Source organism: Acinetobacter sp. YH12129, assembly GCF_013418685.1.
GTDB lineage: Bacteria > Pseudomonadota > Gammaproteobacteria > Pseudomonadales > Moraxellaceae > Acinetobacter > Acinetobacter amyesii.
This window is the reverse complement of the sequence record NZ_VPBP01000005.1, coordinates 56,737-172,079: the sequence shown is the minus strand read 5'-3', so window position 1 is coordinate 172,079 and position 115,343 is coordinate 56,737. Positions and strand designations below refer to the sequence as shown.

At 42.4% G+C, this 115,343-nt stretch carries 103 protein-coding genes, 2 pseudogenes and 1 riboswitch (1 of these 106 running past the window's edge); of the genes and pseudogenes, 67 read left to right on the top strand and 38 right to left on the bottom strand.

Features of this window, described 5'->3' with window-relative positions; translation table 11 throughout:
- Nucleotides 1-1,514 carry the 3' portion of a murein biosynthesis integral membrane protein MurJ gene (gene murJ / locus FTU65_RS05300; RefSeq protein WP_078193266.1) on the top strand. The gene continues 28 nt to the left of window position 1, outside the view, so the window shows 1,514 of its 1,542 coding nt (coding positions 29-1,542); the start codon falls outside the window, past its left edge; the stop codon is at nt 1,512-1,514.
- A gap of 163 nt (nt 1,515-1,677) precedes the next feature.
- Here murJ and FTU65_RS05295 read toward each other — a convergent pair whose 3' ends face one another.
- On the bottom strand, nt 1,678-1,836 hold the full coding sequence (locus FTU65_RS05295) for a DUF1328 domain-containing protein (RefSeq protein WP_005006601.1): 159 nt from the start codon (nt 1,834-1,836) through the stop codon (nt 1,678-1,680).
- Nucleotides 1,837-2,003: 167 nt separating this feature from the next.
- On the opposite strand from FTU65_RS05295, the gene FTU65_RS05290 reads away from it, so the two are divergent.
- Nucleotides 2,004-2,456 carry a YcgN family cysteine cluster protein gene (locus tag FTU65_RS05290; protein WP_168379729.1) on the top strand — a complete coding sequence of 151 codons (453 nt, stop codon included), beginning with the start codon at nt 2,004-2,006 and terminating at the stop codon, nt 2,454-2,456.
- Nucleotides 2,457-2,483: 27 nt separating this feature from the next.
- Here FTU65_RS05290 and FTU65_RS05285 read toward each other — a convergent pair whose 3' ends face one another.
- Together FTU65_RS05285 and FTU65_RS05280 are read right to left on the bottom strand one after the other, a co-directional pair.
- Nucleotides 2,484-2,960: a DUF523 domain-containing protein gene (locus FTU65_RS05285; protein WP_180008607.1), complete on the bottom strand. Its 477-nt coding sequence runs from the start codon at nt 2,958-2,960 to the stop codon at nt 2,484-2,486.
- Between the two features lie 20 nt (nt 2,961-2,980).
- Complete coding sequence (locus tag FTU65_RS05280; protein ID WP_180008609.1) at nt 2,981-4,777, bottom strand: EAL domain-containing protein; 1,797 nt, start codon at nt 4,775-4,777, stop codon at nt 2,981-2,983.
- Nucleotides 4,778-5,029: 252 nt separating this feature from the next.
- Here FTU65_RS05280 and FTU65_RS05275 point away from each other — a divergent pair, with 252 nt between their 5' ends.
- A complete protein-coding gene (locus tag FTU65_RS05275; protein ID WP_180008611.1) occupies nt 5,030-6,304 on the top strand; it encodes a replication-associated recombination protein A in 1,275 nt (424 codons plus the stop codon).
- A 335-nt stretch (nt 6,305-6,639) separates the two neighbouring features.
- Here the strand turns inward: FTU65_RS05275 and purC are convergent, their stop codons facing one another.
- Genes purC through dapA form a run of 3 tightly spaced genes read right to left on the bottom strand, consistent with a single transcriptional unit; the run spans nt 6,640 to nt 8,916 of the window.
- On the bottom strand, nt 6,640-7,359 hold the full coding sequence (gene purC / locus FTU65_RS05270) for a phosphoribosylaminoimidazolesuccinocarboxamide synthase (RefSeq protein ID WP_078190626.1): 720 nt from the start codon (nt 7,357-7,359) through the stop codon (nt 6,640-6,642).
- Nucleotides 7,360-7,395: 36 nt separating this feature from the next.
- Complete coding sequence (locus tag FTU65_RS05265; protein WP_078193263.1) at nt 7,396-8,001, bottom strand: lipoprotein-34 precursor (NlpB); 606 nt, start codon at nt 7,999-8,001, stop codon at nt 7,396-7,398.
- Between the two features lie 15 nt (nt 8,002-8,016).
- A complete protein-coding gene (gene dapA / locus FTU65_RS05260) occupies nt 8,017-8,916 on the bottom strand; it encodes a 4-hydroxy-tetrahydrodipicolinate synthase (protein ID WP_078193262.1) in 900 nt (299 codons plus the stop codon).
- Nucleotides 8,917-9,639: 723 nt separating this feature from the next.
- Between dapA and mhpT the strand changes: the two genes are divergently transcribed.
- From mhpT to ppk1, 5 genes are all read left to right on the top strand, one after another.
- Nucleotides 9,640-10,851 (top strand): 3-(3-hydroxy-phenyl)propionate transporter MhpT, encoded by a 1,212-nt coding sequence (mhpT, locus tag FTU65_RS05255; protein WP_180008613.1) that lies wholly within the window; start codon nt 9,640-9,642, stop codon nt 10,849-10,851.
- A 150-nt stretch (nt 10,852-11,001) separates the two neighbouring features.
- Entirely contained in the window at nt 11,002-11,391 is a 390-nt protein-coding gene (locus tag FTU65_RS05250) for a hypothetical protein (protein WP_180008615.1), read from the top strand.
- A 70-nt stretch (nt 11,392-11,461) separates the two neighbouring features.
- Entirely contained in the window at nt 11,462-12,112 is a 651-nt protein-coding gene (gene pncA / locus FTU65_RS05245; RefSeq protein ID WP_078193259.1) for a bifunctional nicotinamidase/pyrazinamidase, read from the top strand.
- 73 nt (nt 12,113-12,185) lie between these two features.
- Nucleotides 12,186-13,154 carry a bile acid:sodium symporter family protein gene (locus FTU65_RS05240; protein WP_180008617.1) on the top strand — a complete coding sequence of 323 codons (969 nt, stop codon included), beginning with the start codon at nt 12,186-12,188 and terminating at the stop codon, nt 13,152-13,154.
- A 198-nt stretch (nt 13,155-13,352) separates the two neighbouring features.
- The gene (gene ppk1, locus FTU65_RS05235; protein ID WP_180066500.1) at nt 13,353-15,416 is read left to right on the top strand and encodes a polyphosphate kinase 1; all 2,064 of its coding nucleotides are present in this window, start codon (nt 13,353-13,355) and stop codon (nt 15,414-15,416) included.
- A gap of 50 nt (nt 15,417-15,466) precedes the next feature.
- On the opposite strand, the gene FTU65_RS05230 is transcribed toward ppk1, so the two are convergent.
- The gene (locus FTU65_RS05230) at nt 15,467-16,723 is read right to left on the bottom strand and encodes a hypothetical protein (protein WP_078190618.1); all 1,257 of its coding nucleotides are present in this window, start codon (nt 16,721-16,723) and stop codon (nt 15,467-15,469) included.
- Between the two features lie 77 nt (nt 16,724-16,800).
- On the opposite strand from FTU65_RS05230, the gene serB reads away from it, so the two are divergent.
- The 3 genes from serB to FTU65_RS05215 all read left to right on the top strand — a co-directional run bounded on the left by serB (nt 16,801) and on the right by FTU65_RS05215 (nt 19,404).
- Nucleotides 16,801-18,021 carry a phosphoserine phosphatase SerB gene (gene serB / locus FTU65_RS05225; RefSeq protein ID WP_078193257.1) on the top strand — a complete coding sequence of 407 codons (1,221 nt, stop codon included), beginning with the start codon at nt 16,801-16,803 and terminating at the stop codon, nt 18,019-18,021.
- Nucleotides 18,022-18,435: 414 nt separating this feature from the next.
- A complete protein-coding gene (aciT, locus tag FTU65_RS05220; RefSeq protein ID WP_078190616.1) occupies nt 18,436-18,768 on the top strand; it encodes an AciT family ciprofloxacin tolerance protein in 333 nt (110 codons plus the stop codon).
- A gap of 156 nt (nt 18,769-18,924) precedes the next feature.
- Entirely contained in the window at nt 18,925-19,404 is a 480-nt protein-coding gene (locus tag FTU65_RS05215) for an SCP2 sterol-binding domain-containing protein (RefSeq protein ID WP_078190615.1), read from the top strand.
- Nucleotides 19,405-19,484: 80 nt separating this feature from the next.
- Here FTU65_RS05215 and dtd read toward each other — a convergent pair whose 3' ends face one another.
- Nucleotides 19,485-19,925 carry a D-aminoacyl-tRNA deacylase gene (dtd, locus tag FTU65_RS05210; protein WP_168379709.1) on the bottom strand — a complete coding sequence of 147 codons (441 nt, stop codon included), beginning with the start codon at nt 19,923-19,925 and terminating at the stop codon, nt 19,485-19,487.
- 230 nt (nt 19,926-20,155) lie between these two features.
- Between dtd and FTU65_RS05205 the strand changes: the two genes are divergently transcribed.
- The 5 genes from FTU65_RS05205 to asd all read left to right on the top strand — a co-directional run bounded on the left by FTU65_RS05205 (nt 20,156) and on the right by asd (nt 25,565).
- A complete protein-coding gene (locus tag FTU65_RS05205) occupies nt 20,156-21,673 on the top strand; it encodes a catalase (protein WP_180066498.1) in 1,518 nt (505 codons plus the stop codon).
- Nucleotides 21,674-21,859: 186 nt separating this feature from the next.
- A complete protein-coding gene (locus FTU65_RS05200; RefSeq protein WP_078193253.1) occupies nt 21,860-22,360 on the top strand; it encodes an ankyrin repeat domain-containing protein in 501 nt (166 codons plus the stop codon).
- Between the two features lie 146 nt (nt 22,361-22,506).
- A complete protein-coding gene (gene pncB / locus FTU65_RS05195) occupies nt 22,507-23,715 on the top strand; it encodes a nicotinate phosphoribosyltransferase (protein WP_078193252.1) in 1,209 nt (402 codons plus the stop codon).
- Nucleotides 23,716-23,868: 153 nt separating this feature from the next.
- Entirely contained in the window at nt 23,869-24,717 is an 849-nt protein-coding gene (locus FTU65_RS05190) for a sulfurtransferase (protein WP_180008663.1), read from the top strand.
- Complete coding sequence (asd, locus tag FTU65_RS05185; protein ID WP_078193251.1) at nt 24,714-25,565, top strand: archaetidylserine decarboxylase; 852 nt, start codon at nt 24,714-24,716, stop codon at nt 25,563-25,565. The genes FTU65_RS05190 and asd overlap by 4 nt, the downstream gene beginning before the upstream one ends.
- A gap of 146 nt (nt 25,566-25,711) precedes the next feature.
- On the opposite strand, the gene FTU65_RS05180 is transcribed toward asd, so the two are convergent.
- Nucleotides 25,712-26,311 (bottom strand): SPOR domain-containing protein, encoded by a 600-nt coding sequence (locus tag FTU65_RS05180; RefSeq protein ID WP_180004357.1) that lies wholly within the window; start codon nt 26,309-26,311, stop codon nt 25,712-25,714.
- Between the two features lie 302 nt (nt 26,312-26,613).
- Nucleotides 26,614-28,404: an arginine--tRNA ligase gene (gene argS, locus FTU65_RS05175; protein ID WP_078193315.1), complete on the bottom strand. Its 1,791-nt coding sequence runs from the start codon at nt 28,402-28,404 to the stop codon at nt 26,614-26,616.
- Between the two features lie 177 nt (nt 28,405-28,581).
- On the opposite strand from argS, the gene FTU65_RS05170 reads away from it, so the two are divergent.
- Entirely contained in the window at nt 28,582-28,869 is a 288-nt protein-coding gene (locus FTU65_RS05170; protein WP_372491143.1) for a DUF2798 domain-containing protein, read from the top strand.
- Between the two features lie 59 nt (nt 28,870-28,928).
- Here the strand turns inward: FTU65_RS05170 and FTU65_RS05165 are convergent, their stop codons facing one another.
- The 4 genes from FTU65_RS05165 to FTU65_RS05150 all read right to left on the bottom strand — a co-directional run bounded on the left by FTU65_RS05165 (nt 28,929) and on the right by FTU65_RS05150 (nt 32,123).
- Nucleotides 28,929-29,522, bottom strand: a complete 594-nt coding sequence (locus FTU65_RS05165; RefSeq protein WP_180008625.1) for a hypothetical protein — start codon at nt 29,520-29,522, stop codon at nt 28,929-28,931.
- A 106-nt stretch (nt 29,523-29,628) separates the two neighbouring features.
- Nucleotides 29,629-30,939 (bottom strand): DUF445 domain-containing protein, encoded by a 1,311-nt coding sequence (locus FTU65_RS05160; RefSeq protein WP_180008665.1) that lies wholly within the window; start codon nt 30,937-30,939, stop codon nt 29,629-29,631.
- 26 nt (nt 30,940-30,965) lie between these two features.
- A complete protein-coding gene (locus FTU65_RS05155) occupies nt 30,966-31,523 on the bottom strand; it encodes a hypothetical protein (protein ID WP_180066496.1) in 558 nt (185 codons plus the stop codon).
- Between the two features lie 60 nt (nt 31,524-31,583).
- A complete protein-coding gene (locus FTU65_RS05150; protein ID WP_180066494.1) occupies nt 31,584-32,123 on the bottom strand; it encodes a DUF924 family protein in 540 nt (179 codons plus the stop codon).
- A 210-nt stretch (nt 32,124-32,333) separates the two neighbouring features.
- Between FTU65_RS05150 and gshA the strand changes: the two genes are divergently transcribed.
- Both gshA and FTU65_RS05140 read left to right on the top strand, forming a co-directional pair.
- Entirely contained in the window at nt 32,334-33,911 is a 1,578-nt protein-coding gene (gene gshA / locus FTU65_RS05145) for a glutamate--cysteine ligase (RefSeq protein WP_180066492.1), read from the top strand.
- A gap of 21 nt (nt 33,912-33,932) precedes the next feature.
- Nucleotides 33,933-34,460 carry a disulfide bond formation protein B gene (locus tag FTU65_RS05140; RefSeq protein ID WP_180066490.1) on the top strand — a complete coding sequence of 176 codons (528 nt, stop codon included), beginning with the start codon at nt 33,933-33,935 and terminating at the stop codon, nt 34,458-34,460.
- 68 nt (nt 34,461-34,528) lie between these two features.
- On the opposite strand, the gene FTU65_RS05135 is transcribed toward FTU65_RS05140, so the two are convergent.
- Nucleotides 34,529-35,860 (bottom strand): alpha/beta hydrolase, encoded by a 1,332-nt coding sequence (locus FTU65_RS05135; protein WP_180066488.1) that lies wholly within the window; start codon nt 35,858-35,860, stop codon nt 34,529-34,531.
- Between the two features lie 243 nt (nt 35,861-36,103).
- Here FTU65_RS05135 and FTU65_RS05130 point away from each other — a divergent pair, with 243 nt between their 5' ends.
- From FTU65_RS05130 to urtE, 7 genes are all read left to right on the top strand, one after another.
- Complete coding sequence (locus tag FTU65_RS05130) at nt 36,104-36,703, top strand: YqiA/YcfP family alpha/beta fold hydrolase (RefSeq protein WP_180041431.1); 600 nt, start codon at nt 36,104-36,106, stop codon at nt 36,701-36,703.
- Nucleotides 36,704-36,890: 187 nt separating this feature from the next.
- Entirely contained in the window at nt 36,891-38,771 is a 1,881-nt protein-coding gene (parE, locus tag FTU65_RS05125) for a DNA topoisomerase IV subunit B (protein WP_180066486.1), read from the top strand.
- 373 nt (nt 38,772-39,144) lie between these two features.
- Nucleotides 39,145-40,431 (top strand): urea ABC transporter substrate-binding protein, encoded by a 1,287-nt coding sequence (urtA, locus tag FTU65_RS05120; protein WP_180004371.1) that lies wholly within the window; start codon nt 39,145-39,147, stop codon nt 40,429-40,431.
- 95 nt (nt 40,432-40,526) lie between these two features.
- Entirely contained in the window at nt 40,527-42,161 is a 1,635-nt protein-coding gene (urtB, locus tag FTU65_RS05115; RefSeq protein WP_180066484.1) for an urea ABC transporter permease subunit UrtB, read from the top strand.
- 4 nt (nt 42,162-42,165) lie between these two features.
- On the top strand, nt 42,166-43,239 hold the full coding sequence (gene urtC / locus FTU65_RS05110; RefSeq protein ID WP_180004373.1) for an urea ABC transporter permease subunit UrtC: 1,074 nt from the start codon (nt 42,166-42,168) through the stop codon (nt 43,237-43,239).
- Nucleotides 43,236-44,057: an urea ABC transporter ATP-binding protein UrtD gene (gene urtD / locus FTU65_RS05105; RefSeq protein ID WP_068532837.1), complete on the top strand. Its 822-nt coding sequence runs from the start codon at nt 43,236-43,238 to the stop codon at nt 44,055-44,057. Before urtC ends, urtD begins: the two co-directional genes overlap by 4 nt.
- Before the next feature lie 10 nt (nt 44,058-44,067).
- Entirely contained in the window at nt 44,068-44,766 is a 699-nt protein-coding gene (gene urtE / locus FTU65_RS05100) for an urea ABC transporter ATP-binding subunit UrtE (protein WP_068532840.1), read from the top strand.
- Between the two features lie 101 nt (nt 44,767-44,867).
- Here the strand turns inward: urtE and FTU65_RS05095 are convergent, their stop codons facing one another.
- Complete coding sequence (locus FTU65_RS05095; protein ID WP_180066482.1) at nt 44,868-45,569, bottom strand: phospholipase D family protein; 702 nt, start codon at nt 45,567-45,569, stop codon at nt 44,868-44,870.
- A 279-nt stretch (nt 45,570-45,848) separates the two neighbouring features.
- On the opposite strand from FTU65_RS05095, the gene FTU65_RS05090 reads away from it, so the two are divergent.
- Nucleotides 45,849-46,331, top strand: a complete 483-nt coding sequence (locus FTU65_RS05090) for a DUF1877 family protein (protein ID WP_168379686.1) — start codon at nt 45,849-45,851, stop codon at nt 46,329-46,331.
- 17 nt (nt 46,332-46,348) lie between these two features.
- Here FTU65_RS05090 and FTU65_RS05085 read toward each other — a convergent pair whose 3' ends face one another.
- Nucleotides 46,349-46,849, bottom strand: coding sequence for a GNAT family N-acetyltransferase (locus FTU65_RS05085; protein WP_180008649.1), 501 nt, complete (start codon nt 46,847-46,849; stop codon nt 46,349-46,351).
- Between the two features lie 100 nt (nt 46,850-46,949).
- Nucleotides 46,950-47,711 (bottom strand): outer membrane protein OmpK, encoded by a 762-nt coding sequence (locus tag FTU65_RS05080; RefSeq protein WP_168379688.1) that lies wholly within the window; start codon nt 47,709-47,711, stop codon nt 46,950-46,952.
- Nucleotides 47,712-48,206: 495 nt separating this feature from the next.
- On the opposite strand from FTU65_RS05080, the gene FTU65_RS05075 reads away from it, so the two are divergent.
- From FTU65_RS05075 to FTU65_RS05055, 5 genes are all read left to right on the top strand, one after another.
- Nucleotides 48,207-48,572: an HPF/RaiA family ribosome-associated protein gene (locus FTU65_RS05075; protein ID WP_078190593.1), complete on the top strand. Its 366-nt coding sequence runs from the start codon at nt 48,207-48,209 to the stop codon at nt 48,570-48,572.
- 129 nt (nt 48,573-48,701) lie between these two features.
- Nucleotides 48,702-49,244, top strand: a complete 543-nt coding sequence (locus tag FTU65_RS05070) for an ankyrin repeat domain-containing protein (RefSeq protein WP_078190592.1) — start codon at nt 48,702-48,704, stop codon at nt 49,242-49,244.
- Nucleotides 49,245-49,258: 14 nt separating this feature from the next.
- Nucleotides 49,259-50,029: a transporter gene (locus FTU65_RS05065; RefSeq protein ID WP_180066480.1), complete on the top strand. Its 771-nt coding sequence runs from the start codon at nt 49,259-49,261 to the stop codon at nt 50,027-50,029.
- Between the two features lie 54 nt (nt 50,030-50,083).
- A complete protein-coding gene (dsbD, locus tag FTU65_RS05060; protein WP_180008653.1) occupies nt 50,084-51,880 on the top strand; it encodes a protein-disulfide reductase DsbD in 1,797 nt (598 codons plus the stop codon).
- 2 nt (nt 51,881-51,882) lie between these two features.
- On the top strand, nt 51,883-52,551 hold the full coding sequence (locus FTU65_RS05055) for a glutathione S-transferase family protein (protein WP_180008655.1): 669 nt from the start codon (nt 51,883-51,885) through the stop codon (nt 52,549-52,551).
- A gap of 34 nt (nt 52,552-52,585) precedes the next feature.
- On the opposite strand, the gene FTU65_RS05050 is transcribed toward FTU65_RS05055, so the two are convergent.
- Nucleotides 52,586-53,752 carry a GGDEF domain-containing protein gene (locus tag FTU65_RS05050; protein ID WP_257222616.1) on the bottom strand — a complete coding sequence of 389 codons (1,167 nt, stop codon included), beginning with the start codon at nt 53,750-53,752 and terminating at the stop codon, nt 52,586-52,588.
- 281 nt (nt 53,753-54,033) lie between these two features.
- Between FTU65_RS05050 and FTU65_RS05045 the strand changes: the two genes are divergently transcribed.
- On the top strand, nt 54,034-54,603 hold the full coding sequence (locus FTU65_RS05045; protein ID WP_078190588.1) for an FMN-dependent NADH-azoreductase: 570 nt from the start codon (nt 54,034-54,036) through the stop codon (nt 54,601-54,603).
- 87 nt (nt 54,604-54,690) lie between these two features.
- Here FTU65_RS05045 and FTU65_RS05040 read toward each other — a convergent pair whose 3' ends face one another.
- A complete protein-coding gene (locus FTU65_RS05040) occupies nt 54,691-55,602 on the bottom strand; it encodes an alpha/beta hydrolase (protein ID WP_180008659.1) in 912 nt (303 codons plus the stop codon).
- Nucleotides 55,603-55,757: 155 nt separating this feature from the next.
- Here FTU65_RS05040 and FTU65_RS05035 point away from each other — a divergent pair, with 155 nt between their 5' ends.
- Complete coding sequence (locus tag FTU65_RS05035; RefSeq protein ID WP_078193227.1) at nt 55,758-56,195, top strand: DUF2147 domain-containing protein; 438 nt, start codon at nt 55,758-55,760, stop codon at nt 56,193-56,195.
- A 104-nt stretch (nt 56,196-56,299) separates the two neighbouring features.
- Here FTU65_RS05035 and FTU65_RS05030 read toward each other — a convergent pair whose 3' ends face one another.
- Nucleotides 56,300-56,647 (bottom strand): Spx/MgsR family RNA polymerase-binding regulatory protein, encoded by a 348-nt coding sequence (locus FTU65_RS05030; RefSeq protein WP_180008661.1) that lies wholly within the window; start codon nt 56,645-56,647, stop codon nt 56,300-56,302.
- A 629-nt stretch (nt 56,648-57,276) separates the two neighbouring features.
- Complete coding sequence (locus FTU65_RS05025; RefSeq protein WP_078193225.1) at nt 57,277-58,095, bottom strand: exodeoxyribonuclease III; 819 nt, start codon at nt 58,093-58,095, stop codon at nt 57,277-57,279.
- 40 nt (nt 58,096-58,135) lie between these two features.
- Here FTU65_RS05025 and pyrE point away from each other — a divergent pair, with 40 nt between their 5' ends.
- The 4 genes from pyrE (at nt 58,136) to FTU65_RS05005 (ending at nt 60,268) form a co-directional block, all read left to right on the top strand.
- Nucleotides 58,136-58,786 carry an orotate phosphoribosyltransferase gene (gene pyrE, locus FTU65_RS05020; protein ID WP_078190583.1) on the top strand — a complete coding sequence of 217 codons (651 nt, stop codon included), beginning with the start codon at nt 58,136-58,138 and terminating at the stop codon, nt 58,784-58,786.
- A gap of 268 nt (nt 58,787-59,054) precedes the next feature.
- Complete coding sequence (locus tag FTU65_RS05015) at nt 59,055-59,582, top strand: plasmid pRiA4b ORF-3 family protein (RefSeq protein WP_000537572.1); 528 nt, start codon at nt 59,055-59,057, stop codon at nt 59,580-59,582.
- 105 nt (nt 59,583-59,687) lie between these two features.
- Complete coding sequence (locus tag FTU65_RS05010) at nt 59,688-59,936, top strand: type II toxin-antitoxin system HicA family toxin (RefSeq protein WP_044425274.1); 249 nt, start codon at nt 59,688-59,690, stop codon at nt 59,934-59,936.
- Complete coding sequence (locus FTU65_RS05005; protein ID WP_035270373.1) at nt 59,933-60,268, top strand: type II toxin-antitoxin system HicB family antitoxin; 336 nt, start codon at nt 59,933-59,935, stop codon at nt 60,266-60,268. The genes FTU65_RS05010 and FTU65_RS05005 overlap by 4 nt, the downstream gene beginning before the upstream one ends.
- A 1,095-nt stretch (nt 60,269-61,363) precedes the next feature.
- Here the strand turns inward: FTU65_RS05005 and nadS are convergent.
- A complete protein-coding gene (gene nadS / locus FTU65_RS05000) occupies nt 61,364-61,636 on the bottom strand; it encodes a NadS family protein (protein ID WP_004641921.1) in 273 nt (90 codons plus the stop codon).
- Entirely contained in the window at nt 61,629-61,949 is a 321-nt protein-coding gene (locus tag FTU65_RS04995; RefSeq protein ID WP_067765721.1) for a type II toxin-antitoxin system RelE/ParE family toxin, read from the bottom strand. Before FTU65_RS04995 ends, nadS begins: the two co-directional genes overlap by 8 nt.
- Before the next feature lie 675 nt (nt 61,950-62,624).
- On the opposite strand from FTU65_RS04995, the pseudogene FTU65_RS04985 reads away from it, so the two are divergent.
- Nucleotides 62,625-63,949 (top strand): annotated as a pseudogene (locus FTU65_RS04985) (ISNCY family transposase).
- A 17-nt stretch (nt 63,950-63,966) separates the two neighbouring features.
- Here FTU65_RS04985 and FTU65_RS04980 read toward each other — a convergent pair.
- Both FTU65_RS04980 and FTU65_RS04975 read right to left on the bottom strand, forming a co-directional pair.
- Nucleotides 63,967-64,185: a DUF3565 domain-containing protein gene (locus FTU65_RS04980; protein WP_180066476.1), complete on the bottom strand. Its 219-nt coding sequence runs from the start codon at nt 64,183-64,185 to the stop codon at nt 63,967-63,969.
- Nucleotides 64,186-64,310: 125 nt separating this feature from the next.
- Nucleotides 64,311-65,026: pseudogene (locus tag FTU65_RS04975) on the bottom strand (GGDEF domain-containing protein).
- A 509-nt stretch (nt 65,027-65,535) separates the two neighbouring features.
- Between FTU65_RS04975 and gshB the strand changes: the two are divergent.
- The 8 genes from gshB (at nt 65,536) to lpxC (ending at nt 74,899) form a co-directional block, all read left to right on the top strand.
- Nucleotides 65,536-66,480, top strand: coding sequence for a glutathione synthase (gshB, locus tag FTU65_RS04970; RefSeq protein WP_180008764.1), 945 nt, complete (start codon nt 65,536-65,538; stop codon nt 66,478-66,480).
- A 302-nt stretch (nt 66,481-66,782) separates the two neighbouring features.
- Nucleotides 66,783-67,880: an undecaprenyldiphospho-muramoylpentapeptide beta-N-acetylglucosaminyltransferase gene (gene murG / locus FTU65_RS04965; RefSeq protein ID WP_168379398.1), complete on the top strand. Its 1,098-nt coding sequence runs from the start codon at nt 66,783-66,785 to the stop codon at nt 67,878-67,880.
- A gap of 14 nt (nt 67,881-67,894) precedes the next feature.
- The gene (gene murC / locus FTU65_RS04960; protein WP_078190576.1) at nt 67,895-69,343 is read left to right on the top strand and encodes a UDP-N-acetylmuramate--L-alanine ligase; all 1,449 of its coding nucleotides are present in this window, start codon (nt 67,895-67,897) and stop codon (nt 69,341-69,343) included.
- A 59-nt stretch (nt 69,344-69,402) separates the two neighbouring features.
- Nucleotides 69,403-70,332 carry a D-alanine--D-alanine ligase gene (locus FTU65_RS04955; RefSeq protein ID WP_180008768.1) on the top strand — a complete coding sequence of 310 codons (930 nt, stop codon included), beginning with the start codon at nt 69,403-69,405 and terminating at the stop codon, nt 70,330-70,332.
- A 3-nt stretch (nt 70,333-70,335) separates the two neighbouring features.
- Nucleotides 70,336-71,190 (top strand): cell division protein FtsQ/DivIB, encoded by an 855-nt coding sequence (locus FTU65_RS04950; RefSeq protein WP_180008770.1) that lies wholly within the window; start codon nt 70,336-70,338, stop codon nt 71,188-71,190.
- Between the two features lie 68 nt (nt 71,191-71,258).
- A complete protein-coding gene (gene ftsA, locus FTU65_RS04945) occupies nt 71,259-72,521 on the top strand; it encodes a cell division protein FtsA (protein WP_078190573.1) in 1,263 nt (420 codons plus the stop codon).
- 159 nt (nt 72,522-72,680) lie between these two features.
- The gene (gene ftsZ, locus FTU65_RS04940; RefSeq protein ID WP_078193216.1) at nt 72,681-73,871 is read left to right on the top strand and encodes a cell division protein FtsZ; all 1,191 of its coding nucleotides are present in this window, start codon (nt 72,681-72,683) and stop codon (nt 73,869-73,871) included.
- Nucleotides 73,872-73,996: 125 nt separating this feature from the next.
- Complete coding sequence (gene lpxC, locus FTU65_RS04935) at nt 73,997-74,899, top strand: UDP-3-O-acyl-N-acetylglucosamine deacetylase (RefSeq protein WP_168379401.1); 903 nt, start codon at nt 73,997-73,999, stop codon at nt 74,897-74,899.
- Nucleotides 74,900-74,996: 97 nt separating this feature from the next.
- On the opposite strand, the gene FTU65_RS04930 is transcribed toward lpxC, so the two are convergent.
- Nucleotides 74,997-75,437: a DciA family protein gene (locus FTU65_RS04930; RefSeq protein ID WP_111884464.1), complete on the bottom strand. Its 441-nt coding sequence runs from the start codon at nt 75,435-75,437 to the stop codon at nt 74,997-74,999.
- Nucleotides 75,438-75,543: 106 nt separating this feature from the next.
- On the opposite strand from FTU65_RS04930, the gene FTU65_RS04925 reads away from it, so the two are divergent.
- The 3 genes from FTU65_RS04925 (at nt 75,544) to FTU65_RS04915 (ending at nt 81,211) form a co-directional block, all read left to right on the top strand.
- Nucleotides 75,544-76,239, top strand: a complete 696-nt coding sequence (locus tag FTU65_RS04925) for a M23 family metallopeptidase (protein ID WP_180008772.1) — start codon at nt 75,544-75,546, stop codon at nt 76,237-76,239.
- A 281-nt stretch (nt 76,240-76,520) separates the two neighbouring features.
- On the top strand, nt 76,521-79,223 hold the full coding sequence (gene aceE, locus FTU65_RS04920; RefSeq protein ID WP_180041745.1) for a pyruvate dehydrogenase (acetyl-transferring), homodimeric type: 2,703 nt from the start codon (nt 76,521-76,523) through the stop codon (nt 79,221-79,223).
- Nucleotides 79,224-79,225: 2 nt separating this feature from the next.
- Entirely contained in the window at nt 79,226-81,211 is a 1,986-nt protein-coding gene (locus FTU65_RS04915) for a 2-oxo acid dehydrogenase subunit E2 (RefSeq protein ID WP_180066474.1), read from the top strand.
- A 48-nt stretch (nt 81,212-81,259) separates the two neighbouring features.
- On the opposite strand, the gene FTU65_RS04910 is transcribed toward FTU65_RS04915, so the two are convergent.
- Nucleotides 81,260-81,970 carry a methyltransferase type 11 gene (locus tag FTU65_RS04910; RefSeq protein WP_180066472.1) on the bottom strand — a complete coding sequence of 237 codons (711 nt, stop codon included), beginning with the start codon at nt 81,968-81,970 and terminating at the stop codon, nt 81,260-81,262.
- Nucleotides 81,971-82,028: 58 nt separating this feature from the next.
- Nucleotides 82,029-82,171: riboswitch (yybP-ykoY riboswitch) on the top strand.
- Nucleotides 82,172-82,245: 74 nt separating this feature from the next.
- Here FTU65_RS04910 and FTU65_RS04905 point away from each other — a divergent pair.
- The 7 genes from FTU65_RS04905 (at nt 82,246) to recJ (ending at nt 89,796) form a co-directional block, all read left to right on the top strand.
- Nucleotides 82,246-82,824, top strand: a complete 579-nt coding sequence (locus tag FTU65_RS04905) for a TMEM165/GDT1 family protein (protein WP_078190565.1) — start codon at nt 82,246-82,248, stop codon at nt 82,822-82,824.
- 194 nt (nt 82,825-83,018) lie between these two features.
- Complete coding sequence (locus FTU65_RS04900; RefSeq protein WP_078190564.1) at nt 83,019-83,816, top strand: MBL fold metallo-hydrolase; 798 nt, start codon at nt 83,019-83,021, stop codon at nt 83,814-83,816.
- A 99-nt stretch (nt 83,817-83,915) separates the two neighbouring features.
- Nucleotides 83,916-84,281, top strand: coding sequence for a YkgJ family cysteine cluster protein (locus FTU65_RS04895; RefSeq protein ID WP_168379406.1), 366 nt, complete (start codon nt 83,916-83,918; stop codon nt 84,279-84,281).
- 219 nt (nt 84,282-84,500) lie between these two features.
- Nucleotides 84,501-85,967 carry an IMP dehydrogenase gene (guaB, locus tag FTU65_RS04890; protein ID WP_078190562.1) on the top strand — a complete coding sequence of 489 codons (1,467 nt, stop codon included), beginning with the start codon at nt 84,501-84,503 and terminating at the stop codon, nt 85,965-85,967.
- A gap of 118 nt (nt 85,968-86,085) precedes the next feature.
- Nucleotides 86,086-87,417, top strand: coding sequence for a phosphoglucosamine mutase (gene glmM / locus FTU65_RS04885; RefSeq protein ID WP_111884469.1), 1,332 nt, complete (start codon nt 86,086-86,088; stop codon nt 87,415-87,417).
- 18 nt (nt 87,418-87,435) lie between these two features.
- On the top strand, nt 87,436-88,092 hold the full coding sequence (gene pdxH, locus FTU65_RS04880) for a pyridoxamine 5'-phosphate oxidase (protein WP_180066470.1): 657 nt from the start codon (nt 87,436-87,438) through the stop codon (nt 88,090-88,092).
- Nucleotides 88,093-89,796, top strand: coding sequence for a single-stranded-DNA-specific exonuclease RecJ (gene recJ / locus FTU65_RS04875; RefSeq protein WP_180066468.1), 1,704 nt, complete (start codon nt 88,093-88,095; stop codon nt 89,794-89,796). It abuts the gene before it with no gap.
- A gap of 72 nt (nt 89,797-89,868) precedes the next feature.
- Here recJ and FTU65_RS04870 read toward each other — a convergent pair whose 3' ends face one another.
- Entirely contained in the window at nt 89,869-90,654 is a 786-nt protein-coding gene (locus FTU65_RS04870) for a putative porin (RefSeq protein ID WP_180011594.1), read from the bottom strand.
- A gap of 325 nt (nt 90,655-90,979) precedes the next feature.
- Entirely contained in the window at nt 90,980-91,837 is an 858-nt protein-coding gene (locus FTU65_RS04865) for a putative porin (protein WP_180011592.1), read from the bottom strand.
- Nucleotides 91,838-92,018: 181 nt separating this feature from the next.
- On the opposite strand from FTU65_RS04865, the gene prfB reads away from it, so the two are divergent.
- From prfB to FTU65_RS04840, 5 genes are all read left to right on the top strand, one after another.
- Nucleotides 92,019-93,114, top strand: a protein-coding gene (prfB, locus tag FTU65_RS04860) for a peptide chain release factor 2 (RefSeq protein WP_111884474.1) whose coding sequence is annotated in 2 segments (ribosomal slippage) — nt 92,019-92,090 and nt 92,092-93,114 — 1,095 coding nt in all. Because the reading frame shifts where the segments join, the coding sequence is not laid out codon by codon here.
- A gap of 154 nt (nt 93,115-93,268) precedes the next feature.
- Entirely contained in the window at nt 93,269-93,568 is a 300-nt protein-coding gene (locus FTU65_RS04855; protein WP_078190555.1) for a helix-turn-helix transcriptional regulator, read from the top strand.
- A gap of 37 nt (nt 93,569-93,605) precedes the next feature.
- Nucleotides 93,606-94,694, top strand: coding sequence for an alkene reductase (locus FTU65_RS04850; RefSeq protein WP_111884475.1), 1,089 nt, complete (start codon nt 93,606-93,608; stop codon nt 94,692-94,694).
- 87 nt (nt 94,695-94,781) lie between these two features.
- Nucleotides 94,782-96,062 (top strand): 3-deoxy-D-manno-octulosonic acid transferase, encoded by a 1,281-nt coding sequence (locus tag FTU65_RS04845; RefSeq protein WP_180066466.1) that lies wholly within the window; start codon nt 94,782-94,784, stop codon nt 96,060-96,062.
- Nucleotides 96,063-96,289: 227 nt separating this feature from the next.
- Complete coding sequence (locus FTU65_RS04840; protein WP_180066464.1) at nt 96,290-97,000, top strand: 16S rRNA (uracil(1498)-N(3))-methyltransferase; 711 nt, start codon at nt 96,290-96,292, stop codon at nt 96,998-97,000.
- On the opposite strand, the gene FTU65_RS04835 is transcribed toward FTU65_RS04840, so the two are convergent.
- The gene (locus FTU65_RS04835) at nt 96,986-97,957 is read right to left on the bottom strand and encodes a mechanosensitive ion channel family protein (protein WP_078193200.1); all 972 of its coding nucleotides are present in this window, start codon (nt 97,955-97,957) and stop codon (nt 96,986-96,988) included. The two genes, FTU65_RS04840 and FTU65_RS04835, sit on opposite strands and share 15 nt — an antisense overlap.
- A 123-nt stretch (nt 97,958-98,080) precedes the next feature.
- Nucleotides 98,081-98,659 (bottom strand): DUF805 domain-containing protein, encoded by a 579-nt coding sequence (locus FTU65_RS04830; RefSeq protein ID WP_180066462.1) that lies wholly within the window; start codon nt 98,657-98,659, stop codon nt 98,081-98,083.
- A gap of 284 nt (nt 98,660-98,943) precedes the next feature.
- Here FTU65_RS04830 and acs point away from each other — a divergent pair, with 284 nt between their 5' ends.
- Together acs and FTU65_RS04820 are read left to right on the top strand one after the other, a co-directional pair.
- Nucleotides 98,944-100,887 carry an acetate--CoA ligase gene (gene acs, locus FTU65_RS04825; RefSeq protein ID WP_180002705.1) on the top strand — a complete coding sequence of 648 codons (1,944 nt, stop codon included), beginning with the start codon at nt 98,944-98,946 and terminating at the stop codon, nt 100,885-100,887.
- Nucleotides 100,888-101,192: 305 nt separating this feature from the next.
- Nucleotides 101,193-102,371, top strand: a complete 1,179-nt coding sequence (locus FTU65_RS04820; protein ID WP_180066460.1) for an acyl-CoA dehydrogenase family protein — start codon at nt 101,193-101,195, stop codon at nt 102,369-102,371.
- Nucleotides 102,372-102,442: 71 nt separating this feature from the next.
- On the opposite strand, the gene FTU65_RS04815 is transcribed toward FTU65_RS04820, so the two are convergent.
- The 4 genes from FTU65_RS04815 to msuE form a co-directional block, all read right to left on the bottom strand.
- Nucleotides 102,443-103,057, bottom strand: coding sequence for a riboflavin synthase subunit alpha (locus FTU65_RS04815; RefSeq protein WP_180065203.1), 615 nt, complete (start codon nt 103,055-103,057; stop codon nt 102,443-102,445).
- 125 nt (nt 103,058-103,182) lie between these two features.
- Nucleotides 103,183-104,601 (bottom strand): deoxyribodipyrimidine photo-lyase, encoded by a 1,419-nt coding sequence (locus FTU65_RS04810; protein WP_180066458.1) that lies wholly within the window; start codon nt 104,599-104,601, stop codon nt 103,183-103,185.
- A 495-nt stretch (nt 104,602-105,096) separates the two neighbouring features.
- Nucleotides 105,097-106,203: a dimethylsulfone monooxygenase SfnG gene (sfnG, locus tag FTU65_RS04805; protein ID WP_180066456.1), complete on the bottom strand. Its 1,107-nt coding sequence runs from the start codon at nt 106,201-106,203 to the stop codon at nt 105,097-105,099.
- Between the two features lie 39 nt (nt 106,204-106,242).
- Nucleotides 106,243-106,974 carry an FMN reductase gene (msuE, locus tag FTU65_RS04800; protein WP_180066454.1) on the bottom strand — a complete coding sequence of 244 codons (732 nt, stop codon included), beginning with the start codon at nt 106,972-106,974 and terminating at the stop codon, nt 106,243-106,245.
- A 374-nt stretch (nt 106,975-107,348) separates the two neighbouring features.
- On the opposite strand from msuE, the gene FTU65_RS04795 reads away from it, so the two are divergent.
- Complete coding sequence (locus FTU65_RS04795; RefSeq protein ID WP_078190543.1) at nt 107,349-107,999, top strand: response regulator transcription factor; 651 nt, start codon at nt 107,349-107,351, stop codon at nt 107,997-107,999.
- A gap of 426 nt (nt 108,000-108,425) precedes the next feature.
- On the opposite strand, the gene FTU65_RS04790 is transcribed toward FTU65_RS04795, so the two are convergent.
- Both FTU65_RS04790 and FTU65_RS04785 read right to left on the bottom strand, forming a co-directional pair.
- The gene (locus tag FTU65_RS04790) at nt 108,426-109,175 is read right to left on the bottom strand and encodes a hypothetical protein (protein WP_218952795.1); all 750 of its coding nucleotides are present in this window, start codon (nt 109,173-109,175) and stop codon (nt 108,426-108,428) included.
- 447 nt (nt 109,176-109,622) lie between these two features.
- The gene (locus FTU65_RS04785; RefSeq protein ID WP_180022766.1) at nt 109,623-113,111 is read right to left on the bottom strand and encodes a PAS domain-containing hybrid sensor histidine kinase/response regulator; all 3,489 of its coding nucleotides are present in this window, start codon (nt 113,109-113,111) and stop codon (nt 109,623-109,625) included.
- A 181-nt stretch (nt 113,112-113,292) separates the two neighbouring features.
- Between FTU65_RS04785 and FTU65_RS04780 the strand changes: the two genes are divergently transcribed.
- Together FTU65_RS04780 and FTU65_RS04775 are read left to right on the top strand one after the other, a co-directional pair.
- Nucleotides 113,293-113,625 (top strand): DUF485 domain-containing protein, encoded by a 333-nt coding sequence (locus tag FTU65_RS04780; RefSeq protein WP_078190540.1) that lies wholly within the window; start codon nt 113,293-113,295, stop codon nt 113,623-113,625.
- A gap of 1 nt (nt 113,626) precedes the next feature.
- On the top strand, nt 113,627-115,342 hold the full coding sequence (locus FTU65_RS04775) for a cation acetate symporter (protein WP_180002715.1): 1,716 nt from the start codon (nt 113,627-113,629) through the stop codon (nt 115,340-115,342).
- The last annotated feature ends 1 nt before the right edge of the window (nt 115,343 follow it).

Here is a 115,343-nt window from a genome sequence, read left to right as displayed (position 1 = left end):
TCAGTGCAATGACTATGTTGTCCCGTGTATTGGGACTGGTACGGGATATTGTCCTGTTAAATGTATTTGGTGCAGGTAAAGACTTCGATACCTTCGTGGTTGCCTTTCGTATTCCTAACTTTTTTAGGCGCTTATTCGCAGAAGGGGCATTTTCACAAGCCTTTATTCCTGTATTGACTGAATATAAAACCAGTCGAACCCATGCCGAAGTCCAGATTCTGATTAGCCGTGTTTTTGGCTGTTTAGGTCTGGTGATGACTAGTTTGACGTTCATCGCAATGGTGGCGGCACCCGCGATTATTTATATCTATGCACCGGGTTTCCATGGTGATGCAGACAAGTTTGCGTTAGCTACCGATATGTTCCGCCTAACGATTCCTTACTTACTGTTTATGTCCTTAACGGCATTTGCCAGCAGTATTTTGAATAGTTATGGCTCATTCAGTACACCTGCGTTCGCTCCAGTGTTACTTAATGTCGCGATGATTGCCGGTGCGCTATGGTTAACCCCTTATATGGCCGAGCCAATTATGGCTTTAGGTTGGTCTGTTGTCGCTGCAGGCTTCTTACAATTGGCGATTCAGATTCCAGAGCTGTGGCGTAAAAAATTACTGATTCCACCGAAAGTTGACTTCAAACACGAAGGTGTTGATCGCATCATGAAGTTGATGCTGCCAGCACTGTTTGGTGTCTCAGTGACGCAGATCAACCTACTGTTGAACACCATTTGGGCGTCTTTCATGCAAGATGGTTCGGTGTCATGGTTATACAGTGCCGAACGGATGACCGAATTGCCATTGGGCTTAATTGGTGTCGCGATAGGTACCGTAATTTTACCTTCGTTGTCTGCGCGTCATGCTGAACAAGATCAAGAAAAATTCCGTCGTATGATTGATTGGGCAGCTAAGGTCATTATCTTGGTGGGTGTGCCTGCAAGTATTGCGCTTTTCATGCTCTCTACACCTATTATTCAGGCCTTATTTGAACGTGGTCAATTTAGCTTTGAAGATACACAGATGACCGCATTGGCATTGCAATGTATGAGTGCCGGTGTGATTTCATTCATGCTCATTAAAGTGTTTGCACCAGGGTTTTATGCGCAACAAGATACCAAAACTCCTGTACGTGTAGGTTTAATGGCGGTCGCAGCCAATGCCATTCTTAACGTGGTGTTTATTGGATTCTTTAAACTGATTGATTGGCATGCTGAGCATATGGCCTTGGCATTGGCATCCTCTGGTTCCGCATTAGTGAATGCAGGGATGCTGTATTTTTATTTACATAAGCGCAATATTTTTCGCTTTGGCGCACATTGGAAAAAGTTGGTGATTCAGTTTGCGATAGCCAATGCTGTGATGATTGCTGCACTGTGGTATGGCTTAACATGGTACAACGGTGATGTATCTGCGTGGATGCGTGTCGCGGAAGTGATCATCTTATGTGTGATTGGTGTTGCTGCTTATGGTATCGCCTTAATTGCAACAGGCTTTAGACCACGTCACTTAAAACCATAAAGCTAAAACCATACAACGTAGTAAGTTTACGTGGATGTAAAAAAATAAGAGCCTATAGGCTCTTATTTTTTTGATTGAGACTCAAGATGATAAAAACATACGTTTCTGATTCATGAGTCTGAGGGGAGTAATTTGTAGTTTAAAACGACATTCAATCAGTCGCCTAAACTTTTCCTCGAGAGAGGAAACCAACAATTGCGAGAATGACTGCAATAACCAAAAGAATAACAGCAAAGTCTTTGGATAAGCCTGCCACACCACCAAAACCTAGCAGACTCGCAATCAAAGCAATTACAGCGAAAATAATAGCCCAGCGGAACATAGTTTTATCTCCATGTGATTTTTTATTCTGTCTCATCAGTATAGGAGTCACAGAAAGCATGCTATGTATTCTTTTGTTTATTTAATGTTCAATATTCGGTAACTTAAACAAGGAATTTATGTGCGGGTTCAGTTAATATGCCTGCCACCTTCGTTGCGAGCGAGAAGATGACCGATACTCTACGCCCACATTTTTGGAAAAAGCATGCTTTGACTGAACTCACCCATTTGGAGTGGGAGTCCCTCTGTGATGGTTGCGGGCTTTGTTGTTTAATCAAGCTTGAAGATGAAGATACGCAAGAGGTGGCTTACACCAAAGTGGCATGCAAACTTTTAGATTGTGAAACCGCCAGTTGTTCCGATTATCCAAATCGCAAATCACACGTTGCAGACTGCATACAGCTGACACCTGAACAAATTCACCAATTTCATTGGCTACCGCCGAGCTGTGCTTATCGTAGAATTTCTGAAGGGAAAGATTTACCGCGTTGGCATCATCTAGTGACGGGAAGTCGTGACAGTATTTTGAAGGCACGAAAGTCTGCCGCAGGGCGTTGCATCAGTGAAGAAGACGTCAACCCTGATGATATTGAAGATTATATTGTGCGTTGGGTACGCTAAAGGACACAGATACGCTCAATTTTGGGTCTAGAGTTGATCTTGTATCATGGCCAGAAAGTCTTGTTCTGACAGAACCTGAAATCCATGCTGTTTAAGGAGTGCTGTGGTTACTCCATAGCCTTCAATTTTTGTACGCGTAAAGGTGCCATCATAAATATAATGACTGCCGCACGACGGGCTACGATCTTTTAAGACCACCACATCAACCTTATGCAATTGGGCCAATTCCAACATGCGATGGGCACCCGCGATAAATTCAGCACTGACATCTGTGCCCAAGACATCTTTGACTTGGGCTGTGCCATTGAGCACATCACTGGCTTGACCATTTTGAATTTCTGCAGGAAAACGTGGACAGCTCAGGCCGCCCATCATTTCTGGGCAGGCCGTAATGACTTGGTGAGTCTGCATCAGTTGGCAAATTGCTTGTTGTGTATTTGATTTGGCATCATAACGAACGGGTTGGCCTGCCAGACAGGCACTGACTAAATACTTCAGTGTCATCGTGTCTTGCTCCACAAGTTTTAGTGACTCAAAAGTTCCATCGCATGGTCATAACTGAGCGGACGATAAAAGTAAAAACCTTGTCCAGTATGACAATTACATTCTTTTAAGGTATCGACCTGTTCCGGTTTCTCTATACCTTCGACTAATATATTCAGGGAAACACTCGCACCAATTTGTGTAATCGCTTTGACAATGGCAAGTGCTGAACAGTCGGTATGCATGCGTTCCACAAAATTACGGTCGATTTTAATACAGTCGACAGGGTAGTTACTTAGACGTGTTAATGATGAATGACCTGTACCAAAATCATCTAAAGAAATGTGGATGCCATGGTCTTTCAATAAATTGAGGGCGCGAATCACATAATTTGAGCCACGTTCTGACAGGCTTTGCTCGGTAATTTCGACCTCAATAATATCTGGTGATATACCAAACTGCTTTAAGCGATTCAGTAGTTTTTCCGCATAATCATCACGTAAAAATTCGACAGGTGCAGCATTTATTGAAATCGGTAGCGGTTGCAGTCCAAGTTCAATCCATTTTTGAATATCTTGAAAGATTTTAATTTGCATTGTTTCACTAATGCGTGAAGCCAATTCATAATCTTGAAATGCAGCAAAAATTTGAGAAGGTAATTGTAATTGTTGGTCTTTATCGTACCAACGCAGCAAAGCTTCAAAGCCGACCACTTGACTGTCAGAAAGGCGAACTTTGGGTTGATAAAACGGAATAATTTGATTGGACTTAATCAGGCTGCGGGCTAGCGTTAATTGGCGAGTGGTGTTTTCAAGAATTTTAAACATGGTGTGGTTGAACATTCGCACCCCACCACGACCACTGCCTTTTAAATCATTTAGCGCAATATCAGCGCATTTAAGTAAATTCGAGGAATTTTGTGCATCGCGTGGGTAGATCGCACAGCCAATACTCATACCTATATTGATGCTTTGTCCATTATAGAAAATCGGCATATCCATTTGCTGACAGGCGATGCTGGCAATATCTGTTAATTGTTGTTGCGATTTTAAGTTCGGAATAGAAATGGCAAATTCATCGCCACCTAAGCGTGAAACCACGATATTTGCATCAAAACAGTGCTGAAAACGCTGTCCAAGGGTATGCAGTAAATGGTCTCCAGCACTATGCCCTAAGGTGTCATTAATATGCTTAAAATAATCCAGATCGATCAATAACAAACCCAGTTGTTGCTGATGTTCTCGTGCCACTCTTAAGTGACTTTTAAAGACTCGACTAAACGCACGGCGGTTTAATAAACCTGTTAAATCATCCTGTTCAATGATCCGTTGGAGTTTATTTTCCGCCAGTCGCTGTACCGTAATATCACGGGAGACACAGAGAATTTCTTTGACTTGACCATATTCATTGAATACTGGGCTGAGCATGTTATCCCAATAAGCCATGGGTTCATCGGCCACTTGGCTCATGCCGACAAAGCGAGATATTTTGCCTTCTTTGGCTTCGGCAAAAGCATTCAGACACGCGTCGCGGACTTCTTCAGGCAATAATTTGTGCCATGACATACCAAACTCAGTTTCAGTCGGCGACACACCGAGAGCTAAGCAACCAGCGCGGTTCATATGCAGAATATGACCGTCTAGGCTTAATAATTTAATACAGTCGACACTGGCATCTAACATTTGATTACGGCTGTCGAGTTTTTCGCGTAATTCTGCACATTGGGTATGTTGTAATTGTATATTCTTGGCTTGAGGCATTTGTTGAAATGAATATATAGATAGATCAATGCCTTGTTGAACTTGAGGTATTTGCTTTTGCTTTAATGATTGCTTCATACAATCTGTCCAATTGGGTCAGGCAAGCTAAAAATGGGATATCTAGCCGATCATACTTTAATTTGATCGATAAGGGATAAGATCTCTTGTTACATTATAGTTAACATTCGCCTAAGGATTTTTACATGCAAGATACTTAAATAATGACATCAAACCAGCCTCTTAAATTGAATATCGAATAAAGCAAAGATTCTGCCAAGGCAGTGTTAGAATAGAAAAAACGTCCCCAATTGCCGGAAACGAAATAATAAGATGTCAGACAGCCAAATTCCTCTTCCTGAACGCATGCGTCCTCATGATTTATCTCAAATTATTGGACAAGATCACCTTTTGGGTGAAGATGCACCGTTACGCCAGATGATTGACCAAGGGCATTTGCCATCGATTATTTTTTGGGGACCTCCGGGTGTAGGTAAAACCACAATTGCGTTGTTGTTAGCGCAGGCCGTTGACCGACCATTTATTAGTTTATCTGCGCTTAATACTGGGGTGAAAGAGTTACGTGAAATCATCGCCGATGGTGGAGATTTATTGACACCTGTGGTGTTTATTGATGAAATTCATCGTTTTAATAAGTCACAACAAGATGCCTTACTGAATGCAGTTGAAAAGGGCAAAATTACCCTGATTGGTGCAACCACAGAAAACCCTTCATTTGAAGTTAATAATGCCTTATTGTCGCGTTGTCAGGTCTATACCTTAAATGCTCTGGATAATGACGCAATTCAGCGCTTATTGGATCAAGCGATTCAGCAAGATTCGTTTTTAAAAGAGCGTTATATTCAAATCGAAGAATATGAAGCTTTATTTCAATTTGCCGCAGGTGATGCTCGTAAAGCATTAAATCTTTTAGATTTAATCGCCAGTACGTTTGAGCCAGACTTAGAAAATATCATTAACAATGCGGTGGTGGTCAAAGTTGCGCAGCAAAATATTGCACGCTATGACAAATCGGGCGAACAGCATTATGATTTAGTTTCGGCTTTTATTAAGTCGATTCGAGGCAGTGATCCAGATGCCGCTTTGTATTGGATGGCTCGAATGCTCAAAGGTGGTGAAGATCCTGTTTTTATTGCCCGTCGTATGTTGATTGCGGCATCTGAAGATATTGGCAACTCAAATCCAAATGCTTTACTGTTGGCTGGAGAATGTTTCCGATCTGTGCAGGCAATTGGTATGCCTGAATGTCGAATCATTTTGGGGCAATGTGCGGTGTATTTGGCAACCAGTGCTAAAAGTAACAGTACTTATTTGGCCATCAACAAAGCCTTAGATTTGGCAGAAAAAACCTCGAATCTACCTGTGCCACTACATTTGAGAAATGCACCAACCAAATTGATGAAAGAGCAAGGCTATGGCGTGGACTATTTATATCCACATAATTATCCTGAACATTTTGTCATGCAAGACTATATGCCGCCTGAACTGAAAGGCACTAAGCTGTATGAGTCTGCACGCAATAAACGTGAAGTCGAAGGTGAGCGTTTGCAGCAACGCCGTTGGATGCAACAACAACAGCAACAATGATTTGAATGATCATAATGAAAAGGCGCTTCGGTGCCTTTTTTTATGTCTAATTCACGCAAAAAAAAGCCCAACTCAAGGCGAGCTGGGCTGAAAAAATAGGATGCCTTTGGGGAGATACATCCTAGAGGGTAGATGGAAAATCTGGTCGGCATACACATTGGAAACTTATAGATCCTAATGCTGCCTGGTATGTGGCTATCTTAGTGTGAACTTGGCTAAATGTGAAACAGAGGATTTTTATGGTTAACATTTGTTTTTTCGATCATGGATTAATCGAGTAATATTTTATTAAAAAACCGAGCTAAAGAGCTCGGTTTTTTAAATCGATGAACGAATTAGATATCAGAAAGGTCGATACCTAAACGTGCAGCAACTTCTTCATACGCTTCAACCACACCGCCTAAACCTTGACGGAAACGGTCTTTGTCGAGTTTTTTCTTAGTGTCTTTGTCCCATAGACGGCAGCCGTCTGGAGAGAATTCGTCACCCAATACGATACGGTCGTGGAACACACCAAATTCAAGTTTAAAGTCAACAAGCAACATGTTGCCTGCATCGAATAGACCTTTAAGTACTTCGTTTACTTTATAAGTCAATTCTTTCATTTGAGCGAGTTGTTCTGCAGTCGCCCAACCTAAAGCAATCGCTTGTGATTCATTCACCATTGGGTCGCCTAACGCATCGTCTTTGAAGAACAATTCGAAAGTTGGCGGAGTAAGTTCTTTACCTTCTTCAACGCCTAAACGACGGCAAAGTGAACCTGCTGCATAGTTACGGATTACGCACTCTACAGGAACCATGGTTAATTTTTTCACTAAAACTTCAGTTGGAGAAAGAAGTTTTTCGAAATGAGTTTCGATACCAGCCGCAGCCAATTTTTCCATGATAAAGGCGTTAAAACGGTTGTTCACCTTACCTTTGCGATCCAGTTGTTCAATTTTTTCACCGTTGAATGCAGAAGCATCGTCACGGAAAACTAGGATGAGGTGGTCAGAACTATCTGTTTCATAAACAGATTTCGCTTTACCAGTATAGAGCAAGGTTTGTTTTAACATGAGGGAACCTTTTTCGAGAAAAAATGCCTAGTACGACTAGGCTGGCCAATTTTGGTAAATCTGAGCTAACAGATCTGCAGCTTTTTCTTTGTCTGCAAAACTGTTATCGGCATTGAACACAGCGATGTTATTGCTTGAACCTACAGAAGAAAGTCTTAAAACATAGGTCTGTTGATCGACCTTGACGGTTACTTCGTAACGGTTTTTGCTCTGACCAACAATGGTATGGTTAAGGCTGCTGAGGGTAGCAAGTGTGTATTGCCAAATTGTAGCAGAATTTCCTTCAACTTTGATCAGCGGATTTTGATTTCCATCCACCAATAGTTGAGGGCGGCTAATATTTGTACTGTCTGTTGAGGAATCTGCAACGACATTATTTTTTTCCGCGGCTGGACGCGGAAGGGCATAGCGATTGCCGCGCTTATTTTCAAGCTTTGGTGCATGCTCAATTGCTAGTGGGTCAACAGATGGAGCAGGATACAAAGGCGTTGCAGGACGAACCATCGACCCTTCAGGGTATTTCAGCGGTTCAACATCTGTGGTTTGTTTATAGTCCAGTGTGCCATTATTAAAGGCAAGTGAACTACAACCGGCTAATGTAAATACTGAAAGTGCCAGGCTAAGTCCTAAACGTAATTGCATGATGTTTGCTCTTCTTTATTTGATAACGCCCGCAGTGATGAGTGCTTCACGAAGCGGAGTACGATATTGTTCTGCAAGGGGTGTTAATGGTAAGCGAATGCCTGTTTCAATCAGGTTCATCTCATGAAGTGCCCATTTCACAGGAATTGGGTTCGATTCGCAAAATAAAATTTGATGTAAATTTGCAACAGTATTGTTTTGTTGCTCGGCTTGGACTGCGTCACCCGCCAAAGCGCTTGCACACACTTCGCTCATTTCTTTTGGCGCCACGTTCGCAGTAACCGAAATGTTGCCTTTAGCACCTAAACCCATTAACTGATAAGCCGTTGCATCATCACCTGAGTACACCACCATATCTTTGCCTTTAAGGCCTTCAATGAGTTCTTGACCACGAGGAACATCGCCAGTGGCGTCTTTAATGCCCACGATTTGTGGAATATCAGCAAGACGGATCACGGTGTCGTTGTGCATGTCTACACCGGTTCGGCCAGGTACATTGTACAAAATTTGAGGTAAATCAACAGCTTCAGCAATCGCTTTGTAGTGTTGATACAGGCCTTCTTGGGTAGGTTTGTTATAGTATGGTGTAACTAATAATGCCGCATCTGCACCTAATTCTTTGGCTTCTTTGGTGAGTTCAATTGCTTCGTGGGTTGAGTTTGCACCTGTGCCGGCAATAATTGGAATGCGTTTGTTCGCCACACGGATGATTTCTTTGATCACCTGAGTGTGTTCGGCCATGCTCAAGGTAGAAGCTTCACCTGTAGTCCCTACAGCAACAATACTATTGGTGCCTTGCTTTATATGCCACTCAACCAGCTTCTCGAGGCTCTTCCAATCTACGCTGCCATCTTCAAACATTGGGGTGACGATTGCGACAATTGAACCTTGAATGGTCTGAGCTTGCTGAGTCATTTTGAAAAGCTATCCTATTTGTCCATCCGACAAGATGAAATATTGATTTCTGGATGGTTTCGAATTTTGATTTGTAGCATGTTCATTGGGCTATACCCAAGTTGAATAATGCTTACGCAAATTATGACTGATCAAACGCATAAGAACAATATGCTTTGGTCAAAGCCATAAAATTCTTTATACAAATCAAACTTAAAACAATCAAGTGTAAAATAGCGGTTTTTTTGCAGCCTGAAAATTGTTCAGCAAGGGCTGAATCTTGAAAATGTTTTATTCAATCGAGAGGGTTGGCATGGTTGATGGGATTGATTAAATCATCAGCAAAAGGTTGATCTATGTGTATTCCGTGCTTTTTAATCAGAATTTAAGATTAAATAACAATGACTAAAGATTTAAAAACTATATCAATTCGCTCGGGTTTTATTACAAATGATTGTTAAAAACTTGGGTAATAATCTTTTTTATATCTAATAGAAATAGACATGTTTTTATGAGTGTTTAAAAAGATCGCTTGATTTGACTGTTCATTGCACGATTCATATTTTTTTATTTTAAATTTTTAATTGTTTTTACGACTTTGTGACTTAAAGCACAAAAACTATTACACCATGCACGTAATCCAATTTTGGACGAAAGGCTTCAACTTATTGGTAGTTATATCCTTTATAAGGCTCAGCGATGATGCGACTTAATTTGAACGCTGATGACAACAAGGATTCTCCAATGGAAAAGTCAGATAATAAGCATGCTATTGTCACGGTAGCAATCTGCTTCCTTATTGCCGTAATCGAAGGTCTGGATATTCAGGCTGCAGGTATTGCAGCAGCAGGGATTCGTGAATATTTCGGGCTGGATAGCTCGCAGCTAGGGGTGTTTTTTAGTGCCGGTATTTTAGGATTATTACCTGGTGCTTTGGTGGGTGGTCGGATTGCAGACCGAATGGGCCGTAAAAAAGTATTAATTTGGTCTACGGGGATGTTCGCCATCTTTACCTTATGTACGGTATGGGTAAATAGCTTCCATAGCTTACTCGCTGTACGTTTTCTTGCAGGTGCAGGTTTAGGTGCAGCAATGCCAATTTTAATTACCTTGGCATCTGAATCGGTAACGCCACAAAATCGTGGTCGTGCAGTCGGTTTGATGTACTGTGGTATGCCTGTGGGTGCGGCAATCTTATCATTGGTCGCAATGACGGACTTCGGTGCAAACTGGAAAAATATTTTCTATTTAGGCGGTTTATTACCGATTGTTGTGATTCCATTGATGATTTGGTTCCTGCCCGAATCGCGTGAATTCTTGAAAGCCAAAGATCAAGCGGTTCAAGCGACCGCCAATGGCGAAATGCAACAAGGTGCTTTCAAAAACCTCTTTAACACAGAAAACCGTTTACGTACTTTCTCAATTTGGGTGAGCTACTTCTTCACCTTGATGGTGGTGTACATCATGTTGAGCTGGTTACCGTCGTTGTTCACCGAACTCGGTTTCACTCGTAAAGATGGTGCAACTGCGCAGTTCTACTTCATGGTGAGTGCAACCATTGGTACGATCATTTTAGGTATGTTGACTGATCGTTGGAAGAAAGCTTATGTGATCATTTTGATGTACGGCGGTATTTTGGCAGGTCTATTTGCGCTGAATGGTGCAGGTTCATTGACTCAAATGTACATGGCGTCAGCTTTAGTCGGTGCATTCGTGATTGGTTGCCAAGGTGTATTGTATGCCTTCGGTGGTATCGTGTATCCGACACAGTTACGTGGTACGGGTGTTGGTGTAGCTTCAGCCGTTGGTCGTGTCGGTGCAATGTTAGGCCCTGCAATTGCGGGTCAGCTATTGGCAGCAGGTTTTGGTGCGGCAGGGGTGATTACCGCTGCAATTCCATGTATCGCAATCTCTGCAATATTTATGTTGTTATTGGTACGTCGTATTCCATCATAAGGAACATGCCATATCAAAAAAAGCCCGCATATTGCGGGCTTTTTTATGGCGACAATAGAAGTCGCGCAAATGCTTTAAATCAAGATAAATAAAGGTATTTTATGTAAAAATACAGCATAAAGAGAAAATAAAAATCAACGTAGAGGGGCTATGTCAGCAAGAAAACTGGTCGCAATTTTTAAAGTTGATCAACGTGAATTCAGTTTGTATCTACATCAATACGAATTTATCTTGGAACTCAAACCTGTATTTCAAAGAAATCGCCAACAGCCGAGACAAAATGCGTGGTTGGCCTTTGCCGATGAACCTACCCTAGAAGATGTTGCTGAAAAGATTAATGCATTTGAGGTCATGCAACAGACACGCAGCCATTTATTAAAATATATCTTTCAACATCAACCGCGATATTTTTATTTTCATGCTTCGACTCGGCGAAAAGCCCGTATTTACCCACGATTTGCACAGCGGCTGGTTGAGCATTTGCCCAAGTATCGGTATTGTCAGGAAGGACAGTCATTTTATTTTTATGCACAGGACTGAATACTAAGGCTTTTAAAATATGAGCGAATCAGTAGAGTCGCCGACAATGCATGACAACGGATGGAGAGATATGCAAAAAAATACAGCGCTGATTGTGGTCGATGTACAAAATGGTTTTACCCCGGGTGGTCAGTTGGCTGTTGCCAATGCCGATCAAATTATTCCAGGGATTAATCAACTGGGGCAATACTTTACGAATATTGTGCTGACTCAAGATTGGCATCCAGCCGACCATATCTCTTTTGCTGAAAATCATCCTGAGCATGTACCTTATGACAGCATAGAGCTGAATTATGGAACGCAAGTACTGTGGCCGACGCATTGTGTACAAGGCACACAGGATGCCGAATTGCATCCTGATTTAAATTTACCAACGGCGCAGCTAATTATCCGTAAAGGTTTTCATCAGCATATCGACAGCTACTCTGCTTTTATGGAAGCAGATCAGAAAACTTCAACAGGTTTGGCGGGCTATTTGCGCGAACGTGGTATTGATACAGTCTTTGTGGTGGGCATTGCCACGGATTTCTGTGTTGCATGGACGGCAATGGATGCACGTAAGCTTGGTTTTGAAACTTTTGTGATTGCTGATTTGACCAAAGGGATCGATTTACAGGGTTCTTTACAGCATGCATGGCAAGACATGTTGGCGAATGGGGTGAAGCGTATTTACCTGAAAGATATTGTGCAGCAGCATGCACAGGCATTATCTTTGGCATGACCCAGTGGGCTCAGTTGAGAAAAGGCACAAGGGTGTGCCTTTTTTTGTCCCTGTATTTAAATGGAAGATGCCTATGTCGGCTTTCTTAAAATTCACTCAATTTGTGCAGAAAACATTTGCGATTTGGGTGGTGCTGTTTGCAGCGCTCGCCATGTTTTTTCCCGATGTATTTGTTTGGTTAAAAGCATATATCCCATGGATGCTAGGCATCATTATGTTGGGTATGGGCATGACCATGACACTGCAAGATTTTAAAAGTGTATTGCAAAGCCCTAAAGCTGTGATGATCGGGGTTTTGGCACAGTTTATTGTGATGCCGGGATTGGCTTTTTTCTTGTGTAAATTATTACAACTGCCGACAGAGATCGCGATCGGGGTCATTCTTGTCGGTTGCTGTCCGGGTGGAACGGCTTCTAATGTCATCACCTATATGGCAAAAGGTAATACCGCATTATCTGTTGCCTGTACCTCTGTTTCGACATTACTCGCACCGGTTTTAACCCCTGCGATTTTCTATTTGCTGGCAAGCCAATGGATCGAAATTAATGCGGCATCGATGTTGGTTTCAATTTTACAAGTGGTTTTATTTCCGATCATTGTGGGGTTAATGATTCGAACTGTCTTTAAGCACCGAGTGGATGCCTATATACAGGTCATGCCATTGGTTTCTGTTGTGGCAATTGTAGCGATTGTGGCAGCAATCATTGCGGGTAGTCGAACACAGATTTTGCAATCAGGTTTACTGATTCTTGGGGTAGTGGCCTTACATAATGGCTTGGGCTATCTATTGGGTTTTTGGGCCAGCCGACTGTTTAAATTGCCCTATGCAGACTGTAAAGCAGTGTCGATTGAAGTTGGGATGCAAAACTCAGGTTTGGGTGTGGCATTGGCGGCGACCCATTTTGCCGCTTCACCTCTGACCGCTGTGCCGAGTGCGATTTTTAGTTTGTGGCACAATATTTCGGGTCCCGCACTGGCAACCTATTGGGCAGCACGGACGAGTGAGCCCAAAGCATTGGAACAAGACAAGCCTGTGCAATAAACAATTCAGTAAAATAGAGGGCAATGTCCCTCTTTTTTGATGTCGAAAATAAATTTTACGATTTGATGAACAGGGCTTTAGGGAATTGCATGCTTTTTTAATTGATTAATGCTATTTGTAACATAAGTGTCATATCCGCTGCCTAACATGCCGGCAAACACTTTAGATATAGACTGTTTCAAACAGCATTGAGAGGGTATGCAACATTTTCAGCATTCATCAGCGACCTATTATAATCGTGAATTGTCACTTTTAGATTTCAATCGGCGGGTCTTGGCTCAGGCACTCGATTCAAGTTTACCTTTACTTGAACGCTTGAATTTTCTCATCATTTTTTCACGCAATTTAGATGAATTCTTTGAAATTCGCATTGCGGGGCTAATGAAACAACGAGATTTGAATGCGATTGCACGGACGCCAGATGCCATTCCGACTGAAGTGGTCTTAGATGAACTTTCCCTAGTGATTCATGGCACAGTTGCACAGCAATACCAGACCCTTAATCATGCTGTATTGCCTGCATTACAAAGTGAAGGCATTCGCTTTATTCAATTTAAAGATATTTTAGAAAAACATCGGGCGTGGATTAGCCATTATTTTAGTAAAGAAGTACAACCAGTTTTAACACCGATTAGCTTAGATCCATCTCATCCGTTTCCACGCTTGGTCAATAAAAGCCTCAACTTTATTGTGAGTCTAGAAGGCAAAGATGCCTTTGGTCGTGCCATTGAAATGGCGATTGTACCTGCGCCACGTTCGTTGCCGCGGTTAATCAAAATGCCAGCCGAGGTTGAAGGCAGTGCAGAGACACAAATTTTCCTGACCGCCATTATTCAGCAACATATCAATGACCTATTTCCTGGGATGAAAGCGACGGGCTGTTATGCCTTTCAAGTGACACGCAATGCAGATTTAGTTCTGGCTGAAGATGTGGATGACTTGGCGGTGGCATTAAAAGATGAATTGTCTTCACGGCGTTTTGGTCGGGCAGTTCGCTTAGAAATTGAAGATGATTGTCCGCAAAGCATTATTGATTATTTGTTAGATGAATTTGATTTGAGTGAGCAGGAGCTCTATCGCATTGACGGCCCGATCAATTTATCGCGTCTCAGTACAAGTTTTAATCGACCTGAACTGAAATATCCGGTCTATACACCAATTATTCCTAAAGTTTTTCGTAAACAAACCGCTATTTTTGATGTATTAAAAACACAAGATGTGTTGTTACATCATCCGTTTGACTCCTTTCAACCGGTCATTAACCTATTACGTGAAGCTGCAAAAGATCCTCAGGTTTTAGCCATTAAGCAGACGCTTTATCGCAGTGGGCCAGATTCGGACATCGTACAAGTTTTGGCGGAGGCGGCTCGCAACGGTAAAGAAGTTACCGCAGTTATCGAACTTCGGGCGCGGTTTGATGAAGAATCCAATATTACTGTGGCCAATATATTGCAAGAAGCTGGGGCTGTCGTGGTGTATGGCATCGTGGGCTATAAAACCCATGCCAAGATGATTTTGATTGTACGCCGTGAAAATAATCAGCTGCTACGCTACGCCCATTTGGGAACAGGTAATTATCACGCAGGCAATGCGCGGATGTATACCGATTATGGCCTGATGACGACGCATCCCGATATTTGCGAGGATGTGCATCGTATGTTTCAGGAACTGACCGGTATGGGCAAGATGGCGAAGCTGAAAGCTTTATTGCATGCACCATTTACCCTGCATACTGAATTATTGAAACTAATTGAACAGGAAATTGTTGCTGCACAAGCGGGAAAATACGCACGAATTATTGTGAAGGTCAATGCACTTACGGAACCGCAACTGATTGCTGCTTTGTATCGTGCATCGCAAGCAGGGGTACGTGTAGATTTAATTATCCGTTCGATTTGTTGTTTGATTCCTCAGGTCAAAGGTATGTCTGAGAATATTCATGTGAGATCTATCGTTGGGCGCTTCTTAGAGCACACTCGAGTGTATTATTTTGAGCATGCAGGCGAAAAACGATTGTACTGTGCCAGTGCCGATTGGATGGGACGTAACTTATTTTCACGGGTCGAAACCTGTTTTCCAATTTTAGAAAGCCGTTTGAAAAAACGCATTATGAAAGATGGTTTACTTAACTATTTGGACGATAATCAAAATGCATGGGAAATGCAGTCGAATGGGCAATGGGAGAAAGTCGCGGTGGAAGCAGGTGCCGAACCACATAACGCGCAAAAATATTTGATTGCACAGAAAATTTCGACTGTTTAAGACAAAAAAAATCCCGACTCAAGTCGGGATTTTTGATTGCGCTAAAACCTTTACGAGGCTTTTGACTGTTTGGATTTTAAAATTTCAGTTCTGAAGTTTTGAGCCAATTCAGCGGCATCACTGTCCATTCCATTGAGCATAAACGCATGACGCGTCAACACATTGGTCGGATTTGGCAAGCTGACCAATTGGAAATGATCTGAAATCTCTTTGAGCAAAGTTGTCGGCACATGAATGGCACTTTCTTTGGCAACCAATTGTTGGACTAAACGCTCAGCCGCTTGTACAGAAGACAATTGCATGGCTTCGACAGAGCTTGAAATCGCGCTACGGGTTTGTAAAACGAAACGTTTTTCTTCACGGTAGCGTTTATATAAAACATCTGAAAGCAATTGGAATACTGAGCTGATCATGGTGAGGCAACGCAGCGCATCTGGAGTGTCAGCGGTCATGCTGATGGTTGCACCATGTTCATCAAACTTATGTACCGTACTGATGTCAGAACTGTTCAATTTATAATGTTGAACACAGAGTTCTGTGGTTTTATTCAAGAAAATTTGGCAGAGATTAAAATACGGCACAGACACGGTTTTGTTGACGCTATCGAGCAGCTGTTTCGGATCATAAAATTGAATATTTAATGCCAAGCTGTTGCTGTCGAGAACCACTGGTTTCATGTCTTTATGCTGTTTTGCTTTGGCTTGCGCATTTTGCTGCGCTTGAGCAATCGCCACAGCGGCATTGTGTTTTTCTTGTTCTAAAGCCTGCGCTAGCGTTTGAATTTCATGTTTTAGACGTGATTCATTGTTGATTCGCGCTAAATATTCAGTACGACTTGGACGTGCAATTGCGCGATACGCTAACCACAACAAGCCATGTAAGAATAATGAAAATAGAATCGCGGCCCATTGCGTACGTAAGATTTCACCAATACTTGGTTTAATTAAGGTGATTTCAACCGTTCCAACTTTCTTTTCGTTTTGCAGCGCATCACGAACAAAGATTTCACCGTCACGGGTTTTGGTCAAACCGCCTGTAGCCAAGACTTGATTATTGGCATTTAAGATGCGGATGGAAGCCACGCTCGGGTTGGTTGCATAGCGGTCAGCAAGTAAGGCTAATGATACGGTATTGGCCGGCTCAAGCTCAGATAGGCTGTCTGTAACCAATTGACTGGTCATCAGTTGTCCCTGACTGGCACGGTTTTCGTTCAGTTGGTGGGTTGTTGCCAATACCAATAAAAAGGTATGCAAAGCAAAACAAACTACTAATAGGCTAGCAAATAGCCCTTGTCTAGGCGCATTCAACGTAAACTTCCAAGGCAATTCTATTCAATTTAGATTATGATTCTTACATTAGTTGTAGCTCAGACCCGAGTCAATTCATGCGAGAAATCATTCTTATATCACTTTTAGGACCTGACCAACCTAATCAATTTACACGATTAATGCAGGTTTTGTCCGCACATTCCTTACAGATTTTAGATGTCGGACAAGCAGTCATCCACAATCAGCTGACTTTAGGTATTGTTGTTTCGTCGGAAGACCAGACTGCGACAGCATTAGCCATGAAGGAGATGTTGATTTTAGCACATGATATTGGCTTAACTGTGCGCTTTAAACCAATCTCTACAACAGAATATCAACAATGGGTAAATGAGGGAGGCCGCACACGTTATATCGTTACGGCACTTGCGCCAGAATTACAGGCGTCTCATTTACAGGCAGTTACAAATATTGTGTCGAGCCAAGGCTTCAATATTGAAACCGTGACTCGTTTATCTGGCCGTCCTGAGTTAGATGGATCAAGCGAAGGTCCGCGCCGTGCCTGCGTTCAATTTGGCTTAAAAGGCCAGATGTTGGATGCCACTGCGATGCGTGCAGCATGTTTACGTCTATCTACCGAACTAGGGGTAGATGTTGCCGTTCAAGAGGACAATGCTTACCGTCGTAATCGTCGTTTGGTCTGCTTTGATATGGACTCGACGCTGATTGAGCAAGAAGTGATTGACGAATTGGCGATTGAAGCGGGTGTCGGCGCTCAAGTGGCTGAAATCACTGAACGTGCTATGCAAGGTGAACTCGATTTCCAACAAAGTTTCCGTGCACGTGTGGCACTGCTCAAAGGTATGGATGCTTCGGTATTGCCTAAGATTGCAGAACGTCTGACTGTCACAGAAGGTGCGGAACGTCTCATTTCAACGCTTAAATCATTGGGTTATCGCACGGCTATTTTGTCAGGTGGTTTTCAGTATTTTGCTGAATATCTACAAGCAAAACTGGGTATCGATGAAGTCCATGCCAATGTATTGGACGTCCAAGATGGCGCGGTAACCGGTGAAGTGAAAGGCCATATTGTCGATGGTGCTCGCAAAGCCTTCTTGTTGACTCAAATCGCTGAAGAAATGGGGATTTCATTAGAACAAGCCATTGCAGTCGGTGATGGTGCGAATGATTTGCCAATGTTGTCTTTAGCCGGCTTAGGCGTTGCTTTCCGTGCGAAACCTTTGGTTCGTCAAAATGCCAATCAAGCCATTTCAAGCGTGGGTCTAGATGGTGTTCTTTATCTGCTTGGTGTGCATGATAAAGATTTAAATCGTGCTTAAAACCATTTAAGGCACAGTCAAAAACGTAGCCAAAAGGCTGCGTTTTTTTATGCCAAGAATTCAGCTCATCCGATGAACGGTAGAAGAAAATTGTCGATAAAAACAACGATTAACAGCATTCGAAAAATTAATTTTTTTAGCCTAAAACCAGCTGTTTTTTTTGTAATGACACTCGAAACGAGATGCCATCATTGTTCTAGAAATTCTTTAAAAAGAAAAAATGTAATGACAAAATAATGTTGCGACAAGGTGTGTCGCATGGACAAAAAACGAGACTTTTTTTATGTAAAAAACTCAGCATAATGCTTGCAAGAGATTGAGATCGACCAAATCTATTTACTGAAGATACAGTAGTGAGACGGCTCAGCATCCTGTAAGACAAGAGATGTCAGTTGTCAAATGACGGAGGTTTTTATGTTAACAGCGAATTTAGCAACAATCGTTGGCCTGAGCTTGGTATCGGCGGCTGTGATTGCTGTTTTCTTCTCGCCTTATCGTCGCTGGTTAAGTTTTATGCTGGCGGGGATGCTGGTGTGGGGACTCATTGAAGTGATTCGATTTGGCACACAAACCATGTTTGAATTATCAGTGACTTATAGTTATTTAACGGCATTAATGGCCGCAATGGTGGTATTCACTTTAGTATTGTTACGTGAAGACCGCCGTGCAGAGCGTGCGATGGCAAAGCGCCAATGTATAGAACACACGCCTGTATATGATGAAGAACAGCAATGTTCGAGCCGATAAGTGCCAGAACAAAATTTCAATGAAAATGCGCCTAGGGGCGCATTTTTTTATGAACGCATTAGTCCGATTTGAGATACAAAGCCTTACTTCTCAAAAGCCAAGTTATGTTAGGATGAAGCCAGTTAATTTTCCAACAATTACAATAGGCTTTAAGTCATGAAACTATCATCAATTCCTGTCGTAAAACTACCTTTAGTTGATGTCAGTACGGATCCACTTGATTTACTCGTGGCAGGTTTAGCGCTTCGTATGAAACAGCTTGCACGTACTAGCCCTAAATTCATTGAATTGGTTCATGAGCGTCAATTCCGCATTCAAATCGGCACGGATTTAGGTGTTGCACGTCAAATTATTGTAAATAACGGACAGATTGATACTGTTTCAGGCGATGCTGAAAAAGCAGACTTTATTTTGCAATTTGCGGACAGTGAACAGGGCGTAAAAACCCTGATGAAAGGTGACCCAACTGCATTCATGACGGGTATGCAAAATGGCAGTATTAAAATGGAAGGTGATTTTGGTCTACTGGTTTGGTTTAACCAAGTGGCGAAGTTAATTCCACCTAAACTTCCAAAACCGGTTAAAGAAAAAATCAAAATCGCACGTGCGTTTATTAAAGAAAAAACAGGTAAGTAAGATTTACGCCTTGTTCTCCTCCTAAAGGAGGAGCATTAAAAAAAGCCCTCTTTTGAGGGCTTTTTTTAATGCTTCAGTGGTTATTCAACTTCTAAATTAAAGGTCACTGGACCGTCATTAACCAAATGCACTTTCATGTCGGCGGCAAAGATGCCTGTTTGTACATGGTCATATTGGCTCTTGGTGTAATCGACCAGCTGTTCATACAGTGCTTTGGCATCGTTTGGCGGCATGGCAGGGCCAAAATCGGGGCGCAGACCTTTTTGCGTTTGCGCCATCAGGGTAAATTGAGACACCAAGAGGATACCGCCGCCGGCTTGACTGACATTCCAGCCCATCTTGCCTTGTTCATCATCAAAAAAGCGGTATTTCAAGATCTTATCAATCAGCTTTTTGCCTTTTTCTAAATCGTCAGCTTTGCCAAGGCCTAAAAACACCAAAATACCGTGATTAATTTCACCCGTGATCTCACCATCGACCACCACTTTGGCTTCCAAAACACGTTGTAACAAGGCCCGCATAACTTCTTCCGAGTAGAAAATTGAACATAGGGCAGGGATTGTAGCAAAGACAGCATTCTTTCGAGGCAATGTGTAGAAATTTTTGGGCTCAAACATTTGAAAATAAACTGTATATTTTTTATAAATCTAATAATACGATTAAATTTATAAAAATAATCTGTTTTTATCTATTTATTGAATGCCAGTATCTTTGCGGGGCAGGAAAGGTATTTAACAGAGAGATTAAGACGATGTTTAAGCGTTCTTTATTGGTTGCGATGTTAGCAACAGCAACAGTGGCGACTCAAGCAGCGCCATTAACAAAAGACAATGGTGCACCAGTAGGCGATAACCAAAACTCGATTACTGCGGGTCCAAATGGTTCAGTTCTACTTCAAGACGTACAATTGGTTCAAAAATTACAACGTTTTGGTCGTGAGCGTATTCCTGAGCGTGTGGTACATGCCCGTGGTACAGGTGCGTATGGTGAATTCGTTGCAACTAAAGATTTATCTGATCTCACCATTGCTTCATTGTTCAAAGCAGGTACTAAGACTCCAGTTTTCTTACGTTTCTCGACTGTAATTCACGGTAAACATTCTCCAGAAACTCTACGTGACCCGCACGGTTTCGCGATCAAGTTCTATACGCAAGAAGGCAACTGGGATTTAGTGGGTAACCAAACTCCAGTCTTCTTCATTCGTGATGCAATTAAATTCCCTGACTTCATTCACGCAATGAAGCCAAGCCCAATTGACAACGTTCAAGACGCGAACCGCGTATTTGACTTCTTGTCTAGCCAACCATGGGCAACCAACATGTTGACTTATGTGTATGGTAACCAAGGTGTTCCAACTAGCTACCGTGAGCAAGATGGTTTCGGTGTACACGCATTCAAACTGTACAACGACAAAGGCGAATATAAATACGTGAAGTTCAACTTCCGCTCTAAACAAGGCGTGAAAGGTCTGAACGTTAAAGAAGCGATGGAGCTGCAAGGTAAAGACTTCAACCACTTAACCAACGATCTTTACAAAAACATCAACGCGGGCAACTTCCCGAAATGGGATCTTTACATCCAAGTGTTAGATCCTAAAGATTTAAACAGCTTTGATTTTGATCCGCTAGATCCAACTAAAATCTGGCCAACGAACTTAGTTCCAGAAACTAAAGTGGGTACATTGACGCTGAACCGTATGCCGAAAAACTTCTTCCAGGAAACGGAACAAGTGGCATTGGCTCCAGGTAACTTAGTCCCAGGTATCGAGCCATCAGAAGACCGTCTGCTACAAGGCCGTATCTTTTCTTACTCAGATACACAAATGTACCGTTTAGGTGCGAACCACCAACAAATTCCAGTCAACCGTCCGCTTGTTGCTGTTAACAACAACAACCAAGATGGCTACATGAATGTTAGCGAGCGTGATTCTGACGTGAACTACGAGCCAAGCCGTAAAGTGCCTAAAGCTGCCACTGAGAAAGCACGCGCTGTTCAAACTCCGCTGACAGGCACAGTTCAACAGATCGGTACCAAAGAGCAAAACTTCAAGCAAGCGGGTGAGCTTTACCGTTCATACTCTGCTAAAGAAAAAGACGATTTAATCATGAACTTGGCTGCGGATCTTGGCAACGTAAAAGATTCTGAAACCAAGCACATCATGTTGTCTTACTTCTACAAAGCAGATGCAGATTACGGTATGCGTATGACCAAAGCAGTAAACGGTAACCTTGCAACTGTAAAAGCCAAAGCAGCACAACTGAAAGACTAATTTCGATCAGTCTGAAGGATTGGTAACTAGGGGCTAGAACGTTACCTCAAAAAAGTCCTATGAAGCTCCATACCTTTCCTGCACCCTAGGGGGAGTTTCATAGGCACTCCTTAAATAATTCATTTTTCTTAATGAAATGAATTGTTTCCAATTCAATTCTACATTCGATTTCTGTTGGAGTTCATCATGAAAGTTATGCAGCATTTGACTTTAGCCAGTCTTCTTGCGTTTGGTTCCGCATTCGCAAACGTGGCAATCGCGGAAGATATCTCCCCCGCTAAAGCAACTGCAAGCGATCAGATGACCTCACAACAGGAATTGATCGCAATTTTCTTTGCTGCAGCCAAAACTGGCAATGAAGAAGTCATCAATGAATTTCTTAAGCACGGTTTTCCGGTCGATGTGCGCAATGCTTCGGGTTTTACACCACTGATGATGGCGACCTATTATGGTCATCAAAATATTGTGACTCGCTTGCTAGAACAAGGTGCAGACCGCTGCGCACGTGACAATAAAGGCAACACCGCATTGATGGGTGCCATGTTTAAATTAGAATGGGCGATTGCAAAGCAATTACGCCAAGTGGATTGCGATGCAAATGCCAAAAAAATGGGGCAAAAGACTGCAGAACAGTTTGCGCGTGAATTTGGTCAAGAAGAAAAATATCGACAGTTACTCAAAAAATAGTGAGCTTGATCGCGCTCAGCTTTAGCAAAAAAATTGAAAAAAGTCGATGAATCGCGGTGATTTATAAGTTATTCCACTAAATCAATCGGCTTTTTATCAATAAAGTATGCTTTAATGCAAAGAGTTGATAAAAACTGAAAGTCTTTATGTCTCCAATCATCCAATCCTTATTAGACACAGATCTGTATAAATTCACCATGCTTCAGGTGGTGTTACACAAATTTCCGCAAACCCATAGTGTGTATCACTTTCGCTGCCGTAACTTGGATGATACAGCCTATCCACTGGTTGAAATTTTGGATGATTTAAACATGCAGCTCGACATGCTTTGTCAGTTGAAGTTTAAAGAAGATGAATTGCAGTATTTACGCAGTTTACGTTTTATTAAAAGCGATTTTGTTGATTATCTTGAATTATTTCAGCTTAAACGCCGTTTTATTAAAGCGGGTATTGATGATGAAGGTCGACTCGACATTTGGGTAGAAGGCCCAATGGTTCAAGCGATGATGTTTGAAATCTTTGTTTTAGCCATCGTCAATGAATTATATTTCCAACGTATTCGTACACCAGAAGTTTTAGCCGAAGGTGAGCGCCGTTTACAACATAAGGTTGCCTTGCTGAAGCAGTATGAAGCACGGCAAAATCCAAATGATCCACCATTCTTGGTCTCTGATTTTGGCACGCGTCGTCGTTATAGTTATGCATGGCAAAAGCATGTAATTGAAGAATTAAATCAGGCTTCACCATATATTTTCCGCGGTACAAGTAATGTTCTGATTGCCAAAGACTTGAACATTACTCCAATTGGTACGATGGCGCATGAGTTCCTACAAGCATTCCAAGCGCTTGATGTTCGTCTACGTAACTTCCAGAAGTCTGCGCTAGAAACATGGGTGCAGGAATACCGCGGTGACTTAGGAATAGCCTTAACGGACGTTGTCGGTATGGATGCGTTCCTACGTGACTTCGATTTGTACTTTGCCAAACTATTCGACGGTTTACGTCATGACAGTGGCGACCCGTATGAATGGGGCGATAAAGCCTATGCACATTACAAAAAGCTTAAAGTCGATAGCAAAAGTAAAATGCTGACCTTTAGTGATGGTCTAAATATCGAAAAAGCGTGGGATTTGCATAATTACTTCAAAGACCGTTTCCAAGTGAGTTTTGGTATTGGCACCAACTTGACCAATGATATGGGACAAACTGCGCTGAATATCGTACTGAAACTGGTTGAATGTAATGGTCAATCTGTGGCAAAAATTTCAGATAGTCCGGGTAAAACCATGACAGATAATGATACTTTCTTAGCGTATCTACGTCAGGTGTTTGACATCTCTGAAGTTAGCGCTTAAACACAGCATTAGATAAAACTAAAAAAGCCGAATCAATGATTCGGCTTTTTTATATCTAAAATATTGCTAAAGGAATGCAAAAATTCAGAATAATAGTGAAAATGACTTATGCTAAGATCGAATTTAATCGCACAAAATACAACACGAACAACGATGACAGCATCTACACTGAATTTTGGTCTGCTGATTGAAGCGGAAGAATTGGTTCCACATCTTGGTAATGAAAAACTACGGATCGTCGATTTGAGTCGTCGTTCGGTTTATGACCAATTGCATATTCCACATGCACTGCATGTGCAGCCGAAACTGTTAGTGCGCCAAGAAGAACAAGCGATGGGGCTTTTACCTGACCAAGCCGGTTTAGAACAGCTCATCAGCTATCTGAATATCAGTCCAGAACATCATGTAGTAGTGTATGACGATGAAGGTGGGGCATGGGCTGGTCGACTGATTTGGAACTTACATTGCCTCGGTTTTGAAAATACCAGTCTCCTCAATGGTGGCATCCATGCTTGGCTTGGGGCAGGCTTACCGACCTCGTCTGAAATTGAGCAATTTGAACCCGTGAGCCCATTGGTTGAAGTAAGTGCAGAGGCGCGTGCTCAGTATCAAACAGATTATGATGAGCTATTGGCTCGTGTGCAGCAGGAGCAAATCCAAGTATGGGACTGTCGTACCGAAGATGAATATACAGGCCTACGTTTGGCTGCGCGACGCGGCGGTCACATTCCGGGGGCACGACATTTCGAATGGAGTACTGCCCTTAACCGGGAAAATCATTTAAAATTGCATCCTTTAGAACGCACACAACAACGCTTAGAACAATTGGGATTCAATTTAAACGAACCTGTGGTGGTATATTGTCAGTCCCATCATCGGTCGGGCCTAGCTTATATACTGGGACGTTTACTCGGTTGGAATATTCGAGCTTATGATGGTGCGTGGAGCGAGTGGGGCAACCGACTCGATAGTCCTGTGATCACCGGAGAGTTGCCGTCTTGAGCCTTACATCTCAGTTAAAAAAACAAATTTTTATTCAAGCTCAGCGTGTTGTTCCGCAGCACAAATTATCACGTATCGTGGGTAAATTGGCTGCGAGTGAAAACCCTGTGGTGAAAAATGCTGTGATTACCGCATTTAAAGCACAGTATGGCATCGACATGTCGATTGCTGAGCAAAGTAATGCCCTGAAATTTAAATCATTCAATGAATTTTTCACTCGTTCTTTAAAAGAAGGCGTACGTGTAGTTGATGCAAATGCCAACAGTGTTGTTTCACCCGCAGATGGTGCGATTTCACAACTGGGTAAAATTGAAAATGGTGATGTATTTCAGGCCAAAGGGCAGAAGTTCACTGTTGAAAACCTGATTGCCGATCCACAATTGGCTGAGCCGTTTAAAAATGGTCAGTTTGCTACGGTCTATTTGTCTCCAAAAGACTACCACCGTGTACATATGCCATTTGCAGGGACATTGACAGAAACTTTGTATGTACCGGGTGAATTATTCTCTGTAAACCAAACCACTGCTGAAAATATTCCGGGTTTATTCGCTCGTAATGAACGCATGGTCTGCTTATTTGATACAGAAGTTGGTCGTATGGCGGTCGTACTGGTAGGTGCAATGATCGTGGCAGGTATTGAAACCGTGGCTACAGGTAAAGTTAAACCGACAGGGCGTTTGGAACTGAATCAACACGATTTATTCTTAGAAAAAGGTGCAGAATTGGGCCGTTTCTATTTAGGTTCAACAGCGGTTGTGTTGTTTGAAGAAAACAAAATGCAATGGGATGCGACCTTTAAAGCCAACTCGACTGTGGTGATGGGCGAAGCTTTAGGGCATACCATTTAATGAATTCCCTGTCCCTTTAGGAGAGGGTTAGGGAGAGGTTTTTGAGCTAAGCTGATGTATTCAAAAAAGAATCCCTTCTAACCTCCCTTTATTAAAGGAATGAATAAAAAAAAGCGCCATCAGGCGCTTTTTTTTAATTGCAAAATTTAGCGTTTTACGACAATCGAGTCGATACTGCTATGACGTAAAGTTTGCTGTGCAATCACAGCAGCTTCTTGTGAATCATAGGGGCCAGACACAACGCGATACCAAACTTTGCCGTTTTCATTACTTTGAATCACATCGGCAGATAAACCGTTCAAAATAATTTCAGCACGTCGTGCATCGGCTTGATCAGGATCATCATAACTGCGCACTTGCAGAATATAACTTGCAGCAACAGGCGCAGTTTCTGTGGTTTCTAGTCCAAGCTCTGTGGTTTCAACTGGCTTTTGTTCTGGTGCATCAACAATCACCACCGTTTCTTTATTTTCGGTTTCAGGCACAGCTTGTTCAGGAATTGGCGTCACTTGTTGCTGAGGCAATAGGTCGTAGAAACGATAGTCTTTATTGGTTTCTTCTTGGTAGTGTTCAGAGGTAATTTGACCTTTTGGCTTCACAGGCTCCCAAGGTTTCCAAAGCATGAGCGCAACTAAGAAACTCAACACGATTAAAATGATGACAAGTGTACCTAGCCATGCTGGAATCAATGGTTTTTTAGGCTTATTTGGCCGATCAGATACACCGCGCTGCGTTTTTCCAAACACGTGGAAACCTCATTTAATTTTAATTGTCACGAACCACTTTGGGGCAGCCCAAAGTAGCAAGTCTTGATTGTTATATATTACATGAGTGTCATCAGGAATTTGTTTAATTTTCACAATTTCAGCACAGCCAAGATGACACGGACATATTGCTGAATATAAACGAAATACAGGCTCATTTCGAGCCTGTATTGAAAAGGATTCTTTTTAGCACAATGCAATTGATGACGCTTAAACCCATGCGCTGTGTTTGTGCATGGGCGATGCCGATGAATTTCTATTGTGCTCGCAACATAAAGGGTTGCTTACATGCTTTCAGGCGCACTCACACCCAATAATTCAAGACCATTGCGTAAAACTTGCTGTACGTTTACAGACAGTAATAAGCGAGCTTGAGTCAGTTCTGCATCATCACCCAAGACTTTATTTTCGTTGTACCAACCATGGAACAACGCCGCCAACTCTTTCAAGTAGTTACCCACTTGGTGTGGTTCATAGCTGTTTGCTGCACGAACCACAATTTCAGGGTAAGCCGCAAGTTTAGCAAGAACTTCAGTTTCAGCTTCTAACTCAAGTTTAGCTGCAAATTGACGTGCAGCTTCAGCAGAGAATTGAACGTCTGTCGCAGCAGCTTTTTCGAGCATACGGCAGATACGTGCGTGTGCGTATTGGATGTAGTACACCGCATTGTCTTTACTTTGAGACACAGCAAGGTCTAAGTCGAAGTCAATGTGTTGTTCTGATTTACGCATGACGTAGTAGAAACGAGCAGCATCGTTGCCCACTTCTTTACGTAAGTCACGTAAAGTCACGAATTGACCTGAACGAGATGACATTTGAACCATCTCGCCGCCACGCCATAGGCTCACAAATTGAACCAAAAGTACGGTCAATTTTTTAGAATCATAGCCAAGCGCATCAATCGCTGCTTTCACACGTGCAATATAACCGTGGTGGTCTGAACCCCAAATATCAATGATATCGGTATAGCCGCGTTGTAGTTTATTTAAGTGATAAGCAATGTCGGATGCGAAGTATGTAGTTTGACCATTACGACGTTTCACAACACGGTCTTTTTCATCACCAAAATCAGTTGATTTGAACCAGATGTTGCCATCTTTTTCGTATAAGAAACCACGTTGATCGAGCATTTGTAATGCTTCATCAATTTTTTCAGTCAAGGTTGCTTCGCTGAACCATTGATTGAAAGTCACGCCAAATTCACCGAGGTCATCTTTAATGTCATCGAGAATGGCTTTCAGCGCAGCTTGATGGAACACACGGTAACCCGCAGCCAAATGGTTTTGTGAATTATGAATTAGGCCATCAATGTGTTTTTCTTTATCGCCTGAAACTACGACTTTATTGCCTTCGCTATCGAGTTCAGCGGCATATTGCACATCTTCTGGAACATCTTTGTAGATGTCCGCCACAGGGCGTACATAAGCATCGCCATCTTTGTCGATAATGCTTTGTGCGATTTCTTTAACGTAGTCGCCTTGGTATGCATTTTTAGGGAAGACCAGTTGTTGACCCGTCAATTCTAAATAACGCAAGTAAGTCGATGTTGCCAAGATATCCATTTGACGGCCAGCATCGTTGACATAGTATTCACGGTCAACTTTGGCACCTGTTGCCTCAAGGAGATTGGCAACGGTCATACCGTAAGCTGCGCCACGACCATGGCCAACGTGTAGGCTAGATGTTGGGTTGGCTGAAACGAATTCCACTTGAACACGTTTTTCAGCATTGGCCTGTGTGCGACCGAACTGATCTTTCTGAGCTTGAATTTGGTCTAAGACAGCAAAACGTTGGTCAGCATTTAAAAAGAAGTTAATAAAGCCAGGACCTGCAATTTCTGCTTTGCTGATATCTGCGACTTCTGGAAGATTTGCCAGAATTTTTTCGGCTAAATCACGCGGCTTCATACCTGCAGCTTTAGAGGCAATCATGGCAATGTTTGACGCAAAGTCACCGTGGCTTCGGTCTTTGGTTCGGGTCAAATTGCTAGTATTGTTCCAGTCAGTTGGGAGTACACCTTCAGCTTGAAGGGATTGCACTGCATGATCGAGCGCTGCTTGTATTGCCGTATTCATAATCAGTCGAAAAATAAATGTCGCAGAAAAACGGTAAATATAGCAAATTTCAGGCTCTTTAGGTGAACCCATTTGTTGCGAATAAAAAATATTCGATAAAAGTGAAGCATTGCTTATATCGAAGTAAAACGATATAAGTGGTTTAGCGATTCAGGATCACTGCTTGAGTATATGGACATGTCACAACCCACCCCTAAAATTTTTGGCAATGTGCCGAAGTTAGCTGCACGCTGGGCGCTGATTATCGTGCCGTTTATTTTGTCTTGTCTCATGAGCGGCATTATTTCGTTTATTAATATGCTCAGAAATTTAGGTTGGTTTGAGGGTTTTCTTACCCTATGGCTGCATAATTGGATGATTTCTTGGGCAATTGCTTTTCCCATTGTGCTGATTTTATTGCCGTTTGTTCGAAAATTTACAGGCCTGTTGGTCGATATGTCAGGGCCACAGCCACCTGCAAAATAAGCCTGCATGTAAGTCACAGCTGAGTCAAAAGGTGACTTACTGCATTTCGTTTTAAATATTTATAGGCTATCGCGACAACTTACTGCTTTAGAGAGTAATTCGGCTTTGTTGTTTTGGAAGGTATAGAGTTTTGAGGAATTAAACACTTTAATGACTTTGGCCTGAGCGACAGCGGTTTTAAAGCTTTGGAACTTTTGCTGATGGGCTGTCTCAAACGGATTTCCAAAGTTTTTATTGTCGAGCAGAATTTGAATTTGCCCCACATTTGTATCATGTGCTTTTAGGATCTCTTGGCCATCCGCGTTGCTTATACTGAAAGTTGGGCGCTGAGTGCTGATTTTGCAATTCAATTTGAGGCTCAAGGTGAAATTGTCTGCCGATTTATTTTTGAGGGTAGATGTGCCTTGTTGATCATTTTCAATATAGACCCACTGATTTTTCGGCATATTGGTCAGTAGGGTTTCTAACTGTTGTTGGGTACTTTTGCTGATATCGACTGTGCCTTTTTTATCGATTTCAGGGGCTTTTTCTTTACCGAGCATGCCCATCACTTTGTCGCTGACTGTGCTACTGGTTTTGGAAATGGTCTGGCAAGCGCTTAAGCTACTGATAATAATAATGAAAGGTAGGGTATAGATGGCAGGTAAATGCATAGATTTTATTGTTCTATTAAATTTTCAGATCGGCAAAGTTTAACGGTTCTACGCATAAAGCTCAAACCTACGACCTATCTCCTGTGAGAAGGACTGTAGCGGGCGGCTAAAGCAGCCATTCTACACAGGCACGAATAACCCCCAGTGCAAGGCCAATAAAACCACCGACCACGACACCATTGACTCGAATCATATGCAGGTCGCCACCGACTTCGTTTTCGATCTTATCGATCATTTCACGTGAGTCCCATTCGTGTATACGTTCACTGATAAACCGAATGACTTTTTCACTGTATTGGTCGGAGAGATTGATGGCAATATCACTCATTTTTTCATTCAGCAATTGGCGTACAGCAACGTTAGAGACAAGATTTTCGCCTACTTGTTGAATGGCGACACGTAGGTTTTGTGCAATGCCAGAGTCGGGTTTTTCTAAATCAGAACGAATCGCATCGCATAAAATCACCACTGCACCACTGATAAAATTCAACATTTGTGGACTATCGAGCATGGCATCTTTGGTGCTATTTAGGCGTTGGCTGGCAACACTCTGATTGTCCGCCAGTTGCTGCATAAGCTGCTGTGCCATGTCTTCGATTTTACGGCGCCACGGATGTTCATGGTCGGCAAGCATGGACTCGACACGACTGACCAGTGAATCAATGGTGCGCTGTTGTACATCAATACCAATCCAACTCGCACCTTTGGCGAGCTTCCAAACCCCGAGTTCTTTAAACAACTGACGTGATAAATCACGAGTTTGTTCAGGGTGCTGTAACATCCAATCATGGGCTAAATCTAGTCCACGTTGCAGGACATCTTGATGGAAATCATTTTCTAAAACTGCTCGCAGCATTTCACTGGCTAGATGGTTGACTTGCGTATTGCGCACCCATTGCACGCTGTTATTTTGGATAAAGCGTCCAATTTGTTCCTGACCGACAAATTCGAAAATTTTCGGGACCGTTTGCTGAATGACTTGGGTCACTTGCGCATTATTGTGCGGATTGGCCAACCATTTCCCGACGGCAAGAGAGAGATCTGTCTCCGCTAAACTTTTTTCAACCACTTGGGGTGAAAGAAAATTTTCCTGAACAAAGCGGCCCATAGACTCGGCAATGCGTGCTTTATTGCGTGGAATGATTTCAGTGTGATCACGTAAAAATTTGGGAATCGGAATCCGACCAAAAGGATTGCGAAATAAGACGGTTATCGCGTACCAGTCTGCCAAACCACCAACCACGCCAGCTTCTGCTGAAAGCATCAAAATATGAATAAGCCAAACATATTCGGGCAGCAATTTAGCTGCGATCATCAATGCAATCCACGCCAGCACCGCCACCACCAAAGCAATGGTGGCGAAGCGTTTACTGCGTTGCAGATTGGGCGAAACAGCGGGCTGTTCAGTTGGGTTCATCAATGATCGGGTCTCTATGGGTTGACTTATTTGGGGGTAGGCTCAGCAGCTACAGGCAAAGGGTTTCCTTGGCTGTCTAAACCATATTTAGCTCCGAGTGACTGCAAAATCAAGCGAGCATCAAAGGCATCCTGAGGGGCTTTGGCACGATCTTTATAGCAAGTAATACTGTAGGAAACTTGAGTTGGATCGAGTGTGACCACCTGTGGAACGTCATAAAACGGGCTTGGCCAAAAGCCGGGATGGCGACGGTAATAGCCATATGGATAAGGCATAGGGTCTGGGTAAATCACTGCTTGGCGCGGCGGTTTTTGACTCCGATTACTTGGGTCATCCATGACTTTAAAATATTGAAAGCCATTGTGTAGGGTGGTTTGAGCGGCTTTAACCAAGGTGATTTCTTCGGCAGTGCCATAGCTCATATTGGGGCTAGCTTGGAAGCTAATCCGATAGCTTTGAGCATTTAATGGCGTTGCAGCATAACGACCCAATTGTTCGAAGGTTAAAGGCTTCGATGGGGTGCTTGCACAGCCGGTGAAGCCCAGTGCTGCGGTCATGGCTGCTGCGATAATGAGTTTGTTCATGCGCATACTCCTGTTCAGTCGGTTCATGGCAAGGGGGAGATACTGGCCAAAAGCCGTCAATTAAAAGCTAGAATTGGGTTGGGTTAAAAATTCCAATTCCTCTGCTGTAGATGTTCTGCCCAATACCGCATTGCGATGCGGGTAACGTCCAAATCGATCGATAATCACTTTATGCTTTTTTTCAAATTCTAAGTTGATCGGATTGCCCAGTTGCTCAAATAATTTTAACGCGCTTTGATGGATTTTTGTCGATTCGCTATGCATAAAGGGCATATATAAAAATGAGCGCTGTTCAGGGCTTAATTGTAGATCTAAACCCTGCGCGATGGCTTCTTGTGCAAGCGCCAAAGCCAGTGCATCTTGGGCAAAAGCCAAGCCAGAATCACGGAATAAATTTCTAGAAAATTGATCTAAAACAATAATTTCAGCCAAACGACCTTTAGCAGTCGTACGCCATTGCCATAGTTCTGCTTGACTGGCTGCAAGATGGATGTCTTTAAACTTTTTTTCGATTAAAACATCAAAATTATTGCTTTTAGCGAACCAATTGGGCTGATTTTCTGGGTTAAACCAAAATTCGAGAATATCTTGATAATTCATAAGTTTTAAGCATTATTAGCATATATTTGTTTATAAAATCACAAATTTCAAATGTCATATAGAGTAAGTTTGTGATAAAAAATTGCCAAAATAAAATCACGGTTTGTCTCAAAACTATACAGTGGGTCATTTGCCCACTTCAAATCGCGTTATACTGATATAAACTGATGATTTTATTTTAGTAGTTTCTTCCATTTAAGCGAGATAGCAATGAGTCAACCCGAATCGACCTCTCAAGACATTTTACCGACTTGGGTAGATTCTTCGCTGATTAAAGGAATATTGCGCGGTATTGAGCGTGAAAGCTTGCGTATGCAAAGCAACGGTTTCTTGTCTCAGGCCGACCATCCCCAAGCTTTGGGTGCGGCTTTGACTCATCCGCATATTACGACAGACTATTCTGAAGCTTTAATGGAATTTATCACGCCGCCAAAAGAAACCATTACAGAGGCGTTGAACTATCTGCAAGATATACATGCTGTTGCACATACGCATTTGGAACATGGTGAAAAACTTTGGCCATTGTCGATGCCATGCATGTTGGATAAAGATGAAGACAGTATTCGTTTAGCGCAATATGGCAGCTCGAATATAGGACGTTTTAAAACCTTGTACCGTCGTGGTTTAGGGGTGCGCTATGGTCGCCGGATGCAGACCATTTCAGGGGTGCATTATAATTTATCCTTCCCAGATCATTTCTTTGAAGCACTACAACAACACGAAACTGACGATGCTCTCAAAGCATTGAGCTTACAAGATTATCGCAGTCATCGTTATTTCGGCCTGATCCGTAATTTTATTCGTTTAACGCCATTGGTGATGTTTTTGGTTGGGGCGAGCCCGTCGGTGTGTAAATGTTTTATGACTGGACGTGAACATCAGCTGTTACCACTCTTAAAAGGCACGTTATTTTTACCTTATGCAACGGCGCTGCGTATGGGAAATTTTGGCTATCAGAATTCAGCACAAAAACAGTTAGGGATTCACTACAACGACATTCAGGCATATTTGGAAGGTTTGCAAAAAGCGGTGCATACCCCGTATGCCGCATTTAGTCATTTAGGTTTAAATGATGAACAGGGTGAACCGATTCAAATTAATGACCACGTGTTGCAAATTGAAAATGAATACTACAGTTTGGTTCGTCCGAAACAAGTGCCACAGGATGGTGAAACACCATCTGAAGCCCTGCAAAATCGTGGTGTGGGTTATGTAGAATTACGCGCAGTAGACGTCAATCCTTATAGCCCAATTGGGATCAATGAAGACACGGCAGGCTTGCTCGAAGTGGTGGCTTTATACTGTTTATTGCAAGACAGCCCAGCATTGTTAGATGCCGAACAAAATGAAATTGAGAAAAATCAGGCTGAAGTAGTAAACCGTGGCCGTGCGCCAAACGCAGTGATTTTACAGCAAGGCCAAGCGATTCCAATTGAAACATGGTGTCGTACACATGTTGCAGCGATGCAACCGTTGGCTGAATTGCTGGATGATTCTTACAATACAGATATTTACACTCAGGCAATGGCTGTGATGCAATCACGCATCGATGAAGTCGATGAAACATTGTCGGCACGTATGATTAGCGATACTTTAGAACAAGGTGGAACTTGGGGCTTTGGTAGCTTTATGGCCTTACAACATGCTGAAGTGTATGAGCAGCATGTTTTGAGCCCTGAAACTGCAGCATATTTTGCACAAGCTGCTGAGCAGTCTTTAGAAAAACAGGCTCAACTTGAGCAAGACTGCACCTTGAGTTTTGAAGAATATTTGAAAAACTTTAGATAAAAAATTTTAAGAGGATTTACCATGAAATGGAGTTTCCGCTTCGTGAGTGGTTTGTTGTTTTTAGCCAGCGTGATCGGTATGTCTTTTGCGCTGTTTTTAGAACATGTACAAGGCTTAGAACCTTGTCCATTATGCGTATTCCAACGTATTGGTTTGATTGGACTCGGCATCATTTCATTGATTGCGTTGATTCACAATCCAGCATCGAATTGGGGTAAACGCATTTACGCATTGTTGGGGACACTGTCGATTTTATGGTCTGCTGGGGTGGCTGCGCGTCATATTTGGCTGCAAAATTTACCGCCAGACAAAGTACCGAGCTGTGGCCCGGGACTAGATTATTGGGTAGAAACGCTGCCCTTAAAATCAGTCTTTGAACAAGTACTGACCGGCTCTGGTGAGTGTGCCAAAGTAGATTGGACGTTCTTGGGACAATCATTACCGGTTTGGTCATTGGTGTTTTTTACGGTCTTAACTTTGCTCAGTCTTTGGCAGTTATTACGTAAATACCCAAGCAAACCAGTGCCACGTTTACGTGATAAATTTTAATTCAATGATATATAAAAAAGCCCTCAGTTGAGGGCTTTTTTACGCATACACATGGTGGAAATTTTACCTTAGGTGAGGGCAATGCCTTCCATACTTTCCAAGTCCATCATAAATTCATAGATATGATCACAAGCTTTATCGTCATTATTTGGATAGAACCAATGCACGATTTGCTCGGCCACTTGAGGGTGATGCTGAATTTCAAAATGGTTCAGGCCATAAAAAATCGCTTTATGTGAATCTGGCACTTTAAGCTGATAACGTGCATTTGGGTGTTCCCCTAAGGCACTTTTCACGCTGACCAAGTAATCTCCAATCACATGTCGCGTTTTATTGCGACGATGTTCATATTCAATGGTCCCTGCCACGAGGTAGGTATTGATGTGTGATGGAATCGGGGCAGGTTTACGGTTGTCGTCCATGAGTCCAATGCGGACATCATTATGTTCCCAATCGTCATCACGCACGCTGCCATAGCGCAAATCTAAAATGCCGTTACTGCGAATATTCACCACGTGACCTACGATTTTGACCAAGGGGAAACGCCCCAATTGATCTTGCAAATGAAATCCGACACGTTCAAGTACCGCACCATGATGTGGTGAGCCCAAGCAGACTAGATTTTCAACTTGATGAATCCATTGATACATATTTTGTTTGCCATAAAAAATGGCACTACGGGACACTAAGCCCCCCATACTATGACCAATTAAGTCGATACTGGTAATACCTGGGTTGCGACGAACCAAATCTTCTAATGTATTGGCAAGGCTGCGGCCATTGGTCGAAATACGACGACCCGTGTTGTAATTTAAATACAGCATGGTGTTGTGGTCACGTTGTGACAGTAATTTTTCACCAATGCCGCCATATTTGGCTGTCGACCATGACAGATGATTCATGCAGAGCCCATGAATCAACAGGGTAATACGACCGGTTAATTCGCCTTTTTGTACCGCACCATAATGGTCGTAAACCACCATTGGTAAGGCCATCGGGTTGTGATATTTCAGTAAATAGTCGCCCAAGACCCCATTCAGCGCGCCCACTAAAAAATGTAAAGACGGCGTAAGCGGTTTGTCGTGTAAGCGTGGGAATTTTTCAATAATGCTACGCAGCGATGGTGCGAGTAAATAATTGCCATAATTGAAAAAGGTGTTGTAAGAAAATTCGTAAATCCGTGCAATGGTCGGCTGCTTATGAAAGGCTTTCGAGCCTTGTTCGCTCATTCCAAAAATACTGATTAAAATTTCACGTTGAATGTTTTTGATCAAGTCATGCACGACATCACTAAAACGCATTGTCACGAGTTGTGCCAAACCTTCCAGCACATCTGCTTGACTGGGTGGCGTGCGGTCCCATTTACAATAGGTTTCATGCAATGGTGTTAAGCTAGGCATAATGTTCCTATCCTTACATTCAATGCTATCCCTCGATTGTATTTATTACTGGAATAGCCTGAAGTTTCATTGTTTATTTTATAAAATTCTCACGAACAGCTTTTACAATACCGATAACAGACCTGTCGGTGAATGCCTTTTGTCTGACAATTTTACTAAAAATTCAAATTTAGAAAATGTGACGCAGTTAGCACTTATATGCCACTTTTAAAGCAATTTAAAGATCAATTTGGAATCAAAATGATGAATATTGTGTATTTGCATGGTTTTCAAAGTAACTCAAATTCAGTGAAAGGGCAGATATTGCGGCACTATTGTGCAGACTTAAATGGTGTGCAAGTGCATTTGCCAGATTTGAATATGCCACCGCTACAGGTAATGCAGCAGATGTCAGAGCTGATTGAAGGTTTGGATGATGTGGTTTTAGTGGGGAGTAGTTTAGGTGGTTTTTATGCGACGCAGTTGATGGCACGCCATCACATTCCTGCGGTGCTCATCAATCCTGCGGTCTATCCATGGCAATTATTTCGTGATTTATTTGGCGAGACGGCATTGCCTTATCAGGTGACTGAAACGTGGTGCTTGGATGATGCACAGCTCAATCAAATGCAGGCTTTGGCTATATCTAAGGTTGAAAATGCAGATCAACTGTTGGTCTTGCTCCAACAAGGTGATGAAACCTTGGATTATCGTGATGCTGCTGGTTTTTATAGTGCGGTTCAAGCCGGCACGGCTATGCTGATCACTGAGGTGGGTGGAACACATGGCATGGATGATTTTGCAGAAAAAATACCGATGCTCTTGCAGTTTTTATCTGATGCTGTCAAAAATATGCCTAAATAAAATGATCCAATACAAATGCTGAAAAGTTAGATCCAACATACAAAAAATGGGCAGTTACGACATCATTTGACGTTTAAATTGTTTAAGAAAATGGCGGCTGATCGCAAGAGATATGCATTTTAATAAAAAAGCATATACTGTAGCGCTCGAAGAAATGTTTTAACCAAAAAGCAGGGAATTTTGCAACGTGACGCAATATACGGCTCAATCACTTGAAGTTTTATCTGGCCTAGATCCGGTACGTCGTCGTCCGGGGATGTATACAGACACTACACGACCAAACCATTTGGCGCAGGAAGTGATAGATAACTCCGTCGATGAAGCGCTTGCAGGTCATGCCAACAAAATTACTGTGACGGTTTATAAAGATGGTTCTTTGTCGGTAGAAGACAATGGACGCGGTATGCCTGTTGATATTCATCCTGAGTATGGTCAAAGCGGGATTGAAATTATTCTGACCAAATTACATGCCGGTGGTAAGTTCAGTACCGATAACTACCAATTCTCAGGTGGTTTACACGGTGTGGGTATTTCGGTGGTGAACGCACTGTCAGATCGTGTTGAAGTGGAAGTTCAGCGTCAAGGCAATCTATATAAAATGGCCTTTGAACATGGCGTTCCTGTGGCACCGCTTGAGGTGTTGGAAGGTAAATGCGCTAAACGTGCAACGGGTACTACCGTGCATTTTTGGCCTGAAGCCAAATATTTTGATTCGCCTAAATTTGCGCTGAAAGCCTTAAAACACAATTTAAAAGCCAAGGCTGTTTTGGCGGCAGGCTTGCAGATTATTTATATCGATCAAATCAACAACGAAAAGATCGAATGGCAATTTGAAAATGGTCTGGTCGACTATTTGATGGATGAGCTACAAGACCGTGACATTGTGCCTGTTCCTGCATTTGTGGCGACTGGTGAAGCTGAACGTGCTAGTGCTGAATTTGCCATTTGCTGGAACGTTGAAGGCGGCGAACAGATTCAAGAAAGTTATGTCAATTTGATTCCAACTGCGCAAGGCGGTACACATGTCAACGGTTTACGTTCGGGTGTGACAGATGCGATTCGTGAGTTCTGTGAATTACGTAACTTGTTGCCGCGTAATATGAAGCTGTCTGCCGAAGATGTGTGGGATGGTGTCAACTTTATTCTGTCTTTAAAATTCCAAGAGCCACAATTCTCAGGTCAAACTAAAGAACGACTTTCAAGCCGTGAAGCCTCTAGTGTGGTGTTAAATATTGCCAAAGATGCCTTTGCACTGTGGCTGAATCAAAACTCCGATATTGCTATGCAACTGGCAGAAATGGTGATTGCCAAGGCCGGTCGCCGTTTAAAAGCTGCGAAGAAAGTTGAACGTAAAAAGATCGTTTCAGGTCCAGCCTTACCAGGTAAACTGGCTGACTGTGTGGGGCATACCTTAGAAGAATCTGAACTGTTTATTGTGGAAGGGGATTCAGCGGGCGGTTCTGCCAAGCAAGCACGTGATAAGAACTTCCAAGCGATCATGCCGATCCGCGGTAAGATTTTAAATACTTGGGAAGTGTCTTCAGACGAAGTTTTGGCATCGCAAGAAGTACATGATATTGCGATTGCGATTGGTGTAGATCCGGGCAGTGACGACTTGTCAGAACTACGTTATGGCAAGATTTGTATCTTGGCCGATGCCGACTCGGATGGTTTGCACATTGCGACTTTACTCTGCGCACTGTTCGTCAAACATTTCCATACTTTGGTTGAGGAAGGACATCTGTTTGTGGCGATGCCACCGCTGTTCCGTATAGATGACAATAAAGATGTGCACTATGCCTTGGATGAAGATGAACTAGAAAGCATCTTAAAGAAATGTAAAACCAAAAATCCTCAAATCACACGATTTAAAGGATTGGGCGAGATGAACGCGAGTCAGCTGCGTGAAACGACTATGGATCCCGATACACGTCGTTTAGTGCAACTGGACTTGGATGACGTACAGTTTACTTCAGGTTTACTCGACAAATTATTGGCGAAGAAACGCTCTTCAGACCGTAAGCATTGGCTAGAGCAGAAGGGTAATTTAGCCGATTTGGCAGTTTAAAATGGCAATAAGAAAAAACCACGTAAGTGGTTTTTTTTTGCTTCAAATGTAGGAAAAGCTGCATGATTTGTGTGCTAAAACACCGTGTTTTTTGAAAAACGTCGCAAAATTGTTCAATTATAGGTCAAATGTTGGATACAAGTTTGTATGCATCTTTGCGGTGATTTTACGATTTTTGAATCGACCCATAAAAAATTAAAAGCAAATTTTATGATTGTAACTATGTGAAAAATAACATTTAAAAATAAATAAAAGCACTCAATCAAAATAAAAAATAAGGCTTGGCACAGTTATTGAATTGCTCTGTTGTGATGAAAGACAACAAATGCATTTTAAAAATGTGAATTACAAGCTTAGGTTGGGAGTGTGAATAATGTTTCAACGCAATGTATTTGCTAAAAGTATTTTAGCGGCAACGATGACTGGGGCGATTGCTTTAACGGGCTGTTCAAAACCTGCAGAAGAAAAAACAGAAAGCGCTACATCAGAACCAAAAGCCGCTGCAGCAAGTGGCGATACTATTAAAGTCGGGATCTTACATTCGCTGTCAGGCACGATGGCGATCTCAGAAACTTCTCTAAAAGATACGGCCTTGATGGCGATTAATGAAATTAATGCCAATGGCGGGGTATTGGGCAAAAAACTAGAACCTGTGGTGGTGGATCCTGCATCGGACTGGCCACTATTTGCGGAAAAAACCCGTCAGTTGATTACCCAAGACAAAGTAGCCGTGATTTTTGGTTGCTGGACGTCGGTATCTCGTAAGTCGGTTTTACCCGTGGTTGAAGAATTAAATGGCTTATTGTTCTACCCTGTTCAGTATGAAGGTCAGGAACAGTCTAAAAATATTTTCTACACAGGTGCAGCACCGAATCAGCAAGCGATTCCTGCTGTTGAATATCTGATGAGTGAAGAGGGTGGTAAGGCAGAACGCTTTGTACTATTGGGCACAGACTATGTTTACCCACGTACCACCAACAAAATCTTACGTGCATTTTTGAAGTCGAAAGGCATTGCCGATGCAGACATCATGGAAGAATATACCCCATTTGGTCATAGCAACTATCAAACCATTGTGGGCAATGTGAAGAAGTTTGCGGCAGGGAAAAAGACTGCTGTGATCTCGACCATTAACGGCGATTCAAATGTGCCGTTCTATCGTGAATTGGGCAACCAAGGCATCAAAGCTGCGGATATTCCAGTGATGGCGTTCTCTGTGGGTGAAGAGGAATTACGCGGTATCGATACCAAGCCGCTGGTAGGACACTTGGCGTCGTGGAACTACTTCATGTCGGTGAAAAATCCAGTGAATACTGAATTCACCAATAAAATGAAGCAGTATGCCGTGGAATACAAACTGCCAAATGCCGATAAATTTGTGACCAATGACCCGATGGAGGCTACCTATGTCGGCATCAATATGTGGAAACAAGCGGTAGAAAAAGCAGGAAGCACAGATGTCGATAAAGTGCGTGAAGCTATGGCCGGCCAAGAATTTAAAGCGCCATCGGGCTATACCTTGCAAATGGATGCGTCGAACCATCATTTGCATAAACCAGTCATGATTGGTCAGATCCGTGCCGATGGTCAGTTTGATGTGGTGCACAAAACCGCAAAAACCATTGCTGCAGAGCCATGGAGCCCGTACATCCCGAAATAATTCAATCCAAATGCCTGCTGCCATTGTGTAGTGGGCATGTTTTGATGTGATCCCTAGATGGGGTTGTTCTATTACTCAATAGGGATGCTTATAAGATGAAAAAATTACGCAATTTCCCGATCCTTTTTCTATTCCTGAGCCAATTATTCTGTCTGCAAATCGTGCATGCAGAAACTGCAGCGAATGTCGTGCCTACGGTGCAATCTGTGCAGCAAGGTGACGCCATTCAGCAATTTGTTCGCGGTAGTTTTACCGAGCGCCGCAGTTTACTGAATCAATGGCCGGGCGATATTGAATCCTTAGATCAGTTGGCCGCATTGGTCGAAAAAGACCAGTTATATAGTGGTCAAAGCGGTCAAACCTATATTTTAGAAACTGACGAAAAATTATTGAGCTATCCTGATTTGCAAACCGTGACGGATTGGCCTGCCGATTTATCTCAAGTCACCTTGGTGAATACCCTTCGTAAAGCCTTAACGTTTGCGCAAGCGAAAGAAAAGCTGCAATCGGATGATTTAAACCAACGTTTGGATGCAATTGATATTTTAGAAAATAACTTGGCTGAGTTGGATGTTAAAAATATTAATCAATTGTATTTAAATGAAAAAAATAACAAAGTTAAAGCCCGTTTAGCGCAGCTCAAAGCACGCTTGGATTATCAAAACCCTGATGTTTTACAAAAAATACAGGCGGCCAAAGTGCTGCAAGATTCTAACCGTCCCGATGTGTTGGCGATGGTGGAACAGGAATTACAACAAGCCAACCTGCATCCTGAGTTAAAAGCCGCACTGACAGAAGCCAAGAGCAATATTAAAACTCGTATTCAGGCCAGTGAATGGACTGGACATGTCTTTTCAGGTCTCAGCACGGCCAGTATTTTACTACTGGCGGCGTTGGGCTTAGCCATTACGTATGGTCTGCTAGGCGTGATTAACATGGCGCATGGTGAACTGATCATGATCGGGGCCTATACCACTTATGTGGTGCAAAGCCTGTTTAAGAGTTATCTCAGTAGCTATGTCGATTGGTACTTGATTGCCGCGATTCCTGCTGCATTTATTGTAAGTGCTTTGATCGGCATGTTGATTGAACGTACTGTTATTCGTCCCTTGTATGGCCGTCAATTGGAAACACTATTAGCCACCTTTGGTGTGAGCTTAATTTTAATGCAAGTGGTGCGCATGGTTTTTGGTGCGCAGAACGTTGAGGTGTCGAATATTTCATGGCTGTCAGGGGGCATTGCTGTGACACCGAGTCTGATGCTGCCTTATAACCGTATTGCCATTATTGGCTTTACCGTTGCGGTACTCCTATTACTGGTTTACTTGCTGAATAAAACCCGCTTTGGTTTATTTGTTCGTGCCGTGACGCAAAACCGTCAAATGGCACAGGCCGTAGGTATCCGTTCTAGCCGCATTGACATGATGGCTTTTGGTTTAGGTTCGGGGCTTGCAGGTCTGGCAGGCTGTGCCTTAGCACAAGTCGGCAATGTCGGTCCTGACCTAGGACAAAACTATATTATCGATGCGTTCTTGGTGGTTGTGGTTGGCGGTGTTGGCCAAGTATGGGGCGCAGTATTGGCGGCTTTAGGTCTAGGTGTCAGTGGCACAGTGCTGGAAATCGGCATGGGTGCAGTCTTAGCGAAAATTATTCTACTGGTTCTTGTGATTTTGTTTATTCAAAAACGTCCACAAGGTTTGTTTGCCATCAAAGGCCGTTTTGTGGAGTAAGCGCATGAAAATCACTTCGTTATTATCGGATAAACCCTATAGCGGTATGGCGATTGCCGTGTGCTTTGCCATTTTACTGATTTTACCTTGGTTACATGTATTACCCGCCGATTCAGCACTGCATTTATCAGCGTATTGGGTCACGCTCATTGGCAAGATTATGTGTCTCGCCTTGGTGGCATTGGCCTTAGATTTGGTTTGGGGCTATGCCGGCATTTTAAGCTTAGGGCATGGTCTGTACTTTGCCTTGGGCGGCTATGCCTTCGGTATGTATCTCATGCGTGAAGCGGCAGGCGATGGCTTACCCGACTTTATGCGCTTTTTGAGTTGGACCGAGCTACCGTGGTACTGGATGGGTACTGAACATATCGTGTGGGCATTGGCTTTGGTGGTTTTGGTCCCAGGACTGATTGCCTTCATTTTTGGCTTCTTTGCCTTCCGCTCAAAAATTAAAGGCGTGTATTTTTCAATTATTACCCAAGCCATGACCTTTGCTGCGGCGCTACTGTTTTTCCGCAATGAAACAGGCTTTGGCGGTAACAACGGCTTTACCGGTTTTAAAACCATCTTAGGTATGGATATTACCTCTGCACCAATGCGTGCAACCTTGTGTTTCCTCACGGCACTGACTTTGCTTATCTGTTTTGTCGGTTTACGTCACCTGATGAATAAACCCTATGGTCGCGTACTTGGTGCAATTCGTGACAGTGAAAACCGTTTGCAATATTTAGGTTACCGCACCTTATGGTACAAGCTCTCTGCATGGGTGTTGTCTGCCGTGATCGCAGGGATTGCAGGCGCTCTGTATGTACCCCAAGTCGGTATTATTAACCCGAGTGAGATGAACCCTGTCAATTCGATTGAAATGGCGGTGTGGGTGGCTGCAGGTGGTCGCGGTACGCTGATTGGCCCGATACTGGGTGCAGGTTTGATCAACGGGATGAAGACCTATTTCACGGTGGCTTATCCAGAGGTATGGCTATTGATTTTAGGTGCGCTGTTTATTGTGGTAACGATATTCCTGCCAAATGGCGTGATTGGGCTATTAGAGCGGTTTAAAAAGGAGCGCAGCGAATGAATGATCAATGGGTTCAACCGCATGGCGGTCATGCCGCAGAAGGTTATGGACGACCGAAAGAGCAGGGTGCGGACTTCAGTCACGGGATTGCCCTGTATTTAGAAAAAGTCAGCGTTTGGTTTGATTCTTTCCGCGCATTAAATGATTTGTCGTTATATATCAAAGAAGGTGAGCTGCGCTGCATCATTGGTCCCAATGGTGCAGGCAAAACCACGCTGATGGATGTGATTACGGGTAAAACTCGCCCAACAGAAGGTTCGGCTTTTTTTGGGCAAACCTATGATTTGGCAAAAATGAGCACGGAGCAAATAGCAGAAGCCGGAATCGGTCGTAAGTTTCAAAAGCCAACCGTATTTGAAAATTTTACCGTGATGGAAAATCTGTTATTGGCTGCACCTAAAGATAAACGGGTGAAAAAGAGTTTTTTCAGCAAACTCGATCCAGATGCGCAAAACGCCTTGGACGAATCTTTAGCACAAATCCGCTTAGAAGAATTGATCCATAAACCGGCAGGGCTGTTGTCACATGGTCAAAAGCAGTGGTTAGAAATAGGCATGCTACTAATGCAGCGTCCAAAATTGATTTTGCTGGATGAACCTGTAGCAGGAATGACCGATGCTGAAACAGAGCGTACCGCAGAGCTATGTTTAGAGTTGAAAAAGAACCATACCCTTATCGTGGTTGAACATGACATGAGCTTTATTGACACCATCAGTGAAAAAGTCACCGTGTTGGCGCAAGGTGCGATTTTGGCAGAGGGTACATTGGCCGAAGTCCAAGCCAATGAAGATGTCATTGAAAAATATCTCGGACGTTAAGGAGCAGACCATGTTAGAAGTCAAAGACGTCAATCAGTTTTATGGTGGCAGTCATATTTTAAGAGATGTGACATTTGCCGCTCCCGTGGGGGCATGTTCAGTGGTGCTCGGGCGAAATGGTGTGGGTAAAACCACCCTCTTAAAATGTTTAATGGGCATTTTACCGATCAAGTCTGGGCAGATCTTACTGGATGGCAAAGACATTTCTAAACTGAGTCCAGAGCAACGTGTACGTGAAGGCTTGGCTTATGTACCGCAAGGACGGGACATTTTTTCAACCTTGACCGTTGAAGAAAATATTTTGATTGGGATGGCAAAATTTAAAGGCGCTAAAACCCGAAAAGTGCCAGAACATCTCTATGAGATTTTCCCCGTATTGGATGAAATGAAACATCGACGAGGTGGAGATTTATCTGGTGGTCAGCAGCAACAATTGGCGATTGCCCGTGCGCTCGCTTCCGAACCACGGGTATTGATTTTAGATGAACCGACCGAAGGCATTCAGCCGTCGATTATTAAAGACATTGGCCGTGTAATTCGTCAGTTAGCCGATGGCGGAGAAATGGCGATTGTTTTGGTTGAACAGTTTTATGATTTTGCAGAAGAACTGGCAGATGAATATACCGTGATGGCGCGGGGGCAAGTGATTGCACAAGGTGTCGGTAGTGAAATGCCTGAAAAAGGCATTCGGGAATTGGTGGCGATTTAGGTTGTTTAATACCCTCTTTTGCTCCATATTTTGGGGCAAGAGAGGGGGTAGGTATTTTACTCACGGCTGTAATGCTTAAAGGGAGGAAATTTTTATGTGGATTAAAGTTCAATGTTTTCAGGCCAAAGAAAATAGCCACCATATTGATTGGGCTTGAATTCTCCTCCAATGAATTTACCTGAATCTGTAAGCGTATGCTTACCTTCTGCTTTTTCTTCAAGTAACCCTTTACTCACCAATAGTTCTAATAATTCAGGGGTTTTTAATTTGTGCTTTGCGGCGAGTTTTGAACTGGTTAATTTAGATTGTAAAAGTGATTCTTCTTCATTTTTTTCAATAGTAGGTTTTTCTGCTTTCACCTCATCTAAAGTAATGCGTACTTCATCACTGATGCGAATAATACGTTGGGCTTCTTCATAGGCATCTTTAAAGACTTCATCATCTTCGTATTTACGAACTAAAATCCCCATTTCATTGTTATTTACTTGGCTAAATTCATAAAGATTTAAACTTGAAATAATGCATTCACCTTCATTTAAATAGCACTTTGCATGCAAATTTTTACAAAAGCTCACGCGGACATAATCCAGTTTTTGCATCCATTTTATTTCATCTGGATGTAAGTCACTCTTACCGTAGACAATACGAATATCAATTTTCATACGGTCTTTATCTTCAAGAAGCTCCTTAATACGGTCATTTAAACGTAAATAGGGGCTGATTAAAATCAAACGCTCTTTGGCATTTTTGATTAACTCTTCAAGAAAGAAGTTAGTGCCACTGGTATTTAAGAATTTTGCCATTTATCCCCCTGATTAATTTTGATAATTTTAAATTTTAGCGCATAAAATTCATACTTTGAAATAATTCGCTTTTAAACTTTAGACATGCATTTGTTTTTTGATAGCAGGTGGTCTAATTGAATTGGCGGTAAGCATAGTAATAGTGAGTTACTTATGATTTCAGTCGGAATAGATTGGGCTATACATGAATTGAATAAGTCAGCTGATATACAAAAAATTGTATAATTATTGCTCATTAAAAGTTAATCTTAACTAAATACATAACAAGAAGATAAGAATATGGACGCGATATTATATTTGATCCCACCGAATGATTTGGAAACTCTGATTTTAGAAGCAGAAACCCCTCAAGATGTCTTGGATTCACCTTTTGTACAACACTCCTTTTTTTTAGGGGAAGCGTGGCAAGAGTTGAATCCATTATTAAGCGTGAACAGTGATTCAGTTGCGGCACTGAGTTATGCCATTCAGGCAGAACATCCTTTGTCAGAGCGACGACCGGGACTGAGCCTTGCAGTGCATTACAATACTGTAGTTCGAGTTGCAGAAATCCATCAGGCATTACAACAGTTAAGCGTGGATGAAATCAAAAAACGTTATTTGGTCACGATTGCAGAAACCGCACCTGAGCAAGAGCTTAAATTGGCCGAATTAAAACTACTTTTTTTACAGTTACAAGACCTTTATCGTGATGCGGTGCGTCATAATTTATCGGTGCTGAGTGTGATACAAGATGGTATTCGTTTGGATAAATTACCATAAACACAGCTCAATACGGGCTATAACTGAAGTTGCATCAGGACCAGATCACGCCATTCACCAAACTTTTGTCCCACTTCAGGCATATAACCTGTTTGCTTAAAGCCTAATTTTTTGTGCAGGGCAATCGAGGCGCTATTGCCGTAATCTATGCCAGCGATCATGACATGCATATTTTGGCTTTTAGCATGCTGAATTAGGTGCTCTAATAATTGCTGACCGAGACCCAGTCGAGCATAGTTTGGGTCAATATAGACAGAATGCTCAACAGTATGTCGATAGCCAGCAAAATGGCGGAAAGAACCATAGTCAGCATAACCGGCGATTTGCTGTTGATCCTGATCTTCAATCACCACAAAAGGAAAATTTTGCTTTTGGAAATCCAGCAATTTCTGTTGAAAAGAGTCAAGAGTGTAAGCTTGATCATTCCATGTCGCAAAGCCGTTGAGAACTTCATGATTATAGATTGCGAGAATGGCCGCTAAGTCTTGTGGAATTGCAGGTCGAATGAGAAAAGACATGCGCAAATTTCTGATAAAAATAAAGTCAATTTAAAAACTTAGGCATAAAAAAAGCAAGGTGATGAACCTTGCTTTTTCTTCATCGCGTTCTGAGTTGAACTTAGAAATGGTATTTCACCAACGCGCTGACATCGTTTTGGTCCTGACCTTTCAGGCCATATTTGTTGTTCCAAACCGAGTGTTCAACACCTACGTAGAGCTTAGTCTTAGGAGAGATATGCTTACCTATATTCCATTTATATTGGCTTGTCCAGTTTAATTCACTAGCTTGCGCCCCTTTTTCAGCTGTTGACCAGTCAAGGAAAGCATCTACTAGAAAATCTTCAGAGCCAATTTTAAATGGCACAGCATAAGTGATCGTCATTTGATAATCATCTTTAGTACCGGCTGATTTAGAATCATTATCGGCTTTATAGAAGTTGATGTTTGCATACTGTGTATATGGAATGTCTAAAGCAAAGCCAATACCATACAAGAAGTTATTAAACTCAGAATTTTTGTCGTAGCCGGCATTATGTTCCCAAGTCGTTGCAATCAGAACGTCTTTGATCGGCCCCATAGAAAGGTCTTTACCAGAAACTTCGCCTAAGCTAAGGCGCGGTGCAAGCTCAAGGTAAGTCGATGCTTCATCATCTTTGTCCCAAGCTTGGTCAACGAAGAAGAATACATCTGAATATTTCAGTTTAGCGGCATATTCAGCTGTGATCGTTTTCTGTTCATTGTTGTCACCATCAAAAGGCACAACATAATTTTCACCATATAGGCCAGTTAAGCTGAAATCTTGCCATACGATAGGTGAAGCTTGAGTGAAAGCAGCAGCAGATGCTAATGCACATGATGCAACGATTTGTGTAAGTTTCATTAAAAAATATCTCCCCCGAGAAGCACTGAAAGCATACAGATTATTAAGCAAAAATAAAGCCAAATTTTACTCAACGGCAAAATTGTTTTGTAATTTGAAGGGGAAATACGCTGTGAATGATCGATGACGGTAAAAGCGAGATTTTGAGTTTGAATGGAATTGTGCAAATAGAAGGTGGGCGTCGAGGAAATGCACAAAAATATGACCCAAATCAATTAAAACAATGCAAATCTACAATAAAGTCTTACTTTTTTTATGGATATTAAAAAAATATCAAAATAGCACTTGCAAAATTCTAACTTAAGACCGATATTCGAAGTATAAGGACACGGATCTGCAGACTCTAAAGTGTTCATCATTCAATGTGGAGGACGACGTTCCATACAAAGTTGAAGATGGTCATTGCTGTAACATTTACAGCAAATGTAACGTGCCAAGATAATAAGTTTTGCACAAATTTTTATAGCTAATACAGATAGATATGAGGATGATATTATGAACATTGAAATCCGTACAGATAAAAACATTATAAACAGTGATCGACTAATTACATACGTTCGTGCAGAACTTAATGAAGAATTTCAGCGCCATAGTGAACGCATTACCCACTTTTCGGTGCATTTAAGTGATGAAAATGGGGACAAGGGCGGTAGCGACGACATTAAATGTATGATTGAAGCGCGTCCTGCTGGTTTGAAGCCTGTCGTGGTCAACCATCGTGGTCATAATGTAGATACAGCTATTCACGGTGCAATTGATCGACTTAAACGTAGTCTTGAACATGTGTTCGAAAAGAAAGAGAACCCACGCAGTACACAACCTGCTTTTGCTGAAGCGGATGACAGCGTAGACGACGAATAAGTCTCAAAATTTAAAAAAAGCCCTGCGGGGCTTTTTTTGTGTGTTTTGTATTTTGTTTTACATGAAATTCAAACAAACGCAGCTTTATTCGGCATAATAGATCAAAATAAATTGAAGTGAGCTTTCCAGATGTTAACAGCGCAACAACAGCTTTTTGTGCAAGCGTTAGAAGAACAAGATCTTGCACAGGTGCAACGCCTGTTGGCAGATGGTCTTAATCCAAATTTTATCGACTTTGAGAAAGGACCTGCGGTTTCTGTATGGTCTGATGGTTTGTTTAAATGGTGGGAAATGGTTTGCGAAGCGTATGAAGCAGGCCAACCTTTAACAGCAGAACAGAAAACACAACATTTAGATGTACATATGCAAATCTTGGAAGCGCTGATTCAAGCCAAAGCCAATGTGCATTTATGGGATGCTGAAGAAATTTATGGTCCATTATGGGATGCTGCGAGTGCAGCATGTGTCCCTGCGGTACAGCGTTTATTGGATGAAAAAGTGAATCCAAATATGATTGATAGCGATGGTTTAACCATTTTATCGTCGATTAGTGAATTATTTTTTGACTGTGATTTTGATGCGGTAAATTGGTCAGAAGCATTGGAAGAAGAAAAACAAACCTTGGAGCTTTTGCGTAGCCATGGCGCAAAAATGACCAAAGAATTAGCATAATTGTGAGTAAAAACATGACTGTATTTAAAGTTTTAAGCATTGCAACATTATCCAGTTTGAGCCTGTCTGCATTTGCGGCGGATTTTTCATTTGACCGTCCAGGCGCGGGTATGGGCACAGGCATTACCCCTGTAGGTCGTTTGGCATGGGAACAAAGTTTGCCAGCAGCGAGCTATAGTGAAAGTCGTGATGACAATGGTGAAAAAGTAAAAAACACCACTTTAAATGCAGACATGTTATTCCGTACTGGTTTGGCAAAAGATTTGGAATTGCAATTGGGTTGGCAAGGTCCTGCATGGTCTAAAACCAAAGTTGCGGGTCGCTCAGTTGAAGAAGATGGTTTGGGTGATGTCAGCATTGGCCTGAAAAAAGCCATTGATTTGAATGATGAGAAATTATCGATGGCCATTCTTGCAGAAGCCATTATTGCAACAGGCAATCAAGGCTTTAGTGCTGAAGATGGCATTTATAGTCTGACTTCAGCCGTGGCTTATGATTATAGCGATACAATTGGGACTTCAATGACCATGCGTTATGAAGTTCAAGATGGTGATTGGGCTGTGAGTGCTATTCCGGGAATGGAATATCACATTGCGGGTAATTTATCGGGTTTTTCTGAGCTGGTTTATCGCAAAGCAGAGAGTACCGATCAGGAAGTGTCTTTGGCTTCAGGTCTGACGTATGCCGTTTCGGATCGTATGCAGTTGGATGCGAGCGTCGGTCTAGAACTCACGGGCGGTCATAAAAATTATCAGTCAGGTTTAGGCGTATCTTACCTGTTCTAAAAGAACCCTAAATTTTAAAATGTATAAATACAGACTGAGGATGAATTCAGCTGAATGAAACAATGGACTTATGTTGCGGCAGCGGCTGTGCTGTCGTTCAGTATGGGCGTCTCTGCTCAGGATGCATTACTTTCAGCTGAAGATGCTTTTCCTTTCTCGGTCGTCTCCGATCGTGCAGATCAGGCGGAGCTGAGTTGGGATATTCCAGCGCATTATTATCTGTATCAGCACAAAATAGAGGTGAAGCAGGGCAATCAAGTTTTAGCTTTGGATTTGCCTGCTGCTGAGGATTTGAAAGATGATAACTATGGTCATACGCAGGTGTATTACCAACAGTTGAGTTTTAAAATTCCGACTCAAAAACTGCAGACCTATCAAGTCAGTTGGCAAGGCTGTGCCAAGGATCGGGTGTGTTATCCACCACAGAGCATCAGCTTTGAAACGGATGCTTCTGGCTTGGTCACACAGCAAAATCTTGCCAGTCCAAATAAACGCTTACTCGATTTTGCAGCAGAAAATACTGCCGAACAGCCTACGGCGAATCGTTTAGATCAGCAGCGGGCAGATAATGCTGCACTGGCTTCTGATCGCTATACCGCAAGTGACCAAATGTGGTCTGAAAAATTAGCACAAAGCTCAATATTTTATGGCCTTTTCCTGTTTTTTGGCTTGGGTTTTTTGTTGGCCTTTACCCCTTGTTCATTGCCAATGCTGCCGATTTTAACCTCACTGATTGTCCGCGACAGCCGAGGTTTAAAAGCATGGATGATTGCACTGACTTTTGTCACCAGTATGGCGATGGTGTATGCCATTCTCGGCTTGGTGGCGTCGTCTGCAGGTTTGAATTTCCAGCGTTGGTTGCAACAACCCTCGACCTTAATTGCCTTTAGCGTACTCTTTGTGGTTTTTGCCCTGAATTTATTTGGTTTATTTGAACTGAAATTGCCACGCAGTTGGGTCAATCGCTTAGACCAAGCTCAGTCGATGCAAAAGGGCGGTAGTCTCGTTGGCGCTGGGGTCATGGGGATGATTTCAGCATTACTGGTCGGTCCTTGTATGACAGCACCGTTGGCAGGCGCATTATTATTTATTTCCCAAACCCAAAGTCAGTGGCAAGGTGCGTTATTGTTATTCACCCTCGGCTTTGGCATGGGGACCCCGCTATTGTTGGCCAGTGTCCTTGGCTCACGGGTATTGCCTAAAGCGGGTTTGTGGATGAATCAAATCAAGGTGCTCTTTGCTTTCATTATGTTGGCATTGGCTTTGTATTTTATTCGACCATTGATCAGTGAAGCTTGGTTACAGTGGTTATCCCTTGCTCTGGGTCTGGTGTTTAGCGCTTATGTGCTTTGGCGCATTTTATGGCGCAGTACTCAGCTCAAATGGCTGTATATCTTGGTGTTCTGTGCCGCCGTACCTTATATTGTGTACAGTCAATATCAACATAGCCAACGTTTTTTAGTCGAAGAAAATCAACAACAAAGTGCTTGGCATGTGGCACATACAGCGGAAGAGTTTCAACGTTTATTAAGTGAAATTCCTCAAGGTCAATCCGCAATTATTGATGTCTATGCCGATTGGTGTGTGGCCTGCCAGCCGATTGAACATAAAGTTTTAAAATCGACAGTAGTGCAACAGGCTTTGGCACCGTATTATTTAATTAAGTTGGATTTGAGTCAGTATGATGCAACCCATCAAGTACTGCTTAATCAATGGGATATTTTAGGGCCACCGACCTATTTATTTTTAGATACAGCGCATCAAGAGATACGTGGACTGCGTTTGACGGGCGCTTTTAGTGAGAAAGAATTGCTCGCGCAATTGGAAAAATTTAAATCGCGTGGAGAATAAAAATGATGCAATTATATATTGCCAATAAAAACTATTCGACGTGGTCTATGCGACCGTGGTTGGTGTTACACGCGTTTAATTTACCCTTTCAAGAGATCTTGATCCCTTTTTCTGAAGAAGCAGATGGCGGAGCGTTCAAGCAGCAAATGTTAGCCCTACATGCCAATGGCAAGGTGCCCCTACTGCAACATGACGCTGTGATGATTTGGGACTCATTGGCGATTTGTGAATATTTGGCAGAGCAGTTTCAAGAGCTTCCACTGTGGCCCAAAGATCCCACACAACGTGCATGGGCACGGAGTATTTGCGCGGAAATGCACAGTAGTTTTATGCAATTGCGTAGCTTATGCAGTATGAATTTGCAGGCGGATTATGGTCGCCATGGTCAAATATTATGGTCTGAACATGCCGAATTGCGTGCTGAAGTAGCGCGAATCGAACAGATTTGGTCGAGTCGTCCTGCGGTGGATGGCTTTCTATGCGGTGAATTTACTATTGCCGATGCTTTTTTTGCACCCGTGGTAACACGTTTACAGACCTTTCAGTTACCCTTGAGTGACAACACACGTCGTTATATGCAAAAGATTTTGCAGCATCCTTCTGTGGAGGCATGGATCGCGGCTGCTCAACTGGAACAGCCAGTCCGTCGAATGGAACAGTATCCACGTTAAAAGCTCAACGACGCATCTGAGCTGTAGAAAAGTTTTAAACCAAATGGCTAAAGCTTTGTTGTTCGGTGTAGGCCATCACCATGTTGCGGCCACCAGCTTTAGCTGCATATAGCGCCTGATCTGCATGGGTCAGCAATTGTTGCGGTACCAATTCTGGCGTAGAAATCGCAATGCCAAAACTGGCTGTCACATGAATTGACTGACCATCATGTCCCCAAATTTCAAGCTGCTCAATGGCTTTTCGACAGCGCTCTGCAATGAATATCGCTTGTTCTAAGTTAGAATTTTTTAACACCAAAATAAACTCTTCCCCGCCAAAACGCCCAACCACATCACTACCGCGTAAATGTTGGTTTAATACTTGGCTGACGAGAATCAAGGTTTCATCGCCTTTATCGTGTCCATATTCATCATTGATGCGTTTGAAATGGTCTAAGTCCAATAAGACCAGTGCATATGTATCTGTTTTAGCACTATCGAGCTGTTCCAAACATTGATTGATACTGCGTCGATTAAATAAATTGGTCAGTGGGTCGACTTGACTAAGTTTTTGAATCAGATGCTCTCGGTGACGCCATTGGCTGAGTAAGATTTCAAATAAAGCCAAACAGGTTAATAAAATAGGAACAATGAAAAAGATCATTGAGAAGAGCCAAAAACTATTTTGATAGCCATAGGCATGAGGTTGAAAAATCGGGGCATAGGGGATAATGCCGCGGATGCTTAAATACATACAAATGGATAAAAAAATCGTGGCTGGAATCAGCATGCTATAGACGATTTTTCGTGTAAATAGTACCAATCCAACGGTCACAAGGCTCACGTAGGAGATCATAGTGGCTGGACTCATGACGCCAATTAAATAACCATCACGACATAAAGAAATGACGAATAAGCCGACCGAAAGATAAGGTAAAATTAGCTGAATCTTGGGATTATCTTTTCCAGCATAGCAAGGCCAAATCAGCAGGACCATTAAGCAAAAAAAGACGATGTTGGTCCACAATTGAGAGTGGATGAGCTCAAGGTTAACCCACTGCCAAAGTTCTGGCGTGACATAAACATAAAATTTCCAGATGATCCAAAGCAGATGAATGGCTGAGCCAAGCATCAGCATGAGCATACACTTTTTCAGGATACTCCAATTCATCACCACTTCATCTTCCAGTAAATACTGGGCGATTCTATTGCGGAGGATCATGTCACGTATGCTTGATTTCACCGTCATCCTGTGTCATTGCCCTGTTCGAGTTATCAGTTTTTTTCTTAAAGTTTATATAGATATCATTTTATAGGCTTACATTAGCATGAAAATTTACACTTGATAACGGTCAAGAACCGCTCAGTAATTTTAAATTTTTTGCGAGTTCAAAATGATTGTTCTAAAAATAAAACATAGTGTCATAAGGATCGGGATTATTCTATTTATGAAAAGTGATTACACTAGGCTCAAGTTAATAACAACAGCTTTAGGTTTTAGTCATGAAAATTCTGCATATTGATTCAAGCATCATGGGCGACGCTTCAGTTTCACGTCAACTCAGCGCTGAAATTGTACAACAGCTACAGCAAAAACATGGTGATGCGGCACAGGTTCAACATCTCGATTTAGCTGTACAGCAGATTCCACATCTCAGCAGTGAAATTTTGATGGGTCAAAATGCAGAACAATCGGCTTTAGGCGAGCAGTTGTTGCAACAGTATTTAGATGCCGATGTGGTTGTGGTTGGTGCTGCTATGTATAACTTCGGTTTGCCATCAACTTTGAAAGCATGGATTGACCGTATCAGTGTTGCTGGTCGTACCTTTAAATATACAGAACAAGGTCCAGTGGGCTTGGCAGGTGATAAAAAAGTCTATATTGCCAGCAGTCGTGGCGGCGTGTATGGCGATAACAGCCCTGTAGATTATCAAGAAGGTTTATTAAAAGCCGTATTTAATTTTACAGGTGTTAGCGATATTGATGTGATTCGTGCCGAAGGTGTCAATATGGGACCTGACATGAAAGCACAAGCAATGGCGACAGCTCAGGCTCAAATTCAAGCCATTTAATTGATTGATATTTCCCTCTTAGGTCAGCATCTGCTGACCTTTTTTTATGGTGACTTTGATCCGTTTCAGGGAATTAGTTTTCAGGGATTAGTCCTGATCCAGTCGGTGTGCAAAATCGGCTAAATCACTCAGCGCACGTTGTCCTTCTTCAAACCAAGAGCTAAACATTTGGAAGTTATGCCACATGCCAGTGTACAGCTTAAATTCGACATCTAGGCCGGCTTCTTCTGCTTTGACTTTAAAACGCTGCGCATCATCCAATAAAATTTCTTTAGAACCCACTTGAATATGAATCGGAGGCAGTCCTTTGAGCTCGGCAAAAAAAGGCGAGACCAATGGATCAGCTCGATCGACCGAGCGTGGTACATAATAATCAATGCCTGTTTCGAGGGCTTCTATGCTTAACAGCGCATCATGCTTACGGTTATAGCGTATGGACTCACTGCTCAACGTCAGGTCTAAAAACGGTGACATCAACACCAAACCACTGACTTGTGGAAGTTGGTCCTGTTGAATTTTAAGGGCTAAGGCAAGCGCCAAGTTTGCACCACAAGAGTCGCCTGACAAAATAATATCTTTGGCTTGAACCCCTTGATCTAATAACACCGCATACACATCAAAAAGGGCATCGAGTGCTTCAGGGAACTGTGCTTCAGGGGATAAAGGATAATCCAAATGTAACACTTGCATTTGCGTGCGTGCCGCAACTTGAGTCAGAAACGCCCGATGTGTGTTCATCGAACCCAAGAAAAATGCGCCCCCATGAATATGAAAAATGAGTTGGGTCGATGCCTGTTGAGGTTTGATTTCTTCGGCTTTTAAGCCGGCTAAGCGAATAGGACGAATTTGTACATCCGGGTTTTGAGGAAATGCACGACACATTTGTTCCAAAGCAAAACGTAAAGTATTGGGCGGTAAATTGAACTGGCTCGGTCCACGAATTGTGGTTTTTAAAATGCTTTCTGTAATCAGTTGTTTCGTCAGTGGTGATATCTTCATTGTCTTTCCATCTTTTTCTATTTTTGGAATCGTGTGAGCATATTTACCAACACAAATTACAAGGTTACACTAAACGGTCACATACAAAAATTGATAAATTGTTGTGACTTTTGGATACTAATGTCGTCTATATCAGACCAGGGAAATAAACAAAAATGAAAAAAATTGCACTAGCATTAGGATTGATGAGTTTAGCCGCATTTGCAAATGCTGCAGATCCGCTAAATGGTACAACTTGGAAAACCATTGATGATAAAACCAAGCAGCCAAAAGCGATTGTAAAATTCACTGAACAAAAAAATGGTACGCTTTCTGCGAGCATTCAGTCAGTTTTGACACCAGGTGAAGAAAACGCTTGTAAAAAATGTGAAGGCCCATATCACAACAAATCATTAAAAGGCTTACGTATTGTGACAGGTCTTAAAAATGTAGGTGGTACAAGCTATGAAGACGGTTCAATTTTGGATCCTCAATCAGGTAAAACTTACAAGTTAAAAGGTCAATTGGCTGATGGTGGCAAAAAACTAGAGCTTCGCGGCTTTATTGGCGTTGCTGCTTTAGGTCGTAATCAAACATGGATTCGTGCCAACTAATTTGACATGATTCAAACAAAAAAAGCCTGACAATGTCAGGCTTTTTTATAGCCTATTTTCAGCCACAATTGAACTAGAGCCGTGCATGAGTGTGATAAAAAAATTTATTTCAATGCACGGTAAGCGCTTTCATCAAAGCCAACCAATAAATCGCTACCTGTATCGAGTACAGGACGTTTAATCATGCTGCTATGCGCTGTTAAACACTGAATCAAATTTTCTTCACTGGCTAAGGCTGTCTGTTGCTCTTCTTCACTGAGTTTTTTCCATGTGGTGCCTTTTTTGTTGAGAATCACATCAGCGCCTTTGGCATCGAGCCATTTTTTTACGGTTTTAGCATCAATCGCTTCTTTTTTATAGTCATGAAATTCGTAACTTAGGCCTAATTCGTTGAGCAAGTCGAAAGCTTTTTTCATGGTATTACAGTTTTTGATGCCATAAATTTTAAGCATGAACAGATGTCCTCAATTATTCAAACAATAAGATAAAAATACACTTCAGCATTATCCTACAGGCTAATTCATCAATGCTCAAAGCTCGATCTTGATGTGGATTGAGAAATAAATGTTTTGCTGTAAAAGTCGCATGTAATAAATATTGGGTATTGTCATCAAAACGACATTTTGGTCTTTTAGAATAGCCTACAGAACAAAACGATGCTCAGAAAAGAAAGCGATTCAATAACAAGAAAATTCAGCTTAAGGTTGCACAGTCAAAAGTAGAAAGAAACCGAGAATAAGAAAATGCTGTGCAGATCGAATTTTTAGCTGTTTTATTTGGGGGATGTTTGAGTCTATAGATGTGGGGGCTAGATAAGAGAAAACCCGCATTTAATCATCCTGATCATGCGGGTCTCAATCCAACGTCCATTGTCACATCCTTGAAAACAAGCTAAATCATTTAGTTTGTTTTTATACTTCCTTCGGCGTCCAATCCTTTTATGTCATCCTGACATGTCCCTTTGCCGTGCGACCATAATGCTATGTTCAAGTTATGAGATAAATCCACAAATTCGTCATGTAATGTGAGAAATAAGCTCTAATTGAGTAAACAATCGTTCACTCAATTAATTGTTGGAAGCTTAAATTTTATAATCAATAATGACAGGGGCGTGGTCGCTAAACCATTCATCTTTAAATATCCAAGCATTGACTGTACGTTCTTTCCAGTCTGGTGAACATGCATGGTAGTCGATACGCCAACCCACATTTTTGGCACGCGCTTGTCCTCGGTTAGACCACCAAGAGTAAAGCTCGGCTTCTTTACGTACCTCACGGAAGGTGTCGACATAGCCAAGCTCATCATAAATATGATCGAGCCATGCACGTTCATGTGGTAAGCAGCCTGAAGCCTTTTGGTTCCCAGACCAATTTTTAATATCAATACGTTTATGCACGATGTTGTAGTCACCGCAAACAATCACTGACTTATTTTCAGCACGCCATTGCTTCAAAATTTGTTGATATTCGCCTAAAAATAGGTCTTTGCGCGCCTGAGCTTCTTCACCCGATGAACCAGAAGGCAGGTAGAGCGAGCAAATATGTGCAGTTTGTCCAAGTCCTAAATCGAACTCAGCAGAAATAAAGCGGCCTTGAGTGTCTGCCAATTCAAAACCTAAACCATCTGTCACTGAAACAAAAGGTAGGCGGCTATAAATCGCAGTACCGGCATAGCCTGGGCGTTCTGCAGGGAAAAGGTGTGTAAACCAACCTTCGGGTTTAAATTTATCGGTCCATTGTTCATGGGTAATGCGGCTTTCTTGCATGCAGATGACATCGGCATCTGAAGTTGCCATCCAGTCAAAAATACCTTTTTTTTCAGCGGAACGCAGACCATTCACATTAATTGAAACGACACGTAAAATTTTTTGATCACTTGGATAGCTACTCTTTGGTATCATGCTCAGGTTTAACCTCAAACTTAAAAAAATGGAGCACCTCATGACAGCGCAAGCGGCATTTAATCCACAAGCTTTTATCGAACTGGCATTATCACGTGGTGTGCTTAAATTTGGTGAGTTTACTTTAAAATCGGGTCGTGTGAGTCCTTATTTTTTTAATGCGGGTCTTTTGAATGACGGTGAAGCATTGTCGTTATTGGCTTCTGGCTATGCAGCTAAATTAACAGAATGCGATAATGTGGAAGTGGTCTTTGGCCCAGCTTATAAAGGTATTCCATTTGTAGCAGCAACGGCTGTCGCACTGTCACAAAACCATGGTGTGAGTGTACCTTGGGGCTTTAACCGTAAAGAAGCGAAAGACCATGGTGAAGGCGGTGTGCTTGTGGGTGCATCAGTAGAAGGCAAAAAAGTCTGGATCATTGATGATGTGATCACTGCAGGTACTGCGATTCGTGAAGTAGTGACTATTCTGAAAAATGCCGGTGCACAAATTGCGGGCGTATTGGTGGCGCTAGACCGTCAAGAAAAAGGTCAGGGCGATTTGTCTGCGATTCAAGAAGTACAAAAAGAACTCGAAATCCCAGTTCATGCCTTAATTACCATGAAAGATTTGATGACTTTCTTAGAGGCTAAAGGTGAAACTGAAGCTTTAGCGAAAATGGAAGCGTACCGTGTTAAATACGGCATTTAATTTTTCGGGATTTCAAAAGGCAGCTGAAGCTGCCTTTTTTACGTCTTTAAATGATGATTGTTGCATCTAACTAACAAAAAACGTGAAATATTGCTTAAAAAGTAGGCGTTAAACGTGAAGAATCAATAAAAAGCCGTCTCAGTGCGCTATTTACTGAAACGGCTTTAGTTAAACTATTGATGCTTATAGAAAATTTAAAGAATTTCGTATAACGTGTATTATGTTAATTTTAGATTTACTAAAACTATTTTTTGAGAACTAGGCTGTTATGGGAACTGTAAAGCTCAAATCTTCTGATGAAGTTTTTCAATTAAAAATTAGTCTGCTAGGTAGTGATCCTGAAATCTGGAGAACTATTCAAATTTCATCGGCAGCTACTTTATCTAGGCTCCATAAGGCAATTCAATCCGCTTTTGATTGGGAAGATAGCCATTTACATGAATTCACGACTATTAAGCATGAAAAGATCAATAAAAGACAAAAATTGAAAGAAGTTCTACGTGTAGGTAAAAAAATTATATATACATATGATTTTGGCGATTGTTGGGAACATTTGATTACTGTAGAAAGCAGACAATCTCCTGATTTAAATAAAAAATATCCATGTTGTATAGATGGTCAAAATCATGCTCCATTTGAAGATATTGGAGGAATTTTTGGATATCTTGATATTTTAGATGCATTACAAGACCCCAAACATCCAAGATATGACGATTACATGCAAATTATCGAAGATGAAATAGGAGAGATAGAGTTTGATCCGACCTACTTTAATTCACATGATATTAAGTTTTAAACCTGATTTAACATAAGGGCTGTTATACGAAATTGCAACTAAATATAGTTGCAATTATTATTTAAAAGTAACTATACTTAGTTGCAATAGCAGTAGGGCTGAAGTATGGGTAAAACGGAAAAGTTACTGGAAAAATTTGGAAATTCAAAAAATACATTTCCGTATAAAGATTTAGTCGTTTTACTGAATCAGCTCGGCTATGAAAAATTTGAAATGGCAGGCTCTCGTGTCCGTTTTTTTAATACGAAAACTGAACACATGATTTTACTGCACAGGCCACACCCTGAAAATGAAATCAAAGGTGGGGCTTTGAAATCTGTAAAACAGGCACTCAAGCAGGAGGGATTTTTATGAGCTATTTAAAATACAAAGGTTATCTAGGTACAATTGAACCTGATCTTGAAACAGGTGAGTTATTTGGAAAGCTTGCATTTATCCGTGATCTCATCACTTATGAAGCAGAAACATTAAAAACTCTTGAACAAGCTTTTCAGGAATCTGTCGATGGATATTTAGAGTCTTGTGCTGAATTAGGTAAAAAACCCGATCAGCCATTCAAAGGTACATTTAATGTCCGTATTAGTCCTGAGTTACACCGTAAAGCTGTTTTAGCATCAAGTGATAATTCTCTTAATGCTTTTGTAAGCGATGCGATTCAAGAGAAATTAATGCGTTTAGGTGCTTAATTTATTGAAGCCTAGATTGACATCTAAAAATTGAAAAAAATTAGTAAAAAAGGGAGCTTACAGCTCCCTTTTTTGATTTCGCATAAGGTGTATTATGTTAATTTTAGGAACGCTACAAGATAGATTAGACTCGATTTTTTCTCTTTTTGAGATATAAATAACAAATCAACAGAAAACTAAGCCAAAATAAGTAGTCCAAAATAAAGTAGTGAAGAAGGAACTCATCTAAATCCCAAAAAATAAATAACACGCTTATATTGTTACCAGGTGAAGTGAAATCTCCATCAATTAAGAATGGCTTTGTTGCACAAAGATTTCATAACTATATGATTTTAAAAGTTTTGATTATTTTTTGATCTAAAATTAAATTTATTTAAATCAGATGCTTACATATTTATGCAACAAAGCCATTAAAACTTAACAAAAACCTGAACTTGTAAAATAATCTAAATATCAATTACTTAATTCTCAGAAAAATATTATTATTATTGTGTTATTAATGTTTAATATTTGTGGTTTGTATGTTTTGGATTCTTATAGCAGTTCTAGTTTTGATTAGTACACTATTAATTATTTCTATATTAAAGGAATATCTTAAAAATCCTTTCAGATAAATGACTCAATTTTAATCTATTTAACATAATGGATATTATACGAAGTACACTTGTATATTAATATAAATATCAATAACTTAAAAATTTAGTCATGACTAAGAAATCAGCAAAAAGTCGATTTTGAAACAAGTCGGCTTTTTTATGAGCAGTTTTGATATATTCCGCCAATAAAATTGTTTAAAAAGTAGGCAATTTTGTGATTTTTTAAATTTTATCAATGCGTGAATGTTCAAAATTATCCCCAATTGCTGGGGATAAAATTTAGGCTATTTTGTACGCTTTGGCTCACATAAAACTCGGCCCTTTGCGGCTATCCAGGATAGGTGAATTTTCCTATGATGAACTCATCGGGAACAGGAAGTTCCATACAAGAATAACAATAGATAAGCACAAGGACTGTAAGGTACGACAGGAGTTATACCGAGCGAACCCATACGAAAAACCCCGGCAGGATGCCGGGGTTTTTTATTATCTAAAATATTTAGATCAAAGTTGGATGGGCATCCAGAATGCGAATTAAAGTCGCTGCAGGACCAGTCGGATAGCGTCGGCCTTGTTCCCAGTTCTGTAGCGTTCTCGCGCTAATATGCAAACGTGCAGCAAACTCTGCTTGCGTTAATCCAGTTTTCTCACGTACTTCTTTAATATCTGGCAATTCAAGCTCTGTGACTCGACTGGCCTTTATCTCATTACGTTTGATGGCACCAGCTTCTTTGATTGAAGCAACCAGGTCATCAAATAAGTTGTTATCCATGAAATTGCTCCTTTACTAATTGACGCAGGATCGATGTTTCTTTGTCTGTCAGATTATCTTTCACAGACTTTGGATAAGCCACCAGGAAAAATATCTGATCATCTTCTGTGACCCAATAATAGATCACCCGGATGCCGCCGCTTTTACCTTTATTGCCTTGAGTACAGCGTACTTTACGAATTCCACCACCATTCTTGATTAAGTCACCTTTATCAGGTTGTACCAAAAGATCTTGCTGGAGCTGACGATACTCTTCATCACTTACAAGCTCTTTAATTTGCTTGGTAAAAACACTGGTTTCAATGAATAACATGAGCTCAAGTACGTCAATGGCGTATAAGAATTTTAGCAGTTTTAGAATAAAAAAACGAGAAAAGGTAGCTCTCATTTCTCATAACCGAAATTATCTTACGTGATTAGCTTCAATTTTGATTTTTAGGTAATAGAAATTACAACCAAAAGGTAAATAAATATTCAATTTTTTGATACAAAAAGTCATTTATAGTATATTTAATTAATTGATATAATTTACATTAAGTACATTATTAGAATAAATATATAGAATGCCTCGTTTAGTTCTAAAGGCTAAATCAATAAGATCTTTTGATCCTAAATTTTTGATGGCCTTAATTGATTGTCTACCTTTAAATCAGCGACCCTCTATTAAGGAATTATTAAATCTTTATCCAGAAGAAATTAAATTAGATCTAACCTCTGAAGTATTGGAGTCTACTATTGAAAAAATATCAGCTCGATTAGGTACGGTATTCGATATTCAACATTCATAATTTAAAATTAAATAATAGATGTTATATGAAAGGCACAATTCATGAGCCTTTTCATCACTCGTTTAACATAAAATCTCTTATACGAAACTCTCTTGTAAGCCCAAAGTAGAAATGTCCGGTTTCTCCAAAGTAAAAATGTCCGCTTTTAGAATATGCGCTTTTGCGATTATCGAAGCGGACGGTTTGATATGTTGGTGTCTATGTCGGATAAAGAACTTAAACGATTGTCGGTCTTGCAAGAAATCTGCGATCAACGCATAACTCAACCTCAGGCTGCTCAGCTACTTCATATCTCAGAACGTCAGATCAGACGCTTACTGCAGAAATACAAAGCTCAAGGTCCCGCTGCATTAGCCCATGCCGCTCGTGGCCAAATCAGCAATTCTAAACTTCCTGAAGAACTCAGACTTAAGTGTCTCAATATTGTTTCAGATCAACTTTATGGTTTCGGACCCACTTTAGCGCATGAAAAGCTCACCACTGTTCATGGATTTGATATTTCAGTGGAAACACTACGTTCTTGGATGATTGCAGCCGATTTATGGATCCCTCGCTGCAAGCGCCTGAAACGACCATATCAGCCTCGTTATAACCGAGATTGTTATGGTGAATTGATCCAAATTGATGGCTCACACCATGATTGGTTTGAAGGTCGAGCACCTAAATGCTGTCTGCTAGTATTCATCGATGATGCCACAGGAAACTTGCAGCATTTACGCTTCTGTGCGTCAGAGTCAGCCTTTGACTATATGATTTCGACACGTTTATATATCGAACAGCATGGTAAGCCATTGGCATTTTACAGTGACAAACATTCAGTTTTTAGGGTGAATCAAAGTAGCAAGAAAGACACCAAGATCACGCAATTTGGACGTGTGCTCAGTACCCTCAATATCGATATCATCTTCGCCAACTCACCACAAGCTAAAGGCCGTGTAGAACGGGCGAATAGAACGCTTCAAGACCGTCTGATTAAAGAAATGCGTCTGGAAGGCATTAGTTCGATTGAGCAAGCCAATGCATGGTTGCCCTGCTTCATTGAGCAGTTCAATCAGAAGTTCGCCAAGATGGCTTTTAATCCTAAGAATCTACATCGGCCTATCACTGAAACAGCCGAAGAATTAGATGATATTTTTACTTGGCGTGAACCTCGCAAAGTTACAAACAGCCTGACGATTACATATGATAAATGCGTATATATCCTGAAAAAAACAGAAGAAAATCAAAGGTTGATCGGTAAGTATCTTGAGTTCCTGGAATACCCGGATGGTACTGTAGCCCTCATGCATGATGGCCGAAAGATCAATTACAGCCTATTCGATAAATTAAGTCAGCTGAATCAGCGAGAGATTGTTGAGAATAAACGTTTGGGTTCTGTACTAGCGCATATTCAACAACAGCATGAAGAATTAGAACAGCAAAACAAACGGAGTCGTTCTCAATCCATGCCACGTAGACGTGCACAGAAAACAGCAATTCAACAACGCAATTGAATCCTGTGCTTGACTTGGAAATGCCTGTATAGGACATTTCTATTTGGTTTTAAGGTAGGACATTTCTACTTGGGAATAACATCTCTTCATCACACTTCTTACATTCCAACATTATCCCTAACTTTTCATTTCGTCCTTGCTCAGTGATAACCCAAGAACGGTTTTGCCAAGGCGGATCATGCCGCACATGCTGCGTGTGGCCGCAGGCTAAAATAGCATACCAATGATTTTCATCATCCAAGGCAAAATCAACAATGGCTTGCTGCATATCAAACACCTGTCTAAATTGAACTTATGTTGAAAAGGGAATAGAGTTCATCTTGAACAATTACAACGGTTTGAATATCAAATTGCTAAATAAACTGTGAAATTTGGTTTATTTCTGCCGCACGCTTAGGCCGTGACAATTCTATTTTTCCCGCCATGTTTGGCTTTATACAGCGCTAGATCAGCACGTTGAATTGTATCTTCGTAGGTGCAATCTTCAGGCATGATGGTTGTCACTCCTATGCTCACGGTGACATGCGCGTTATCTATTGAAAACCGACTTAATTCTTTTCTGGAATGTTCATGAATCCGTTTGGCAAACTGAATGGCCTGATCGCAGCCCGTGTTGGGCAAGGCGACCACAAACTCATCTCCACCTAAGCGGCAGGCGCAATCAGTTTTGTGCAGCGTTAAACGAAGAATATCTGCGACTGCTCGGATTGCCTCATCACCGACATGATGACCTTTGCTGTCGTTGATTTTTTGAGGTTATCAAGATCGAACATCAAGATCGAGGTCTGTATGGAATGCCGTAGGTATGACTCATAATGTAATGCTAAATCATGCTCTAATTTTCTTCGGTTGAAAAGACCAGTTAACTGATCGGTATGGCTGAGTTCTTTCAGCTTGATTTCCAGGTTGTGACGCGCTGAAATATTACTTGCGACCCAAAGTACAACGTCTTCTTCATCTACCGAAAAACTGAGAGCTTGGATGCGCACCTCAAACCAAATGGGCTCTTCAGGACCATAATCGGGCAGACCTTTTACATCCCTATTGCTCAGCTCATACTCTTCGATGAGTAGATTTCCTGATGCTAGAGCTTGGTCGATCAGTTGCATAAAAAAGTTGGCTTTATCTGGCTTGATCACATCTGAAATATAGGTACCAACAAGACCGGAACCATCGTGGTAATAGCGATTATCGCGCCCACCAAAAACCGCAACGTATTTTCCACTACGCGATATGACAAAAGCAGGGTCTGGCAAAGCATCAAGAATGATAGCCATCTGCTCAATGTTGATCATTAATTAATTCTATTTTTTATTTACAATAATTAACACAATAGCTAAAAAAAATAAAAAGCACGTGTTTTTTAACCAAAAATAGGGCTAAGTATATTTGGAAGTAATTAAACAGGTAGCAATGCTTTGGTATTTATTTATGCAGACCTATCAAATGATATTATTAAAGCTTATTTCCATTATTGAGATAAAGCCGATGATAGAAATGTTTTGAATTATCGCCTGCATCACACGAATCCATACATACACATGCAAAATCAGAATAAACAAAAGAAAAATCTCGGCTATACTCGTTCATAAATTGATAATGAACAGAGCACTGAATAATGCGTGTACTTGTTGTGATGGATCCCATCGAAAATGTAAACCTAAAAAAAGATACCTCAATGGCGATGCTATGGGCAGCAGCACGTCGTGGACATGAGCTAGGCTATGCATTACAGCAAGATTTATATATCGATCAAGGCAAAGCCTTTGGTTTGATTTCTCCGCTAAAAGTTTTTGAAGACTACAACCACTATTACGAACTCGGCGAAAAACAAAAAGAATCAATTGCTGCTTATGACGTGGTTTTGATGCGTAAAGATCCGCCGTTTGACATGAACTTTGTCTACACCACCTATATTTTGGAACAGGCTGAACGCGAAGGCGCATGGATTATTAACAAGCCACAAAGCCTACGTGACTGCAATGAAAAATTGTTTGCGACACAATTCCCTGAACTTCAAGTACCAACCTTGGTGACTTCACAGCAAAGTCTGATTCGTGAATTTTTACAAGAACATGGCGATGTGATCGTGAAACCATTAGACGGCATGGGCGGCATGGGCATTTTCCGTTTATACCAAGATGGCGTTAATATCGGTTCAACTATTGAAATCCTGACCAATAACGGCACACAGCCGATTATGGCGCAGCGTTATATCCCCGAAATTGTGGATGGCGACAAGCGCATCTTGATGATCAGTGGCGAACCCGTACCGTATTGTTTGGCGCGTATTCCGCAAAATGGCGAAGTGCGTGGCAACTTGGCGGCAGGTGGTTTGGGCGAGGCGCGTCCATTGACCGAAAATGATAAAGCTATTGCAGCCAAAGTTGGGCCATTCCTTCGTGAAAAAGGGTTAGTGTTTGTTGGTCTGGATGTGATTGGTAATTACGTGACTGAAATTAATGTCACCAGTCCAACCTGCGTACGTGAAATTGATGCGCAATTTGGAACCTCGATTGCCGATGATTTATTTGATGTCCTTGAGGCAGGTTTAAAAGCTTAATTTTGCACTAGATTTAAAAGAGTCCTCCACGGGCTCTTTTTTTGTCCTGCCCTCAGGGGAGGGGAGCTTAAAAAGCAAAAAAATGTAAGTGAATGCAATTAAAGTGAAAAATTGTCTGATTTTTTTTCAATTCTCATAGATTAATAATAAAACTAGTTTAAACTTTTAAAATAGTAGAAAAAAACAATCATACGCCTGTTGAAAAAAAGTAAATTACCTTTCACGGTCATGCTTTTGTGATTACAATTGTTTGCTTAAAATCGAATATCATTAGCCTCTTTTTAGAATTGAAGAATTAGACAGTGACCGAAGTAACGCAAGTAAAGCCGAAACATGTCATGATGATGGCTGCCGGAACCGGTGGTCACGTCTTTCCAGCGCTCGCTGTTGCCAAAGAGTTGCAACAACAAGGCTGTGAAGTTTCTTGGCTCGCAACGCCAACAGGCATGGAAAATCGCCTGCTTAAAAATCATAATATTCCAATTTATCAAATTGATATCCAAGGCGTACGCGGCAATGGAGTCGTGCGTAAGCTGATGGCACCGTTTAAAATTCTCAAAGCTACTTTGAGTGCCATGCGTTATATGAAACAACTCAAAGTTGATGCAGTTGCAGGCTTTGGGGGTTACGTGGCTGGGCCAGGTGGCTTGGCAGCTCGTGCATTGGGCATACCAGTCATTATCCATGAACAAAATGCTGTGGCTGGGTTTACCAATACGCAGTTGTCACGTGTGGCCAAAATTGTTTGTCAGGCATTTCCAAATACCTTTCCAGCACAAGATAAAATCGTAACCACAGGGAATCCTGTACGTAAAGAAATTACAGAAATTTTAAATCCGTCATGGCGTTACCAAGAGCGTGAAAAAGCTGGGTTGCCATTACGGGTTTTAATTGTGGGTGGCTCACTGGGCGCACGTGCCTTAAATGAATGTGTGCCGGCAGCCTTGCAGCAATTAGAACAGCCACTCAGTGTATATCACCAGTGTGGTCAAAATAACGCTGAAAGCACATTGGCTCGTTATGCAAATGCACCTGAACATATGCAAGTTGAAGTTCAGCCGTTTATTGAAGATATGGCAGCAGCCTATTCTGCAGCGGATTTGATTATCTGCCGTGCTGGTGCGCTAACCGTCACTGAAATTGCGACAGCAGGTGTAGCAGCCGTGTTTGTTCCTCTGCCAAGTGCAGTGGATGACCATCAAACTGCAAATGCAGGGTTCTTGGCCAATATCAATGCCGCAAAAATTTGCCCACAAGCGGACATGACCGCAGAAAGTTTAACAGCGTTGTTGAAGCCGCTGATGAATCGCCAACGACTTATGGAAATGGCGGTTAAGGCTCGACAACAGGCACAACCCGATGCGACACAGCACGTGGTTGGTTTAATTCAAGATTTGTAAAATTCGAGTAATCTATGTCTCCATCAACGCCTGCCGATCAAGCGAAAAAGCTCATTAAAGTGCCAGAAATGCGCCGTATTAAACACATCCATTTTATTGGGATTGGTGGTGCGGGCATGTGCGGTATTGCCGAAGTATTGAAAAACCAAGGCTATAAAGTTTCAGGTTCAGATATTAAAGCGTCGAAAACCACGGCTCAGCTTGAAGAAAACGGCATTCAAGTTTTCATCGGTCATGCTGCTGAAAATATTCAAGGCGCCAATGTAATCGTTGTATCAACAGCTATTGATTCTGAAAACCCAGAAGTGAAAGCGGCGATTGAAACCCGTACACCTGTCGTGCGTCGTGCAGAAATGTTGGGTGAATTAATGCGTTACCGTCATGGTATTGCCGTTGCGGGGACGCATGGTAAAACCACGACAACCAGTCTGGTGACCTGCATGTTGGCAGAAGAAAATCTGGACCCAACTTATGTCATTGGTGGTTTATTAAATCGTACTGGTGTGAATGCTGCATTGGGTGCAAGCCGTTATATCGTGGCTGAAGCAGACGAATCAGATGCGTCATTCCTGCATTTACAGCCGATGGCAACGATTGTCACTAATATCGACGCTGACCATATGGATACCTATGGCGGTAGTTTCGATGTATTGAAAGATACCTTCGTACAATTCTTACAGCGCCTTCCATTTTACGGTTTAGCTGTGATGTGTGGTGATGATGCCAACATCCGTGAAATTATGCCGCGTATTGGTCGTCCTGTCGTGACTTATGGTTTCAATGAAGACAATGACATTCGTGCCGTTGATGTGGCTCAAGAAGGCATGCAATCACACTTTACAGTTTTGCGTAAAGACCGTGAGCCGTTACGTTTAACCATTAACTTGCCGGGTCTTCATAATATCTTAAATGCCTTGGCAGCGATTGGTATTGCAACGGATGAAGGCGTTTCTGATGCTGCGATTGCACGTGCCTTAGAAAGCTTCAGTGGCGTAGGTCGTCGTTTCCAAGTACAAGGCGAATTTGAAGTTGAAGATGGCTTGGTAAAATTGGTGGATGACTATGGTCACCATCCAAAAGAAGTGGAAGCGACCATTAAAGCGGCACGTGCAAGTCATCCTGATCGCCGTTTGGTGATGATGTTCCAGCCACACCGTTTTAGTCGTACGCGTGACTGTTTTGATGACTTCGTCGATGTCTTGTCTCAAGTCGATCAACTGTTGTTATTAGAAGTTTATCCTGCAGGTGAAAAACCAATTGTGGGTGCGGATAGTCGTGCGTTGGCTCGAAGCATTCGTCTCCGTGGTGAAGTTGAGCCGATTCTCATCGATCCAGTAGAAGGCAACTTACAAGCAGTAATGAAAAAAGTGTTACAAGCAAATGACTTGTTATTAACACAGGGCGCAGGTAATGTTGGAGCAATCTCAATCGAACTTGCTCAAAACAATCTCTATGTAAAATGATCACCGCTTGGTGATCCAAAGTTTGTTTAGACTGTAGATAAAAGTTTAAGGATATAAACGTGTCAAATGCTTCAAAATTCGGCAAAGTTGCCGTGTTATTAGGTGGGAAATCTGCCGAACGTGAGGTTTCTCTCGATAGTGGTAAAGCTGTACTTGAAGCATTGGTGCGTTCGGGTGTAAATGCCGAAGCATTTGATCCGCAGCAACGCAGTGTGACTGAGTTGGTGGCTTATGACCGTGCATTTATCGTACTTCATGGCCGTGGTGGTGAAGATGGTCAAATTCAGGGTACTTTGGAATGGTTAAACATTCCGTACACTGGAACGGGCGTTCAAGGCTCAGCGATTGGTATGGATAAAGTCAAAACTAAACAAGTTTGGCAAGGTTCAGAACTACCGACAGCACCTTATCGTATTGTCAGCAAAGATTCAGATTTACAAGAAATTGTAGATTCAATTGGTTTGCCATTTATTATCAAGCCAGTGCATGAAGGCTCAAGCATTGGTATGAGCAAAGTTGAAAAAATTGAAGACTTTGCAACCGCAATTGCCAAAGCGACCCAGCATGATGCCGTCGTGATGGCTGAAAAATGGATTACCGGACGTGAATTTACCATTGTGATTTTAAATGGTCAGGCATTACCGGTGATTCGTTTAGAACCGCCTGCAGATGTGGCTTTTTACGATTACGAAGCGAAATATAACCGTAACGATGTGCAATATGGTATTCCATGTGGCTTGACTGAAGATGAAGAAAAGCGTCTACAAGCTTTATCTTTACGCGCTTTCCAAGCGGTAGGTGCGAGTGGTTGGGGCCGTATTGACGCGATGCAGGATGCAGAAGGAAACTTCTGGTTACTTGAGGTAAATACTGTTCCGGGTATGACCAGTCATTCTCTAGTGCCAAAAGCTGCTAATGCTGTAGGTTATAGTTTTGAAGATCTTTGTGTTGCAATTTTGGAACAAACCTTAACAGGTGCGGCACATTAAATTATGGCTCAACTTCCTGCGTCTATGCGCCGTAAACGTGCAGCAACGACATCGATACATGACAAACCACCGACACGTAAGGAAAAGCTTACCAATGTGGGTGGATGGCTGTTGTTGTTTATTGCATGTGTGGTTTTGATTGCCGGAATTTGGGGGCTATATAAAGTCATGACGGATGCACGTGTGGCTGAACTTGATGTGGTGGGTGTGCGGAGCGCCCAAGAAAAACAACAAGTCATGTCATACGTTTCACCGATGATGACTGAAAACTATTTTACCTCTGATTTACGTGTCATTCGTGACCGTACTTTAGAAATTTCATGGGTCGATCGCGTGGTGGTATCACGTGCTTGGCCAAATGCAATTCGTGTACGGGTGATGCCGCGTCAAGCGATTGCACGTTGGGGAACTGGGCGACTGTTAAGCGACAGTGGTGATGTATTTGCCGAATTAACCCCGACCAATCATCAGAATTTGCCGTTATTGCATGGGCCGACGAGTCAGTCCAAAATGATGATGCGTCGCTATAATGAAATTAATCAATTATTTATACCTGTTGGCATTCGTTTAAAAGAATTATATTTAACCGAACGAATGACTTGGTTTATGCAGTTTGATTCAGGCTTACGCGTGATTGTCGATCAAGATCAGACCATGAGTAAGTTGCAGCGTTTAAGTTATCTCGCACACAGTGACTTAAAACCTGTATGGCCACGAATTTCTGCCATCGATTTGCGCTACCGAAATGGTTTAGCGATTCAATGGAAAAACTCTGTGCCAGCAAAGTCGGTAAATGGTCAGTTTGTTGTAACCAGTGATGACATAGGCATTGCGAATGCAGCGCCGGTAAAGCCATAATGATCGGCTTTATAAGTAGAGGCTTTAAGCCATAAATTAAACAAACATGTGAATGGTAGTAGTAAATAATGAATGAAGCTGTTCCCTCGGTTGTTGCGATTGACATTGGGACACACAAAGTTTCAGTTTTGATTGGTAAGGTACACGCGCCAGACAATATCCAAGTGGTAGGGATGGCGACCGCTCGTAACCGCGGCATGAATAAAGGGAAAATTGTCAGTCTCGATAAAGTTGTTACCGCAATTAAAAATGCAGTGCAGGAAGCGGAAGATATGGCGGAATGTCGTGTACATTCTGCGTGGATTTCCATTCCAAGTGCTGAACTAAAAAGTTTTTATGCCTCTGGTCGCACTCCAATTGAAAATAATGACCATGCGATTACCACCAATGAAGTGGTGCGTGCATTAGAACTGGCCAAAGCCAGTCATTTAACGTCTGACCACTATTTGGTGAGTGCTGTACCTTTAGGTTTTGAACTAGATGATGAACCTGAGTGGGTATTAAACCCGATTCGCATGTCAGCACGGAGTATGACAGGGCATTATCATTTGATGATGTTGCCCATCAGCACCATGCAGAATTTGGATCGTGCATTAAAAGGCGCCAATATTGGTGTTGAACGCATGGTCATTTCATCATTAGCAACAGCTGAAGCCAGTTTGCTTAAAGATGAAAAAGAATATGGTGTGTGCTTGGTCGATATTGGTGCAGGTACGACCAATATCGCGGTGTATTTAGATGGTCGCTTGGCGATGACACATACCTTGCAACGTGGCGGTGAGCATGTAACACGTGATATTGCTGCTGTATTGCAAACCACAACAGAAGAAGCTGAACGCATTAAGCTGTTGTATGGTTGTGTTGACCTGAAAGTGGTTAAACCTGAAAGTATGATTCAGTTCCAAGGGATTGATGGTCCACAAACCATTAGCCGTATTGAACTGACCGAAATCATTATTGCGCGCTATGAAGAAATCTTTAATCAAGTGCGTAATGAATTGGTCGATCATGGTGCGATTCATGGTTTATATCATGGTGTTGTACTCACAGGTGATGCCTGCCAAATTGAAGGGATGGTGACATTTGCACGTCGGATTTTAGGTGTCTCTGCACATTTAGGTAATCCACCTATGCAAGTGTATGCCGATGATCAACAGCAAGCTGCTTTACGTCGTTCACAATACGCGACTGCCGCAGGTCTGTTAATTTTCAGTCAAAGCGAAACACAAGATACGATCGTTGAGCCAGAAGATACGGAAAAACTTTCAGTATTGAATCGGGTAAAACGGGCATGGTCGGGCTTCAATGACACCTTGAAGTCGATCTTTTAAGTTGAAATATTTGGGAATATTGTTGGGAAGTTGTACGGATTATTGCTTGTACTTGACAAGCTGGAACTTGGACAGCATTCTAAAAAACAATTTTTATTAAGATCAAGGCAGTATACGGGCTGAAGTGTCTGCCAATTATGGATTAGGAATTTTTTAGGCATGGCCTCATTTGAATTTTTAGAAGATGATCAAAGCGACAGCAACGGTCAAGCCCGTTTCACAGTATTCGGTGTGGGTGGTGCTGGCGGTAACGCTGTGCAACACATGTTGGAATCAGATATCGAGGGTGTAAAATTTGTTTGTGCCAATACAGACAAACAAGCACTCGACCGCATGAATGCACAATTTAAAATCCAACTCGGCGAGCAAAGCACGCGTGGTTTGGGTGCAGGTGCAAATCCACAAGTGGGTCAAACTGCTGCTGAAGAAAGCCGTGAGTTGATTCGCCAACACCTTGAAGGTACGGACATGGTGTTCGTGACTGCAGGTATGGGCGGTGGTACTGGTACAGGTGCTGCGCCGGTTGTTGCTGAAATTGCCAAAGAAATGGGTATCTTAACTGTAGGTGTGGTGACGACTCCGTTTAACTTTGAAGGTAAACGTCGTCAGCAATCTGCTGAGAAAGGTATCGAAGCCCTTGAGCAACATGTTGATTCTCTAATTATTATTCCGAACCAACGCCTGCTAAAAGTGTTCCGTGATATCTCGATGAAAGATGCTTACAAAAAAGCAGACGACGTACTGTTAAATGCTGTACGTAGTATCTTTGATCTTGTCGTGCGTCCTGGTCATATCAACCTTGACTTCGCCGATTTGAAAACTGCGATGAGTACACGTGGTTATGCCATGATGGGTGCAGGTTCTGGTCGTGGTGAAAACCGTGCACGTCAAGCTGCTGAACAAGCGATCCGCAGCCCATTGTTAGATAACGTGACCATCATGAATGCAAAAGGCATTTTGATTAACGTTACTGGTGGCGATGATGTAACCTTCGGTGAAATTGAAGAAATCACTGATGTGGTGAACCAAATTGTCGATCTTGATGAAGGTCAAGTGTTCTACGGTACGGTATTTGATCCAGATGCACGTGATGAAATTAGCGTAACGGTGATCGCAACGGGTTTAACTCGTAATTCTGCCGATTCTGCTGAGCCAGTGAAACGCCCTGTCGCACAAGCAACGCGTACAGTCGCTTCTGCACAAGTACCTGTAGATGAAGATGATGTGCCAGCGATTCAACGTCAGCACAATGAAGCAGCTGCTCCGGCTGCAGCAGCGGCGTCAGCATCCAATTCACGCCCTACGCCAATGAGTATTCAAGACTATTTGAAAAATCAGCAACGTAAATGACATAAATTCAATGACTTAAATGTCTGTTGATTACAAAAGGTAGCTGATCAGCTACCTTTTTGTTTTTTATCAATGGCTAAATATGCTAACGTATAGCGGTTTTGTGAACTGATGATAGAAGACACATGTTGAAACAACGTACCCTGAAACGCATCGTGAAAGCGAGTGGCATCGGACTGCATAGTGGGCAAAAAGTGATGATTAACTTTGTGCCACATCATGCCGATGGGGGGATTGTGTTTCGTCGTATCGACTTAAATCCACCGATTGATATTCCAGCCGATGCTATGCTGATTCAAGAAGCATTCATGTGTTCTAACTTGGTGCAAGAAAATGCCAAGGTGGGTACAATTGAGCACATTATGAGTGCGATTGCTGGTTTAGGGATTGATAACCTGATCGTGGAAGTGTCGGCGTCTGAAGTGCCCATTATGGATGGGAGTGCCGGCCCGTTCATTTATTTGCTTATGCAAGGTGAACTACAAGAACAAAATGCACCTAAAAAATTCATAAAAATACTTAAACCTGTCGAAGCACTGATTGATGATAAACGTGCTGCCTTTCAACCGCATGACGGTTTCCAATTAAATTTTACGATTGATTTTGACCATCCTGCATTTAAGAAAGAATTTCAATCGGCAACCATCGACTTTTCAACCGAAACATTTGTCTATGAAGTCAGTGAAGCGCGGACTTTTGGCTTTATGAAAGATTTGGATTATCTCAAAGCCAATAATTTGGCTTTGGGGGCGAGTCTCGAAAATGCCATTGGCGTAGATGAAAATGGTGTGGTCAATGAAGAGGGTTTACGCTTCTCGGATGAGTTTGTTCGTCACAAAATATTAGATGCTGTGGGTGATTTATATTTGCTTGGTCATCAAATTATTGCGAAATATGATGCCTATAAGTCAGGTCATGCATTAAATAATCAGTTATTACGCAATGTCAAAAGTGATCCAGACAGCTATGAAATTGTAACATTTGATGACATTAATGATTGCCCAATTAGTTATGTGAATGTGACATAAGTCATTGTCTTATAATAGTGATGTTATATTGTATCATTTTTAAGTGTTAAGTCTGTCACATTCTGAATATTCAAATTTATCTGTTACAACTCGGTGGTTACTTTTTATTGCTTGCCAAACGCAGCATTGCTTGGCTAAGCTTAGGGTCGCTCACAAAGTCAGCAGCATTACGGAGTAAATCCTGAGTTTCTGTACTGAGGGTTCTTGAAATTTTTTCAGGGGAATGGGGCGTTGGAGACGGAGTTCTCAGACGGACTTGAATCTTGTGTAAATCCTTGAATTCGTATATTTGTGATAACTGTGCAATATATTGCTTTTGTAAATAGGCCAACTGACTTATCAGTGCCTGATTTTCTCCAGTTAATATAAGTACACCGTTTATATAACAAACGACTTGCCATTGATCCGGTTGGGGTAATAGCGGTTGGACAATTTTCGTAAGCTTCTGCCATGCAGCAACTTGCGTTGAGAGAAACGAAAAGTTTCCTGTTTTTATGTGTTTTCTTGTTGGTTGAAAGACGTTGACAGGTTCTGACATACATATTTCCTACATGTTTATGTCTTAATCTTATGCGCTCCTTTTGGCTGATATCAAGGACGAAATCACACAAGGAACAAAAGAGAACAGTTTATAGAGGTTTTTTATGCATTTACGACGTATTTTATTGGCGTTTTCATTGGCTGCTTCGGCCGCTTCAGTCGCTTTTGCAGATTTAGTTGAATTAAATCAAGCAGATTCATCATCAGATCGTATTGAACAGTTAACTCGCACTTTGTCTCAAGGTGCTTACTCTGAAAGCAATGATATTGATATTCCAGCAGAAACAAAGTTGAATGTTCAAATTCGTGAAAAATCAATTGAACTCAACAATGCGACAATCGCAAAAAAATACGGTTCAAGCAATTCCTCTAAAAACTATTCAGCAAGTTCAAATAATCCATATTCATGGTTAATTGCCCACCCACTTCCAGACATGAAGCGTGTAAGTTCAAACTATGGTGGTCGTACCATGGGTGGCCGTGCAGAAAATCATTCAGGTTTAGATCTTTCTGCGGCTAGTGGCACACCTATTTATGCAACGGGTCCAGGCATTGTAACAAAGTCAGGTTGGGGCACAGGTTATGGTCAATATGTTGAAATTAACCATGGTAATGGTTACCTGACACGTTATGCACATGCATCACGCTTAATTGCACGTGTAGGCGACCGTGTTGCTGCGGGTGAGCATATTGCTAACGTTGGTTGTACTGGTCGTTGTACTGGCCCACATTTGCATTACGAAGTAGTGAAAGATGGTCAACGCAAAAACCCATCGACGTATTTAGCGATGTTGCCATAAGCGCATACAACATCTGTATACGAAGCCATTGTCTGAACCTCTACAGACAATGGCTTTTTTATTTATCGCTAATAACTATAAAATTATCATTCTAAAAAATATTGTCTGTATGAAATATGGCGAAAATTGACCCAAAAATGTAAATTTGTGTAATTGTTAATCAATAAGTATTTAGTAAATAAATAATAGAGCTATTTCGTATTCATCTGTGGCGATAACTCAGCCTAGCCAAAATATGGTACTAATAGAGCCATATATTTAGCACATAGGATAGGTGAAGTATGGCGTTTTATGGCGATACAGATGCGCAAGAAACCCAAGAATGGCAGGACGCATTTGATTCAGTTTTACAGCACATGGGAACTGACCGCGCTGCATTTTTGCTTGAAAAACTCTATCAACAAGCGATTGCTAAGCACGTTCCCATTCAGCGACTAAATACTCCTTACTTAAATACCATTTCAGTTGAAGAACAACCGCCTATGCCGGGTGATTCGGATATGGAGCGCCGTATTCGTGCGCTGATCCGCTGGAATGCCTTAGCGATGGTACTGCGTGCCAATAAAACAGGTGACGATTTAGGTGGTCACTTGGCAAGTTTTGCATCATCTGCCACTTTATATGACGTGGGTTTTAACCACTTCTTCCGTGCCAATAGCGACAGCTTTGGCGGTGACATGATCTATTATCAAGGTCACTGTGCGCCAGGTATCTATGCACGTTCGTTCTTAGAAGGTCGTTTGACTGAAGAACATTTAAATAATTTCCGTCGTGAAGTTGGCGGTAAAGGTTTACCGTCATACCCACATCCGTACTTGATGCCAGATTATTGGCAGTTCCCAACCGTATCGATGGGTCTAGGCCCGATCATGTCGATCTATCAAGCACACATTCAAAAGTACTTGATGAACCGTGGCCTGATCAAAGAAGAAAACCGTAAAGTTTGGGCTTACCTCGGTGATGGTGAGATGGATGAGCCTGAAAGTACAGGTGCCATTTCACTTGCAGGCCGTGAAAAGCTCGACAACCTGATTTGGGTCGTGAACTGTAACTTACAGCGTCTAGATGGCCCAGTTCGTGGTAACGGTAAAATTATTCAAGAACTTGAATCATTGTTCCGTGGTGCAGGCTGGCGTGTGATTAAGGTGGTATGGGGTCGTCATTGGGATCCGCTACTGGCAAAAGATGATTCAGGTGCCTTAAAAGCGGTGATGGAAGAAGCGGTTGATGGTGACTTCCAGCGCTATCAAGTGAAAGGCGGTGCGTATACGCGTGCGCATTTCTTTGGTAAATATCCTGAAGCTGAAGAGTTGGTTCGCAACTTAAGCGATGAAGATATTGATAACCTGAACCGTGGTGGTCATGACCCATTCAAAGTGTATGCGGCTTATGCCGAAGCGATGAAGGAAACAGGTCAGCCAACAGTTATCTTGGCAAAAACAGTCAAAGGTTATGGTTTGTCGGAAGAGATTGAAGCAGTCAACAAGACGCATCAAATCAAGAAAATGCAGCTTGAGTCGTTGAAATATGTACGTAACCGTTTCAACTTGCCATTTACCGATGAACAGCTTGAAGAAGTGCCATTCTATCGTCCGAGTGAAAACTCGCCTGAATTGAAATACATGAAGGCGCGTCGTGAGGCATTGGGTGGTTATTTACCTGCACGTCGTAAAGAAAGTGAGCAGCTGGCGATTCCTGAGTTGTCTGTGTTTGATGCGGTACTGAAAGGCAGTGGCGGTAAAGAACAATCGACGACTATGTTGATGGTGCGTTTGATTTCTTCGTTATTGAAAGAAAAAGCCATTAAAGACCGTGTCGTGCCAATCGTACCAGATGAAGCGCGTACTTTTGGTTTGGAAGGTATGTTCCGTCAGTTGGGGATCTATGCAGCGCATGGTCAAAAATATACCCCTGAAGACCAAGAGCAGTTGATGCACTATCGTGAAGCCAAAGATGGTCACATGTTACAAGAAGGGATTAACGAAGCAGGTGCGATGAGTGCTTGGGCTGCGTTAGGAACCAGTTATTCAACCAATAACTTGCCAATGATTCCGATGTATATGTACTACTCGATGTTTGGTTTCCAACGGATTGGTGATATTGCATGGGCGGCAGGTGATGCGCAGGCGCAAGGTTTCTTGCTCGGTGCAACTGCGGGTCGTACAACACTGAACGGCGAAGGTTTACAGCACCAAGATGGTCATTCACACATCTTGGCAAATACGATTCCAAACTGTATCTCTTATGACCCATGTTTTGGTTATGAGTTGGCAGTGATCGTACATGATGGTTTAAAACGCATGTACGTGAACCAAGAGCGCGTGTTCTATTACTTAACAGTAATGAATGAAAACTACGAACATCCAGCTATTCCTGAAGGTGCTGAAGAAGGCATTAAACGTGGTATGTATCTCTTCGAAGAAGATGAGAAGGCAACGGTTCAGTTGATGGGTTCAGGTGTGATTCTGCGCGAAGTTATTAAAGCGGCGAAAATCCTTCGTGATGAATATCAAATTCATTCAAACGTATGGAGCGTCACTAGCTTTAACGAATTAGCTCGTGATGGTATGGCGTGTGAAGAATACAACCGCTTACATCCGTTGGCTGAAGATACGAAAGAAGCTTGGGTCTCTCAATTACTTCGTGAAAAAGACGGTATTGTGGTATCGGCAACTGATCACATGCGTGCGTATAGCGAACAAATCCGTGCCTATCTTCCAGACAATCGTCCATTTGTTGCATTAGGTACAGATGGTTATGGTCGTTCAGATACACGTGGCAACTTACGTAGCTACTTTGGTGTCGATGCTGCACATATTGTGGTAGCAACATTGAAAAAACTCGCGGATGAAGGCGAAGTTGATGCACGTTTAGTTAAAGATGCCATCTCAAGCTTTGAACTAGATACTGACCGTCCAGTGGCATGGGCTCCGCAGGAAACGCCGGAACTGCATGCTGTGGCTGACTACAAAGAGGAGAACTAATCATGCAAATTACGACTCCTGATATTGGTGTAGATAAAGCAACGGTCGCTGAGATTTTAGTGAAAGTCGGCGACACCATTAGCGTTGATGACAGCATTGTGTTGTTAGAGTCTGACAAAGCCTCTGTTGAAGTGCCAAGCACTTTGGCAGGCGTGGTGAAAAGCATTGCAGTTAATCTGGGTGACAGTGTTGCTGAAGGTGCTGTGCTGATCGAGTTGGAAGCAGAAGGTCAAAGTGCTGCTACAGCTGAGCCAGTACAAAATGCAACTGAAGACCATGCAGCAGAACCAACTCCGGTTGTGGAAGCAGAACAAGCTGCAGCAGCACCTGTTGCAGCCAATGCTCCTCAGTCGCAAAGTATCGATGTGCAAGTCCCTGATATTGGCGTAGAGAAAGCTACGGTGAGTGAGATTTTGGTCTCTGTCGGTGATGAGATTGATGTTGATCAAAGCATTATCGTGGTGGAATCAGACAAAGCGACAGTCGAAGTCCCAAGTACTGTATCAGGCCGTGTTGAATCGATCACGATCAGTGCTGGCGATGTAGTGAAAGAAGGTGTAGTGATTTTAACGGTGAAAACGGCGGCTTCATCTGCTGCGGTTGAATCGGCTGCTGTGCAAGAAACTGCACAGCCTGTTGCTGCACCTGTTGTTGCAGAAGCAACACCAGCGCCGTCTACGGCTACAGCGTCTGGACCTGTAGAAATTGCAGTGCCTGATTTAGGTGTTGATAAAGCAGCAGTGGCTGAAATTTTAGTCGCTGTGGGTGATGTGGTTGAAAAAGACCAAAGCATCATCGTGGTGGAATCAGACAAAGCAACGGTAGAAGTACCAAGCTCTACCGCTGGTAAAATCACCGCGATTCATGTTCAGTTAGGGCAAAGTGTCTCTGAAGGCGTCGCTTTAGTGACGATTGACGCCGAAGGTCAAGCTGTTGCGGCACCCGCGCCAGCAACGAAACCTGCTCCAGCAGTAGCACAGCCTACGACAGTTGCTCCAAAAGCTGAAAGCAAAGTTGAAGCAGCAGCACCGCAACCACAAGGCGCAGATAAACTCACCAAAGAGCAAAATGCTGCCAATACCAAAGTGTATGCAGGACCGGCCGTTCGTAAGCTTGCACGTGAATTGGGTGTGGTTTTGGCAGAAGTCAAAGCATCGGGCCCGCATGAGCGTTTAATGAAAGAAGATTTATTCGCTTATGTAAAAACCCGTTTGACTACTCCGCAAGCGGCACCTGCAGCTCAAGCTGTGGCACAGGTTTCAGGCTTGCCGAAATTACCAAGCTTTGATGCTTTTGGTGGTGTCGAAGAGAAAGTTTTGACACGTTTACAACAAGTGTCGATTCCGCAATTGTCTTTAAACAATTTTATCCCGCAAGTGACGCAATTCGATGCTGCGGATATTACCGATCTTGAAGCTTGGCGTAATGATTTAAAAGCTAACTTTAAGAAAGAAGGTATTGGCTTAACCATTATGGCTTTCATCATCAAAGCAGTGGCTTATTTGTTGAAAGAAGAGCGTGAATTTGCAGGTCATTTGTCTGATGATGGCAAGTCAGTATTGCTACGCAATGAAATCCACATGGGGATTGCCGTGGCAACGCCTGATGGTTTGACCGTGCCTGTACTGCGTAATCCAGATCAAAAATCGATTAAGCAGATTGCAATTGAGCTGGGTGAACTGAGTCAAAAAGCACGTGACAAAAAACTGTCGCCGAAAGATCTACAAGGTGCGAACTTTACCATTACCAGTCTGGGTTCAATTGGTGGTACGGCATTTACACCGCTGGTTAATTGGCCACAGGTGGCGATTTTAGGTATTTCACCTGCAACTATGCAGCCGGTGTGGAATGGTGAAGGCTTTGATCCACGTTTGATGCTGCCGCTGTCATTGTCATACGATCACCGTGTAATTAATGGTGCGGATGCTGCACGTTTTGCCAATAAACTGACGAAGCTGCTCAAAGATATCCGAACTTTATTGATCTAATCTGACCTGTTTAAGTTTCAAAATGAACCCTGCTTTGGCAGGGTTTTTTTATGGCGTCGTGGTGGTGGACTGACAAAGCCAATCAGGAAGTTCAATGGGTGAAGGGTAGAGCTTTAATGCCGAGTTTGCGTTGAGGTTATAGGTGAGTGGAAGCGTACGATGTGGCTGCGCCGTCGACCAAAGCTTTTGTCGTAAATGTTCAAAGCGTTGAAAGTCTTTTAAAAATAAGCCCCAAAACTTTTCATAATGCTCAAGTTCTTGCACATGTTGATGCTGATATGCATGTGTTTGACCGTGTTGGTGCTGAAAGTCATAGCCCATCAGCCAAATACGCTGCGGTTGAAAGAGATGTGCGAGTGAATAGGCTTGAAGGCCGCAATTATTACCATAAACAAAGTGCGGTGAATGAAATAACTCCGCTTGCGTGTCGATGCGCACGGTTTTGAGATTGATCACTTCATGTTCAGGATATGGCCGGTTGTGACCTAAACCACATCCGCTAATGATGTCACCTTGAAAGCAGGCTTTGAGCATGGGTTGATACTGTAACCACCATGCATAGTCTGAATGATGGGCAATTTGAGCCTGAGGAAGTTGAAGAAAACTTTGATTACAGCAAATGATCAGCAGCTTTTTTGAGGGCTGAATGGTGGCTAAGTCAAAACTGAGCTGAGACGGGCCGCCTGCAATGATTAATACATCTTGCACATGCATATAGTGTTGAATAAATTCTTGAAATTTTTGATTATTGTTTTGCATATCAAATTGAGTCATCGAAAATTAAAATTGCGAAAACATGCATTCCTCGCTAGAATAGCATTACTTCATTGGGGAGTAGCCGCTTTTTACGCAAAGTAAGAAGGTGATGGTCAACATATTTGCTCTAAAACGAGCATGGTCATCATAGCAAAGAACCAAATGAGCTCTTCGTAGCTTTCTTTTGTTGGCAAGACCTTTGATTTATCACTCTGCACATTGGCTAGCAGGAGGGATAAGTCATCGGTATATGTTATTGCTAGCCAGAGAAATGCACCATGTTAACAGCTTTCTTCATTTCCCTTGCTGTTGTTGCCCTGTCAGAAATGGGTGATAAAACACAATTACTTGCCTTACTGCTTGCTGCACGTTTTCGTAAACCCGTTCCGATTTTAATTGCAATTTTCCTCGCGACTGTGGTGAACCACGGGGTTTCTGCTGTGCTGGGTCAATGGATTACCACCGTTTTAAGCCCAACCGTTTTATTGTGGATTGTTTCTCTGGGCTTTATTGCTATGGCGGTGTGGATGTTGATCCCCGATCAATTGGATGATGAATCTGAAAGTATCAATAAATGGCAAAAATATGGGGTTTTTGGTGCCACTTTCGTTTTGTTCTTCTTGGCTGAGATTGGAGATAAAACCCAAATTGCCACAGTTGCACTGGCTGCACGCTTTGACAGTATTGGCTGGGTGACTTTGGGGACGACACTAGGCATCATGTTGGTTAATGCGCCTGCGGTATTTATTGGGAACAAACTAGCAGAAAAACTACCGATTTCACTGATTCATAAAATTGGCGCCCTAGTATTCTTGGTGATTGGTTTGGCTGCGTTGGCACAACACTATTTATTTTAAATAATGATCTCACCATATTAAAAATACATGAAATCCTGAGTTAAAAACTCAGGATTCTTTGCCAATAAATGAGACCCAATTCACTGATATTTCAGATAATATTGACTGAATATTTATTGTAAGTTTCCCTAAATAAATATATGTTATTAACCTATAGAATATATTTTTTTTGATAAAAAATTTGGGGAATGGGAATGGCTTTCGAACGCACAACATCACAGGTACTTTATGATGATGGAAAGCATAAATGTATTAGCTTTACCAGCTTGGTAAAAGGCGAGGGCGTACAGGCGAACCAGTTCCTGATTTTGGATAATGAGCGCGCAGCGGTGCTCGATCCGGGTGGTGACTTGACCTATGTCCCACTGACTATGGAACTGAATAAATATACCCGTTTGACCAATCTTGACTATGTGATGGCCTCGCATCAGGACCCAGACATTATTACCTCGATGCCGCGTTGGTTGGTTTATACTGACGCCAAAGTGGTGGCATCTAAGCTGTGGGCGCGTTTCTTACCACATTTAAACTCTGCATTTATGAGTGACCGGATGAAAGGCAACTGGTTGGATCGTCTGATTGAACTGCCAGATCATGGTCAGGTGATTCCATTAGGCAACAGTCATTTGGTGGCTGTTCCTGCACATTTCCTACATTCGGTTGGTAACTTCCAATTTTATGACCCGATTGCCAAAATTTTATTCTCAGGGGATATGGGCGCATCTATGGTGGATGATGCCTCTAAACCTTTAGAAAATTTTGCCGCTCATATTCCTAAAATGAAAGGCTTCCATCAGCGCTACATGTGTTCGAACAAAGTGATCCGTCTGTGGGTCAACATGGTACGGACGATGGATGTGGAAATGATCGTACCGCAGCACGGCACGCCATTTATTGGTAAAGAACAGATCAACCAATTCTTAGATTGGATCGAAACCTTGCAGTGTGGTGTCGATTTAATGGATGAAACAGTCTTTACTTGCCCAGTATAATGACTTGAAAATTCAGAAAAAATAATTGAGTTTGCAGATAACATTTTTTAGTATTTTTCGTCCATAAAATAAGCTTTTAGATGACGAGAATAGATAAAAATGTTGTCTCAAATACCGACTCAGGATGCATGTTTAACCTGTGGAGCATGTTGTGCCCACTATCGCGTTTCTTTTTATTGGGCAGAAGGGCTGAATATGCCCGAACATTATACTGAACCGGTTAATGCCGTGTATTCATGTATGGCGGGCACCAATCAAACACAGTCTCGTTGTATCGCTTTGGGTGGGAAAATTGGGCAAGCAGTGAGTTGTAGGGTGTACGAGGCTCGGAGTTCCACATGTAAAAGTGTGCAGATAGCTGATGAGCAATGTAATAAAGCACGCATCGCGCATCAAATGATTCCATTGATCAGTATTCCACTGCATGACGCTGAAAATGATGAAGATTTCGATCAAGTCAGTTAAGGCTTTAGTTCCAGAATAAATTTATTGAAATTAAGCGGTAGAGTCTTCGGATTCTGCCTGTATTGAACAAGTTGCTGACTAACCCTCAGTGTATTCTTGCTGAAAACAGCATATTCGATGGTTAATATTGAAAACTCCGTAAAGAATTGCCGCAATTAAAATGAAAATTGAACGGAAATTTGTATATAATGGCTCACGGAAATTACCAGCGAGACTGTTATGTTGACCATCGTTCAAGAAGCCCTAACCTTTGATGATGTCTTATTACTCCCTGCCTATTCTACTGTTCTCCCAAAAGATGTCTCTCTTAAGACACGTTTCACACGTGGCATCAATTTGAATATTCCACTTGTTTCTGCTGCGATGGATACTGTGACTGAATCACGTATGGCAATTGCAATGGCGCAAAACGGTGGTATCGGTATCCTGCATAAAAACATGGATATTGCTGCACAAGCTGCAGAAGTTCGCCGCGTGAAAAAATTTGAAGCAGGTATGGTGAAAGACCCAATTACCGTTACACCAGAAACGACTGTACGTGAGCTGATTGCTTTAACTCAAGCAAATAACATCAGCGGTGTACCAGTGGTGAAAGACGGTCAAGTGGTGGGTATTGTTACTGGTCGTGACACTCGTTTTGAAACCAATCTTGAGCAACCTGTTAGTAACATCATGACAGGTCATGATCGTTTGGTAACTGTTCGTGAAAACGAATCAAAAGAAAATATCCAAGCATTACTTCAAAAACACCGTATTGAAAAAGTCCTTGTTGTAAATGACAACAACGAACTGAAAGGTTTAATCACGGTTACTGATTTCCGTAAAGCTGAAAACTATCCAAACAGCTGCAAAGATGACTTAGGTCGTTTACGCGTTGGCGCTGCAGTTGGTACAGGTGCAGAAACACCAAGCCGTGTAGAAGCATTGGTAGAAGCGGGTGTTGATGCGATTGTTGTTGATACTGCACATGGTCACTCTGCAGGTGTAATTGAACGTGTACGTTGGGTTAAAGCCAACTATCCACAAGTTCAAGTGATTGGCGGTAACATCGCGACTGGTGATGCAGCTCTTGCATTATTAGATGCTGGCGCAGATGCAGTGAAAGTGGGTATTGGCCCAGGTTCAATCTGTACTACACGTATTGTGGCTGGTATTGGTATGCCGCAAATCTCTGCGATTGACAGCGTTGCCAATGCACTAAAAGATCAAATTCCATTGATTGCAGACGGTGGTATCCGTTTCTCTGGTGATATGGCAAAAGCGATTGGTGCCGGTGCGAGTACCATCATGGTAGGTTCATTGATGGCGGGTACTGAAGAAGCACCGGGCGAAGTTGAATTCTTCCAAGGTCGTTACTACAAAGCGTATCGTGGTATGGGTTCATTGGGTGCGATGGCAGGTGCAACAGGTTCTGCTGACCGTTATTTCCAAGACTCAAAAGCAGGCGCTGAAAAACTTGTACCAGAAGGTATTGAAGGTCGCGTACCGTACAAAGGCCCAATGGGTAACATCGTTCATCAAATGATGGGTGGTTTACGTTCATCTATGGGTTATACCGGTTCTGCGGTGATCGATGACTTACGTAAAAATGCACAGTTTGTCAAAATTACTGCGGCAGGTATGTCTGAATCTCACGTACATGACGTGACTATTACTAAAGAAGCACCAAACTACCGTGTTGGTTGATATTTAGTAGCTTTTAGCCGAAAAGGCCGTCATTAATATGACGGCCTTTTTGTTTTTGGTGTAAAGTATTTGCAGTAAAAAGTGATGATTAAGATCACCATTAAGAAGTGAGTACAACATGAGTTATTTTGGTACAGATGGCATTCGTGGCAAATTCGGTGAATTGCCTATTACCCCTGAATTTGCATTAAAACTAGGATTTGCCGCAGGTAAAGTATTAAAACAATACAGTAAAAAAGCAAAGCCCATCGTTGTACTAGGTAAAGATACCCGATTATCGGGCTATATTTTAGAGTCAGCATTACAAGCCGGTTTAAACGCAGCAGGTGTTTATGTTCATTTGCTGGGTCCATTACCTACACCCGCAATTGCCCATTTAACCCGTGCATTACATGCCAGCTTAGGCATCGTGATCTCGGCGTCGCATAACCCTTATTTTGATAATGGCATTAAGTTCTTCTCGAGCGAAGGTAAAAAATTGCCGGATGAAATTCAAGAAGCCATTAACAAAGAACTTGAAAATGACTTGGTGATCGAAGACCCAGCAAACTTAGGTAAAAGTGTGCGTGTGAAGGATGCCAATGGTCGTTATATCGAGTTTTGTAAATCAACCTTCCCGTACCATTTTGACCTGACAGGCTTAAAAATTGTGGTGGACTGTGCCAATGGTGCAGCCTATAGCGTTGGCCCTTCGGTGTATCGTGAACTGGGTGCAAAAGTGATTGCGCTGTTTAACGAACCGGATGGTTTGAATATCAATAAAGACTGTGGTTCGACGCATCCTGAGTTTTTACAAAAAGCAGTGGTTGAACATCAGGCGGATTTAGGGATTGCCTTTGACGGTGATGCTGACCGCGTGATTATGGTCGATAAAAATGGTCAGCAAATTACTGGTGACCATATTCTCTATATTTTAGCCACTCAAGCGAGTCAAAAACCTGCGGGTATCGTGGGTACTGTGATGAGCAATATGGCGCTTGAAATTGCTTTAGATCAAGCCAAAGTGCCGTTGCTTCGTGCCAAAGTCGGTGACCGCTATGTTTTACAAGGCCTAGAAGAAAAGGGTTGGGTAACGGGCGGTGAGCCATCAGGTCATATCTTGACTTTGGACAAGAGCACCACAGGTGATGCGATCATTGCTTCACTTCAGGTGTTAACGGTGATGGTTGAACAAGGCAAAGCCTTGCATGAACTTGTGGAAGGTTTTGAATTATTGCCAAACGTATTAGTGAATGTACGCCTTGCAGCGATGTTTGACCCGTATGCTGTACCAGCTTTGGTGTCTGAATTTGAAAAAGCTGAAGCTCAGCTTAAAGGGCGTGGTCGCATCTTGATTCGTAAATCAGGCACAGAGCCGGTCATTCGTGTCATGGTTGAAGGTAATGACCTTGAAGAAGTCACCGCGTTGGCAAATCATTTGGCCGATGCTGTTCGTGCCAATGCAGCTTAAATGAAGAGGGGAAATTGCATGAATGATGTGATTAAGGACTTAAGTGAACTGCGTTTAACTTATCAAAAAGGTGAGTTGCATGAAGATCAGGTGAACCATGATCCACATGAGCAGTTTTTATTATGGTTTAACCATGCCTTAGCTGCACAACTGCATGAACCCTATGCTATGTCTTTGGCTACGGCAAATGCCCAAGGTCGTCCGCACGTGCGGACGGTCTTGTTGCGCGGTGCGACCCATGCAGGTTATGACTTCTACACCAACTATGACAGTCAAAAAGGCAATGATCTGCTCGATAATCCTTATGCAGAATTATTGTTTTATTGGCAAGAGCAGGAGCGTCAAATTCGGGTCAGTGGTCGTGTGGAAAAGATTTCTCTTGAAGAATCGACGGATTATTACCATAAACGACCGCGTGACAGCCAAATCGCAGCACACATTAGCACTCCACAAAGTGGTGTTATCGCCAGTCGTGAAGAATTACAACAGCGGTTCCAAAATTTGCATGATCAAGTGGAAACTAAAGACGTATTGGCGAAACCTGAGTTTTGGGGTGGCTATCGTTTAGTTCCAGATTATTATGAATTTTGGCAAGGCCGTCCGAATCGTTTACATGATCGTTTGAGTTATGAACAACAGGATGGTCAATGGGTTCTACAGCGACTGATGCCATAAATGTCTAAACTTTTAATTCAACAAAGACCCTATTTGACACGCCCTGAAGATATTCAGGGCGTTGCGCCGTTTATTGCGGATTTATTGGCACGTCGAGGGGTTTCTTCCGCACAAGAGCTGGAATTGAAGCTTAAGCACTTACATGCGCCAAACTTAAAGGGTTTAGAGCAAGCGATTGAAATAATCGATCAAGCAATTGATACTCAAAAGAAAATCGTCATTGTTGGTGATTATGATGCCGATGGTGCAACCAGTACTGCATTGATGGTCTTGGCACTGCGTGACATGGGCGCGGATGTTGAATATCTAGTTCCAGATCGTTTTAAGTATGGTTATGGCCTGACACCCGCCATTGCTGATTTGGCCTTCGTGAGCCTTACACCAGATGTGCTGATTACGGTCGATAATGGTATTTCGAGCCATGCTGGTGTAGCGCAGGCACAGGCACATGGTATGCAGGTGATCATTACAGACCATCACCTGACTACGAAGGAAACACCACAAGCAGAAGCGGTGGTAAATCCCAATCAGTTGGGATGTGAATTTCCAAGTAAAGCCTTGGCTGGTGTGGGTGTCGCATTTTATGTGTTGGCAAATTTGGCCAGTATGCGCAAAAAAAATGCTAAATCCACAGCCAACCTCAGCCAATATTTGGACTTGGTGGCCTTAGGCACTTATGCCGATGTTGCAAGTCTAGATCTGAATAATCGGATTTTGATCGATGCTGGTTTGAAGCGGATTCAGCAAGGACTATGTCGTCCAGGGATCAGTGCATTATTGGATATCGCTGGTCGTGATCCCGCACAGTTAAAAGCACAGGACTTGGGCTTTGTAGTTGGCCCACGACTCAATGCAGCTGGGCGTATGGAGACTATGGATATTGGGATTGAGTGTCTGATTGCGGCAGATTTAAGTACGGCTTATCCGATTGCGCAGCAGTTGAATCAACTCAATATTGAAAGACGCCAAGTCGAAGGGCAGATTAAACAGGAAGCTCTGGCTGAGTTAGAACATATTCAGCTTGATCAGGATAACTTACCTGCAGCCTTGATCATGTTTGAACAGCATTGGCATCAAGGGGTAATTGGGATTGTTGCAGGGCGTTTGAAAGAACAATTCCATAGACCTGCAATCGTCTTTGCCGCAGATGAAGATGGCGTACATATTAAAGGTTCTGCGCGTTCGATTGAAGGTATTCATATTCGAGACAGTATTGAGCGTATTGCTGAATTATATCCGCATTTGGTGAGTCATTTTGGTGGGCATGCTGCCGCGGCAGGACTAACCATTCAAAAGCAGCATTTTTCTGAATTTAAAACTGCCTTTGAGGCACTGATCGCTGCGCAAGATGAAAGTTTATTTCAGGCGACTATTTGGACAGATGGTGAATTGCCTGATTCGGCCATTAATGTCGAAACCGTCGATCTGCTACAAAATTTAAGTCCATGGGGACAAAAATTTCCTGCACCGGTCTATGAAGGTCTATTTAAAGTTTTAGATTATCGTTGGTTGAAAGATGTGCATCTGAAATTAAAACTTGCTTTAGATAATGGCTTAATGGTGGACGCAATTGCATTTAATGCGGCAGAAAAGTATGAATTTAATCCTATGCAAGATCAAATCCGCTTGGTCTACGAACTCGATAAAAATGAATTTAGAGGAAATGTCAGTGTTCAATTGAGAGTTTTACACTTGGCTCAATAAATTCTATTTTTACAGGCAAATAAAAAAACCGCTCAGAAGAGCGGTTTTTTTTATGTTTTTGACTTCAATGGATTAGAAGCGGTATTTCGCTGCTACACCAAATGAATTGTAGTCATTGTTGCCAACTTCACCGAAACCAACACGACCTTCAAGGCTCACTTGTTGGTTGAAGAATTTACGTGCATTGATCCCTACTTCGTTACGATCAGTGACATCGTTGTTGTAGTAGTCAGCACCAACACTGAATGTTTTGTCGATGAAGTAATCCGCTGCTAGATTGAATTCATCTAGATCACCGAATGCTGCACCCGCTTCAAGGTTGATGTCTTTACCATTACTTAAAGTTGTTACGTATTTAGCACGTAAAGTTGGATCTACGCCGTCATCTTCATCGTTATCCCAACCTTTCACACCAACTGCAACTAAGAAGCCTGGTGCAGGAAGATAACCGACTTCAGCGCCGTAGTAAGTTGTATCGTTGTCTACTGTGCCGAATGGAGTGTCAACTTCGACATTATTACGGCTTACATCACCAGATACATAGAAATCCGAGTTTGGTACGAAGTATTCGATACCAACGCCATAAGTATTGTCGTCAACATTGCCACGGTCAGCGAAAGTTGCGTGTGCATTTACGTTACTTGCACGGTTTAAGAATGCAGCTTCTGCAAGAGGAGCGTTACGCGTTTGAACAGGGTTGAAGTAATAAGTACCGTTTACACCAAATTCACTGCCAGAGCTTCCATTATCTGGGTCGATGTAACCAGCTGAAGCGCCTACTTCTGCTTGATAAGCATGAGCTGTACCTGTAATAGCAAGTGCAGAAAGAAGTGCTGAAGCAATTGCGAGTTTTTTCATGGAAACTACCCCTCTAAATTGTTTGGCTAAATTTAATACATTTTTTGTTACAAGTTTTAGTCTAGAGAATTTTTAAAGATGGTCAATCGCTGCAAAGTTGCAGAACTGTGTATTCGGTAATTTTATGTAATTTTAATTACTTAAGATGTTGAAAAATATATAATTATTATTAATGTTTTGTTTTATTAAAACTGTGTAGATATTATGAATTTGTAGATTATTTGGTCAATAACTGGACTTTTTTTAAAGTAAATATTACATCCAAAAGAAAAAAGCACCTCAATTTTGAGGTGCTTTTTTATGCACATTCCTAATTCAAACGAAATTAGAAACGGAAAGTTGCATTGATGTTGAACGCTTGAACGTCGTCACCAAAACCAACCTGACCACCGATTGCTAGGTTCGGGTTAAGGAAGTATTTTGAACGGATAGCGAAGAAATCCGTGTCTACATCACCATCATCTTCGATGTTGTAAGATGCACCCACGCTAAATGCTTGGTCGAAGTAGTAGTCTGCACCAATCGTAACAGAATCTAAATCACCAAAAGCACCATCTGCTTCCAGGTTGATGTATTGACCATTGTTCAGAGGCGCAACATATTTTGCTTTGACAGCAAAACGGTTGTCTTCGTCTTCATCGTTGTCGCCTTGATAGCCATCAATACCAACAGCAAGTAAAAGGTTAGAGACAGGTAAATAACCTACTAATGCGCGGTATGTTGTTGAATCATAGTCGTCTTTATAAGAACCTGACCAACTAGGGAATTTATAATTTTCTTGGTATTTAACTCGAGAAGTACCAATTTCACCATTTACATAAAATTGTTGATAGTAGTATTCGATACCCGCCGAAATCGAATGTGTATCTTGTTCATCTTTGCCTGAACCAAATTCTGAAATAGACTCATCAAATGCAATATAATCAACGCTTTCTTTACGATTAAAAGCATATTGCGCATAGACGTTGCTGTTATGTCCAAGGAATGCGGCTTCATTTAACGGACCATTACCAGTTTTTACTGACTCAAAGTACAATGTACCTTTTACATCAACAGAATGATCTGAATCTGTATAGTCATCATCCCAATCAGTATATGTATAGCCACCATCAATTTGCGCATCATAAGCAAAAGTTGATGAAGTGATAACAGCTAATCCTAGTGCAAGTAATGTCTTTTTCATAAAACCCTCGAAACATTATTGTTGTAAATAAAATGTAATAAATAGTAACGCGAGCGTATTGTTCATATTATGTGCATTGAAGTCAATGATTTGGATGATCAATCTGGCTGAAACTGTGCAAATGCTCTGTGATATAATAGGCGGCTATTTAAGCCAAATTTTTTGATTGAGAGTAATTCACGTGGAAATTAATCCGTATCTATTACAGCTAAAAGACTTAAACGACCGTGGTCAAACATTACGGGGGTATCTTTGACTACGATCTGAAAAAAGAGCGTTTAGAAGAGGTTCTACGTGAGCTGGAAGACCCAGCAATTTGGAATGATCAAAGCCGTGCGCAAGCAATGGCAAAAGAAAAAGGTGAACTCGAAAACGTCATTAACGTGCTCGAAGGGCTTTCAACTCAACTAGAAGATGCCCAAGCGATGTTGGATCTTGCGGTTGAAGCAGAAGAAGAAAGCTTACTTGCAGATGTGCAAGCAGAGTTAACTTCAGCGGAAGCAGAACTTGCGAAATTAGAATTCCGTCGTATGTTCAGTAATCCGATGGACCCGAACCCATGCTATGTCGAAATTCAAGCAGGTTCAGGTGGTACTGAAGCACAGGACTGGGCATCGATGTTACTACGTATGTATCTACGTTGGATTGAACGTCATGGTTTTAAAGCAGAAGTGATGGAAGAGTCTGATGGTGATGTGGCAGGGATCAAGTCTGCAACGATCCGTGTAGAAGGTGAGTATGCATATGGTTGGTTACGTACAGAATCTGGCGTACACCGTTTAGTCCGTAAGTCACCTTTTGACTCGGGTAACCGTCGCCATACTTCATTCTCAGCGGTTTTTGTATCGCCTGAAATTGATGACAATATTGAAATTGAAATCAATCCTGCTGATGTTCGTACTGATACCTATCGTGCATCTGGTGCGGGTGGTCAGCACATTAACAAAACAGACTCTGCAGTACGTTTAACTCACGCTCCAACAGGGATTGTGGTGGCATGTCAGAACCAACGTTCACAGCACGCCAACCGTGACCATGCTTGGAAACAGTTACGTGCAAAATTGTACGAACTTGAGATGCAAAAACGTAATGATGCGGCACAAGCGTTGGAAGACACCAAGTCCGATATCGGTTGGGGCAGCCAAATTCGTTCATACGTTTTAGATGACTCGCGTATTAAAGACTTACGTACCAGTGTGGAAAGTTCAAACACCGGCGCGGTACTTGATGGTGATTTAGATAAGTTTATTGAAGCCAGCCTCAAACAAGGTTTGTAATTTAAATTTATATAGAAAACAAAGTTCTATCTGTTTTTGATCATCATATCTAAAAAAATCGATATAAAAATCGAAAAAATACGATATAGTGTATTCAAGATGCTGAATAGAACTTTGTTGTCCAAATTTTTATTTAATTAAACCCGTTTAAATTATGGATATTGATTTAATTTTTAAAGCACTTGCCAATCCGACTCGACGTCAAATCTTGGAATGGTTGAAAACACCTGAACAATTTTTGTCAGAAGAACAATGTGGCGGCTTTAATCGTGGTGTATGCGCTGGCAATATCGAAAAACTCGGTAATGTTTCGCAGTCTACGATGTCTAATCATTTGTCTGTGTTACAACAGGCGGGCTTAATTCAAGCCGAGAAATATGGTCAATGGTCGTATTTTTCGCGCAATGAAGAACTCATTCAGCAATATATTGATTATCTGCAGAACTCACTTTAAATCATTTTTCGCATTTGAAGTGTTAGGCGAGACATATATGGCTGAACTTAATACTCCTCTCATTTTGGGTGATTTACACCTCAAAAATCGCGTTGTAATGGCGCCACTAACCCGTAGTCGTGCAACCATTGACCGTGTTCCAACGCCGATGATGGCTGAATATTATGCACAGCGTGCAAGTGCTGGATTAATCATTTCAGAAGCAACAGTCATTTCAGAAGCAGCTAATGGCTATTTGCAGACGCCGGGTTTATTTACCGATGCTCAAGTTCAGGGCTGGAAATTGGTGACCCAAGCCGTACATGAACAGCAAGGTTTAATTGTGGCACAATTGTGGCATGTCGGACGTGTCTCACATCCCGACCTTTTGAATGGTGATACACCAGTTTCTGCCAGTGCGGTACAACAGGCGGGTTATGTCAGTCTGCTTCGCCCAAAACGCGAATATGTCGTGCCACGTCCATTAGAGATTGCAGAAATCAAAAGCATTGTAGAACAATACAAACAGTCTGCGATCAAAGCCAAAGAAGCCGGTTTTGATGGTGTGGAATTGCATGCGGCCAATGGTTATTTGATCGATCAATTCCTACAAAGCAAAACCAATTTACGTGAAGATGAGTATGGTGGTTCTGTAGAAAACCGCGCACGTTTATTGCTTGAAGTGGTGGATGCGCTGATCGAAGTGTGGGGGGCAGGTCGTGTAGGTGTGCATCTTGCGCCGCGTGGTGATGAACACGACATGGGCGATCATGATCCACGTGAAACCTTTGGCTATGCTTTAGAGCAGTTGGGGCAGAGGAAGATTGCATTTTTCTTTACCCGTGAATATCTGGCGGATGACAGTATTAGTGACTATCTGAAACAGCGCTCAAATGGTGTGCCATATATTGCCAATATGCGTTTAAGCCGTGAAGATGCTGTAGATTTATTGGCCTCAGGTAAAGCCGATGCGGTGTCTTTTGGTAAAGCTTATATTGCCAATCCAGATTTGTTTGAACGTTTGCTAGCGAATGCTGCACTGAATGAATTGCAGTTGGAAAATATGATTGGAACAGATGTAGCCGAAGGCTATATTGATTATCCAAGCATGAAAAATAAATTTGGTTCAGGTCGTTCAACCTATTAATCGACACTTGAATACGCATTATCCATTAACATGTGGATAATGCTCTGATATATTCTGCCGATTCAAACCGTTTTTGAGCGTAATAATTTGACTACTCCTTTTTGGTATAACGCAGCTTTGGCGCTGATTAAGCCGCTATATCAATGGCGCATCAAAAAACGTGCTGAAGATTTCCAACTATATCAGCAAGAGTGTCTTGAGCGCTTTGGGCCATTTCAGCCAGTTAAAAACCGTAATGCAATTTGGTTTCATGTGGTTTCCGTCGGAGAAACCAACGCTGCGCAGCCGCTGATTGAACATTATCTCAAAGCAGGTCATCCGGTCTTAGTTACCAATACCACCAAAACCGGACAAGCGCGTGCGAAACAATTATTTTTAAAAGCACCGTATGAATCACTGTTTCAGGCCGTGTATTTGCCGGCAGATCAAAAAAAATTAGTCCGTCGTTTTATCGAAAAATATCAACCTAAAATGTTGGCTCTGGTCGAAACTGAACTCTGGCCAAATTTGATGATTGAAGCCGATCAGGCCAACGTTCCGTGTTTATTGATTAATGCCAGATTATCTGAAAAATCGGCGAAGGGTTATGGCAAAGTCCCGAGTTTGACGCAGCCGATGCTAAAGAGTTTGAAACAATTATTGGCGCAAGATCAGGCAACTTTAGCGCGATTTATTGAGTTGGGTGCAAACCCCCATACCAGTCAGGTCGTGGGAAGTATCAAATTTGATATTCATGCGCCCGATAGCTTTGTGCAACAAGCAGCGCAGTTGCGTCAAGATTGGACTTTGCAAGAGCGTAAAATCATTACCATTGCCAGTACGCATGCACCCGAAGAACAAAAACTGCTCGCGGCACTGCAGCCGATTTTGCAACAACAGCCTGAGCTGTTATGTATAGTCGTACCACGTCATCCTGAACGCTTTGATGAGGTTTTTGTAGAAGCGCAGAAACTGAATTTACGTACACAGCGCCGCAGTTTAAAGCAAACGATTCAGCCTGAAACGCAGGTATATTTGGCAGATAGTATGGGTGAATTATGGCTTTGGCTGGCACTGAGTCAGGCGTGTTTTGTCGGCGGGTCTTTAAATGAACCGGGCGGTGGACATAATATTTTGGAGCCCATTGCGTTGCATGTCCCGACAGTATTAGGTCAGCATTATTTTAATTTCCAAACCATTGTAGATGAGTTTGTAGCGGCCCATGCGGTTGTGGTTGTGCAGGATTTTGAGCAGGCGGCTAGTGCATTGGTTGAGATCATTCAAAATACTGCGAAAGCGCAGGCTTTAAATGATGCTGCTCAGCTGATTATGCAAAAGAATACAGGGTCATTGGCTCAACATATTCAAGTGATTGATCAGTACCTTTAAGTTTTAATTTTGCGATACATTAATTTTTATTAGGCAAGTTTTATCACGGCCTTATTTTATGGTGATCGTTGAACATCCTATTCGTAGGCATAATATACTTTTAAAGGATTAAAAGTAGCAAAAATCCTCTGTACGCTGAAGGTACTTCCTGTACCTCAGCGCACAGGCGACATCCATGTCGCCTGTCCTCAATGACATATGCTTTGCGTGAATTGATATGGTTATTTATGAACATCGTCTTGCTTGACCCACGTCAAACTGAATCTGAACTGTGGAGTATCAGTGCTAAACGTCAAATTGAGCATTTAAAAAACCATGTGAATATACAGGTGGGCGATACACTCAAAGTCGGGATTCGGGAAGGAAAGCGTTATTTAACCCAAATCGTCAGTATTGCGGATCACGGCATTCAACTTAAACCCTTACAAGAAGAAGAAGTACCTGCAAAGCATCCGGTGACTTTAATTGTGGCAATGCCTCGTCCGAAAGTGTTGCGCCGTCTGATCATGGATGCCGTCACTTTAGGTGTAGAAAAAATCATTCTGCTGCACAGTTATCGCGTGGATAAAAGCTATTGGCAGACCCCATTTTTACAGCAGCTCGATCACTATGTGACGTTGGGTTTGGAGCAGGCAGGTGACACCATTGCGCCCAAAATTGAATTGTATAAACGCTTTAAACCCTTTGTGGAGGATGTTTTACCGAGCAGGATCTCGTCAGACTATCCGGCTTATGTGGCGCATCCTTATGTTGAAGATGTGATGCCCGCAGGGATTCAACATGGATGTACGATCATTATTGGGCCTGAAGGTGGATTTATCCCTTATGAGGTCGATTTGCTCATAAAAAACGGTTGCCAAGCAGTCAGCTTAGGCAACCGAATTATCCGGACAGAAACTGTGATTCCGTACGTTTTAGGGCGATTATTTAGCTGTTGACGCTTCTGTCTCAGCTTGATCACCACGGTAAACTTTAACTTCCTGTACAGGGTAAGGAATTGAAATACCATTTTGATTGAATGCTTGGATAACGTGTTCTTGCACTTCACTGATTGAGTTCGCAGTGGTGGTTTCAGTGGTATCTACCCACCAACGGACATTCAGATTGACTGAGAAATCAGCCAAAGCATTTACGTTTACGGTAAACGCAGGTTGGCTCAAAATGGTTGGGTCTTTGTCCAAAATAGCCAAAACAATATTTTTAGCTTTCTGAATGTCATCTTCATAACCAATACCAACAACAAATTCACAACGACGACGTTGATAAGCGGTATTCACCGTTACCGCACTGGTGTAAACAGTCGCGTTTGGAATCACGATACGACGACCATCTGGAGAACGTAGGAAGGTTGCACGGATCTGAATATCTTCAACCGTACCTTCCATTCCTGACACAATAATGTCGTCACCGATTTTAAACGGTTCACCGAGGAGAATCAAAATACCCGACAGTAAGTTCTGGAAAATATCTTTAAACGCGAAACCGATTGCAACCGAACCAATCCCCAAGGCACTCATGAGCTGACCCGGTGTGAAACCAGGGATCGCAATGACCATTGCAATCAGGAAACCGAAGAACATAATGGCTGAGCTACCGACACGGTTCAGGACCAAAACTAGATTTTGTTTTGAATAAGAACGGTCAGTGAGCGCTTTACGAACAAAGAATCTAAAGAGTTTTGACAGTAGATAGAAGATCGTAAAAACAATTAATGCGATACAAATATAAGGCAGGCGTTCCCAAAATCCATCGACAAATTTATCGATCGTTGAGTATGCGTCATTATATTTAGAGGTATGTTCCAGCACGGTTTGTGCGGTTTTTTCTGTTGCCTCTTGCAAAAGTTGAGTCGTGCCTTGAGTGACATCACTCAAGGCATTTTCTTTTTCAGCCACGAGTTTTCCAAATGTTCAGATTTTTCGCTATTTTGCCTGAAATTAGTGGCGAAAATAACCCTCATTTACAGGCTTGCGAACAGATGTATCAAAATTCAGACAGGCTCAAATTCGGTCAGTGGCTTAGAAGTATTCAGTACCTTGTTGAATGATTTCTGTAGGCGATTCAATTTCTCCGCTACCCATCATATACGAGGTGATGCTACCTGTAGCCAAGAGCGACAAGACACTGATTAAAATCATCAACCATGCCAGAATTTTTTCCCAAACCGCAGCAGGGCGTGGCGCGCCGTATTGATTTACGGTCGGTGTGCCTGAGGCCAATAATAAATACAGGATAAAGAATAGATTGATCACGGGGATAAATAATAATAGTAGCAACCAACCGGCTTTATTGAGGTCATGCAGCCGACGCACGACAAAGACACAATAAAAATAAATGTAGAGAATAATAATCGCCAAATAGGCGAGGCCAGATACCCCTGTGAATATGCCAACAAATTGCTCATTTAACGCCATGGTATTGATGTTGAAAATACCCACGGCAAGGCTTAAAGCGATTATGGCAAAAAAGCTGATGATATTGAGAAAGCCATACCAACCAATCATGCTCAGTCGACCAAAACGTCCATCAGGTTTCAGGGGATTGTCCGATGTAGTGTTCGTCTGACGGGAAAAGAAAGAAGAGTCTTGGGTATTCATGCTTGGGTCAACTCAACGTGTATGGAAGAATAAAAATGCGGAATGCTGAGTAAAATTACCTTTGCATTATAGGTTCAAATGAACTGATCAGATACTGAATTGAAACATGTTTTTGTTGAAATTTTGCTCAAAAATATGCTTTAAATGGGAAAGAATAATACGACCAAAGCATGATTGCTGCGATTAAAAATTAATCGTCATACTGCTGTGATGCAGAAATTATAAAAGTAGAAATGTGGCATGGCATCTCGTGATGAGATGAATCAGATCAAGGAAAATACAATATGAAAGAGATCTATCCAGTACCTGAAAGTTTTAAAAAAACCGCGCGCATCAATGAGTCGGAGTACTTTGAGCGTTATCAAAAATCAATTGAACAACCAGATGAGTTTTGGGCGGAGCAAGCGCAAAAGATCGATTGGATCAAACCGTTTACCCAAGTTAAAAATACCAATTTTAAGCAAGATGATTTTAAGATCGAGTGGTTTGCTGACGGTGAACTGAATGTCAGTGCCAACTGCCTCGATCGACATTTAAAAGAACATCCACATAAACCGGCCATTATTTGGGAAGGTGATCATCCTTCACGGCATAAAATCATTTCTTTTGAAGAACTGCATGATGAAACTTGCCGTTTTGCCAATGTGCTGAAAAAACATGGCGTGGGTAAAGGCGACCGTGTGGTGCTGTATATGCCAATGGTACCCGAAGCGGCAATTGCGATGTTGGCCTGTACCCGAATTGGTGCGGTACACTGCGTGGTTTTTGGCGGGTTCTCACCAGACTCATTGGCAAGTCGTATCGATGATAGTCAGGCGAAAGTCGTGATTACTGCGGATTGTGGGATGCGTGGTGGTAAGCCGATTCCACTCAAAGAAAATGTCGATCTTGCACTCGACATCGAAGGGACATCTTCGGTTCAAAATGTCATTGTGGTGCACCGTACAGGTAACCCGATCGAAATGAAAGCGGACCGTGATTTGTGGTATCACATGGAAATCATGTCGGTCAATGATATTTGTCCACCTGAATCCATGAATGCCGAAGATCCCCTATTTATTTTATATACATCAGGTTCAACTGGAAAACCGAAAGGCGTATTGCACACCACGGGTGGCTATTTGACCTATGTGAATTGTACTTTCCGTGAAGTTTTTGACCTTAAACAAGATGATGTGTTTTGGTGTACCGCAGATGTCGGATGGATCACTGGGCATTCATATGTATTGTATGGCCCATTGTCGAATGGTACTACGACCGTGATGTTTGAAGGAGTGCCGCAATATCCAAGTTGGGCACGCACGGGACATATTGTCGATAAACATAACGTCACCATTTTATATACGGCACCGACTGCAATTCGCGCCATGATGCGAGAAGGTGATGCCTTTGTCCGAGAAAGTGACCGTAGTAGTTTGCGTTTACTGGGTTCGGTGGGTGAACCGATTAACCCAGAGGCATGGAATTGGTACTACACCGTGGTAGGTGAAAGCCGCTGTCCAGTGGTGGATACATGGTGGCAAACAGAAACGGGTGGTTTCATGATTACGCCATTGCCGGGAGCAACTGATTTAAAACCGGGTTCGGCGACGCGTCCATTCTTTGGTGTACAACCTTCGATTGTCGATGCTGAAGGCAATGAACTTGAAGGCGCCGTAGAAGGTAATTTGGTGATTAAGGATTCTTGGCCGGGACAAATGCGAACCATTTGGGGTGATCCTGAGCGTTTTATTAAAGCCTATTTCTCCACTTATCCGGGGACGTATTTTACAGGTGATGGCGCACGTCGTGACGAGTCTGGCTACTATTGGATTACGGGCCGTGTGGATGACGTCTTGAACGTTTCAGGGCATCGATTAGGAACGGCTGAAATTGAAAGTGCGCTGGTTGCACATGATGCTGTGGCAGAGTCTGCAGTGGTGGGTATGCCGCATGATATTAAGGGACAGGGGATTTGCGCCTTTGTGACCTTACAAGCCGGGACAGCCGAGACGGATGAGTTGCGTCAGGAACTGGTGGCTTGGGTACGAAAAGTCCTTGGACCAGTGGCAACGCCAGATGCACTGCATTGGGCGCCAGCCTTACCAAAAACCCGTTCTGGTAAAATCATGCGCCGTATTTTAAGAAAAATTGCGGCCAATGAGCTGGACTCTTTAGGCGACACTTCGACCTTGGCAGAACCTCAAGTGGTTGAACATTTGATTGCGACGGTTTATCCGAAGTCATAAGAGCAATTTGAGCATGAGTGATAGCGTTCTGATGAAAGTTCACTATCGCTCATACGACGGGTTATTAAGGCAATATTGAACGTCCTTTCCCTTAGGAAAGTTGATTAGGAAGAAGAGATGTTCATGATGCATTTCATCCACCGAACATACGACGTATAAAAAGGCTTAGCTATAAGTCGCCTGAATTTAGGTGGCTTAGATTTCATGAGATATAGATTTTACAGATATAGACTGCAGGCATTGAGATAAGCTGAATGCCTGCGCTTTGTTAAGCTAAAACGGTAACAGAATAATCAGATAGACATATGAACGCTTCAACTCCATTGACTCAAGATCCAATCGATATTGCCCAAAAACTGGCGGCAGAATTTGCCACAACGGCTGCTCAGCGTGATAAGCAGGGGGGGAATCCCAAAGCTGAACGTGATTTGATTCGTCAAAGTGGTTTGCTTGCACTGTCCATTGGACAGCAATACGGTGGACAGGGTGCAGATTGGCAGACGATTTTTAAAACCATTCAAACCATTGCCCAAGTGGATAGCTCATTGGCGCATGTTTATGGTTTCCATCATTTATTAATTGCAACGGTACAGTTGTTCGCGCAGCCAGAGCAATATGGCCCGTGGTTTGAACAGACTGCACGTGAGCATTTATTTTGGGGCAACACCCTAAACCCTTTAGACCGCCGTACTACAGCGACGCAACTGTCTGAACATGAATATGTGTTTCATGGCGATAAAAGTTTTTGTTCGGGTTCCATGGATTCAGACATTTTGCTGTGTTCTGGCTTCAATGAAGATGGAAAATTATTGATCGGGGTGATTCCTACAGCACGTGAAGGCGTCAGTTTTCTCGGCGATTGGGACAATATGGGACAACGTCAAACCGACAGTGGAAGTAGCCATTTTGAACAAGTTAAAATTTCCAAAGATGAATTACTACTGAACCCGGGGCCTTTGAGTACACCGTATTCAAGCTTACGTCCGTTGATTGCACAGTTGATCTTTGTACATATGTTCTTGGGGGTAGCCGAAGGGGCATTTGAAACAGCAAAAGAAACGGTACAAAGCCAAAAAGCATGGTCAAAATCTTTAGCTGAAAATGCAGTGAATGACCCATTTATTCAAAAGCATTTTGCTGAGTTTTATGTGCAATTAGAAAGTGTACGTTTATTGGCAGATAAAGCGGTTCAGCGTTTGCAATGGGCTTGGGAGATTGGTGAAGCTTTGACGGCGGAACAACGTGGAGAAGTCTCTATTGCGATTGCAACAGCCAAAATCGCAGCCACCAATAGCTCGCTATACATTACGCAAAATATTTTCCAAGTGATGGGCGCACGTGCCACAACTGCCAAACTAAATTTAGATCGCTTCTGGCGCAATGTACGTACCCAAACCTTACACGATCCGATTGATTATAAATATCAGGAGGTCGGTGAATGGGTGCTCACAGCGAAAGTGCCAGATCCAAGTTTTTATTCTTAAACGTATATTGCACATGAGCCAATAAAAAGCCTCCGTTTTGGAGGCTTTTTTGCAATGTGCTGTCAGTCGATTTAACGCTGATGAATATTTTCTAAGGTATCGACTAAGGTTCGCGTCGTTTGATCAATTTCATAATTCACGGCATCACCGACTTGGACATCTTTCCATGTGGTGAGGCGCAGTGTTTCAGGAATGAGATCGATTGAAATTTCACTGCTGGCACGATCAACACGGTTCACAGTCAAACTGCAACCATTGAGTCCAATAAAACCTTTGAGAAAGAAATATTTAATATTGCCTGCTGGAATGTGAATATCGAGATGAAAGGTTTCCCCGCGATGCTCTAAGTTTTTGATCGTGGCTGTGCCTTCGATATGACCATACAGATTATGACCACCATTTTCTGCCCCAACTTTAGCTGAGCGTTCGACATTGACGTCATCGCCGGCCTTGAGCGCTTTTAGCGTGGTGAGTTGATTGGTCAAATCTGAGACATCAAAATGTACTTGGTTGGCTGCCAAATCAATATGTGTGGCCGTTAAACACACGCCATTAATCGCCACACTTGCCCCGATAAAGACATCATGAAAAAAATTCTGATGATTTGAAATCACCAAGGTTGTGAAGCCATTGCCTTGACGAATGTCTAAGACTTTTTCTAAACCTTGCACGATGCCTGTATACATGGGAGCGTCTCTAAAATGATTTGCGTTTTCTGTATTGTAGGGACAAAACGACCGATCGGCTATGCCTTAGAGTGACCATTTCAGTACAGCGTTTTGATCCCTAGCAGTTCGATCTTGGCAATGGCCTACAATGCTCGGAAAGTTTCAATTGCAGCTAAGCGAGACTGCTTTAAATCGACGATCGGTTGAGGGTAGTTCAATTCTAGTTGAGGATTTTTGGCAAAGGGTTGGTGAATTTGCTTTGCATCCAAATCTGCGAGTTCAGGTAGCCATTGACGTAAATAATCCCCGTTCGGATCAAATTTCTGAGATTGGCTGATCGGGTTAAAAATCCGAAAATAAGGTACAGCATCTGTACCCGTCGAGGCGCACCATTGCCAACCGCCATTATTGGCCGCTAAGTCGCCATCGACAAGGTGCTGCATAAACCATTGTTCCCCCAACCGCCAATCGATCAGTAGATTTTTGCTGAGGAACATGGCACAAATCATACGCACCCGATTATGCATCCAACCCGTAGCCCGTAGTTGACGCATTCCTGCATCGACAATTGGAATGCCTGTCTGACCTTGCTGCCATGCAGCCAAGTCTTGTGGTGCATGGCGCCATTTTATTTTTAAGGTTTTGGTTTGAAACGGCTGGTGCTGAGAAACTTGCGGGTAGTCAAATAAAATGTGCTGGTAAAATTCACGCCAAAGCAGCTCATCGAGCCAAGTTTGTTGTCCTCTGTGGTCGATCTGGAAATAGCCGCCTTGTTCACGAAACAGGGCTTGCAGACATTGGCGAATAGACAAGATGCCCAAGTTTAAATACATGCCAATTCGACTGGTTCCATTGAGCGCAGGAAAGTCCCGATCATCAGCATAACGATGTAGATGTTGTTCAATAAATTCATCTAAGCACTGTATTGCGTGATCTTCTCCAATCGGCCAAAGCTCGATTTGAGCAGCTAACAGCGATGTGGGATAAAAAGGACTTAAATCAAATTGATTTTGCCACAGCGGATGCGAGGCGAGAGCCGCTTGGGCTTCAATAGCGGGATAACAAGTAGGCAGACTGATACTCAATTTTTCGTAGCAATTTTTCTTAAATGCACCGAAAACTTGATAAGGATGTCCAGATTGATTGCGAATACTGCCAACAGGAAACAGGGTGCGGTCATGGTACAGCTCAACAGAGATGTGCTGCTGTTCTAATAACTGTTGTACTTGGCGATCTCGTTTAAGTTCATTCACACCATGTTCAATATGTGCATGAACAGTGTGTATATTGAGCTGAGTACATAGGGTTAATAGCTCAGTGGCGATGTCTGACCAATGGGGAATATGCTGAATAATCAGTGGAATATTTAGCTCAGCCAATTGCTGTCGCAAAAGTTCCAGTTGGGCAAGATAGCGATGGATTTTAATGGGGGCATCGTCATGCCTTGCCCATTGTTCAGGAGAAAGCGCAATAAAGGCAATCGTTGGACCAGACTGTGTCGCCTGCCACAGTGCGCTATGGTCATGTCGTCTTAAATCTTGTCGAAACCAAACCAGTTGCATATTTATTGCCTCGTTTGTGTTGGAAATATCACTGGAATTACGGGGGTGTCAATTGGTGATAAAATCATCTAAAAAATATCGATTTTAATAAAAAACCATATAATATCTATGGTTTAAGTTAACCGATTGCGCACAATGCTGTCAGCTTAAGCGTACAAGCAACGAAGTTTTTGACGCTAGGCGCACTTTTAAATTTTACCTAAGATGAACTCATACAGGAACAGGACGTTCCGGAACATAAAACAATAACAAAGTGTTCACCATCAGGACTGTGAAGCAAGACAGGAGTCATGCTTAAGTATCCATATAGAAAAAGCCCGACAGGATGTCGGGCTTTTTCTTTGTTTACAATTCCGCTCGTTTTGTAGAAACAGAGCATGTCTTTAAATTGGACTGGCGATAAAAAATCCCCTAAGCCGAGTCTTAGGGGAGGAAAGTGAAGTGAGCCGGTTGTGATTATTATGCTGATTACATGAGCTGTGACTGCATCAACAATTATGCTGATTTAGCCTGCACAACTTGCTGCTGTTGAGCTTCCAGTTCACGAACCAGTGGCAACACTTTTTCGCCAAAGTATTCCACTTCTTCAATGAAGTGGAGAAAACCTGAGAGAACCAAATCGACGCCTACACTTTTGAGTTCCACAATGCGTTCTGCAATTTGTTGTGGCGTGCCAATCAGATTGGTTTTAAAGCCGTCGTTATATTGAACCAAATCTTCAAAAGTAGATTTTGCCCAGTTTCCTTCGCCTTCTTTGGTGGATGCACCTGCTTCACGAGTTGCATCGCCAAAGGCATTGACCGCTTCGGTATTGGCATTGTCGATAATCGCTTGAAGCACCGCTTGGGCTTCTTCCCCCGTATCTCGGGCAATAATGAAGGCATTCACCCCGATTTTGACCTGATGGTTGTTGGCTTTGGCTTTTTCACGAATATCATCGATTTGCTTTTTCAACTCAGCAGGGCTATTGCCGTTGGTGAAGTACCAATCGGAAACACGGGATGCCATGTCACGTGCTGCACGTGAACTGCCACCTTGAAAGATCTCGATATGCGGTTTTTGCACCGGTTTTGGAGATAGGGTGTAGTCTTTAAATTGATAGTATTTACCATCAAAACTAAAGTTATCCTGCGTCCACACGCCTTTTAAGCTACGAATGAATTCTTCAGAGCGCGCATAGCGTTGATCATGCTCGGGCCATTCTTCACCAATCGCATCAAACTCACTACGGAACCAACCACTCACGACATTAATCGCGATACGGCCATTGGTAAGATGATCGATGGTCGCCAATTGTTTCGCAGCCAGAGCTGGTTTCCAAGGGCCGGGTAAAATCGCTGCAATGACTTTGAGCTTTTCGGTTTTGGCCAAAATACCATGACTGAAACTAACCGATTCATGTTGATTTTCCGCGTTATAGCCTGCGGTAAAACGAATTTGAGTCAGCGCATAATCAAAGCCACTTTTTTCTGCAGCTTGTGCCAAACGCACGTTATAGTCATAGCTCCAATCGGTACGCTGTTCAATATTACTGACCACCAAACCACCACTGACGTTTGGTACCCAATACGCAAATGTAATGTTTTTTTCTTGTACTGACATTTTGCAAACCCTCGGGATCGAATTGTTATGCTGTGGTGTTTAGGCCACTTGCGTTTTTGGCTTTTTACTATGCAGTCGAGCTTCAGCGGCATCCAAACTTGGAACAGCTGCAGAAGGAAGGACTTCTTCTTGCTCGATTTGTTTATTAATGCCCAAGTTTTGGTTGGCTTGTTGAGACTTGGCTTTCACCACTTCAGCACGCTGACCTTTGGCTGGAGCCCATTCCAAAATCGGCAGCGCACGTGCTACAGCTAAAGTAATGCGGTCACGGAGTAATTTACTATGAATGGTGTATTCAGGGGTGAAATCACGATCTGTTGCATAGACCCCAATCGGCAATGTTTGCGCTTGGAAGAAACTGAACAATGGACGCAGTTGATGTTCAAGCACTAAGGCATGGCGTTCAGAACCACCTGAAGCTGCAAGCAAGACAGGAACATCGACCAATGCAGTTTGTTCGACAAAGTCAAAGAAGTGTTTAAACAGACCTGTAAATGAAGCACGGTAAACTGGCGTTCCAACAATCAGTGCATCAGCGGCTTCAACAGCAGCAAGGTCATCTTGTACACGTTGTGGCAATTGGTTACGGTAAATCGCGCCACCTAATAAATTGCCAATTTCACTAAACTTAATAAAATGCACATTGATTGGAGTCGCATCACCGAGCTCATCAACAATGGCTTGTACCAAAGCTTCAGTTTTAGATGGATTGTTTAGACCACCTGACACAGCAACAATATTCAGGGGTTTTTGTAGATTAACTTGAGACATTTTTTAAACCTAAAAGTGTGGTTTCTCGGAATGCCTTTTATTAATCCCGATGGGTGGATCACTGTAAAATAACGAAAATCAGAAAAGTTATCTGATTTTTAGATTTGTTGGAAAAACCAGAAGATTTGTGAAATTTCAAATTTTAAACTGTTGATATTTCAACATATAATGCTTAGATATAAGCATTTTTACTGTGTTGATAAAATTTATATGAAAATATGATTAGATTTAAAGATTTATAGAAAATGCGAAAAAAGACGCATTTTAGGTGAAAATCTACATTTTAAATGCAAAAAAATAAGTTCTTGCATATCCTTCACATAGCATGTGTGGTTAGAATAGGGTCATTGTGCACAAGATCTCTCACGTTGCTTATGAATATTTTAATCGTTGATGATCACCCGCTGTTTCGTCATGCTTTAATTCAGGCGGTTCGTTATAGTTTGCCTCAGGCGCAAATTCATGAGACTGCAGCAGTCAATGAATGCTATGAACGTCTTGAAAATGGCCCTGAGCCTGATCTTGTGTTATTGGATCTAAACTTGCCAGGCGCTTCAGGCTTTTCTGCCTTGGTGCATATTCGCGCACAATATCCATCGATTCCTATCATTGTGGTCTCTGCGCATGAAGAAGCGTCGATTATCCAACGTGCGATTGCACATGGCGCGATGGGCTATATTCCAAAATCTGCACATCCGAGCCACATTGGTGAAGCGATTCGTCAAGTCTTAGAAGGCGAGATTTGGTTACCACCAAATTTACCTGCCAACATGAACTTTGACCCACGTGCTGCAGATGAAACAGCATTGGCAGAACGTATTCAGTCTTTAACACCGCAACAATTCCGTGTGTTAATGATGGTGGCGGAAGGTTTGTTGAATAAGCAAATTGCCTATGAGTTAGATGTATCTGAAGCAACTATTAAAGCGCATGTAACGGCGATTTTCCGTAAGTTAGGCGTACAAAACCGAACTCAAGCTGTATTGGCAATTAATGCATTGAATATTGAAGAAAAGAAAATCTAAGGATTTTTTCCAAAAAAAAGACCTCCATCGTGGAGGTCTTTTTTTATGCTGTTTAAGCGATAGAACAATGCGAATTAAACCAATAACTGATATTACGCACCTAAAAGTAATTTCGCATTTTTAAAATGATTTTTAAGTCAGTTCGACGGAGTCTTACATCTAGGGATTAAATAAAGGGATCAGCCTTCGGCTGGAGGTACTTTTGTTTCGGCAAAAGTACCCAAAACCATTGTCATCCGCAAAACTCGTTCACTTGCGCCAAATTATTCAAAGTATCGCAAAAACATTTGTGATTAGAAGTCGTCCTGTCTCAAACACTTGCGGATGACGTTACCGCGTATCGTTCTTTTATTTGAATCAAATTGTGCTTCTGATGTTACTGCGTAACATCAGTTAATACCTTATATAAACAACTTCAACAATAACTTAAGCAATATAGTCTTGCTTAGGCGTCAGATCGGTACAGTACAAAGGGTTGAGCGCACATTGCAATTCATCAATTTGTTCATCGGACACATAGCCGCGCGTTTTGAGATAATCCGCGACACGGTCATCACGTAAACTCAAAAAGGCAGCATCATAAACGCCCAAATCCACAAATAGGGCTGCAGTTTCTAAGCTGTTAAAACGGTCCAGATAAACATCATTGTCATACATCAGGAAGATATGGTCTTGCTTGGAGTTGGCATCGACATTTAAACGTTGTGCCAATTCAAATGGCGCTGTTTTAATAAATAGTAAATCAGATAATTCATCAAACTGTGTTTTATCCAGCTGGTTTTTGTCGGTTTTGACTTTACCGAGCCACGCTTTAAACACCAAAACCGCACCACCACGCAGTAGCATGCTCCAAATCTGATGACGGGTGTCCAAACCCAAGCCATTGGATTCTGCTTCTAAATTTTGCAGCAGTAGGTCTTCTTGCTCTGCCAGTCGATCGAATAAGCCAAGGCCTTGAGGTTTGTAGGCATTCGGCGCAAAGACATCAAAATTCAGTTCATCAAACACTTGTAACGCGAGAGGAACGGCACTGCGATAGAGCGTTTCCAGCGCTTCGACTTGCACATCACTTAATTTGCTGAACTTAAATAGCTGACGCCAATCGATCTCTGGCAAAATAGCATTGGCACCATACTGACGATGAAACTGTAGATTTTGATCAAAACCATGCGGCATTGTTTCTGAAATATTCACAAGATCACTCCTAATATGCGGGGGAGATCAGCTTCTCAAGTGTTGAGTTATGACGCTTCTTGAATTGGCTTGAAACTGATCAACTTCTTATGAATATTTTTAAAACGAACGGCCGCAGCTAAATATACGACTAAAGTTTTAGTTTTTATTTTTGGTTATAAAAATCTGATTTAAATCAAATAGATTTTTAATTGTAACTAAGTGTACAAGTGTTCACTCACGCATTCGATATCTTTTGCCATAGGCAATCTTAATTTGATATTTATGGCTAATAAATAGACGAAATATCGGGGCTATTTTGAATGGTCTTGCCGTTGAGACAAATTTTTTTGCCAGTTAGGTAAGTTTAAGTAAAAGCAAGGTAAACAAAAGCCCATTTCATGTGAATGAAATGGGCTACTTTTCACAGAGCGATGTCCTGTAACAACGCTACTGATTTGAAATTTTTAAACCAGATAACCATGAACGCAGTGAAGCCGGTTTCAATGGTTTTTTCAGTAAGACGATGTTTAACTCTTTTAGACGTTGCGGTAGTTCAGGATCAGAATCTGCGGTAATCAGCGCCACAGGGACATTTTCCTGACGGTTATCTAAAATAAAGTCGAGACCGATCTTGTTGTTATTCAAGTGTTGGTCAACCAACCAAACTTGAATATTTTCTTGTTGAATCAACTCCATGGCCTGTTCAGGTTCAGTGGCTTTAAAGACTTGATAGCCCCATTTGGTCAGTAAGGTCGACATCCCTTCCAAAATGGTTTCATCATTGTCTAAGCACAGAATCTTATAGGCTTTGGTCTTCAGCGGAACCGCTTGAGTCGGTGCAGCGACCACTTTTGGCGCAGCGACCACAGGCACTTCAATCATAAAACACGAACCATGACCAAGTTCTGAGAACACATGCACTGGGTAGTCGAGTAGGCTGGTCATGCGTTGCACGATGGCTAAACCTAAGCCCAGACCCTGTTCGCCCCATGGAGAGGTATGTCCACAGCGTTCGAACTCTTGGAACAACTTAATGCGCTGTTCTTCCGCGATCCCAGGACCTGTATCCCAAACGCCAATACGAATATGCCCCGGACGTGCTGAACGTAGCACACCCACCACAACACGACCACGCGCTGTATAGCGTAAGGCATTGCTGACGAAGTTTTGGATAATACGACGAATCCACTGTGGGTCGGTGTCAATCCAGAACTGAGCATCATGTACAGTCAGTTTGATATTACGCTGTGCTGCAATCGATTTAAATTGCAGTTCAAGATCGCTGAGTAAGTCATGCAGTGGATAAGGCTGACGTTTCGGCTGGATCGTTCCACCTTCGAGTCGTGCAATATCCAAGAGGGCAGAGAGCATACTTTCCGCACCATGCAGCGCACGATCAAGTTGCTGAAGCGTTTTACGATCATCGTCATTTTGTACGCTTTGCTCGAGGGCGGTACTGAACAGGCGAGCAGCATGCATCGGTTGCAATAAGTCATGGCTTGCGGCAGCAATAAAGCGGCTTTTCGACATATTGGCTTTATCGGCTTGCTCACGTGCCAATTGTTGTTCAGACAGGGCATCTGCCAACTGTTGGGTACGGTCTTGTACACGCCCTTCAAGCAAGGCTTCATTTTCACGGAATGCAGTAATATCGGCAAAGGTCGTGACGAAACCACCGCCTTCGATCGGGTTCCCGCGCATCTGAATTACACGACCATCTTTACGAATTCGTTCAAATTCGTGTGCGCTGCCGACTTGCATCCAATGCATACGTTTACGCACATGTTCTTCGACTGAACCAGGACCACATTCGCCGCGTTCAGCGTTATAACGAATCAAGTCTGAAATTGGGCAACCGACATAGACAATGTCTTTTGGATAATCAAACAGTTTGAGGTATTGATTATTCCATGCTACCAAACACATATTTTCATCAACCACGGACACACCTTGAGTCATATGGTCGATCATGGTCATGATCAGGTTTTGGTTAAAGCGCTGCCACTGTGAGGCTTGGTCAAGAATATTGGCGACCTGACCGAGTGCTAAACCATTATTGACCATGGCTGTGGTGAGTAGGGTACGGGCAGATGCCGCACCGATGGTGCCGGCAAGATACTGTTCGGTAAAACGCCACCACATGCCGTTGGCGCTGCTATTTTCATTCAAAACCACATTGTTTTGTGCGCAGAACTGGTTGAAGGCGCGCATAGTTGGACCTTCACCGGTAATGCGTTTTGCCAAAGTAATCAGATCACCTACTTTTAAGCGTGCCACATCATGGTGAATATAGCTGATGTCGTTTGATGTACTTTGAGCCGGGAGGGGCTTGGTTTCATAATAAAAGAAACTTTCGGCCTGAATTTGCTCGGCAACACTTGGACGGAAGACGCGGGAAATCCAAATATAGAGGGTGATATTTAAACCGAGTGCCCAAACTACGCCATGGGTAAGTGGATCGAAAGATTCAAACCCTAACAGTGCTTCAGGACGTAACCAACTCAAGCCTAGCGGACCCTGACTTAAAAGATTTTCGGTAAATGTTTTAAATTGTTCAGGCAGGCTACGCAATACGGTTGGTAATAACAGGGTATAAGCCCACATGCCAAAGCCGACCAACAGACCTGCATATACGCCTTGCTTACTTCCGCCGCGCCAATATAAACCACCAATTAACGCCGGTGCAAACTGTGCCACAGCACTGAAGGCCAATAGGCCAAATACCGATAATTGGTCAATGTCATTGAAGAAATGGAAGAACAAGAAGCCCAATAACATGACCGCTAAAATACATACACGACGTGTGAATTTCAGTACGAGTGGTAGGCGTTTGTCATGACGTGACAATAAGCGTGTACGCCACAGTGCAGGCATGATCAAGTCATTACTGAGCATAATCGACAAGGCCACTGACGACACCAACAGCATACCTGTCGATGCTGAAAAACCACCGAGAAACGCAAGTAAGGTCAACCAGTCTTGGTTATAACTCAAAGGCAGTGAGAGCACGGCAACATCGGGGATTGCCAAGTAGGCAGGTGCTGCATGCAGCGCCCAACTGGCAATCGGGATGATCGCGATAATGGTTAAAATCAGATAAATGGCAAACCAACGACGAGCACCACGGATATGCTTTTCATCTCGCAGTTCAACCACCGCGACATGGAACTGACGTGGTAGACAAATAATCGCTAATGCAGCCAATAAAGTTTGAATCCAAAAGCTTTCTGGCACACCTTTGAGCTGAACATCTTTAAAGGTGGTGTTGATGTCATGGCTGATTTGAGCCATGTTTTCAGGTGATTCAAAAACAAAGAAAAATGCGACTGCAAGTAGTGCAAACAGCTTGACGAAAGACTCAAATGCCACAGCCAACATTAAGCCGCCGTGCTGTTCAGTATTGGCAATCTGTCGTGTCCCAAACATCATCGCCAAAATCGCCAATACACCAGTCAAAAACAGCACACTATTGGTGGTGCTGGTCAGACCAGCGGTCGGTTCTAAAATGACCGTTGCACTTAGGGCAATTGCACGTAGTTGCAAGGCTAAATAGGGAATAATGGCAATCACGGCAAGGATCGTGACTAATGACGCTAAGGGGCCACTTTTACCATATCGTGCTGCTACAAAGTCGGCAATCGATGAAATGGCATGATGCTGACGGACACGGCCTAAACGTCGCCAAATATCATAGCCGAGCGCAACAAATAGCAGCGGTCCTAGATAGATCGGCAGGAAAATAATGCCCTCACGAACCGCGGCACCTGTTGCGCCATAAAACGTCCAAGATGAACAGTAAACCCCTAAAGTTAGACTAAAGAGAAGCATTCTGCCGCGAGTACTGAGCCTGCTGGCATGCTTTTCACCAAAGAATGCACATACAAAGAGTAATGCGATGTAAAGGGCCAATACCCCGACGATAAGCCAACTATTCATAGAGCCTGCAGCATATTAATTCTCGCTTAATGATAACGCATCCATAGGCTTAGGGAGGTTATTGCTCAAAATTTAACGACCAAAGTCTAAATTACAAGAGATAAGGAACATTGGTAAGTTTAGCTTCGAAATAATTCGAATTAGAAAATTGCGCGCCAAGGTTCGGCGTAAGGAGAACATTATGGATGAGAGACAGGTAGAACAAATTCTACAGAATCCAAAATTTAAGGAAATGGTTAGCCGTAAAAGTAAGTTGAGCTGGACTTTGACGATCATCATGTTGGTGGTCTATGTCGGCTTCATGCTACTTGTGGGCTATAACAAAGAGTTCTTGATGCAATCCGTGAGTGGTGGTGTAACCACGATTGGTATGCCATTAGGTTTGAGCATTATTGTATTGTCATTCCTGCTCTGTGGTGTGTATTCGTACATTGCAAATAATAAATTAGATGCATTAAACGAAGAAGCAATGCGTGAAGTAGAAGCAATTACTCAAGAAAAAGGACTTCACTAAGATGAAATGGAATTCATTGAAAGCAACAGCACTGGCGGCTCCCGCTCTGCTCATGTCAAGCATGGCAATGGCAGGACCAGATTTAGGTGAAGCACAGCAGCAAGCGACCAACTGGCACGCAATTATCATGTTTGCCATCTTTGTAGGTTTTACGCTGCTAATTACTAAATGGGCTGCAAAACAAACTACCAACACTGCAGATTTCTATACTGCTGGTGGTGGTATTTCAGGTTTCCAAAATGGTCTAGCGATTGCCGGTGATTATATGTCAGCAGCATCGTTCCTCGGTATTTCCGCAATGGTATTCAGTTCAGGCTTTGATGGCTTGCTGTATTCATTGGGCTTTATGGTGGGTTGGCCAATTGTATTGTTCTTAGTAGCAGAGCGTCTGCGTAACTTAGGTAAATTCAACTTATCTGACGTTGTATCGTTCCGTTTGGCTGAAAAACCAGTACGTACATTGGCAGCAATGAGCTCGCTGGTGGTTGTAGCGTTCTACCTAATCGCACAGATGGTAGGTGCAGGCCAGTTAATCAAATTGTTATTCGGTCTAAACTACAACATTGCGGTTGTGATTGTTGGCTTGCTGATGATGGCGTATGTAATCTTCGGCGGTATGTTGGCAACGACTTGGGTACAGATCATTAAAGCAGTGATGCTACTTTCTGGCGCAACGTTCATGGCATTCATGGTCATGAAGGGCGTGGGCTTCAGCTTCTCTGAAATGTTCTCACAATCTATTCAAGTTTTCTCTAAAGTTCACGAAGTGACTTTGGCAGAAGCGGGCAATATTATGGGGCCTGGTAAATTGGCTGCGAACCCAATTGATGCGATCTCTCTAGGTCTGGCATTAATGTTCGGTACAGCAGGTTTACCACACATCTTAATGCGTTTCTTCACGGTTAAAGATGCCAAAGAAGCGCGTAAATCAGTGGTTGTAGCAACAGGTTTCATTGGTTACTTCTACCTACTGACTTTCATCATTGGTTTTGGTGCGATCCTTTACGTTTCAAACAACCCACAATTCCTTGATGTTGCAAAAATGGCGGTAACTGGCAAGCTAGAGCTTGTTGGTGGTAACAACATGGCTGCGGTGCATTTATCTGATGCATTAGGCGGTGATTTGTTCATGGGCTTCATTTCAGCGGTGGCATTCGCAACGATTCTTGCAGTTGTTGCAGGTCTAACATTGTCTGGTGCTTCAGCTATTTCACATGACTTGTATGCAAACGTATTCAAGAAAGGTCAAACAACGCCAGAATCTGAACTTCGTATGTCTAAAATCGCGACTTTAGGTCTTGCGATCTTCGCGATGATTTTAGGTATCTTGTTCGAGAAACAAAACGTTGCATTCATGGTTGGCTTGGCGTTCTCTGTAGCAGCATGTGCAAACTTCCCAGTACTTGTATTGTCTATGTTCTGGAGAGGCTTGACCACTCGCGGCGCAGTGATTGGCGGTTTAGTAGGTCTGCTTACAGCAGTGACCCTAATTATCTTATCTAAAGCAGTTTGGGTAGATACATTCGCAATCTCTGAAACACCAATTAACCCATTCAATGGTCCTGCTATCTTTGCAATGCCATTGGCATTCATCTGCTGCTGGTTGTTCTCTGTGACTGATAATTCAGCACAAGCACAAGCTGAGCGTAAAGCATTCGATGCACAGTATGTACGTTCACAAACTGGTATTGGTATCTCTGGTGCTTCAGATCACTAAT

Coding starts and splice junctions, on each gene's coding strand:
- FTU65_RS05295 (WP_005006601.1), bottom strand. CDS start 1,836: ATGTTCCGCTGGGCTATTATTTTCGCTGTAATTGCTTTGATTGCGAGT.
- FTU65_RS05290 (WP_168379729.1), top strand. CDS start 2,004: ATGACCGATACTCTACGCCCACATTTTTGGAAAAAGCATGCTTTGACT.
- FTU65_RS05285 (WP_180008607.1), bottom strand. CDS start 2,960: ATGACACTGAAGTATTTAGTCAGTGCCTGTCTGGCAGGCCAACCCGTT.
- FTU65_RS05280 (WP_180008609.1), bottom strand. CDS start 4,777: ATGAAGCAATCATTAAAGCAAAAGCAAATACCTCAAGTTCAACAAGGC.
- FTU65_RS05275 (WP_180008611.1), top strand. CDS start 5,030: ATGTCAGACAGCCAAATTCCTCTTCCTGAACGCATGCGTCCTCATGAT.
- purC (WP_078190626.1), bottom strand. CDS start 7,359: ATGTTAAAACAAACCTTGCTCTATACTGGTAAAGCGAAATCTGTTTAT.
- FTU65_RS05265 (WP_078193263.1), bottom strand. CDS start 8,001: ATGCAATTACGTTTAGGACTTAGCCTGGCACTTTCAGTATTTACATTA.
- dapA (WP_078193262.1), bottom strand. CDS start 8,916: ATGACTCAGCAAGCTCAGACCATTCAAGGTTCAATTGTCGCAATCGTC.
- mhpT (WP_180008613.1), top strand. CDS start 9,640: ATGGAAAAGTCAGATAATAAGCATGCTATTGTCACGGTAGCAATCTGC.
- FTU65_RS05250 (WP_180008615.1), top strand. CDS start 11,002: ATGTCAGCAAGAAAACTGGTCGCAATTTTTAAAGTTGATCAACGTGAA.
- pncA (WP_078193259.1), top strand. CDS start 11,462: ATGCAAAAAAATACAGCGCTGATTGTGGTCGATGTACAAAATGGTTTT.
- FTU65_RS05240 (WP_180008617.1), top strand. CDS start 12,186: ATGTCGGCTTTCTTAAAATTCACTCAATTTGTGCAGAAAACATTTGCG.
- ppk1 (WP_180066500.1), top strand. CDS start 13,353: ATGCAACATTTTCAGCATTCATCAGCGACCTATTATAATCGTGAATTG.
- serB (WP_078193257.1), top strand. CDS start 16,801: ATGCGAGAAATCATTCTTATATCACTTTTAGGACCTGACCAACCTAAT.
- aciT (WP_078190616.1), top strand. CDS start 18,436: ATGTTAACAGCGAATTTAGCAACAATCGTTGGCCTGAGCTTGGTATCG.
- FTU65_RS05215 (WP_078190615.1), top strand. CDS start 18,925: ATGAAACTATCATCAATTCCTGTCGTAAAACTACCTTTAGTTGATGTC.
- dtd (WP_168379709.1), bottom strand. CDS start 19,925: ATGCGGGCCTTGTTACAACGTGTTTTGGAAGCCAAAGTGGTGGTCGAT.
- FTU65_RS05205 (WP_180066498.1), top strand. CDS start 20,156: ATGTTTAAGCGTTCTTTATTGGTTGCGATGTTAGCAACAGCAACAGTG.
- FTU65_RS05200 (WP_078193253.1), top strand. CDS start 21,860: ATGAAAGTTATGCAGCATTTGACTTTAGCCAGTCTTCTTGCGTTTGGT.
- pncB (WP_078193252.1), top strand. CDS start 22,507: ATGTCTCCAATCATCCAATCCTTATTAGACACAGATCTGTATAAATTC.
- FTU65_RS05190 (WP_180008663.1), top strand. CDS start 23,869: ATGACAGCATCTACACTGAATTTTGGTCTGCTGATTGAAGCGGAAGAA.
- argS (WP_078193315.1), bottom strand. CDS start 28,404: ATGAATACGGCAATACAAGCAGCGCTCGATCATGCAGTGCAATCCCTT.
- FTU65_RS05170 (WP_372491143.1), top strand. CDS start 28,582: ATGTCACAACCCACCCCTAAAATTTTTGGCAATGTGCCGAAGTTAGCT.
- FTU65_RS05165 (WP_180008625.1), bottom strand. CDS start 29,522: ATGCATTTACCTGCCATCTATACCCTACCTTTCATTATTATTATCAGT.
- FTU65_RS05160 (WP_180008665.1), bottom strand. CDS start 30,939: ATGAACCCAACTGAACAGCCCGCTGTTTCGCCCAATCTGCAACGCAGT.
- FTU65_RS05155 (WP_180066496.1), bottom strand. CDS start 31,523: ATGAACAAACTCATTATCGCAGCAGCCATGACCGCAGCACTGGGCTTC.
- FTU65_RS05150 (WP_180066494.1), bottom strand. CDS start 32,123: ATGAATTATCAAGATATTCTCGAATTTTGGTTTAACCCAGAAAATCAG.
- gshA (WP_180066492.1), top strand. CDS start 32,334: ATGAGTCAACCCGAATCGACCTCTCAAGACATTTTACCGACTTGGGTA.
- FTU65_RS05140 (WP_180066490.1), top strand. CDS start 33,933: ATGAAATGGAGTTTCCGCTTCGTGAGTGGTTTGTTGTTTTTAGCCAGC.
- FTU65_RS05135 (WP_180066488.1), bottom strand. CDS start 35,860: ATGCCTAGCTTAACACCATTGCATGAAACCTATTGTAAATGGGACCGC.
- FTU65_RS05130 (WP_180041431.1), top strand. CDS start 36,104: ATGAATATTGTGTATTTGCATGGTTTTCAAAGTAACTCAAATTCAGTG.
- urtA (WP_180004371.1), top strand. CDS start 39,145: ATGTTTCAACGCAATGTATTTGCTAAAAGTATTTTAGCGGCAACGATG.
- urtB (WP_180066484.1), top strand. CDS start 40,527: ATGAAAAAATTACGCAATTTCCCGATCCTTTTTCTATTCCTGAGCCAA.
- urtC (WP_180004373.1), top strand. CDS start 42,166: ATGAAAATCACTTCGTTATTATCGGATAAACCCTATAGCGGTATGGCG.
- urtD (WP_068532837.1), top strand. CDS start 43,236: ATGAATGATCAATGGGTTCAACCGCATGGCGGTCATGCCGCAGAAGGT.
- urtE (WP_068532840.1), top strand. CDS start 44,068: ATGTTAGAAGTCAAAGACGTCAATCAGTTTTATGGTGGCAGTCATATT.
- FTU65_RS05095 (WP_180066482.1), bottom strand. CDS start 45,569: ATGGCAAAATTCTTAAATACCAGTGGCACTAACTTCTTTCTTGAAGAG.
- FTU65_RS05090 (WP_168379686.1), top strand. CDS start 45,849: ATGGACGCGATATTATATTTGATCCCACCGAATGATTTGGAAACTCTG.
- FTU65_RS05085 (WP_180008649.1), bottom strand. CDS start 46,849: ATGTCTTTTCTCATTCGACCTGCAATTCCACAAGACTTAGCGGCCATT.
- FTU65_RS05080 (WP_168379688.1), bottom strand. CDS start 47,711: ATGAAACTTACACAAATCGTTGCATCATGTGCATTAGCATCTGCTGCT.
- FTU65_RS05075 (WP_078190593.1), top strand. CDS start 48,207: ATGAACATTGAAATCCGTACAGATAAAAACATTATAAACAGTGATCGA.
- FTU65_RS05070 (WP_078190592.1), top strand. CDS start 48,702: ATGTTAACAGCGCAACAACAGCTTTTTGTGCAAGCGTTAGAAGAACAA.
- FTU65_RS05065 (WP_180066480.1), top strand. CDS start 49,259: ATGACTGTATTTAAAGTTTTAAGCATTGCAACATTATCCAGTTTGAGC.
- dsbD (WP_180008653.1), top strand. CDS start 50,084: ATGAAACAATGGACTTATGTTGCGGCAGCGGCTGTGCTGTCGTTCAGT.
- FTU65_RS05055 (WP_180008655.1), top strand. CDS start 51,883: ATGATGCAATTATATATTGCCAATAAAAACTATTCGACGTGGTCTATG.
- FTU65_RS05050 (WP_257222616.1), bottom strand. CDS start 53,752: ATGATCCTCCGCAATAGAATCGCCCAGTATTTACTGGAAGATGAAGTG.
- FTU65_RS05045 (WP_078190588.1), top strand. CDS start 54,034: ATGAAAATTCTGCATATTGATTCAAGCATCATGGGCGACGCTTCAGTT.
- FTU65_RS05040 (WP_180008659.1), bottom strand. CDS start 55,602: ATGAAGATATCACCACTGACGAAACAACTGATTACAGAAAGCATTTTA.
- FTU65_RS05035 (WP_078193227.1), top strand. CDS start 55,758: ATGAAAAAAATTGCACTAGCATTAGGATTGATGAGTTTAGCCGCATTT.
- FTU65_RS05030 (WP_180008661.1), bottom strand. CDS start 56,647: ATGCTTAAAATTTATGGCATCAAAAACTGTAATACCATGAAAAAAGCT.
- FTU65_RS05025 (WP_078193225.1), bottom strand. CDS start 58,095: ATGATACCAAAGAGTAGCTATCCAAGTGATCAAAAAATTTTACGTGTC.
- pyrE (WP_078190583.1), top strand. CDS start 58,136: ATGACAGCGCAAGCGGCATTTAATCCACAAGCTTTTATCGAACTGGCA.
- FTU65_RS05015 (WP_000537572.1), top strand. CDS start 59,055: ATGGGAACTGTAAAGCTCAAATCTTCTGATGAAGTTTTTCAATTAAAA.
- FTU65_RS05010 (WP_044425274.1), top strand. CDS start 59,688: ATGGGTAAAACGGAAAAGTTACTGGAAAAATTTGGAAATTCAAAAAAT.
- FTU65_RS05005 (WP_035270373.1), top strand. CDS start 59,933: ATGAGCTATTTAAAATACAAAGGTTATCTAGGTACAATTGAACCTGAT.
- nadS (WP_004641921.1), bottom strand. CDS start 61,636: ATGGATAACAACTTATTTGATGACCTGGTTGCTTCAATCAAAGAAGCT.
- FTU65_RS04995 (WP_067765721.1), bottom strand. CDS start 61,949: ATGTTATTCATTGAAACCAGTGTTTTTACCAAGCAAATTAAAGAGCTT.
- FTU65_RS04980 (WP_180066476.1), bottom strand. CDS start 64,185: ATGCAGCAAGCCATTGTTGATTTTGCCTTGGATGATGAAAATCATTGG.
- gshB (WP_180008764.1), top strand. CDS start 65,536: ATGCGTGTACTTGTTGTGATGGATCCCATCGAAAATGTAAACCTAAAA.
- murC (WP_078190576.1), top strand. CDS start 67,895: ATGTCTCCATCAACGCCTGCCGATCAAGCGAAAAAGCTCATTAAAGTG.
- FTU65_RS04950 (WP_180008770.1), top strand. CDS start 70,336: ATGGCTCAACTTCCTGCGTCTATGCGCCGTAAACGTGCAGCAACGACA.
- ftsA (WP_078190573.1), top strand. CDS start 71,259: ATGAATGAAGCTGTTCCCTCGGTTGTTGCGATTGACATTGGGACACAC.
- ftsZ (WP_078193216.1), top strand. CDS start 72,681: ATGGCCTCATTTGAATTTTTAGAAGATGATCAAAGCGACAGCAACGGT.
- lpxC (WP_168379401.1), top strand. CDS start 73,997: ATGTTGAAACAACGTACCCTGAAACGCATCGTGAAAGCGAGTGGCATC.
- FTU65_RS04930 (WP_111884464.1), bottom strand. CDS start 75,437: ATGTCAGAACCTGTCAACGTCTTTCAACCAACAAGAAAACACATAAAA.
- FTU65_RS04925 (WP_180008772.1), top strand. CDS start 75,544: ATGCATTTACGACGTATTTTATTGGCGTTTTCATTGGCTGCTTCGGCC.
- aceE (WP_180041745.1), top strand. CDS start 76,521: ATGGCGTTTTATGGCGATACAGATGCGCAAGAAACCCAAGAATGGCAG.
- FTU65_RS04915 (WP_180066474.1), top strand. CDS start 79,226: ATGCAAATTACGACTCCTGATATTGGTGTAGATAAAGCAACGGTCGCT.
- FTU65_RS04910 (WP_180066472.1), bottom strand. CDS start 81,970: ATGCAAAACAATAATCAAAAATTTCAAGAATTTATTCAACACTATATG.
- FTU65_RS04905 (WP_078190565.1), top strand. CDS start 82,246: ATGTTAACAGCTTTCTTCATTTCCCTTGCTGTTGTTGCCCTGTCAGAA.
- FTU65_RS04900 (WP_078190564.1), top strand. CDS start 83,019: ATGGCTTTCGAACGCACAACATCACAGGTACTTTATGATGATGGAAAG.
- FTU65_RS04895 (WP_168379406.1), top strand. CDS start 83,916: ATGTTGTCTCAAATACCGACTCAGGATGCATGTTTAACCTGTGGAGCA.
- guaB (WP_078190562.1), top strand. CDS start 84,501: ATGTTGACCATCGTTCAAGAAGCCCTAACCTTTGATGATGTCTTATTA.
- glmM (WP_111884469.1), top strand. CDS start 86,086: ATGAGTTATTTTGGTACAGATGGCATTCGTGGCAAATTCGGTGAATTG.
- pdxH (WP_180066470.1), top strand. CDS start 87,436: ATGAATGATGTGATTAAGGACTTAAGTGAACTGCGTTTAACTTATCAA.
- recJ (WP_180066468.1), top strand. CDS start 88,093: ATGTCTAAACTTTTAATTCAACAAAGACCCTATTTGACACGCCCTGAA.
- FTU65_RS04870 (WP_180011594.1), bottom strand. CDS start 90,654: ATGAAAAAACTCGCAATTGCTTCAGCACTTCTTTCTGCACTTGCTATT.
- FTU65_RS04865 (WP_180011592.1), bottom strand. CDS start 91,837: ATGAAAAAGACATTACTTGCACTAGGATTAGCTGTTATCACTTCATCA.
- FTU65_RS04855 (WP_078190555.1), top strand. CDS start 93,269: ATGGATATTGATTTAATTTTTAAAGCACTTGCCAATCCGACTCGACGT.
- FTU65_RS04850 (WP_111884475.1), top strand. CDS start 93,606: ATGGCTGAACTTAATACTCCTCTCATTTTGGGTGATTTACACCTCAAA.
- FTU65_RS04840 (WP_180066464.1), top strand. CDS start 96,290: ATGAACATCGTCTTGCTTGACCCACGTCAAACTGAATCTGAACTGTGG.
- FTU65_RS04830 (WP_180066462.1), bottom strand. CDS start 98,659: ATGAATACCCAAGACTCTTCTTTCTTTTCCCGTCAGACGAACACTACA.
- acs (WP_180002705.1), top strand. CDS start 98,944: ATGAAAGAGATCTATCCAGTACCTGAAAGTTTTAAAAAAACCGCGCGC.
- FTU65_RS04820 (WP_180066460.1), top strand. CDS start 101,193: ATGAACGCTTCAACTCCATTGACTCAAGATCCAATCGATATTGCCCAA.
- FTU65_RS04815 (WP_180065203.1), bottom strand. CDS start 103,057: ATGTATACAGGCATCGTGCAAGGTTTAGAAAAAGTCTTAGACATTCGT.
- FTU65_RS04810 (WP_180066458.1), bottom strand. CDS start 104,601: ATGCAACTGGTTTGGTTTCGACAAGATTTAAGACGACATGACCATAGC.
- sfnG (WP_180066456.1), bottom strand. CDS start 106,203: ATGTCAGTACAAGAAAAAAACATTACATTTGCGTATTGGGTACCAAAC.
- msuE (WP_180066454.1), bottom strand. CDS start 106,974: ATGTCTCAAGTTAATCTACAAAAACCCCTGAATATTGTTGCTGTGTCA.
- FTU65_RS04795 (WP_078190543.1), top strand. CDS start 107,349: ATGAATATTTTAATCGTTGATGATCACCCGCTGTTTCGTCATGCTTTA.
- FTU65_RS04790 (WP_218952795.1), bottom strand. CDS start 109,175: ATGCCGCATGGTTTTGATCAAAATCTACAGTTTCATCGTCAGTATGGT.
- FTU65_RS04785 (WP_180022766.1), bottom strand. CDS start 113,111: ATGAATAGTTGGCTTATCGTCGGGGTATTGGCCCTTTACATCGCATTA.
- FTU65_RS04780 (WP_078190540.1), top strand. CDS start 113,293: ATGGATGAGAGACAGGTAGAACAAATTCTACAGAATCCAAAATTTAAG.
- FTU65_RS04775 (WP_180002715.1), top strand. CDS start 113,627: ATGAAATGGAATTCATTGAAAGCAACAGCACTGGCGGCTCCCGCTCTG.